We start from the raw sequence: 115,343 nt of genomic DNA, 5'->3' as shown, positions 1-115,343 counted from the left end.
CCAGGGGCCTATTACAATTGAAAAACCAAATAGAAAATAAAGAATTCCTTTTCCATTTCTTTTGGGATTTTCATAATAAAGGAACAATAAAATAATAAAACCAAATAACATAGGAATCATACCTAAGTATTTACTTGCCACATCTCCACCAAGACAAACGCCAGATATCAAGAATAACAATAAAGACTTTGGCTTAATATTATAAATAAGAACAATAAGACCTCCAACACCTAAGCAAGCTCGGGTGGTATCTACCATTCCAGTTAGAGCACCTGATAAAAATAAATTATCAGAAAAAATTAAAAAAATTGGGATCAAGCATATATAATAATATCGCTTCTTTGGAACTAAATTAATTATCATTACCAAGAAACTTATAAATATGAAATAGTTGATAGCATGCGAAATCCGATAATCTGTTTCCAATAAAAAACCCATTGCGAAAAGGAAATCCGCAAAAGCTGGTTGATTTGCATAATATGGATGCACATGAAGGGGTAGATTAAATCCACCTTCCATAGCTATTTTTTTTGCTATTGGTAAATGATAAAAGAAAATATCAATATTTATTGATGGTTCTAAAATTCGAACTAGATGAAGTATAATTACAATAAAAAATACTGAAAAGCATATAATTTTCGTTATATTATGAAAATTCCAATTTATAGTATTTAATTTTTTAAAATTAAATAAATAATGTATAATTGAGCTAAACCGTTTCCGATTTAATAAAAAAATCAAAAACCAACAAGCTAGAAAAATCCAAATAGAAAATAATTGTAGCCAAGCAAGATATTGCATAACTACACCAAGAAAAGGAATTGAAACAAAAACTAATATAGAATTATTTATCTTACCATCCCGTACATCATTATAAAAATAATTATAAGCTAACGAATAGATCAGAAGGTATCCAGTTAGAGATATAAAAATTACTTTAAATAAGAGATTAAATAAAATTAATGAACCCATTTACTTTTTTTAGATATTTTTCTCTAATTGGATCGCAAATTCATATAATAGGTGATGGATTACTTCATGCACACCTTCGACCAATCCATATTTGCCTTTTTCACATTTTACCAAAATAACATGATCAGCAATTTTTGCTGCTTTACCGCCATCAAAACCTACCATTGCTACAGTATGAGCTTTTTTAATTTTTGCAAATTCTAAAGCGTTTAAAATATTTTGACTATTTCCAGAACTTGATATTCCAAAGGCAACATCACCTTCTTGAATGAAGTTCTCCATCTGACCAACAAATATTCCATCATATCCATGATTGTATATTCCTGGGTAATCACCATTGGTGAAAGGTTCTTTTCCATCATTGGCTTGAGCAGTAAGCCAAGCTGCATTATCCAATCCAAAAACCTTATAAAATTTTTGATTCTTTTTCCCGGTTATTTTTGTCCCCTTTCCAAAATCGCAAGCAAAATGTGTTGCGATACTATGGCTTCCGCCATTTCCAAAAAAGAATATATTGGAACCTCGTTCTTTGGCTTGAAATAATAATATTGCAACCTCCGAAATGATATTTAAATCTAAATTTGCTATTGCAGATTGATTTTCTTTTTGAAATTCAACTGAGAATTTTTTAGCTTCCGATAAAAGATCTTTCATTATATTTTCCTTTAAACAATATTTTTTCTTAAATAAATTTTCTGAATTTAGTCTCAAGCTTACTCAAATAACTAAAATCAGGATTCTTATCCTGATTAATCAAACTGATTAAACTATCGGACTTAAAGGGAGGTTTTATTTTAATAATTTCTAATATTCTTAGTAAGGAATAAAACACCCACCATGGTATTGGAATTAAAAATATCCATTTACCTACTGATTTCGCAATTCTTTTTAAGACTTCTTTGAATTCTATTGGCTCATCAGATGCAAGAATTATTACCTTTGAATTAAAATTCTGAAATTTATTCGAAATTTCATTTATTGCCGACGCCAAATCTTGTTCATGAGCCAAGTATAGAACCTGATCACCATAACCGATTAAGGGAATTAAAGGAACTTTCAAAATAAGATTTTTTAAAGCTCCAAATATTCCTTTCAATTCCTTACCCCAGATTAGGCCAGGACGAACAATAATTCCATTTATAGATATGACATGATCTTCGACTAAAATTTTACAATTTCCATAAAGCGATTTTGTTCCATTATAAGCAGCCATCGAAGATATATATAATATATTTTGTATTCCAAATTCTCTAGCAGATTGCAAAAATGAAATTGAATTATATCCATTAATCTCGATAACATCGCTTTTTTCTGTTGGATAAAAATCATAAGCTGCATGTATTAAAATATCAACTTTTGCTGATATTTGTGTCCAATCAAACTGCTCTTGCAACGAAAAATATAAATCATGATCACTTTTTGGATCCCGAACTAGTGAATAAACGATATATCCATTTTTCTCAAATTCCTTTTTTAATATAGATCCAAGCAATCCATGCGCTCCAGTAATAATCGCAATTTTTTGAGACATTTTATATTAAATCCTTGGTTCTATTTGAAATCCGGTATGCATTAGCCATAACTGTTAATGTAATTGTATTCGCAGATATTGAAGGCAGAACCGATGAATCCACGATATGAACTCTTTTAAAACCAAATGGTCTTCCATAAAGATCAGATTGATTTAAGTTCGGCTGCTTTTCCATTGGAAATGATGAGCCGTAGTGATTACCAAAACCTGGTTCACTAATTTTTAACGCGGGAAAAAAAACTATTCCTCCAAGTTTTCGAGAAAGCAAAAATAATTTCTTCATAAGCTTTTTAATTAAAATATAAGATGATATATTTTTATTTTTTCTTAAAATTAAAGATTTTTCTCCCATTTTTTCATTTAATTCTAACGAAAAACTTTGAGATTCATTCGAATGAATATAGCCTTGTATTATGAATATTCTACTAAATATGAATGGAAGAAATGGTTTAACTAAAAAAAATAAAAATCCAAAAATATTTTTCACTGCAGTATAAAGTAAATCATTGTATCCATAAAATTGCAAATGCATATTGAAATTTGAAATATTTTCATCCTTAACTTCTAAATAAAATTGAGACATCGAATGAAATTTTTCTTTAAATATTCCTTTAGATCCAAAAAAAGATATGAATGGAACTATAAAATACTGACTATCTTTAATTTGAATTTCTTCATTGTAATTTTCTCTTGATTCGAGAATAATTTTTGCAGTTGAAATTGCTCCAGCAGCTAGGTAGACTCTTTCTGTGCTTACTTCAAAAATATTACCTGAAACCAAGTCCTTGATGGTCACTACTACATGATTATCAAATTCCTTAAATTTAACTATTTCAGAATTAGATTTATATTCAATTTTTTCATCCTTTGCTAGTCTATTTATCGCATTCCAAGAATTAAAAATTAAATCTTCAGGACAACCATATAAACAAAGACCGCAGTATGTGCAGTCATTCGCTTTGACAGCTAATCTAGATTTGCCAAATGTAATACCTTTTTTATTAAGAAATAGTTTATTTCTTATTAATCTATTATATAAACTATTCGCTTGCTTTGATATTTCTAAGTTAGAAAAATCATCTCTAAACAATGGAAATTCAATTGCTAGATCATCATTTTCGATACTTACGGGTAGATTTTTTATAATTTGTTTATATGCAAAATTCAGTTGCTCTATATCAATTGACCAGGTTTCTAACTCTTTCGCTGAGAAAGGCATTATAGAACTTCCCCATACAGCACTAAATCCTCCTTTAGCATAACTAGGAGTAGCCTGTACATTCAATTTCTTAACATTAATTGAATTGTTGTGTTCACGATAAGCGTAATCTGATGTAAAAAATCTTTTAATAGGTACCCCTGAACTTGAAGCATTAGAAGATGATCGAAATTGCTCTAATGTATTTTCGGAAACAGTACCTTTATTACGGATTTCATTTTTAACAGATTCTTTAAATTCGAACAACGATTTTTCGAAATCGATTCCAATATCAAAAACTATGACTTTTTCATCTCGTGCAATTAGTCCAAGTACAGCTCCATAAGCAGAGGGTCCAGACCCAATTACTAAATTTTTATAATGAACCATATTTATGAATAATAAATTATTGAAGTTCCAGATTTCTCAAACTGAAAAGGAAATTCCTGAACTTCAGAAAGTGCAAGTCGAAGTTTGTCTTGTTTCTCTAAAGGCACATAGAACAAAAGAAATCCACTTCCACCCGCTCCAAGAAGTTTGCCTCCTATAGCTCCATTTTTTAAAGCAAGATTATAATAATGATCTATTCGTTCATTCGAAATATTTGATGAAAGTTCTCTTTTGTACATCCAACCGGTGTTCAAAATATCTCCTAAAGCATCGATATTATTTGATAGAAGTTCCTTTCGCAACAGTTTAGTTAATTCAACTAGCTTATGCAATCCATTAATTGTAGCTTGATTATCGTTAGTATTTTTCTTTTGTTTTTCTAAGATATCGCTTGCTGATCGAGTTCCACCAATATAAAACATCATTAAATTCTCTTCAAGCTTCTGATAAGAATCTTTTCTGAGTGAAATTTTCTCGACAATTACAGAATCATCTTTATCAAATTCTATAAAATTAAGCCCTCCAATTGCGCAACCATATTGATCCTGTTTTCCGATCGGTTCTTTTAAAACATCAATTTCAATTTGACACGCTAAGTCAGCTATGGAGTTTTTATCCATGTATTTGTCTGTATAAGCATTACATAAATTAATTAAACCTACTGTAAAGCAAGACGAAGAACCAAGACCTGTTCCCGAAGGAACATCCGCACTTGAATTAAAATCTACACCGTTAATATTATACTTTAAGAATACTTCTCTTATAATGTTATGTTTAATATCTTCAGCATTATTTGTTAATTCATTATTTGAATATTTTAAAAAGTATTTATTCTCCATAAAATATGGATGTATTGACAAATAAATATATTTATCAATCGATGTGCTTATAACACAACCACCAAACTTTTCATAGTAGTCCTTGAGATCACTTCCTCCACCCGTAAAACTAATTCTAAAAGGAGTTCTGCTAATTATCATTCTTCAACCTTATCTAATATAATAGAGACAGCTTCTTGAAAATTTTTAACTAAAAAATCAGCCTCTTCATATTTTTGATCGCCAATTTGAATCGCAAAACATCCTACAGATTTACCTGCTTGTATATCAGTAACAGAATCTCCTATAATCCAAGACTTGCTAAAATCAATATTAAATTTCTTTTGTGCATCCAATAACATACCTGGTTTTGGTTTTCGACATTCACAAACAATCTTTAGTTCTTGAACCTCACCTTCAAATCCCGAATCGGGATGATGAGGGCAAAAATAAATAGCATCAAAAAATGAATTTGATTTTGCCATTTCAGTTTCTAGAATTTTATGTTGGTCTAATAGATCTTCGAAAGTTATAAAACCCTTTGCTATTGCTGGCTGGTTCGTGACGACAATACTCAAAAATTCAGATTGATTCAATAATTCCAAAGCATTCGAAACACCTGAAAAAACTTCCATTTTTCCAGGAATCGGAGGATCAATATTTCTATTTAGAACGCCATCACGATCAATGAACACAGCTTTTCGTCTATTAGATAGATTTAACCGTTCGGGTTTCCCCTTAATTACATCATTTTGGACTTTATTCAATCGATTAGGAACTCCAATATCTTTGAGATATTCCGGGCTATTGTAAGCATATAGTGTCAAATTATTTTGAAGAAGCTTCGGAAAAATATCTCTAGCTATATCTTGATTTATATTCCAATCTATATAATTAATAATTTTCTTAGATAGTATATAAACTGCAGCATTAGCAAGATTTTGAAATTTAAAATCTATTTGATGAGGTTTTGTATGAAATACAGAAATTTTTCCGTTTATATCACATTCTACTAAATCGCTGTCCAATGGATGGCTATTCGGATGAACAAACAAAGTACCGGCAGATTCTTGATTATTTCTGTCAAAATCTATAAATTTCTCTATATCAATATTGATAAATAAATCACCATAGAAAACTAAGAATCGTTCATTTTCTTCTAAAGTGTGCTCAATTAATTTTAAACTTCCAGCAGTTCCTAAAGGATATGGTTCATGGAAATAAGTTATTTTTACTCCAAATTTACTACCATCTCCAAAGTAAGAAAATATTTTTTCCGCCATAAAACCGGTCAGTAAATATATTTCAGAAATTCCATATCGCTTAGCTAATTCAATTTGAATCTCTAATAGAGGTTTTCCATTAATTTCAACCATTGGCTTAGGGATATCTGTTAAACCTAGCCTAGTTCCTTTTCCACCAGCAAGAATTACTAATTTCATAAAAGTTTAAATATTATCTATAACAGCTTGCCAAACGGATTCGTTAGATGTCCTGGCACTTTTCCAGCCTAATTTAGAGAGCTTATCAATATTATAATCAAATTTAGGTACATCTCCAATCCATCCTCGATTTCCTCCTGAATACTTAATTTTTGCATCGGACTTAGACGCCTTAATTACCATCTCAGCAATCTCTCTTACTGTGGTCTTAGATTCTACTCCGATGTTATAAATATTAACTTGTTCCGAGGAATTCATGAGAATAAAATACATAGCATCTACTACGTCTTTTACATATAGATATGGTTTTTCTTGAGTCCCGTCTCCTAAGACTAACAACTCTTCAGAATTTTGGGTCAATTTATAGATAAAATCAAAAATAGCACCATGAGTAGCTCTTCCGCCTACAACATTCGGAAATCGAGTTACCCATGTTTGAATATTATAATTCTCTGAAAAACTATAAATAAATGCCTCGCTTGCAAGTTTTCCAGCACCATAATGTGATTTGGGTACTAAGGGTCCATAGGACTCAGTGATTGGAATGAGCGTTTCTCCATAGATAGCAGAAGTAGATGCAAAAAATAATTTATTAACATTGTATTTTCTCATCAAATCCAAGGTTCGATAGGTTGTTAAAAAGGTTTTTTCTAAATCAATACTTGGTTTGCTATGGCTAATACTAATATCAGAATTTGCAGCTAAGTGGAAAACTATATCAAATTTGTTATTTTTAAAAATTTCTTCATATTCCGAATCATTTAACATTTCAACTTTTTCAAATCTAAAATTAGAATTTGCTATAAGATGGTTGATATTTTCCATTTTTCCTAATGATAAATTATCAATGCAAAAAACATTATGGTTCTCAGATAATAATTTATCACATAAATGACTGCCGATAAAACCCGCTCCACCAGTTATCAAAATATTCATACTTTTTCCCTTTCCAAAGTTACTGCCAAAGAATGTAAAACAAGTGTACTCGTGAAGCTAATAAAGGAAAAAACAATCAACATGAGTCCTAGTATAGATTTGAAATATTCATCTCGAATTCCGGGAAGGATGAAACCATTCGAAATATAATCAGACACTAAAGTTATAGTTAACAATAAGCCAAAGACAAATAGAATACCTGAAAAAATCGCAACACGTTCGTAGCTTAAAAATTCTATCCATTTCTTTGATTTAATATTTCTGTAATCGTAAATTGTTTTGGATATTAAACCTAAGAAGAATGATTGTAGCCCGATAATAGAGAGAGTAATCCCAACTAACATCCAATGAATGGAAAGCGAGAATGTTCCGATCTGAATTGGACCAAATGTTAAAGGCAAAGAAAGCATCAAACCCGAAATCAACATTATAATTCCAGGAACAAATATAAAAAAATCAACTCCAAATAAAAACATGGCTCTTAAATTTACCCAGCCTGCATACCAAGGAGTGAACCATCCGGACCTAACCATATGACTTTCTCGACCAGCCTTCTCCTTTAAAAAATTTATAGGCACTTCTGTTATTCGAAGCCCTAATTGAATTGCTTTGATAACCATTTCGGATGCATATTCCCAGGATTGCGACTTTAGATTCATCTGTATCAAAGCATTCTTTGTAACGCCTCGCATACCACAGTGAATATCTGAAAAATTCGATCTAAACATAGTATTTAGTATAAAATTTGTAAGCGGTTTTCCAAAATAGCGATTCAGTGCAGGCATCGAACCTTTTTCAATCACTCCTTTCACACGAGAACCCATTATGTATTCATTCCCATCTCGAAATTTCTCAATAAAAGGACCAAGCTCTCTAAAATCATATGTACAATCAGCATCACCCATAATTATATACTTACCACGTATATAAGGGATGGAATCTATATAGGCTCTTCCTAAACCACGTTTAGGAATTCTTAATACTCGTGCACCATTCTCAAGAGCTAAATTTGGTGTTTTATCTGATGAGCTATCAACAATTATTATTTCACACTGTATCTCTGCCTTCTTGATACCTTCTTTACACCAACTGATAAAAGTCTCAATACTCAATTCTTCATTCATTGCAGGAATGACAATGGAAAATTCGGGATTGATAACATCATTCTTTGGTATCAATAATTCAGTTACAATTTGTTCGCTCATTTACTCAGACCCTTATATATTTTCTTTGTTTATATTCAAAATTAATTTACTTTTTTATAAAAACCAATAAAATTATCTCCGATTCCCAGTAAATCAAAGATCCTTGTCGATAAATGGTTTAATCGTAAATTATGAAATAAATTGACTTTTTCAATTTTTCTTTTATCCTGTTCCGAAATTTCTACACCCGAAGACCAGAAAGCAGCCTTCCTACCTGGAACCGTCGGATAGATTACATTATGAATCTTTTGATACTTTGCCCATTCGGAACTAGTAACACAGGATAACTTTTCTAGGATGAAACCTGTTTTCTTTCCGAGCTGCATCAAAGATTTTCGAGAAAAATGTTGTAGATGATATGGCGTATGCCAATTAATCCATTTCTTTCCGTTGATTTTAGCACTAATTCCATTAGAATTAGGAGTTGTAAATATAAGATATCCACCTGGCTTTAAAATTCGATTTATCCCTGTTAATATTTCTATTGGATCTGTAAAATGTTCTATAACTTGATCCATTGTTACATAATCAAAAAAATTATTCTCATAATTTTTTGAATCAAATGGACCGATCTTTACTTTGAAATTAAATTTTTCTGCAACTCTAAGTAAATTACTGTCAGCATCGACGCCATAAGCATCACAATTGCGCGATTTATGATAAGCTAAAGATTCACCAAAACCACAGCCTATGTCTAAAACTCTAGAATTTTTCGGAACTGCTGCAAAAGCTCGATACTCACCTCTCCACCAAGATTTAAAACCCGGCTTATACTCCAAAGGACTAAAACTTTCTAAAGATCTTTCAGTTCTCGGGTAAAAATCTGTATAGAGCTTCTCGATCTCATTTGAAGAAAAGTTTACATCAAGAAATTTATGTCCGCAATCATTGCATAGCTTAAGAGTATATTCACCTGGATAACCATACCTATCATCGTACAATCTATTAATTTCTTTTACTGATTTTGAATTACAAATAGTACAAACCACACCCATTTAAAATTTCCTTAAAAACTATTTAAAACATCTGATACTTTTTCTACCTCTTCCAAGGTAGTCGAAAATGAAATCGGCAGACTTAAAGTTTGAGCATGAATTTTATCACTAATTGGATAGTTTCCATCTAATATTCCTTTCATTGCAATCTGCCGATGCGGAGCAACAGGATAATGAATTTCTGTCTTCACTCCATGGCTTAGCAAATAATCTTTCAATCGATCCCGTTCAGAATGTAATATATTATAGATATGGAAGACATCTTCAAAATTTTCATTTAATAAAGGTTTCTGATACGAGCTATTAATTGATTTGTGATAGACAGCTGCTAATTTCTTTTTATGTAAATTTATTTCATTCAATTTCTTAAGTTTTATAGAAAGAAAAGCGGCTTGTATTTCGTCCAACCGTGAATTATAACCGATTAATTCATTATAATACTTTTTATCCGAACCATAATTTCTTAATTTTTTAATTTTGTGATTAAGCTCTTCATCATCCGTAACAATTGCTCCGGCATCGCCAAGCGCGCCTAAATTTTTTGTTGGATAAAAACTAAAAGCATTTAGATGCCCAAAGGTTCCTATTGTCTTACCTTTATATTTAGCACCATGAGCTTGTGCACAATCTTCGATTAAATACAAATTATGCTTTTGTACAATCTCCATTATTGGGTCCATATCACATGATTTGCCATAAAGATGAACAACTATTATCGCTTTCGTTTTACTTGATATTTTAGCGCTAATTTTTCCTGGATCTATATTATATGTAAACGGGTCTGGTTCGACAAGAATGGGAATTAAATTATTTTGTAGAATCGAGATAATTGTAGCTATATAAGTATTTGAAGGAACGATCACTTCGGAGCCTGGTTTTAAATTCAAAGCATTTAAAGATAAAGTTAAACCGTCAAGACCTGACGCAACACCTATGCAAAATTTGTTTCCATTATACTCCGCGAATTCTTTTTCAAAGTTTTGAACTTCGTTACCAAGAATATACCACCCAGAATCAATAACTTTCTGAGAAGATTTATAGAAGTCTTCCATAAAAAGCGAATTTGCTTTCTTTAGATTTTCATATTCAATCATTATAAAATTTTATACCTCTTTGCAATTCCTATTGCTGTCCAACGATATTCTTGAATAAATTATAATCTCTTATGTAATCAGATTCCTGATAATAATCTGAAGCTACAACTAGAAGCACACAACCACTAGAAAATTCTTCCATTGTATGCCACAAATGCTTTCCAAGTAATACTCCAATATTATCTTTATTCATAAATATTTTTTGTTTCTGAGAACCATCATCCAAACCAAGTATAAAGCTTCCGCTAATACAGAAAATAACTTGTTCCAATTCTCTATGGGCGTGCTTGCCTCTAACGCTTACACTATTTTCAAGATTATTAATGTAATATACTCTCTTAATTTCAAATGGGATATTCTTTAAAGTTTCCATGATAATTAAGTTGCCATCTCTTTCGTCTTGAATTTTTTTTAGTTCAATATAACCTGAATTTTTAACGATAATCGGATCCATAATTTTCCTTATTTTTTTAATAGCGGTCTTAAAATTTTATTAACAATTCCAAATGACCAAATTTTGCTCAGCATTTTTGAAAAAATCAGAATAATTTTATCTACAGCTCCTAAATAATGGTGGAAATCTGGATTTGTCATTTTATTAAAAAATATATCTTGTAAACTGACTTTTTTACATATCAATTTGTATTTAATTTCAATTTGTCTCATGCGTTGAACGTATTTCTGATAAACAGGTAAATATGTAGAGCTATGATTATATACTACAAAATTATTTGTATAAAAACCAGGACTAAAATACTTAAATTGATGAAAATGATAGAAAATTAACGGTAGATCATTTACATAATATTTATCATTTCTGATAGATAAAGAATATTGCTCCAGATTCCACATCGCAACTCCAGCACCAATATGTTGAAGTATTAAAATATTCTTATAGAGGTGCGGCCATTTATCCAGATATTTCTGATCACCCATTCTATCAGGCTCCGAGATATAATAACACCATTCAAGACATTGACTTTTCCAAAGTTTTAAACAAGCCAAACCTTCTTCATCTCTTCTAAAGAACATCATTTGCACATTAAAAATTCCATTTACTTCCAAATGTTTCAACCTATCGGGAAATCGATGTGGAATAATCATAATTGATTTATTTGAAATTTCTTCAAAAATAGGATCAGGACTTGAATAAAAGAATAAATCTGCATCTAAATAGATTATATGATCGATCTCAGGATTATTGTTTAGGACATGCGTTGGAATAATTGGTGACAAAGTCCAACAGTATTCTTGCCAGGTTCGATTACTTTTTGCAATCAAAACTTCTTTATCTTCGATTTCTGATAATTTAATAACGCTAACATTCTTTAGGTTAAGTTCATTTAATTTCTTATAACATTCATCATCCAAAGCTAAGATCCATAAATGGAACTCACCGAAATGTTCAATTAAAGAAGAGTAAAGAGTTAATCCTAAAGGAAGGTAATTGATATCAAAGAGAGTACATAGATATTTTTTTTTCATTATTTTAATTTAAAGATCATTCCTCGTTCATAGGCCTTTGTGCCCGGTTCCAATGTTTCAGCCGCATTCAAGTAAGAATCAAAATCCTCAGTCATTGTATATTGCTTTTTAAATTCGCGGATGAAATTATCTTGATTAAAAAACCAAGCTGGATACGAAGCAGAATATATCCAATCAGGAACAACTTGCTTCGTTATTCGATCTGGTTTATCTTTTAGAAAATAGGTTCTATCAACAATTATATAAGGTATTTTGAAATCTAAAATCGTATTTATAAGTCCATAGGGATCCTTTATATAAGGAAGCACGCTAGATAAAATTATCACATTTGGTTTGTGAATTTTTAATGACTCCTCAATCGAGGAAAAAAATTCTAATTTTGAATCTTTAAAATAACTATTGCCACATTTTACAAAATTTTCCTGTTCTATGATTGACCAAGATTTTAGAAGATTTCCAAAGAAGTTACGATAAAGAAAGTATGAGCTCCCGAGAGAACCACCAAAATCTAATACTCTTAATGAACTATATTCAATGCAAATTTTTACAAGTGCTGCAACTAAAGGCCAAGAATATTCCTTTTTTTCAAGTATTACAGAATCTCTCTCCGATACAGCTTCTCCATTTTTGACCTTTAGAAGTGCTGTTTTGCATTTCTCTAAAATATTATCCTGATCATAACCGTCAGTATCCGATAATGCTGAGTCCCAATCTGGGTAATTTCCGAAAAAACCCCAGTATCTTTCTTCCTGTATTTTATTCTTTCCAAATATAATTGCCTTCGCTTTAATTTTTATAGAAAGAATTATTGCCTTCAGTTTATTTTCTATTTTTTTTCCTTCATTTAAAACTGAATATGGAAGAATCTTTTTAATTAAATTCTTAGACTTAGCATATACATTATTTCTTTGATTATCATTAATATTCAAAGAACCGTTATTTTTTTGAAAATATTGTTCAATAATTTCTTTACTCTTTTTATCTTCTATTATTTTTATTTTATCCAAAGACTCATAATTTTGTTTTACTATAGTAAGATATTCATCCCCGACTCCGCAATGCGTCCCACTTCCATCATTTCCTATATTGGTTACAAATGACTCACCAGGGTATAGTGTTTTCTTATTTTTTAAAAAGGCTGAAGCATACCAACGAATTGCCCATGAATCATTTTTTCCATGTATTTGATCTCGCAACATTTGAGTGTATGGATATGAATCATTAAAATCAAATTCTCCAGTCAAATTTTTTGATTCTAATTCTGCGAGTAATTTGCTTCCATCATGCTCGAATATTTTCCATCCTCTTGACCAAGTAGCCCAACCCCAACAATCAGCACCCTTTAGAAAAAATGACTTAGGTAGCTTTATAGATGTTGGATAAATATATCCATGTATACTGCAAACTTCTTGATCATCTTTGTACAGATTCAAACCTTCATTCATATAATCTAAAAAGAATGGCGATGTAATCATATCATCTTCTAAAACAATTACTTGACCATGTTTATTGGTTACCTCAGTAACCCCATCTATTATTGAATTAGCTAATCCAAAATTTGTTGTCCTTTCAATTATCGTAATATTTTTAAATCCTGTTATAGATCGTATGTATTTACGTACCTCAATAATCTTTGGTTCAATATTGGAGTTTTTTGCATTATCAGAATAGATATACAATTCAGTGTCTTGTGCTAATCTATTTAACTTTAACGACTCTATAGTTTTTTGTAAATGATCCAATCTTGCATAAGCGAAGAGTGCTATTGGGGCTAAATTTTTTGTATTCATAAATAATATATTGAATATTAAGATTCGTTTTCTTTCTTAATATCTAGCTTTAATAATGCAATGTTTCTATTATTTTCGGAGACAGAATAAAACTCAATACCTGACAAATCTTCGAATTCAGATAGAGTAAAATGTCCAATAAATCCAGAATTCACTAAGGGCGCAGCTCCCATATTTTGTGCTATATCAGACCTTTTAATTTTGAACTTATGCAATACTCCTAAAATAGTTTTTTTATTTCTAACCACTAAAATTGATTTTGCTGGTTTCTTATGATCTAAAGGATCAGAGGCCCATCCGAAGAAACGTACATATTTTATTCCTTTTATAATGGTAATTACCTTAAAATATTCGATCTTACCAAAATTATCTAATGAATTTTGATTAGAACTTACAATTAAATTCGAAAAAGATAAATTTGATTCTACAATACTGTTTCTTGCTATTCTACTTAAGAACATTCTCAGTTGATAAAATCCATAAATTGGCTCAATTAAATAACGATATGTAATCGAAACTCTGATGAGATTTTTGATTTTCCATTTCCAAGGACAGGCAAACCAGACAAATGAAGTCCATGACAATTGATAGAAATTGGATTTCTTAGAAAAATGATTTATATAGAATCCTTTTAAACCCTTGACTCTATCTCTTATGCCGGTTTGTTTTGAATCTTCTTTTATTTTTAGTTCTGGAAATGATAGTAATTTGAAACCTTTTCTATAGGCTCTATGAGTAAATTCATAGTCCGATTGATAATGAGGTATGAGAAATGGATGAAATCCACCGATTTCATAAAATACCTTCATTTTAAAAAACAGTCCTCTGGTAGATAAAATATTTATTTCATCAATACTTTCAGCATTTTTAAATATTAATTTTTCCCAATTGATGTTACTTCCTGAATCTAAAAGATTGCCAGTTTCTAAGTCGTAGTCATAAGAGAGAATCAGAGAATCTGGATTGGAATCTATTAGATTATTTCCGATTTGTAAGAAATCATTTTCAAAAACAACATCGTCGTTCAAAATTAGAATATTATTTTCCGAGCCAATTTTGTTTTTTATTAACCACTTATATCCTTGGTGTAATGATCCTCCCCACCACCAGTCTCCCTTTCCCTTAATTACGATAACGTTATTTATCTTAGATTTTACATAATCTGAGGAGCCGTCTGTAGAACCGTCATCTATAAGAACCAATTGGAATTCTTTGAATTTCTGATCAACTAAGCAATTTATTATTTTCTTTGTAACATTGATGCGATTGTGAATAGGAAGAAGGATATAGAGCATTTTTTGGATAAGCTAATTAAATTATACTTTAATAAAATCGAATTTATATTTCAATTAATTCAGATGTATCGTCCTCCATTATTACATAGCCTAATTGTTGTGATTTTATATCATCTCTGAAAACTTTTATTGGTAAAATATCCTGCAGTCGGTGCAACATTTCATCATCGTCACCTCGAAGGCCAAGAGAGAAAATAAAATCACCATTTTTAAGAGAGGGCAATGTAAAGTTAAACTTGATTAAATATTTCTTACCTGCTTTTAAAGGTTCCAGTTTACAGTCGCATATATCCGTATTTGTATGCAAGGCATATTTGCCATAGTCATCATATAACATCCAACCAAATGATGGACTTTTTATATCTTCAAATACTTCAAATTCTGCTAATAAAGTAAGTTTGGGATTTCCATTCACAATAGTTACCCGTTCACGATTTTCGTAACAAAGTGCTGCCCTCAATATTCTAGCTTGCATTGTGCCGATCGATGATGTAGATACACTGCCGTAATCCCATACAAGTCTATCTTCGTGGTCATCGGTTTCCGTATCAAGTTTATCGCTATCATTTTTTGCGATCTTAAAAGAATCGACTTGTTCGGGTAGTCTATTAAAAACCATAAAATTAATGTAATCTGTCATTACTTTCTTTGAATCGGAATCCATGAAAATTCTTCCATCATGAATCCAAACAGATCTATCGCAAAAAGATTTAATAGCTTCAGGGCTATGAGTAACAAGAATTAGTGTCTTGCCTTTTTCTTTAAATTCATGCATTTTTCGCAAACATTTTTGACTAAATTTCATATCGCCTACTGAAAGAACTTCATCCGCGATTAATATATCCGGATCAATATTGATTCCAATAGCAAAAGATAATCTAGAATACATTCCTGATGAATAAGTTTTAATGGGATGATAAATAAATTCTCCAATATCTGCAAATTCTATAATATCTTTTAACATGATTTCTATTTGATCATCCGAATAGCCAAGTAGTTTACTTGCAAATCTTGCATTATCCACACCAGTTAATTCATTGTCAAAGCCTACGCCCAATTGTAAAAGTGAAACGATTCCATTTATATTTACCATTCCGGACGAAGGGGTAAGTTCCCTTGATAGAATTCTTAAAAGTGTAGATTTCCCAGCACCATTTCTGCCAACTACTCCAATAAATTCACCTTTTTTGATCTCTAAATTGATATCCTTTAATGCATCAAAATCTGTATAATATTTTCGTTCCGAGAAATTGAAAAGTTCTTTTAATCGATGAATAGGCTTATCATAAATTCTAAAAGTTTTGTTTACATTTTCTAATTGGATTGCTAATTCATTCATATTAAATAACATCTCCGAACTGAGATCTTAGTTTCTTATAAGTTATAATTCCAACTATATAACATAACAATGTAAAAATCCAAAAATATACCATAGAAAATGTATCTTCATAAAATGGTTTTTGATAGATGAAACTTTGTCTATATCCGTTTACAATATAATAAAATGGATTTAATTTCATAAAAATTCTATATTTCTCAGGATAAGTACTGAGATCCCAGAAAATTGGAGATACCCAGTAGCCAATTTGAAATATTACACCTATAAGGTTTCTGGTATCCTTAATAAAAAGACTAACAGAAGCAGTAGTCCAAGCCATACCAAGCATTAAAATGCATGTTGCAAAAAGATAATAAATACTTTGAAACCAATATAGTGAAAATGAAATCCCTGAAAAAAGTATGATAATAACTAGGAGTCCTATAAATATAAAATGAACAAAAAGTGACGAGAATATATTAACAAGTGGGAGTATGGACATATCAAATTCTGGCTTCTTCAAAAGATATGAATAATTCGAAAAAACCCCAACCGAACCTATGCTAGTTCCAGAAATAAATTGCCACATAATCATTGAAGTAAAAAGCCAAGGAAGAAATGGATAATCTCCAACTGGTTGGAAACGCATCGCTTTAGTAAAGAAGAACCACATCACAGCCATATAAATAATTGGTTCTACAAAAACCCAAACGATTCCAAGAACAGAACCAAAATGTCCACTTTTAAACTCCCTAACTGAAAGATCAAAAATCAATTTTCGTAAACGAAATACTTCAGAAAAGAATCTTATTCCTTTGCTAAATTGATTATTTGATTGATGGTTTTCAAAGATGTCTTTTTTCATATTTTTTTAATCTGTAAAATGTAGCCGTGATTCGTATAGAAGGAATTAAAATATAGATTTTTGAAAATGCATCCAATCCTAGTACTAATCTTAATCGCTAAGATTTCAATAGAATCGATTCCATAATTGATAGAAAATACATGTATTTTCAATATTTGTCATTCTTGATAAGCTGTGTTTGGCTTAAAGTAAAATTTGAATAGTACTATTATAATGACAATTGCAGGTAAAATTTCTCCATCTGTAAATAGTTTAAAAATTCCATATATCAAAGTATAAAAGAGGCAAAAAAGAATACTTACCATAAATTCGTTCTTCTTTCTAATACCTGTGATCAGGAAAGAAATTAGATATCCAAATGATACTCCGAAAATGGATATGAACAATAATCCCCCATCTCGATACATACTGAAAAAGATTGACCCAAAAGCATTGATGTGAATCTTTCCTAATTCGGGATGAAAACCGACATACCGATTGGCATGAAGATATCCACCCATTGTAAAAAAATTTGATAAAAAATGAATATTAAAATATTTACTGAGAACGAAGGACGGTAAATTAAAAATTCCAGAAAAAAACGATAAACCAAACGTATGATCATGGATTATGGAATGAATATTATTTAACTCTAAATCAAAAATCGTAAAAGAAGCTATATGATATCCGATTAATGATAAAAAAATACTCTTGTAAATTGAGCCAGCATTCCTTACAGAAAATAATAATACAAGAAACAAAAGAGCAGATAAAGATATTATAACTCCGAATTTTATTTTATTTTTAAAATCTAATTTACGGAACACATCAAACTTTAGAATAAAAAGTGTGATCAAAGTGAACAGTGAGTAGTGTATTCCAAATCTGCCTACTGTTAAGATTGAATCCATTACAAATAAGATTATTGCTGTTACTAAAAGCTTATATCGATTATTAACAACAAAATTTGAAACCCCCACTATGAGCGCGACCCAGTAAAATGGATATATACATAGCCAATAAAAGTAAGCTATTGTTATAGAATTATAGAATAATTCAGAACGACCCGTATGAAGTCCAAACACCTCTCCCCTGAAATATACTTGATCATACTTAGTTATTTGCAAATAAATTGATCTGATTAAGAACTGTAAAGTTATAGGAAACACAACAAATATTAAAAATTTATTTAGCAATTCAATCTTTTTTGAAATCACATTTGAATTTTCGATTTTGAAAAATTTGTATAAAAATATTGACTTACTTCTTTTTTGAAAGTAAATACCTAGAATTATAGAAGCAAAGAATAAGAAATAAATTATTTGAGTGAAGTAATTTATTTTAAAATAGTATCCTATTCCAGAATTACTAATTAAGTTCCAAAAGAACCACCACGAAAAAATTAAAACAAGTATCGCATAATTTTCTTTTATTAAATATTTTATTAATAAAATTGAAATAGAGTAAAATATAACTATTTCAAGACATAAATTGAGTTCAAATGACATATAAATATTACCTAAATTGCTTGATAATTTATTAAATTCGGTGCTTCCATTTAAATTTGTAAATTGTAACGAAAAACCTTATTAGATTCACCATTCCCTACACTTTCGGAATGAGCTTCAATTCCTGCAATCGAATCACCATAGCTGGCAGACTCACCTTAAACTCAACCGCAAGTTGATTCAAAAAATCATCATTATCCCAATATTCTAATATAACTCTAGAATCATGATTTACAAATTTATTCAATAAAATGTCAGATGGCATAAGCAATTCGGCAGCAAATAGATTTGCTTCTCTTTCCTTTTTTGCATCTTCCTTATTGGGAATATCTTGCCTAAAGAAAACTTTTTTATCCATATGTACTTTGCCATCGAGGTGGTGAAGTACAAAATGTCCAATTTCATGTGCTATGGAGAATCTTTGTCGATTCTCGGATTGGTTCTTGTTCACAAGGATGATTGGTTTATTGTAATCCCTCGTGTCTAAAACACCCGATATCTCATTCGGCAGAACTTCTTCTGCGAGCTTAATTTTTAGAAATTCGGTAATTTTACTCAAATCAATTGGTAAACTCAGCGAATCGGCATCTACTAGAAGTTGTTTTGCTTTTTTCTTAATTGAATCCATTATATTATATCGTAGTAAAAAATCTCAGAACCAATAATCTCGAAGTTTAGATCAATCCGATGAATTCTTAATTACATCTAAAATGGATAATACGGAATCTATGGAATTGCCATTAAAATCTCTATGTACAGAAGGATCTACTTCCTTGTCTACTCCTGGCAGTAATTTCACTACAGGTACATTCAAAATTTCTGCGATCTCATAGAGCTTTTCGACAGAAATCTGAGTATTTCCATTTTCCAGTTGATTGTAGGCAGTTCTGCTCATTCCCAAACGCGAGGCTAGTTCTAGCTGAGTCAGTCCATTTACTTGACGAAATTTTGAAATTTCTTCTCCGACTAGAGAATTTACATTCATTTTGTTAAGTTTTGCAATCATTTTTTAATAGCATACCAGGATTAGAACGGTTTTTACTGGATACTTGATATAAAATTCCCGATTAACCAACATTTTTTGCAATTAAGCAAAAAAAATGTTTAGTTTAAGCGACATAGTCCGTCCAAATTATAAAGCTTGGGTTAACCAATCTTAAACTATTAATAAATTGGAGAAAAGTAACATGAACGAAGGAAAAAACCTTTTAAAATATTACTTATTTAAAAACAAACTGAGCACAGCTGTTGCGAGTCCTTACCTCCCAAAAACTGTGTTCTCTGGCTCCCTGTCCGGTTCATCCCTGATTCAGGCTGTGTGTAAAGGATCAACGATCACATCATCGGATTGTCTAGCTGTACTAGAAAATCTCAATATCGTGATTGCGGAGAACCTATCTCAAGGACGGACAGTGAACCTTGGTTTTGTGAATTTCAAACCTACTGTTAAAGGATCGTTTAGTTCACCAGCTGAACCCTTTAGCAGTGAAAAGCACCAAATCAAGGTAAGCGTATCGGCAGCAGGCGACCTAGTAAGACGAGTAAATCTTAATGCAAGCACTGCACGAATAACGGCAGTCAAAGCAGAGCCGATTATTACGTCTTGGGCAAATCTATCCCTGGAAGGAATCGAATCTTTCTTGGTTGGACATTTGGTTGAATTTCGAGGAGCCAAACTCAAATTCACAAAAACTGATACCAATCAAGGGATATTCTTTGTTCGTTCAGATGGAACTGAGATCAGGGCAACTGAATACTCAGGTATCGGGGGCAATGCTATCGGATGTAAGATACCAGAAGGTTTAGAACCAGGAGAGAGCGTAAGCGTGGAAGCAAGAGCTCTCTTCGGTTCAGTAATTCGAACTGGAAAATTCGATGACCTAATCTTGATTCAGTAGACTAGCTTGCCAAGCAAAAAATTATGCGAAAAGGATAATTCTCCCTTCTGATATAAATTTCATGACTGATGATTGTAGAAACATCTATGATAACACTATGAACAACAGTTATAAATTTTAGATCGACTTTATTTAGAAGGGAGTTTTTTTACCTAGCTCCAAAACCCGTAAGTATCGTTTTAATAGTTTTGAATGTGATCAGTATATCTAACCACAAAGAAAAATGTTTAATATAATAAAAATCGTATTCCAATTTTAATTTCATTCCATCAACCTCAGCGGCATATCCTTGCTCGACCTGTGCCCACCCTGAAATCCCAGGCCGAACGACATGTCGATATTCAAAGAAAGGAACATCCTTTGAATACCATTCAGTCAACTCTGCTGATTCTGGGCGGGGACCGATAAAAGACATTTGTCCAATTATTACATTGAAGACCTGAGGAAGCTCATCAATTCTATATTTTCTGATAAATTTCCCTATTTTAGTAATTCTAGGATCTTGTTCACCTGCAGTAAAGCTCTGACCTTTACTTGCAGTATACATAGATCGAAATTTTAACATAGAAAAAAGTTTACCTTGAAAACCCATTCTCTGTTGAACGTAAAAGATAGATCCTGTGCTTTCTAATTTTATAAGAATACCTATCAATAAAAATAAAGGTAAAAGTAATGGTAATAAAAATATTGAAAAAAACAAATCGATCATCCGTTTAATCTTTTCATATAGTTCAGATGGCAGCAAAGCACCTAGCTCATTCTCTGAAAGTCGATCTATTTTAACTCTACCTGTCAAAGATTCGATTATTTGTTGCGAATGGAATACAGGTATTCTTGATAAAGTGCATTTTGCTAAAAATTTAACCCATTCTGGTGATAATTGATTCGATCTAAAATCTGCAATAATTGCATTGAATCTCTGTTCACTTAAATCAGGCTGAGTTAAAGTTACAAACAATGCATTATGTGTGTCTTTCAATTCTAATGCTTGACCAAATGGGACTACCGCATATCGATTTAACCTATAACGGTTTCCAAAAAAATACCCAGCGTAGCACCAGAATAAAGTTATAAAAAAATTTATTCCTAGTACCGAATTACTATAATTATCCCTAACAATTATCAACCATGTCAAAATCAATAAATAACATATACTTACAGTTGGTATAACGAATGATGTAGACTGTGAACCAGGATATTTCAATAGTCTCCTTAATGAAATATGTGAGAAAGAAAATGCAACGCAAGAATAAATAAATGCATTTTTGCTATTATCATCAATAATATCTCTGAAATCATATCCCCAAAAAGGGAAAATTGAAAAGGTAAATAATAATACATACCCGACTAACAATTGAAATAGAGAACTTAAGAACACTTTCTCATAAATTCGAGAATGTCTTCTCGTATAAATATTTTTATCTTTCATAATATTAAAAATTTTCTTTTGATTTGCTTGAAATAAATAAATCTAATCGTAGGATTCAGTATTCAAGGCCAAAATGATTCATTATTCTATTGAATAGTTCCTTGACTGGTACTTTATCAGACTTTTTCTGAAATTTTGTTGAATCTATGAAATAGCCCAATTCTGAATGATGACCATTTTTGATTGCAACAAAGGTTACATATATGTAAAAATCCTCTAACACGAGATTATGATTAATATCAAAGATAGAAAAATCCTTTTTAATTTCTTGATCATAAATCAATTCAACAAAAATACTGGAGCCTCGATTATCACAAATAAAAATTTTATCTCCTTCTTTAGATTGCAAATTAGAGATATACTTACTTAGTTGTTCAGATTCTGTCTTATTTTCACACTCTATTAAGAAGTCACGTGACATCCTGGGGACTACTTTGAGTTTTCCAAAATTGATTCTTTGAAAGAAATCAACATGGTTTTTGAGTCTATAATAGTACGTAGTTCGTGGATAAGGAATTTGGGTTAAACCCGTGGCAATCATAATAGGACAATTCAATTTGATAATATCTGCGAGAATTTCATCATAGATTTCTAAAATTTCCAAAACTGGATCATTTCTATGAGGAACATACCAATCAGGATTTTTGAATTCACCATCATATACTTCTGAACTGAATAAATAGTGATGTTGAATATGCGCCCCAGAATTAAGAAAAACTGTTGAAAAGTCTGGCTTATATTTTTTCCAAAGTGAGATAAATGTATCACCAATAAGCCTTTCAAACACTAAGCTTCTAGACCAATGATAACCTTTTAATGCACCCCAGATGCCTCGGATATATGAAGGAATACTACCAATTTGAAAATAACGAAGCAGTGCCGATACAATAGTTATAATAGTATCAAATTTAAGTGAATTACTTGCATTATCATTCACTGCTTGCGATACTGCCTTTGAATATTTTTGAATAAAAGAGTCTCCAGAAACAGGCGTATTCACCCATGGATCTGGTATAAAAAACTTTGAATTTTTAGTTCGATTGCTGCCATTTATTGGGGATATAGCTGCTACTTCTAAACCATTCGATTCTAAAATTTCCCAATGTTGATTTATATTGCTTTTTTCGATGTCACCTAATCGAAATACTTTATGCTCTGAATATGCCTTTCCAGTTCGAACACTAACCCACTGTATCCAAGGTTCAAGTTCACTATAGTTTTTTTCTGAAGATGTCGAACTATACCCGTATTCAGCAATAATACTTTTAAAGTTTGGTAAATACCCTCTGGAAATATATCGCTCCACATAATCGAAATTTATTTCATTTAATTCTACAAATATTAACTTCGTCAAAGTATTCTCCTAATTAGCATGCTTTAAAATGCTTTCCAGAGCAGATTTAACTGTAAATTTTGAGTACAGTAATTTTTTAGCATTTTTACCCATTTCAGATCGATCAGATTGTTTTTTTAATTTTAAAGCATTTTTATAAAATGTTTCATGATCTTCGGCAATTGAAATCAATCCTGAATTAGATTCGTTAATAAGTTTCATCAAGTCATTTTCTGGATTTACAATGCCTAGAATAGGGATTCCTTGAGAGAGATATCCCAAAACTTTACCTGGAAAATTGTGAGTCTTATGAAGTTTATTAAGAGCAAACAAACCAATATCGGCCTCGGATAGCAATATTGCATAATCTTCTGGCGGAATAGATTTCAAATAAGTTACATTAGATAAATCGGATTCTTGAATATAATTTAAAACTAGATCTACCTCATACCCGCTGCCTGCTAAAACCAAGTGAAATTCTTTGTGTTTTTTTAAATTCTTTGCAAGCTCCATTACATTCCGCATGTCCTGAGCTGGGCCCATATTACCACCGTAGACAATCATAATTTTATCTAGTATGTTATATTTTTTTCTGAAGCTAATTTCACTTTTTAAATCAAAAATATTTACTTGGGTCCAATTATATAAAACTTCTAATTTTGCATTGCTATATTTATTCTCCAAAAACCACTCCAGATTTTTCGGAGATTGAATACCGATGTTATCAGCGGCTGCATAATTTAATTTTTCAAAAAAAAGAAAATATTTTGTAATGATCGAATTTTTACTAAGCATGCCATTATCGATAACCCATTGAGGAAAAAAATCGCGAAGTATTAAATATGATTTGATTTTCCATATTTTTTTTAATTTTGAAACTAGTCTTCCCCAGAAAATAGTAGGAGAATAATAGATTATGTAATCATGAGGATTGGAAATAAAAAATTCCTTTAGCCGAAACCATGCATAGAATGACAGCAAAGTTTCATTGATTGCTCTTTTAATATTATTTTCATTTTCAAAAGAACCACATTGGAATCGGTATATAGTAATATTTCCATCTTTAATTATCTCAATCTTCTGCCCAATTTTGGGTGAAGGAAGTATAATTGAAACTTGATGCCCGTTATTTGAGGCTTCGTGGGCTAAATCGTATATCATTTTGGCACTAGCTTTCGTACTATAAGGAATTAAATCGTGAATTAATATACAGATTTTCATTTCTTCCAGACGGTACGATTGATATAGTCTGTGTAGCTTTGGATTATACGAACTACTTTGATAGAAACATTATCTACATCATAGTCTTCAATGATTTTAGGAATATTGCCACTTAAGAATTGAGATGTAACTATATTGATTGATTCAATCACTCTTTCTTTTTCTAAACCAGACATGATTAAAGTACCTTCGTCCATTCCTTCCGGTCTTTCGTGTGCTTGCCTTATGGTAATTGCAGGAAATTTAAGGATTGAGGATTCTTCTGTGATTGTGCCACTATCTGATAATACACAAAAAGAATTCATCTGCAATTTTATATAATCAAATAAACCAACTGGTTTTATGATTACGATCAATTGATTTAAAGATCCATCTGGCAGATCATTTAACCTTTTCATTGTTCTTGGATGCGTTGAAAAAATGATTTTTTTATTATATTCAGTAGCAATTTCATTTAAAGATGCTATTAAATTTGCAAAATTTGTTTCGTTATCAACGTTTTCTTCTCTATGTATACTACAGACAAAAAAATCATTTTTGCTAAGATTTAACTTTTGCAGTATATTTGATTCTTCAATCTGCGTCTTATAGAAATGAAGAATCTCCTTCATGCACGAACCTGTTTTGATTATAGTTTCAGGCTTCAGCCCTTCATCCAATAGATAATTTCTTGCATGTTCAGTAAGCGGTAGATTAATATCACTCAAGTGATCAACAATTTTTCTATTCAATTCTTCTGGAACTCTTTGATCGAAGCAACGATTCCCAGCTTCCATATGAAAAATTGGAATTTTTCTGCGTTTAGCTGATATAACACAGAGGCAACTATTTGTATCCCCATAGATTAAGAGCGCGTCAGGCTTTTCCGACTCGAACACAATATCTGATTTACTAATAATGTTCCCTATAGTTTCAGCCGTTGTTTTACCAACAGATTCTAAAAAGTAATCTGGTTTTCTAATTCCTAATTGTTCAAAAAAAATTTGATTCAATTCATAATCAAAATTCTGTCCAGTATGAACTAAAACCAGATTCATATTTTTTTCAATTTCTATTAGAACGCGACTGAGCTTTATGATCTCAGGTCTTGTTCCAACTACGACCATAACTTTAAGCATTCAGCTCTTCCTGAATGTATTCGAGTTTTGATAATAAATCTTTAATCTGAGAAATATTTAGTCTCTCTGTATTGTGAGATGTGTAATCTTCAAACTCTGAAATTTTTTCTTCACCTTCTACAAAGTATTTTTTATAATTTAAATCTCTGTTATCGGCTGGAATTCTATAGTATCGTCCCATATCTTCAGCTTTAGCCATTTCTTCCCTTGAAACAAGTGATTCATAGAGTTTTTCCCCGTGACGAGTTCCAATGATTCGTAGTTCATTTTGTTTATTGAATAATTCCTTTATAGCAATTGCTAGATCTTGTACTGTTGATGCAGGAGCTTTTTGTATAAAAATATCTCCTTGATTCGCGAATTCGAATGCATGCAATACCAGATCCACAGAATCTTCTAGAGACATGAGAAACCTAGTCATATTCGGATCCGTTACAGTTAATGGATCGTTGGCTTTTAACTGATTTATAAATAGTGGAATCACTGAGCCACGAGATGCCATCACATTTCCATACCTTGTCGCACAAAATATCGTCTCTCCCTCAGGAACTTGTCTTGATTTAGCAACCATTACCTTCTCAGCCATAGCTTTTGATATGCCCATAGCATTGATTGGATAGACTGCCTTGTCAGTACTTAGAACTACAACTCGTTTAACTTGTTTAGCAATCGATGCGGACAGAACGTTCTCAGTTCCGATCACATTTGTTTTCAATGCTTCCATTGGATAGAATTCACAGGATGGAACTTGCTTCAGGGCCGCAGCATGAAAAACAAAATCAACACCGACCAGAGCAGAGGCTATGCTATCATAGTCACGCACATCACCAATGTAGAACTTTAGCTTATCATTATTTAAAGCAATACGCATATCTTCTTGCTTTTTCTCATCTCGACTAAAGACACGAATTTCTTTTACATTTGTATTTAAGAAACGTTTGAGGACAGTGTTACCAAAAGAACCTGTACCACCTGTGATGAGGAGGATTTTGTTATCAAACATGCAATTTAGCCTCGGTAATAAGAATCATAATATAATTTTAACTCCTTAATTAATTCAATCCATTTAGGAGGAATGTAACCTGTTATTTTCTGAAATTCTTTCGAGTTTAATGATCTATCTATTTTCTGTTCAATATTAGGTTTAATAATAATATTTTTTTTGTATATATCATTAATCAGAGATAATAAATCAAATTTAGATATAGGTTCTACCGATACATGATATAAACCATAAATTTCTTTATTTGGAATAATATACTTTTTTATAACCTTACTTAGTTCTACAGAAGTTAAACCCGAGAATATAGCTTTTTTATAGCCTTGTGTTTCTTTCTGTTGGCTTAAAAACCAATCTACAAGGGAGTGATTTGATTGTAATTCATGACCTATGATCGATGTTCTAAGAGTCACTACGTGCTCATTTTCTTTAATTTCGCCTAATTCTTTAGATTTTCCATATAAGTCATCAGCATTTGGTTTATCTAATTCTGTATAGTTGCCTTTATTTCCATCAAAGACACAGTCAGTACTTATATGGATTAATCTAGCTTTGATTCTGCTTGTAATTTCTGCAAGTCTATGTGGCAAAATTGAATTAATAGGTATAACATAAAGAGGGTCATTGGATATATCTAATTGTTTAATAATTCCAATACAATTGATAATAATATTAGGTTTAATCTGAGAAATAATTTGATAAAGCTGATCTGAGTTCAAAACATCTATATTATATATTAAATTATTAAGATTTTGAAATGATTTTTTTATTGAGTCAGTTGGCTTACTTTGTCTCAATGTACCATAAACTTCTGTTTCTAGATCTGGAAGTAAACGAAATAGCGTACTTCCAAGCATACCACCTGCGCCGAGGATTAAAATTTTCATATTAATTTCTGATATATTACTCTTGAACAAAAAGAAAAAGTGGACTTCGTATGTTTTTCCCACGAAAATGCTTGGAAATTGCTAACATCTTCCGTTCGAATTTAAATTATTATAATTTTGTTTAATAACAGTTATTCCAAAGCATTTGGAATAATTTTCTTTTTTTTTCTGGGTCAAAGCATACACCACTAATTTAAGATAATTCGGATTTTGCCGATTTTTTACCAAAAATTAGGTAGTCCAGAAGCTATAGTCTTCGTTACATTCAAAGCAAAAGATTCAAAATAGAATCTAATATAAAATATTTCCCCTTTTTTATATAATTCCTCAAAATCCTTGCCAGCTTCCTTACTTTATAAATTTTTGAACTTAAGATTATTATCTTTTTTTTACATTTTTAAATTTTCGAAAAGCTATCTACCGTAAGGCGAGTAAACTAATACAAATAAGATAATTATATCTTATTTGTATTCAAACTACATTGAGCCATAACTTGGATATTTTTATTTTTCGACATCGATCTAGTTAAAATAGATATAAAATACTTCAATGGATAGATCGAGGGAATAAGCATTTTTTTAAGAAATCCTTTCCAGAATTTTTTTTGTTTTTATTATGAAGGATCTTGTAGTCTTATTTTGAATTTGAAATCTAATATTATTATCATTCTTTTGTATTTAATTCATTAAGGGAATGCTAATTTTATAATTTTATACTTATTATTTTACTAAGAGCTTGTAAATATATGGATCAAATTCTCCTAAGGTTACTCATAAATTCGGATTTTACTTATGGTCGTTCTATACTATTTAATCCAATAATAGATTATGTCATAGGAGTTATGAAATCTCGTTTTCCTCCTAAGACAAATAATTTCAATACATCGCATAAATAAAATCAGAAATTTCCTGATTTGTCGTCTCAGGTAATCGGAGAGTCTTCGCCATTTCACGGATATCAGGTTCCAACATAACCATCTTTGTCATACCCAGCCTTTCCCAGATTGCAATTAATGATGTAACCATATCCTCTTGGGAAACGATTGCTGCTGGTTCAAACAATTCTTCAAAATAAGAATCCCGCTGTGTATCAATATTGATCGATACAGACGGGTAAACAACATCGTGAAGTGGAACCAGCTTAGACAGAAAAAATTTTTGCAAAGCGGCGTCAGTCAAGTTCAAACTCCTTTTTCCAAGATTCGTCTATTTCAGTTTTAGGAAAATCGCTTCGGTATAAAATATGATCTCCTAAGACCAATACATCGATTTCAGTACGTAAGAAGCATCTGAATGCATCTTCCGGTGTGCAGACAATCGGTTCACTCCGCACATTAAAAGAACTATTTACCAACAAAGGACAACCTGTCAATTCATCAAAGGCCTTAAGAATGGAATACATACGTGGATTCACATCTTCGGTGACTGTTTGTATTCGAGCGCTGTAGTCAACATGAGTAATCGCTGGCACATCGCTTCTCACAGAATTGACGATCTGAAGCATGTCTTCAGAATCTAGAATTGGTTCTGGATATAAGCGATGATCTTCTCTCACAGGCACTACTAGTAGCATATAGGGACTGTCAGAATCAATCTCGAAAAAATCCTTAGCTCGACTTTTGAGAACGATTGGCGCAAATGGCCTAAACGATTCACGAAACTTGATTTTCAAATTCATCCGTGACTGCGTCTCGGCAGAACGCGGATCTCCAAGAATGGAACGACCACCCAAAGCTCTAGGCCCAAATTCCATTCTTCCAGAAAACATTCCTACAATTTTTTTCTCATTCAGTAGTTTTGCAATTTCACTTGCACCGTCATCCGCTGGATCCAGTTTGTGATATGGAGCGCCGACTCGCTTTAAAAATGCTTCAATTTCATATTCACTGAATTCTGGTCCTATAAAGCTTCCACTTTGCATATCGCCAGTATTGAGAGGCGCTACGCGTTTACTGCCCAACATTTCGATATCAGCTAGGTATGCAGCGCCGATAGCGCAACCAGCATCCCCAGCTGCAGGTTGAATCCAGATTTCATCGAAAATACCTTCTTGCAGAATCTTTCCATTCGCCACACAATTTAATGCAACTCCTCCAGCCATGCATAAGTTGCGCAAATCGGTAAGCTTACGTAAATAGCGCGCCAATTTGATCATTATTTCTTCGGTCACGACCTGGATCGAAGCTGCCAAATCCATTTCTTTTCGCGTTATTCGCGATTCAGGCAAGCGAGGCGACCCGCCGAATAACTGATGAAACCGATTACTGGTCAAGGTTAAACCGTTTTGATAATCAAAGTAATCAAGGTTCAATCTGAACGAACCGTCCGCCTTGATATCGATCAAATTCGATTTGATCTTGTCCGCATAAACTGGCTTGCCATACGGCGCAAGTCCCATCAATTTGTACTCACCACTATTCACACGAAAACCACAATAATAGGTAAATGAGCTATAGAGTAAGCCAAGTGAATGAGGATACCGGATGTCCTTAAGTATATTTACTTTATCTCCTTTACCCAAACCTAGGCTTGTTGTCGCCCACTCGCCTACACCATCCACACACAATATCGCAGCTTCCTCGAATGGCGAAGGATAAAATGCGGATGCCGCATGTGAATAATGATGTCTAGCGTGGAAAATCGGAACATCGCATTTCAGCATTTTTTCAATATAGTTTCTGAAATAAGGTTTAACACCGAAGAAGGATTTCACCGCTTTAATAAAATGAGTTTGAGAGCTTGGCGCAAAGGCTATAGAAGATCTGATAATTCTATCAGCTGTCAATGCAGGATCGTCATAGAACGCGATCGCTGATAGATCACTCCCGTCGATTTCAGCTTCCTCAAGACAGTAATTAATCGCATTTGTAGGGAAGCGAGCGTCGTGCTTCTTTCTTGTGAATCGCTCTTCCTGAGCAGCCGCAATAATTTTTCCATTCTTCAAAATTGCAGCAGCAGAATCGTGATAAAACGCTGAAACACCAAGTACATAACGTCCCATTAATTTTCCTCCATAATAGGCGCTAGCTCTTTCGAGAGAGCTTCACCAATAACTTTATGAGCAAGCGGCGTTAAATGGCTATCGTTTTGGAACCTGAATGTCTTTCGAATATCAATCGGATATTTCCAAAGTTCATCGATAACATGAAACACTGTTGCGCCACTAGATTTCGAAAACTCATCGAACCGCTTACGGATATTTGAGTAACGTGCCGATGATTGAACATACTGGTAAACAGGAATTACTGCAATGATGACAGGTACTTTTGCATCGGCAATCCATTGAGTTAGAATGGATTTCATCAACTGCCAGCTAGAATTGTGTGCAGAGTTATAGTCTGGCAGTGGCTGATACCTTGTCAATTTTTGAACTATATTCTTAAAATCAGAACCGAGCATATTGACCAAATTTCGAAGAATAGCAAAATGCCCTTCTTTAGATACATTCTTGCTATCAGCTTTGTAAGGAGCAGGAACCGGAACCCCCATTAATTTTAGATCGCCCTGAGCAGACATTTCAAACCAAGGCTTTGGAACTAGCAATGGTTGACCATCTCGGTCACTCCACATTCTGTTTTTGACCGTGTTACGTTGAATATTTTCGACTTGAAGACCGATTACAATTGCATCATGTTCGATTTTCATTGAGTATTGCTGGAAAATCAAAAATTGTTGATCTGTACCGCTACCGCTTAAACCAAAATTAAGAACTTCTACATCTTGAAGGTTTTGTTCCAACACGTCTGAATATCTCTTACCGTTGCTTACACCATCACCCGCTGTGTATGAATCACCAAAAACTAGTATTCGTTTGCGTTTTTGTTTTTGGGTTGTCACTTCAATATTACAACGAAAACCTTCCTGATTTGTTTTTATCAGGTATCCACCACCCTCATGCGCTACACGCATTTTTAAACTAGGAAGATATTTGTAGCCTAAAACAGGATCATATTGAAATAATTGGCGATGCGAAGTCTTATTTTCTTGAACTGTCACGTGTTCATGATTCATGACTGAACCTGTGCTGTAAGCTTTGAAGACTTGAGAGTAATACTTATTGCAAGATTTAAAAAAAATAGATCTCGAATAAATGGCTTTATAATTTGAATCATGATCCCCTACTTAATATTTTTGAAATAAAAAAATTGACAGTTGTAAAACTTTTCTTACACAATTCACTAGATTTATACTTAGAAAACTTTACAAAGGATTTTGATGCTTTTAATTTAAAAACACCTAATAGTTTAGTTTTATCCAAAAGGCATTTTCTCAACCTTACTGCTTAAATTTACTTTTAAGAAGGAAGACTTTTTTGTGATAAGTTACAAATCTTTGGTAAAAAATATCGAAGAGGTATTCTAATAAGATTAATCAATAAATACAAAGTTAGGGCGCGACGCTCGACCCAATAACCAATTATATAGCTCAAGAGATTGTTTTGCTACTTTTGTCCATGTGTATTTTTCCAACATTAACAATCGCCCGCGCCGACCCATTATTACTAACTCCTCTTTAGGGAGTTGTGTTGCATCGATCAAAGCATCGCGAATCGCCTCTGTGCTAACATCGACCCACCAGCCACAATTATGGGACTGTAAACTCTCCCACGGTGTACCTCGGGTCGTAATAACAGGTATTCCTGCTCCCAGAGCTTCTGCAATGACAATTCCAAAATTTTCGCTATGGGTTGGTAAGACAAACAAATCAGCAGCGGCTAAAGCATCTCTTTTTTCACTACCATACAAAGGACCAACAAATATAACTCTATTCGTTAAACCCAATTCTCCTGATTGTCGTCTTAAATCATGTTGATGCCCCGATTCATCCGGACCTGCAATTACCAAAATCCAATCTTCCAATCTTTTTGGTAGTTGAGACATTGCATCTAATAGCATCGGTAAACCTTTTTTCGGATGAATGCGTGAAATGAACAAGAGCACCCGTTGACTAGGTAGAATTGAGTAGCGTTCCCTGAATTTGTTCATGTCGCCAGCAGATTGAAGCCAATCTTCGGATACGCCATTAGGTATAATTGCAATTGGATTCTTGAGCGCAAACCGACGAAAGCTCAACGCTTCTTCTTCCGCTGTAGCTTGAAGGCATGTGGCACTTTTAAGATTTTTCATCTCATAAAATGCTAATGCTATTTTTTTTTTCCAACTAGACCTATTGAGAGAAAAATCCTCTAGAGTCCCGTGTGGAGTAATTATTGTCGGGCGATCAAATTTTATTCGCCAATTATTCGTGACACGTGACACAGCGAACCAAATACTATGTTGATGAAGTATTTCATATTCTCCACCTATCTCATTAACAGCAGCCCTTTCCATCGCAGGACTAAATCCTAAAGATTTAGGACCGAGAGTTTTAAACACCTTTAAACCAGATTGTTTTTCTAAAGTGTTTTCGTTAGTTGCTATTTTATATTTATTTGTCGAATCAATAGACCAAATTGCAGTATTATTTCCTAGGTTCCTTTGCGTTTTAAACATTTCATAAGCAACAGAACCTACACCACCACCAAGAAGCCATCTATCATTCACTATGTGCAGAATATTTAACTGATCATTGTTAGAGAGAATAGATGAGTTCATTTATACAACACTATCAGTATTTATTAATTATTGTAAAGATTAGAACAGAAATTTAAGATTGCTCTACGCATTTCCATAGATTCACAATTTTCATGGAACTAACTTTATTAACCTATACAAAAACCTCACAAGAATTGAGGTTCCGCATGTTTAATAAGCTCAGTAAGATGGGTTATCCCTCCACCTCCTCTTATATTGGATGCGTCAATTCCTAATATCATGAATTCCTAGTAAATAAATATGTGAATCTACCTAACTCATAGAAAAAATCAATTTTATAAATTTTTCTAAAGAGATTTAAAACTGAACTTATCGAAGTTGCTAGATAAAATTTATATGAGCTCAACTCAGGGTTTGATTTCACAAACTCTAGAGTCCATTTTGATAATATTTGCCCACGTTCGAATGCCTCTTTCATAGACTTAAATAAAACCTTATCATCATGAATTACTTTAGAATTATAACATACCCATAAATCATATTTCTTACCAATCGGATAGCTAAACATAAGATCCTCACAAGGCGCCCATGTAGAATCAATATTTTTCTTGTGTATTCCATCGATTAAAACATCTTGTAGCCAAGAAGTAGCACCACCATTCAACCACTCTGAATGTATATCATTTTTTACATTGCATAAAGATGTCGTGTAGCCACTACTAATAACCTTTCCAGGCTCTTTACTACTCAAAAAAAATAGTTCTTTTTTTTTAGAATAGGCGTGTCGAGTCATATTGGTTATATTAAACCCTACTCCAGCCGTCTTGTCATCCCTAGTGTTCCAAAACTTAAGTATATTTGCAATCGCATCTTTTTCCAGTATGATATCATCATCTAATGTAGCGACTAACTTGGTTTTATTATCTAATTTTGATATACCTAATTTTCGTTGTCGAATCTGCCCAGCAATTTCGGAATGATAGTATTCAATGGGAAGTTTTGCTTTGTAAGATTCAATTATAGATTCAATGTTTTCTCCACTACCAATAATTATAATACGTCCAACTTTTTGAGATTGATTAACTAGTGAATTTAGGAGATTTACAATTTTGTGAGGACGATCTTTGGTAGGAGTAAGAACACAAATATCTTTAGATACAAAATGGCTCATACGTTTGAGATCTTGATTCCTTTGTCGAATTCCGCTTTCACACCTTTTGCTTCCAACATAGCGTCAATAAATTCTCTTACGGCACCGTCGCCGCCATTCGCTTTTAATTGATAATTTGATTTAGCAATTACGGCAGAATGAGCATCGTTAGGACAAGCAAAGATTCCAACTAATTCCGAAACAACCAAATCGTTTAAATCATCTCCAATATATGCTACCTGTTCCTTGGAAAATTGAAGCTGGTTGCAAAGGGAAGATAAGCATAGAGCCTTATCTTCTATACCAAGAAAGAGATGTTTAATTCCTAATACGGATGCTCTCTTAGCAATAATAGGAGAAGTATTACCTGATATGATGGCTATTGATATAATCTTGTTAGCGATTCTAATTCCTAAACCGTCCTTTACATCGAAAATCTTGAACGACTCTCCTTCTTCTGTATAGTATAGCTTACCATCCGTCAACACACCATCAACGTCTATAACTAGAAGCTTAATAATATCTAACATTAATACTCACTTAGGAAATAAGTTCCCGTGCTAATTTTTTTAATTGGTCTTCCTCGTATGGATGCATATAATGAAAAACAAATTCTTGCAATTTCGCTTGCTCTTCATAAAAAGCATCTTGCTCCATATCCTTAAAATACTGAATGCCTTCTAATATTTCTTTTGAGACTGCAAAATCCTTTTTCAAAAAATTACAATGTAACAATGGATCATCGGAAGCCCACCATTCATCTTGATACCTTAATAGGGGAATTCCCTTGTAAGCAGCATATAAAGCCGAAGTTGAACCCTTGTAGATTACGAGATCTGCTGATTCTAAATCTTCTTCCAAGCTTGTGTTCGCGGTTACTAAAAGTTGACTATAATAATTATGATTACGAATTTCAAGAAAAGCTGGATTGTGGATGGGGTATACTGGATGGCAGCGAACACTCAGTTGGTATTCATCTAAAGGAATTGTCTCAATTAGTAAAAGTAGAAATGCAGGCATTGTATCGAGCCCTTCAAGCAATACTAATATTCGTTTCAAAGGACTCTTTTTTTTCTTTTGAATATCAAATAAATTAGGTCCGCGAAGATCATAACCTATTCTAATTTTGCTAAAATCATAGCCCCCTCTCTTTGATAAAATATTAATTACAGTATTTCCTGTTACTAAAAGTTCATCTGGACTCGGTTTTAAAAACCACTCGTCTTGTATTAATGTATATTTCAAATGCGAATCTAGGATTGAACAGTGTATAAAACCAATACATTTATTCACACTCGCTTTATTTTCATTATATGCTTTGTTTAATGATCTCTCCCACCAATTATTTTCATAGGTATGAAATATATAATTAGGTTTCAATTCTTGTATGGTATTACTAAAAGCTTTCTGATAGATAATTCCCCAAAAGATATTATATAATTTAACCTTTGATTCTTTGCTAACTAGATAATGAAGTTTTTCTTCTATTAAATTATTTGGTTTTGGTATATTTAGACCAAATAAAAAAAAATTAAGAAATTGAACATTTGTAAGTAAAAGATCCCTCCACTTTAGATAACTGAGAGGATTTGTAATTCGGTAGCCCCTCTCAGAAAATGCTATGTCTTTTTTAAAAAATCCTGGATCACAAACACCTGAAACTTCAACTTTATAACCTAAGTCTAAGTAATTTTCTGGTAATTCACCAAAATAATGATTCCATATCCTATCTTTTATCCTTCTGATTGGTAAATCATGAAGGGGATGAATAAATAATATGTCTACCTTTCGTGATAGATTATCTTTTCTTCTTATTAAAATATTTATTAATAAAAAATTATCTCGAATAAGACTTAATAGAGATTTTATGATTGGATATTCGTAAAAAAATTTCTCTATTCCTTTGCGAATTTTTGGTTTAAACTCTTTGCCACAGGCAAATGCAACAAATTCATCTTGGACATTTGTTCCTGTTCTTTCTCTTGAGGAAGATGGTAAAAACCACCAATTTGAAGATTTATCAAAAGCTTGATTACATCGATAAATAAAGTCAATGTAAACTTGTTTGGCTTCTCTCAAATTAAGCTTGTCTGGCAATTACGTCCCGTCCATTTTAACCAATACTTTTTTGAGATACCCTTCTTGCACACTATCTCGTAATTTCTGCAAAACCTCTTCTACTTCTCCTGGCTCATTGATAGATGGGAAAGTATGATCTAAACTAACAGAACGTAATACGAATTCGTTTTCAATGATACGCATTTGCTCAATGAATTCAGCTGTTTCAAATGGCGCTTGATTCATTGATGAAATTTCTAATAAAAATTCTTTGGTATACCCTATAATACCAAGAATTTTTCTTATAAACTTGGTTGAATCTTCAAATTTGCCATAGGCAGGAGATCTTCTAAAGCAAAAGAGTATTCGATTCTTTTCGTTTACAAAACATTTAACAAAGGAATGCCTATCTAGCTCATCCATACTTTCGATTGGACCAGTCGCATTCCAACTAACTGTATCAGATTTATCTTCTTTAATAAAATTTGTAAAAAATTCTAAATCTTCTGGCAAAAGTAAAGGCTCATCCGCTTGAAGTAAAACTACATGAGAACAATCAACATTTTTCACGGCCTCGGCTATTCGACTTGTCCCATTTTTATGAGTATTTGCTGTTCGAATAACTTTTCCTCCATGCTTTTCAATTAATGCCTGCACTTCGTCATCACAAGTAGCAACATACACTTCAGAAAAAGCCCCTGAAAGAATTGCCCTTCTCCGTACATGCTCAATCATAGGAAGTCCATGAATTTCAAATAGAACTTTGCGAGGAAACCGAACTGAGGCCAAATGTGCTGGAATAAATGCTACGATCTTTTTCATTGAGGAAATACTCCACAATCCACATTGATATTCTGACCTGTGATCGCTGAAGCCATCTCAGACGAAAGTAATACACACATATCCCCGACCTCTTTGGACGAAGGCATTCGACCAAGAGCAGAATTACCCTTTGTAAAATCTGTAATAAACTTTTCAGGCTCACCCTTAGCTGGTGAATATTCTTCCATAAGTGCTTCTCTTAGTCCGTCTGTTAAAATTAGTACAGGACAAAGTCCATTGACTCGTATCCCTCTGGGACCTAATTCTTTTGCAAGAGATTGAGTTAATCCATTCATTCCAAATTTCGATGCCACATACATAGAGTTATTCGAACTTCCTCGTTTGCCTGCAATACTCGAGATATTAAGAATACTTCCGCCACTTTTCAAATTTTCAGCAGCTACTTTACAACCCCAAAAGGCACCTTTTAAATTCGTATTTATAATGTTATCAAAAAAAGCCTCATCAATTTTCTCGATTGGCTTCCACTGAGAGAATCCAGCATTGTTTACATACACATCTAAAGCACCAGTCCAATCTAATGCGGTCTTCACAAGCTTTCTATGATCTTCTTCCTTCTGGACATCCATACTAACAAATCTAACTCGATCTCCTAATTTAGATAAATCAGTTTCTTTTCTTGCACCGACTACTACGGAGTAGCCAGCATTCAAAAATGACTCTGTAATACCTAGTCCGATTCCTTTGTTTCCGCCTGTAATAATAGCTGTTTTAGACAAATGTAATTTCCTTAACGAATATTTTGCTTAGGTATAAATGATTTTTGGTAACTTGAAAGGGATGAATATGTATTTTTATCAATCCAAAACATTGATTTGAGTTGCTTTTGTAATTTTGACAATGGCAAAAAGACTGCGAAACCAAGATCTCTGTAGCCTTCCTTGGGGATCGTTGCTCGGTGTAAGCCTCTAGTATCTTCTAAAATAACTGTTCCCGCTTTTACAATAGATTTTATTCTCTGAATTGATCCGTCAGGGTACAAACTGTCCACATCTTGATCAGTATAGTATGCCTTTCCATCCAAGCTTCGATCCTGTATGCTTCCAGAAACATACTCATGTGGTCCATTCGTAAGTTTACAATCTGATAGAAATATAAATGCCTTGATCAAAAATTCTGGGTGATTGGAATCTCTATGCCAAAAGTGATTCATCACTTTGTATTTTGCAGGAAAATTTCTACGAAGATAAGCCTCAACCATATGTGGTCTAATTCCCATGTAAGATTCGATAATTTTTAATAAATTTTCATCTAACCAATAACTATAAAATTCTTGAATGTCTGAAAGATAGGTTTTAAGTGTTGAGGGTCGATACTTGTTCAAACATTCTTTATAGTCCAAGAAGTCTTTGTGATCAAAAGTTATTTTGTATTTCACCAATTCATTAGGATTGTATCGAAAGTAATTTTCTATCAATTCGCTGTGTTCTAAATCATCAATCAACGACTGAGCCAAACAGGGTGTCTCAAACTTGAGACCTTCTTCCAAACGATTTTTGTAAATCGATTGTAGATTTTTTAAATTTTCTCCAGATATATATTCATCTAGTATCAGAAATCCATTCTTCTTTAAAGAACTAACATTCTTTGTGATAGATTCCTCTCTTTCCTCTCCAATTGAACTATATCGATCAAAATACTTAATTCTATTGATAATGGAAGATTTAAGATTCATATAGCAACTATGTATTAATTCTATAATTTTTAGAAAAGCTATCTACTTTTTCTGTGCGACAACTCGTAACCACCAGGATGGCGAGTCTTTACTCAGAATAGCATCAAAAGGCAAAATGGATACGATTTCTCGACTAGATAATAATTTCTTATACGATCCATAAAAAATATGAGCTGGTAAAAGAATTTTGAATTTTGTTAAAGTATGGTCGATTAAATGATACAGACGAATGAAGAATTTCCGAACCATTCCTTCTTCTATATTCGGTCCATGATTGGTGATTGCGATATTTTTTAGGGCAAGTTGATCCAGCAAACGTCCCATTGAATATTTGTTAAAGAAGAGTAAGTGGGGCTCATCCTCAACTTTAAATTTATAATCTTCATTAGGAACTTCAATAAATAAAATTCCACTACTATTGATCTTTTCTAGTAACTTAGATGAGAATGCAATCGGATCATTTGTATGTTCCAGAACATGGGATACAATTACTAGGTCAAAATAATCTTTAGGCGCATAGTCCAAATTTTCAAAATGGGAAAATGCAAGATTTTTTAATTTACTTAAATTTTCAACATCAGATTCAATTATGCTATATTCAACTTCAGGATATTGATCCTTGAAGTATTTTAGAATAAAGCCTAATCCTGGACCAATCTCCAATACTTTTTTTATCTTAACTCCAGATCCTTTAGCATAATCGAGTACATGGTTTGCACGAATTTTATTGATCGCTGAATGAAAAGCTACAGCAACAGGATGAGTCGAATTGCCACCATGTGCATTCAGAAAATACTTAGAATTGTATTCAGCAAGTTCCTTATTGTCTGGTAAGGGTGAAGCGAAAACAAATTCACATCCCGAGCACTTCATTAGTTTTTTGTCTATAAATAAAGGTGACCTTCCTTTATATTCTCTCAAAAAATTTAAACTGATTGAATTGCAAACTGGACAGTTATTCATTTATATTTTTTTCTTATATCTTTAGTTATATTGTCATACAACTAAAACCACCATCTACTTCAATTTCTGCACCAGTAACAAAGCTTGCAGCATCTGAAGCTAACCATAGAATCGCACCAAGAAGTTCTGAAGGTTCACCGTAGCGCCCCATTGGTGTATGCCCTAAAATTGCATTCTCCCTTTCTGGTGTAATAAAGTTTTTTCGATTCCATTCTGTTGGAAAAAATCCAGGCCGAATCGCATTAACTCGCACACCCTTTTTTCCCCACTCTCTTCCCAAGTTTTGAGTTAGATTTTTTATTCCCGCCTTTGCAACAGAATATGTGAATGCTTTTGACAAAGGTGGTCCTGCAGAAGCAGACGAGATATTAATAATAGAACCTTTTCCCTGATCCACTAAATACTTACCATAAACTTGACAGCCAAGAAAAGTTCCCGTTATCTGCGAATCCATAATTGAATGCCATTCATCTAGAGATATCTCAAAGAAAGGACTAGGTCCATTAATTCCAGCACCATTTACGACAATATCCAGTCCTCCGAACTCTTGGATAATGCCAGCTAAAGCTAACTCATGCTCTTCCTTTTTTGTAACATCCAAAGCAATAGCTAATGGACGAGGATATCCTTCTTTTTGAATATCATCTGCAACTTTTTGAGCTTTCTCCAAACGCAGATCTAAAATAGCCACTTTGCATCCAGCTCGAGCAAACCCTTTTGCCATTTCTCCGCATAAATGACCACCCGCTCCAATAACAGCGGCTATCTTATTTTCTAAGTTAAAAAGTGAATCAATATATTTGCTCAATTTGTATCCTATTTAAAAGTCTGAATCATTTTCTTCATATTCTCAGCCCATTTCCATAAAACGAATAGATCCGAGCCTAATATACAATAGGTGTAACCTTGATCAAAATGTTTTGTCATTGCATCTTCGGTTACATCGGCTATTTGAGATCCGCAACTCTTTCCATATTTTTCACAAGCAAGAATCACTTTTTTAGAGGCTTCTAAGACCAGAGGATGAGTTGTTTGTCCAGGTACTCCTAGTGAACCAGACATGTCATACGGTCCAACCATAACACCATCAACTTCTTGATATGATAGAAGTTCATTTATGTTTTCAACCGCTTGGATTGATTCGATTTGTAATATAAGTGAAGAACTCTCATTCCAGGTCTTTACATACTCATCAAAATCAAATCCATAATTCTGTGCTCGATTGACACCAAAACTCCTCTTGCCAACAGAAGGATATTTATTGATTTCTATCAAAGCTTGAACGTCCTGTTTGGTCTGAACCATCGGGTATAACATCCCATCAGCCCCAGAATCTAAAAGAGGTTTGGTCCAATCATTAGAATGCGATACTGGTCTAGGTAGACACAAACTTCCCTCAGCTTGAGCTGCGGCAATGATTCGTTGTGCTTGCTCTAATGATACGGTTCCATGCTCCATATCAATAGCTATAAAATCGAATCCTGCACCTGCAAAAGTTTCCGTGATGGATGGATGAGAATAAGATACCCATCCAGCAAATAATCTCTCTCTATTTACAAGTTTGGATTTTAATTTTTTTCTTCGCGCAAATAAATTTTCCATAAGTATCGATTATGTTAGTAGAGCTTTGACAGCAGGATGTAAATGTAAAAGACCAAGAAGCTTTCCAGTCTCATCTACTACAGGTAAATCCCAAACATGTTTCTTTTCCATGAGCTCCACAGCGCTCATAAGGTTAGAATTTTGAGAAATTGTAACTGGAGATTTTATGCAATGATCGAGGGCATCGTCCACAAAAAGTGCAGAAAATGGCTTCTGGATTTTTAATAGTTTTCTACGAACATCTCCATCGGTAACTAGACCAATCAGTTGACCTTCACTATTTGTGATACAAGCTATTCCTAAATTGAATTTACTCATAGCTTCTAGTGCTTCTTTGAATATTGTGTTTTCTTTGAGGACTGGAAAACGATCCAAAGGAATCATTACATCTCGAACGGGTTTATTTCTATTAATCTCTGTGGACATTGTCTTCTCCAAATTTTTCCAAAAGTTCTAATCGTTTTTCATGCATAAATTTGGCTTGAGAAAGGACATTTTCTAAATGTTTGATATCCATTACAGTATTAGCATCACTCATAGCATTTGGTGGATCATTGTGAACTTCCATAAATAGAGCATTGATACCCACTGCACATGCTCCTCGAACCAAATGCGGGATGTATTCTCTTTGACCACCTGAAATATTACCCATAGATGTTGGCAATTGTATTGAATGAGTCGCATCAAAGCAAACTGGATATCCTGTCTCTGCCATAATTGGGAAACACTTGAAATCATTCACGAGCATATTATAACCAAAAAATGTTCCACGATCTGTGAGAACCACTGCTTTGCAACCATGAGCTTCTAACTTACGAACAGAGTTCTTCATATTCCAAGGACTCATGAATTGCCCTTTTTTAAGATGAACAGGTCGACCTGTTTCAGCCGCAGACCGAAGTATGGATGTCTGACGACATAAATATGCAGGTACTTGAACTAGGTCACATACCTCACCGGTCGCTGCTCCCCAAGAAGGATCTGAAAAATCAGAGGTCACGGGAATTCCGAATTCATCTCTAACCTCAGCAAGGATTTTTAATCCACCTTCCACTCCCAATCCATGAAAGCTATCTGGAGCCGACCTGCAGTCTTTATCATAGCAAGCTTTAAATATCCAAGGAACTCCTACTTTATCACAGATTTCCTTTACTGTTTTTGCCATCATAAACGTATGTTCTTTTGACTCGATTGCACAAGGTCCACCAATAAAAACCAGTGGAAGTTTTGCTCCGATTTTGACCTTGGATACTTTCCCGTATCCCACCTCAATGACTTTTGGGTTCATTTAAATTCATTTCCTTATTTCTTAATTTCTTTCATTCTCGAGCTCAATATCTATCTGACTCATTTACATAACTCAACCAATTATAACAAAATCATAATCTCCAAAAATAAAAATTCGTCATGCTACTTCTAAAAGGTAATTCTCCAAATCATTTTTTCCAGAAATAAAAATCTGACCTTTGTAGTAAGAATGATTGCAATCTAACATTTCCCCTGGATCATAAAAAATTGATTTTATATTTTTTTGAAAAGCAAGATATGCAACGGATGTATAAGGAATTGATGCTACTAAATCAACTTTTGAATCGAGCAAGGAATCTATAGATATGGTGGGATCAAGAATAATCAATTCATTACTAACTTCTAGATCAGCAAGCAATTGTAAATACTCTGCTTTTGTATTCTTTTCATCTTTTCTTTTAGTTTTCAAATATATTTGTATATCCCTTCCCCGGGAATACTCAATAAAATCTAATATAAAACGTTTAGAAATTTCTAAATTATAAAAAATTGCAGATTTACCGTAAGCTTGTTTTTCTTTGATCTCAATTTTTGGTGGAACATCAAATAAAACTATATTGAATTTATTAGGATTAAATATTTTATTCTCAATAGTTCTAAAGGGATTATTGAACATGATAGGTCCAGTTAATGAAATTTTTGAAGTTTCCCCTATATCTTGTAACCAAATTTTCTGTTCTAAATTCCAAACAAAATGCTCATCTACATTCATTGTCTTTAACCAAGGAGCAAAGGATTTTTTGGAGTGTCCTATACTTCTTTTAAACTTAAGATCACAATTATTTATCGAGTACCATAACATGACTAATTTATGGTTATTTTTTTCGGAATTAGAAAGATATAAATTATGAGAATAGCAGTCTGAATTCGTTATAATGAAATTTTCAATAATATTAAATCGATCTAAATGCGAAACAACCTCAATCAACATTAAGTCTTTTAAAAGTAGAATTTTAATGTCTGTAAAAATGGAAGGTATAAGAACAAAAATAAAAAATCTTAGGAATGACAAAAATATTGTAAACAAATCTTTAAAATCCCATCTAATTAACTCCATCAATGCTAATAAAGGCTGGCTAGAAAAATAAATTTTTCCATTCGTTAATTTATCCATTTTCTTAGATTTTATAATCAGATTCTCTGACGAATTCAAAATAGGATAATAGTCTCCCTCGATGACTTTAAATAAAACACTGATCTCTTCATGATTAAAAAAACTATCAAGTGCTAAATCTGATATAACAATATTAAAACGGTTCTTTTTTGTCTTTATTCCGAAAATACTTCCTCGAAATACTGAATAGAAAGCAAGGATTAAGAACCCAATCGATTCAATTATCTTTTTGGTTTTAGCCAAAAACTTGACTTTGATTCTACCATTTGAAAAATTTATATATGTTGATCCAGTATCAAAATATTCATCAATTGATAAAAATTGAACACTCTCAGACATTCTCAATTTACTTGCGTGATCTAAGCTGAAATAATATGAATTTTCGATGACTATTTGCTGAATCCTTTTAATGAATTGATCGGAATATCTGGAATGAAAATTCTTAGCTACTCTCTTTAAAAATTTACCATATTTTAAAAGAAAAATTATCTTAAAACTATACTTATCAATATTCTTAATCATTAAAAAAAATATATTTAAAATTCAGTAAATTTATTAAAGTTTACGGTACATATATTTTGCACTGCGACTCAAGTAATCAGGATATTCATCCCGAAAGAAAACAAATCCTGCCTTCTCATAAGCACCAATTGCATTTTTATTGTTTTCATCCACACCTAGAAAAACAGTTCGAATGCCCTGTTCTAGAATCCATTCCATGGTCTTGAGTAACACTTCTACCGCTACTCCCTTTCCTCTGTATTCCGGGTCTCCGATCAGAATACCCATCTTAGCATAACCTAATCGCAAATCAATTTCATCATATTTTATATTTCCTATGTGAAATTTATTATTTTTATCAAAAATTCCAAAAAAATATGTAGAGTTTGACTCAAAATTCTTCCTTACATAGGAACGCAGACTAACCAGATCATTCTTTTTTTTTGCTGCAACTATATATTTTTTTGCCTCGGAATCGCTTAACCAATCGAGATATTTCTCTGTTACATCATTTTCTTCGAGAATCCGAATAATAAACCGATCAGAATGGATAACGATTTTATTTTTCAACGATTGTCCTTAGAAGATAAAATGCTTCCGCATACATAGCTCCAACAATCATACCTCTATATTTAGCTAAAATTTCTAAACCTTCCGGAGACCTAGGATGAGGATAATCTCTGACTTCCATTTTGTATGAATTGAGTCCGTCAATTTTTGCTTCCAACGAATCCTTTTCAAAAGTAAAATACACATTCGGATTAAATAGTGTTGGGTAATTTGAAGCTTGCCACTCAGTTGCCGAGGGTGTCTCAAAGGAAAGGATTGTTTTAACAGACTCGTCTTGCAATGGTCTTGTTGCTGTTACTACAGCATCAGATGTGATCCTATGATCAATATTTAAATCTCCATTATGGTGGGTAAAAATAACGTCAGGAATAAATTCGCGATTTTCCTTCTCTATAATTTTTACAATATCTAATAAAGGGACTGAATCAAATCGATTATCTGGAAAATCATAGATTCCGACACTTTCATAGCCTATACATTGTTGTGCAGAGTAAATATTCTTTCGATGAATCTCTAACTCATCTTTCCAAACTGCTCGATCTCTCTGATCCGATCGAGAAGTAATACCTTCACCTAAAATTACAGCCCTCGCTACACAATGATTGTATTTGACTAATTTATGAATTGTTGCACCTAACCCCAACAATTCGTCATCTGGATGAGCGACAACAACAAGAATTTTCTTATTATCTAATTGAATCATTGAGGTAGTTGAAATCCTGAATTAAGAATTTTCATGCTACCTTTACCATGATTGAATAGTAAATCAAAAATATTCATATATGGTTCAAAACCTGGATAGATTTGCTCATAAGTTGGGTGATTATAATCATGATATATAACTTTTATATTATTTTGAGAAAATTTATCTTCTTCTAAATAATTTCTACCTAGACTGCCTGATATATATATAGACGATCCAGTTTCTTTGCATAATTCATAAACGAGATCTGATTTAACCGAATGGATATTCATTTTGGAGCTATAAAGAATTTTTGTTTTGATATTTAGATAATTTAGTATAAATAAGTTCAGTTTATCTGCGATTTCATGTAAATACTTCCATTCCTGTGAATAAACTTCCATGAGAAACGAAAAGATCTCATCAAAATATCTAGCTTTTCGATAGTTCAATTTAAATGCTTCCAAATGTTTCTTAGCCCATTTTTGTTTATTATCAATTTCTAATAAATTGATCGGGTTAGATTTAAATTTCCCACTGGTCAAAACAGGAACGGTTAACCAGGCTGTACCTTCTCTTGTTCGAATTTTATTTCTATTCGTAAAGCTATTTTTCTCAAACTGCACATGATCCAACACGATATGAATATCGGATATTGCAATTCTATGAAAATATCCTAGCCAAGGTAAATAAGCCGGTTGATTGATAGATACAATCATTTTTATTTATACAAATAAATGGTAAAATCTGCCGGGTGATAATCATGCCTAAATGCGAATTTCCTTGTTATAGATTTACAGAATTTTACTGTCTCGATAGGATCAGCATAAAATTCATTCTCGGCAAGCGTGTCAGCCCAACTACTCAGCAAATTAAATGATATCCCTAAGCGAACCTTTTGAAATAAGGAAAGAATTGATTTCTCAAAGAATTCTTTCGATTGATAGGTGAATATACCACTTATAAAAATATAATCGCTTATTCCAATTTCATCCTTCATATAATCTTTTACAGAAAAATCAACTGTTGAATAATTCTTCCTTGCCATCTCTATCATTGAAGGTGTGATATCTATGCCAGAATACTTTACAACCTTTTCTTTCTTGTTCAGGAATTTGTATAGATCTCCTAATCCGCAACCAATATCAAGTATAGATTTATTACTAATATCTCCAATCTCTGATAAAATTTGGAATCTTAGTTCTTGGGAAGCATTGCTTCCCCAGTTCAATGACTTTACATCATTTCCAAATTGATTTACTAGCTTGGAGTAGTATTCTACGTTTTCATTATTTTTATTCATATTTAAGAACTTTATCCCTAAGACATTTACAATTAAAGAAACGACATATAACCGATCTAATTTCAAAATTTAGAAATAAGATTTTATTATTTAATTTCGCGCTAATTCTTCATATACCTCATTTAATACATCTTCTAGAAAGAATGTATTACCTGAAGCTCTACCTAATAGTTTTAGATTTGAAAAATTATTTTTCAATTCTAAATTAAGGCTTTTCTGATTTTGAACAAAAGGAATTGACAAAACCGGAAAGCCTTGCTTAATTGAATGCAATTCATTGTATACTAGATCGTGACTTGAATTAATCAAGTTCATCTTCAACAGCTCTTTTATAATTAATTCAGGAAGTTCTAAATCAGAAACATTTTCATATCCCAGAACTTCCACTGTGCAGCTAAAATTATCAGTCTGAGTTAAATTTTGATATAAAGTAATTCTGCCACTTAATAAATTTTGATCGAATACATTTATATATGTCGATTCTGTTAAGATTTTTTTATTAAAAGTAAAATGTAAAAGTCTTGTCGATACGAAATTTGGAGCTATGAGTTTATATGAAAGATTACCATATTTACAGAGTAGGAATTGGGGAATTGTCCAAATAATACTATCGAATTCAATTGTTTCAGTTTTACTTTTTAAATTTTGAAATTTATTGTTTGAGTATGATATTTCTTCTATAGGAAAATTTAAATTAATCGATACTCCATTTTTAATTAATTTATCTTCAAGTTTTTTTATAATAGATCCTATTCCTCCAATTATTGGATAATATTTATTAACTCCTACCTGACGTTCATGATGCGCTAGCTTTAATTTCTCGTTTCGACTAAGTAAGTCAATTGTAGTGTTTGGATCAAATGCAATAACTCGAGACATATCAAAAAAAGCAAAACAAGAAATATCTAGATTTTTGGGATCTTCTCTGAAATATTTTTGATAAGTAGGTTTGAATATATATTCATAAAAAGTCTCCCCCATTTGAGACATGGAAAAACTCTCTAAATTAGTATCATAAATATCTCGATTTGCCGTGATGAAATCGTAACAACCTTTATAGTAAGTTGAATCCTCGAGACTATTAGCATCTACAAAACAATTTTTATTATTCATTATTCCATTGAAATAATTTCCAACGGATATTTTATTCGTGATTATACAATTATCTGCACTGAATTCATCAAAAAGAATTTTATTTAATTCATCATTTCGACTCTGGCTGAAAATATGAGTTCCATAATCGAAATAATTTTTACCATTATAAGAACTGTTTAGTAAGCCTCCCAATTGACTGCTGGATTCGATTAAAAGAACTGTTTTGCCTTTATTAGATTCAAGTAATGCTGAAATGATTCCTGCGATTCCACCTCCAACTACTACTGAATTGAATTTTTTATTCAAACTTTATACCTTTTCTACTGTCACTCGAATTTGAATCAGGAAATAATTTCATAACCACTACGTGAAATTCTTCAGTTTTATTTTTGGAAATATGATTTTGCTTTGTTACAGATTCAAGAGAAACAATTTCCCATTTTTTTTTACTGAATATTTTTTTTACTTCATTTAAAGAAAAGAAAACTAGTTGTCCAACGCCTTGCAAGCCTCCGTCACTTATTCCAACAATCAAATCATCTTCTTTTTTTATTCCAGACTTGGCGCTCGCATTCTTGTTTGAGTAAGGAGTAAAAAAGAATTTTCCGCCTGGTTTTAAAATATTATGAATATCATCTATTGCTTTTTTTATATCGGATTTCCCTACACAAGCTAACGCTGCTCTATCAATAATCAAATCAAAGGAATTTCGATTATAAGGAAGGGACAGAAAATTTCCAACAATGAATTCTCCCTTTAATTTCTCCGCTTTAAATCTCTTTTTTGCATACTCTATAGCATATTTGCTACCATCAATTCCAGAAACTTGAAATCCTTCTCTCGCTGCAAACCATAGGTTCGCTCCAGTACCACAACCAATTTCAAGGATATTAGTTTCTCGAGCAGACTTATTGGATCGATGTCTAAAAACAAAAGAAACTACACTGTCCCAAGGATACTTTTCAGCATGTCCTTTTTTGTATTTGTGATCCCAAATTGGATCAAACTTTTTTTTCATTTTCTATGCTCATATACTGTTAAAATAAAATTTTATCCAATCTTACTGAATAAGAAAGGTTCACCTAATTCCATGTCTTCCTTTACATGGGTTCCTATAAGTATATCTAATAGCTTAGGCGGCAAACCATTTGCTGGCCTGGAGAAGGCAATATCTTCTCTCTGAATTATATGCCCTGACTTTAATCTATGTTTTGCTACGCATGACAATCTTGCTGTATTTCGATTGAATTCCTCTTTTTGAGTTGGAGAAATTTTCGAGTTACCCATACTTTTTTCAACAAATCGAATAGAATTTACAAGTTCCTTAAATTCTTTTGGATCAGAAGAGAAATGATGATCTGGCCCAGGTAAATTCTTATTTAAAGTAAAATGTTTTTCAATAAAACAAGCTCCTAAGACAACTGCTCCTACAGCCGCGACAATACCATCAGTATGATCCGAGAATCCTATAGGATACTGAAAAGCTTTCGCAAGTGCAGATATTTTGTTTAGATTAACTTCTTCCGCCGGAGTAGGATAAGCAGACACACAATGAAGAATGATTAAATCTTTTCCACCAGCTTGTTCAAAAGATCTGACAGCATCATCGATTTCTCCAAGTGTCGCCATACCTGTTGAAATTATGACAGGGATGCCAGTTTTTGCCATTTGGTTAATGAGCTCAAGATTAACAAGAAAGTCCGAACCGTTTTTTAAAAGACTAACTCCAACTTTTTCTAAATCTTCTATACCTTTTAAACTGGTTGGAGTACTAAAAAAAATTATTCCCAATTCATCACTGTAATCTTTTAGAACTTGAATTTGTTCAAAACTAAGTTCATATCGTTTAAACATTTCAAACTGGCTTTCTACAATTTTTGTTCCTTCTGAAATATATTCATACGTTAATTTTTTATCTAATATAAAATCTTCAGTATGATAATTTTGGAATTTAACTGCATCTGCACCCGCATCTTTAGCAGCTTTGATCATTTCCTTTGCTAAATTAATGTCTCCATTATGATTGATTCCGACTTCAGCTGCGATGAAGCAGGGATATTCTTTTCCAATTTTTATATTTTTATAAACCATTTAAGTTTTCCATTAATTTATGATATTCACTCCTTGAACTCTAACGGCTACTGTACCAATTTTTGGAGAATGAAAATTAGAATTAATTTCTAACAATTCCTCAATCGACCAAATAACATCCTCAAAGCCCATCATATGCCTCATCAAAACAGTGGACGAAAATCTAGGATTGATTTCGAATATTCTCGGACCAAGTGCCGTGATTCGTAATTGCACATTGATTGAACCATTAAGATCAAGAGCCTCAGCCAATAATTCGCATTGCTTCGAAACTTCTTGATCCTGGATAACCTCTGCCCAGCCTGTAAATCCTCCATCTAATTCCCGAAGCAATTGAAGAATATTTATCTTCCCTTTTTTGTTTCTATAAACTGCACAAGTAACTTCTTGGTTTGAAGGAAGGAGTAATTCCTGAAAGATTCCATTTGAATATTTACTGGAATAAAAAATAGCTTCTTCTCTATTCTTACATTCAAATAAAACTTTCGATCCTGCTCCTTTTCTATGCTTAAATATGCATGGGAAACTTGGTATTGAATTTAAGTTTTCGGAAAGTAATGTCCAGGGGACATCTACCCCAATGGATTTTAAATACTGATTTGTTTGAAGCTTATCTAGACCTATCTTTAACGATTGTGGGTTTGCCATGAGAATCTTTGCCTTACCAATTTCAAAAATTTGGTTCACAAAGAAAAATTCTAATTCAGCCTCTGAAACTGGAATACAGAAGCTAACGCCCTCTTCTTTTACTAAATCTTCAAGCCATGGTAAATATTGATCAGTTGATGCCTGAAGCGAAACAATAAATTTATCAGAAAATAGGTTCCCACCGTGACGAATATTAACATCGCAGCCGATAATTCTCCATTCTGGAAATCTTTCTCTTATTATAATTGCAATAGATTGCGCTATATCACTCCCTATTCCAGTAATCAATATCGTCTTCATTGTCTCTGTAAAACCTGAGTAAGATAAGGCAAGTTAGGTTCTATTTCTTCTGCTTTAGTAATAATATATGAATCATCATACTTTTCAACAAAGTGCTCTATCGCATTATTTTCCGTTTCAAGAATCGCCCAATGAGCTCCAGGGATTCTATTTCTTGATTGACCAACAGATCCTGGATTCAATAGAATAGAGTTTTTAATATTTTTAACCATTGGATAATGGGTATGACCTACAATCACTATATCAAACTTGTTAAGATCAAATTGATCAAATATAGCTAAATCAGCATCTGGATAGATGTATTTATCTAGATCCCAAGGTGATCCATGACATAAAAGAATTGAAAGATCATCGAAAGAAACCTCTAGTGGATGGGGCAAAGAAATTAGAAAATCGATCTCAGTATCTGCCAAAGTTTCAATTGCGTATCGTATACCTTTACCATATTTTTTATCAACTTCTATTAAATATTCTGGATTTTGGATTGCCTTTGCAAGCATCTCTTCATGATTTCCTCTTACAATCAAACAATCCCAATCTTTTAAAAGATTTATAACTTCCTTCGCCCAGAAATAGTAACCGATTAAATCTCCGGCAACTAAGAGTTTCTCAACACCTTTGGACTTTGCTGAATTAAGAACTGCTTGAAGCGCTAGATGATTTCCGTGTATGTCAGAAATTACGCCTAGTTTCATTAGCAATCTTTTAAGCAATCCGCAAAGCTTTTATAAAAATTCAGTTCTGAACTTACTTCAACTATTTGATCTTGAGAATCCAATCCAGCTATCTGTCCTGGTTGCGAACCAACATTAAATTCTTCAGCAATACTTGTAAGCATAGCTTTAAAGGAAACGACTTCGCCGCCGCAAAAGTATATTCCTAGTAATCTTTTTTTTACACAAGCGTCGATCATGGTTGCTGCATCCTTAATATGAAGGTAATTTCTTCTGCTCTTACCTTCTCCAGTATAGCTCGGAACAATCCCTTGCTTTGCTTTTTCGATTGCAACATTTATACCTAAATGTATTGGTCCATTTTTTCCAAATAATCCACCAAATCTTAGAATCGCATAATCACAACCACTCGAAACTATCATCTGTTCAGCCAAATATTTACTCAAACCATAATCAGTGTCTGGAGATTCTGGAGTGAAATGATTATATAAATTATGATTAGTTCCGTGAATTATTATACTGGACGCTTGGATTAAGTAACTATTGTTTCTTTTAGCCCAATCTGCTAAGATCGCTGGACAGAGAATATTTATTGAATGAAGAAAAGAAATATTAGAATTTTCTGAAAAATCTATAACTGCTGCGAGATTGATGATTATTTGAGGTTTTATATTATCTAAAGTCTCTATCAATTCTTTTGGATTCCCCAGATCTTTAATAAAGAATCCACTTGAAGAGTTTTCACGTCTAGTTACAGATATAATATCCAGCTCATTGAAATTTAGCTTTTCGACTACAGCTTTACCTAAAAAGCCATCTGCTCCTGTAACTAGAACTTTCATTTACTTTTTTTCAGAATCACTGTTATATCTCGACCAAGACCTACTTCGAACATAGATCGATAAAATTTTAAATACCTATCTAATCCACTATTTGAAACTAATAAATCGAGAAGCATGCGAGCTTTATGAGCTGAAGGTCCATTTTTTGAATCCATAACATAATTTGAGCCTGAATGAAATAAAAAAATGTCGATAGGAAAATCTGAATAGGAGTCAACAACTTCATAACCTTGCTGTATACAAAAATCAGGTAACGTTTTTGTGTTGAAGTAGTGCAAATGGGCAGGAGGAGAAAACCAAAATTCTCTATCAATCAGTCCCTCTTTAACTGCTAAATTCTGCAAATCTGAAAAATCATTCGGAACCGTTATGGACACCAATCCATCATTCTCTAATAACTGATCCACCTTACTTAAAAATAATTCTGGATCAATTACATGCTCTAAAACATTTATTGATGAAATAATATTAAACTTCTCTTTACTTTTAATTAAATCTTCTATATTTTCGTAAACATCTCCTACTCTTAAAAATTTAGATAATTCTGGGTGGAATTTATTAACACCAAAACTGGAAAAATCAATTCCAGTAACTGAGAATTTATAATCATAGGCTGTCTGAAGTAAAAAACCTTCGCCTGCACCGATGTCTAAAAATTTTCCTGACTCAATTCCTGAATTTTTTAGAGCATACATTAGGACTTCATTTTTCAATCTTTTATGCTCTATTTCTATCTTTGGATAATCGATTTGATAAGTAGCTGATTGTGGTGATTGGTAATATAGATCCCTGTAAAATTTTTCTAGCTCTTCTTTATTCGGTAATGGTGATGCCGAAATATATCCCGATTCTACCTTCTGATATTTTTTATTATCCATAAATAATAGTCCTAAATAATCGAATCATACAAGCTAACACTGTTGAATTGACTAAAAAAATTAACTAATCGATTTCTATAATCGAAACGATTTTCACGAAGACTTAAAAAGTTCAAATTTTCCTTTAATAAAAAAGGAAACTGTTTCATGTTATCAAGATTGATTAAAAAAGCTAAATTCTCACTCATAAAACCCTGAATATTTTTTCTTTGATTTTCAACGATTTCCATCACTATCATAGGAATGCCACATTTTGCTAACTCGTAAGTAGTTTGACCTCCAGCAGTTATGGCTATATCGACATCTAGCATCAGATCCCGAATTTCTAAAGCCGATAGGCCTTGATGTAAAAAAGTATTTGAGTCAGAATTTTGTTTTATCTTTTCCAAGTTTTTAAACGAAGGTCCTACGATTACTTCCTTTCTCCAGTTGTAAAATTCTGTATTTACAATGGACAATATTTGGGGAACAATATTTTTCTTATCGTCTCCTCCAACTGTAATTAAAACTCTTTCAATATTTGTTCTAATCGGTTGGTATTCGATTGACTCTCTAAAAGGTTTACGTAGTAATGCGTATCCTGGTCCCGTAAAAATTTTATGCCGGCTATTGTCGTAATCAATAAACCTTCCACCGAAACCTGGATTAAGAATAATAGCATCTTTTGGATATTCAATTCTTTGCATATCATCAACACAGATGAGCTTAGATACTTTACTGGAGATTTCTGCATAATTCTTAGTATCAGCTAAATAAGAATCAACAATAATCAATTTTGGTTTTTTACGATTACAAATTTCGTTTAAATCATTTTCATTCTTCCAATTTATTACCTCAATTGGTATCTTTGTTTCACCACCAAGGTCCGTGCCATCCGAATGGAGTATGATCTCAACTTTATTGCCTGACTCGATCAAAATTTCGGCCAATGCAGTACATCGCCCTAAATGACCTAATCCAGTTGTTGATAAAGATTCAGTAAAAATTAAAATCAAATTTCTAATTCAGTCTTTTAAATCTTTCATGACAGACAGGACCTTTTAGAAGATCATATATGTTCCTGGATCCTTCTTCACATTCTTTAATAATTGAAAAAATGGGCTCGAGTTCAGCAAAATAATGATCAACAATTTCTTTTGTATGTGCAATGCATACGTAAACACTCGTTGATGCTAAAAAACCTTTAGATAGCATTTCTTGCGTGATGAATGATGTATAAGCCAAATTTTCTGAACTATTAAAACCGAATGAAGTTAATGCAGGTAGTCCAGATGTTTCAATTTTTAATTCATACTTCTTTGCTAAATCTATCCAACCTTGGGTAATATTTTTTCCAACTTCAGTGATTGTATCGTATGATTTAATTTTTTCCATAACTTCTAAAGTTTTTAAACCAGCGGTCGGGCCAATCCTCTCTGTCCAGAAAGTGCTACTTATAAAAGTCGATTGAGCAGCTTGCATGATTTCCCGTCTTCCAATAGTTGAAGTAATCGCATAGCCGTTCCCGAGTGCTTTGCCAAACATCGCCATATCTGGTTCAACACCATAAAACTTATGCAATCCTCCTAGTGTTTGGCGAAATCCAGAAGTGCACTCATCAAAAATTAAAACTATACCTTTATCTGTAGCTAGTTTTCTTATCTTCTGCAAGTAGCCATCTTGGGGACCTTGATTCCTAGACACTTCCATTTTAATTACACCTATGTCCTCATTGTTAACAAGGTTTTCTAATTCAATAAAATCATTGTATTTAAAAGGAAATACGGTATTCTTTAAATTTCGTGGAACTCCGTTTGGTTCTAAACCTGGAATTAAATGACCTGCTAAATTTTTCTCATCACCAAGATTTGCGGCTAAATACCAATCATGCCAACCATGGTATCCACAAAATGCAACTTTATCCTTTCCACTTGCTGCCCGAGCAATTCGAATTGCTATCGCGTTCGCTTCTCCGCCAGACCTCGCAAAACGCACCATATCTGCCCAAGGGTGCAACTCAATCAGCTTCTCCGCTAAATATACTTCCTCAGGACAATTTAGAGTTGACATATTTCCAGATTCAATAGTTCGCTTAACAGCTTCATCAACCTCGGGATGTCCATATCCTAAAGTATTCGTACCTACTCCCATTATGGACATATCAATAAATTCTTTCCCGTCCAAATCCCAAACTTTACAACCTTTTGATTTGCTAAAATAACTAGGCCATTGATCAGGCAAAAACATCTCTGATCGTTTAGATAAAAGCATGTTCCCACCAGGAATTATCTTCTTGGCTCTCTTCCAAAGTTTTTGACCTGTACCCATTATCACACCTTCATTTCTTGTTAAATGTCGATTAGCATGGAATAGTTTGGGTTGATTTTCCAATAAATCAATAACTTCTAGCCAACTAAAATCAATACGTGGATGAAAATAATTGAATATATTTTCGATAACAGTAAAATCTTCAGGCTCATCAACCGTCCATCGTTCAGCAGAATAATCCTTAGAATGGAATAAGTTTCCGCGACGATATTTTTCTGATTCCTGTATATACACTGTTACATGTTCTTTCTCATAATCTGTAACTGCATTATTGTATGCTTCCTTTAGAGAATTAAAGCTAAATACTTCAACATCAAGTCCATCAGGAAAGGTTGGAGGAAGAGCATTACATACATAATCAAAATCAGATTTTTCATACATATCAAGAACCTCGTCCACAACCTTGTAATCGATTAATGGACAATCACCTGTTATACGTATTACAATTTCTGGATTATATATTTTTGCAGCTTCATAGAATCTTTCAAGAACATTCAACTCACTCCCCTGATAATAAGAATATCCGATTTTCTGGACATGTTCTATCAAAGGTTTGTTTAATGTGTCTTGCGAAGTTCCTAAAATTATTTTATCAATTTTCTTTGATAAAGATAGTCTTGCTAAAAGCAGTTCTATCATCGGCTTTCCGTTAATTAGTTTCATCACTTTCTTCGGAAATCGAGTGGAGCCCATTCTGGCTTGTACTATTGCTAAAGTTTTCACAAATTGTTCCAGTTTGAAGGATTTAAAAGTTCCAGACGATCATTCTCTATTTCAATTTCTGGAACTGTATTGATATCTTTATTGCAGGAGGCAATAATTTCATCTAAATGTATTTTAGAATCAACACCGATAATTACTCTATCCACGTCAGTGTTTTGTTTTATGAATGCTGTACAAATATCTAAATTACTGATCCCATTATTTGAAGCAAAATTCTCCATCTTATCCCAGACATATTCCCACTTATTGAATTTAGCCAGTAATTCAGATCGGTTCATAAGCAATAAACCTTGCAAGAATATTGATCTACAATGGAATTCTATATTCTTATTCTTTAATTTGTCCAAGTAACCTTGTTCCTTGATTCTCCGATCAAGAATGTTAAAGGGAGCTTGTACTATATCAAGGTCGAAATGTTCCAAATATAAATCTAAACAATTTGGATCATATATTGAAATTCCGATTTTTTCAACTAGCTTATTATTTTTTAGATCAATTAATGTTTTGTATATTTGCGAACCATTCTTCGACAATAAATCCTCTGGACTATGCAAAAGAATTCCATATAATTTTTTAATGTTAAGGTTTCGTAGAGAACTTTGAATTAACGAATATATTTTCCCTTCAAGAACTTTCGATTCAAGATTTGTTTCCAATGGTGGAAGTTTGGAAATAACTTTCCAGTTATCAATTCCAATCTGACCTAATAAGATTTCGCTATCACCATATGCAATAGCAGTATCCAAAGTTGAAATGTTATGTTTTTCAGCTAATCGAATTATTTCACTTCCACGTGTATAATTTATTTTTCCTAGAGTGTTCGCAATTCCATAATTTAAACCAAATTGTACAGTGCCAATGATAACCTTTTCCAAAAACATATTGAATTTTAAAATAAAGTTTGGTAGCCAATCGGATTGGTTAATCGGTGAACTACTTCTTTTACTTCAGTTTCCGTTAATCCTGGATACATGGGTAAACTAATTGCTTCTGAATAGTAAGCTTCCGTTTCAGGGAAATCTGACAATTTAAATCCAAATTTAGAATAAAAGGGCTGCCGATAGATTGGAATGTAATGTAAATTTACTAATATTCCTGAATTTCTCAGTTGCTCAAAAGCTTGTTTATGGCTAATCTTGAATTCTTTGGTTTTGATTCGAATAACAAATAAATGGAAAGAGGAATAATTTTCAGGATTCTGATACGGTAAAACAATGGATTTATCAATCAAAAGATTTCTATATATATTTGCTATTTCATGTCTTCTTTTAATAAATTGATCAAGTCGGTTCAATTGACTGAGTCCCAGTGCGGCTTGAATGTCTGTAAGTCTATAGTTATAACCTAATTCAATCTGCTGGTAATACCAAGGGCCGTCTGGGGGATGAGTCATTTCACGGGAATCTCTGACTATTCCATGACTGCGCAACCTATATAACTTAATTTGAAGTTCTTTATCATTAGTGAGAGTCATTCCACCTTCTCCCGTAGTAATGATCTTTACAGGATGAAAGCTAAATACAGTTATATCAGAATACTTACAATTTCCAACTGGTTCATTCTTATATTTTGCACCTATAGCATGTGAGGCATCTTCGATTATTTTAAAACCATATTCTTGCGATAAAGAAAATATTTTTTCCATATCACATGGTTGTCCGGAAAAATGAACTGGTATGACTAACTTTGGTAACTTTCCAATCTTTTTAGCATTAATTAATTTTTCTTCTAATTTTTCTGCACTGAGATTATAAGTCCTTGGATCAATATCGACAAAATCTATCTTAGCACCACAGTATACTGCACAGTTTGCGCTTGCTACAAAACTATTCGGGCTTGTCCAGACTAAATCGTCCTTACCAATTCCTAAAGCCAAACAGGCAATATGAAGAGCTGAAGTTGCAGAATTTACTGCAGTTGCATATTTGGCTCCACAAATTTCAGCCACCAATGATTCAAATTTAGGAACGACCGGACCCTGAGTTAAAAAATCCGATTTTAGAACTTCAACAACTGCTTGAATATCTTCGTCAGAAATATCTTGCCTGCCATAAGGTATATAAGCCATTATCTTAAAACTCAACCAAACAAACTATACTAACATTCTTTAATTTATTGAAAAACTTATGCGAATAGAAAAATTCAAAAAAAGTTATGAAATTCAGGGAAAATTCATAATTGTAAAAACCATTTATCTTATAAGTAAACTGAAAATTATTTAACATAGAATTGTCCTTTATTTATTTATTGTAGAAAAACTTGCATTAATATCTGGCATTTTCGTTTTTAAAAAAATATTAATCTTTTCTGTGCTTAAGCTCATATCCAATGCTCTAGGTGCTAATAATCCAGAATCATTAATGGAAATAGGATTTATGTTCCTAGAAGGTAGCTGAAGATATTCTGCAAGTTTTAAAGCAAAATTGTATTTTGATATTCTTTCGCTTCCAGCTAAATGATAAATTCCTGTTGCATCTTTTACAATTAATTCATGAATATATTTGGATAGATAGTATAAAGAAATTGGCGTAAAATACACATCTTGGAAAGCATTAATTATTTCTTTATTGATTAATTTATGGATAATCCAATCGGAAAAGGATTGTCTCCAAACTGAACCTTTGCCAAAGAAATTAGTTCTAATAATCAAAGAATTGTCATTAACTTTAAGAACAGCTTCTTCACCTTCAGATTTACTCTTAGCATAAATATTTATGGGATCGGTCTTCTGATCCTCCCGAGCGAAGCTCGTAGTTCCATTCCAAAGTTGATCGGTAGACAAATATATAAATTTAGAATTACTATTTGAACATAGATTGGCAAGATTCGCAGGAAATTCTTTGTGAAGGAAGAATGCTCTTTTTTCGTGATTTTCACATTCGTCAACATTCGTATAACCAGCACAGTGAATTGTTGTATCAGGATTAATATTTGAAAACATCTCATGAACTTTATCTACATTGTTTAGATCAATTTCAAATTCATTGACACCTTTTAAATCAATGCCATGTGTATTTCTTAACGCGAAGACTGTATATTTTTTTTTAATCAAAAAATTACAAAGATATCTTCCGAGTAAACCGCTTCCCCCTGTGATAAATACTTTATTCATTTTTTCGAAATTACAAAATTCAGATAATATTTCGAATCAATCAAGCCAAGCTGGGTTATTCCGCAGGAAATCCATACCAAAGCGAGCCTTGTTTTCTCCGTGGATGTTTCCACTCGGAAACTTATTTTTTACATACTGATTGAATATTCCCCAAAATTTTTCTTGAAGCAATTCATCCTTTTCATCAATTTCTAAAGAACCTTCCTTTCTTTTAAGAAATTCAATTACAACTGACAAAATTTCTTCTGGGGTATTCTCGATAACTCGAATACCCAAATCCTCGAATTGTTGAGAATACATAAAATATGCGATTTCATTTTCAAATAAATTTTTAAGTGATATTGGATTCCCATCTTTATCTATATGATGCTTAACGATAGTTAGATATTTATCCGAAAAAGTCCATAAATAACCTACTGGAATGAAATTTACAAAAATAATAGGTTTCCTAAAAATAAATGGAATTGTATCCCATCCAGATCCCATGGAAATTGCAAATTCACATTTTGCTCCCAAATAAACATCCATGAAATCACTTCTAAAATTGCTGCTTGCGTAATCGATAATTTTCGGGTCGTTCGAGTCGAACTTGTCGGCAACGAACTTACCCATTCTCAGAACGTAATAACCTCGTTTAGATAGTTCTTCTGCTGTTAACATATATTTCTTAACATCAGTATTGCGAAAGTTGTGATAGCTCCAATCTTTATTGCTATCAATTTGTTGCTTATATGCACTATCTCTTGCAAGTATACATACAAATTTAGAATCCTGAGGAATTCCTAATCGTTTAAGTTCCAGTTCCCCTTTTTTCTCTTCTTCTTCTAAAAATTTAAAATATGGAGGAAATCGATCAAATACACTATTTACATCTCTAGAATTATGCTTCGGTATTATATGATCTGATCCCCTAGGTATTAATTCATTACAAAAAAGCAATGGTCTTGCTAACCAATATGGCAAGGTAAAAACAGATCGTTTTACCATTTTTGCAATTTGCGAGTTTGAAATTATCTTATCAAAAAACCATATATTAAAATTTTTAGCTTTTGTTGCATTTATTCCTATTCTTAATTCTGAAAAATAGATATCTAATTTTGGAACAAAACCTCCAATGATTTCACTATTAAGCGAACCAAAGCGAATCACAATCCAAGGCTTCAAAAATCTGGTTATTAGAATAAATATTAATGATAAAAAATATAGCGGAGATAGAATTATCAATCGAATCAATTTCTTGATTTTTGAATTCATAGTTCAAAGTCCTCTAACTTTAATTTGATTGATTTGTTCTAAAATCATTTTATCAAGTTGTAAATGTAATTTACAGTATTATTCACTTAATACCAAAAGCGAGAATTCCATCGTGATGCGTCCAACTTTTGCCTTCTTTAAAAGAAGAATGGTAAAAATCAATCTCGACATTCTTCGACAAAGCATTCTTAAAATATTCTTCAGCACCTTTAAATCCATTTATAATATCCTTACCATACATTTGTTCTGTCTTAAAAAATGCATTTTGAAGAATGAAAATATTATTTCCAGATGGATTAAAATATTTTAAAACATTATCTAAAACTTTGTCTAGATCCTCAAGAATATACCACAACATGTTCACGACCAAAATAATATTAAATTTCTCTTTAAGTTTCTCGTCATAAATACTTAAATTGCTCTCTATAAACTGAATATTCGATCCATTTAATATTTTCGCTTTCCGAATGGCCTCAGCCGAAATATCTAGTCCTGTAAAATTCAGTTCTGGCAATTGAGCCTTTAATTGAGAAGTGACATACCCTAAGCCACAGCCAAATTCTGCAACTTCGGCCTTCTTAATTCCATATTGATCAATTACTACTTTGAGGGTATCGACTAAAGTCCTTCTTGCATTCTTATAGTAGAGACTCATTTCTTGATCAGACTCTGATTCAGACTGATTCCAAGGATCTTCATCATCTAAATAGAGTTGATTGAAATTTCCTATAAATTGAATACCTGTTTCATCTTTTTTAAAAACATAATCCATAAATTATTCCTTTCTTGCAATGACCAGCATGTTGCCTGCACTTTTTGTCTGAACTAGATAGTCATTAAAGCTTTCGAAAAAAATACTATCATCCTTCAATCGATTTAGAATAAATTTTTCTAAAGGTGAATAGCTATCTTTAATATAATTTTTCAAAATATAGCTAATATCCAAACTTGCGTTTAGAGTTTGGATATCTACTACCTGGAATCCAGTTTTTTCCAAAATTATTTTTATATTTTTGGAATTATATAAATTTACATGTCCAGGAGGTAATAACTGAACATGATCAGTTTCCATTACACCCCATTCAAAACTAAAAGTATTTGGAGTGCTAAAAAAGAAATACCCACCAGGCTTTAAGAGGTCTTTTATTTTAATCAAAAACCTGTCTGGATCCGTTAAATGCTCTACCGTGTCCCATAAACTGATACCATCAAAATATGAATCTGGTTTTGAAAGTGAGTATATATTTTCGTTTAGTACTTCAAGACCTTTGTAGGTATCTTGCAAATACAGGCAGGCTTTTTGATTCAGATCACAAGCAGTAACTTTGAATGGATTATTTTTTCTAAATAAAGCCTCGATAAAAATTCCAATCGCTGATCCAACATCAAGCAATTGAGAATCTCGTCCCAAGTATTTTTCAATTTCTAAAATTCTTCGATCAAAAATAGGAATTCTATTTTCAAAGGAATCCATAAAGAATTTGTTTTCAAAATCCTTCAGATCACTATTATAATAATAATCTAAAGCTTCATACGATGGAAATGGATTTGTGAAGATATGATTGCATTCATCACAAATATCCATTTCGTATCCAAAACACTCAGTATATTGATGAATACTTTTACTTTGACAGACAGGACAATTATTGACCTTTTCTAATTTTGTAAATTTGCTATGGATCTCATTTGAGACCTGTTGCATTTTCTCTTTTAGAAATTTCTGTTTCTCTAGAGTATGTATTTCATCAAATAGAACTTTTTTCAAAAATCAATCCTCTTCTATGTTAATCCATGCATTTACATGATTAAAACCATGTAGCGTGCCATCTGCATCACACTCTTTACAGGGAGATTTGTCTCTCTTGCCTTGTATCAATTCGGTTCTTAAGCGTTTCATTCTAGGGCTTAACCAGACACCCAGTAAAGTATCTGAGAAAACATTTCCCAATTTAACTTTTTTTGCCCAGTCTTGCACGCAGAGTAGCATGTCACCATTCCAATCAATTGCTAACGAATAAGCTAGATAGTGACATGGACGAACTGTATTTTTAAATTCAATCGTAGTAGGAACAACTCCAGTGTTATTCAATACTCCACCACGATTAGTTAATTTAATTCCAAAGCCGTCTTCACCTGAATGCCAACGATCACGGAGAATAAATTTATCGTTCGAGATTCCAGCTTCCGCAAACATTTTGGTGAATTTTTCAACTTGTTCTGGACCGTCATACATACTAACACATAAAAAAGATAATCCAGCATCAAATAACTTTGTAATAACATCTGGCTTTAAATAATCACCATTTGAAACTATTTCTGTCCGTACATCATGTCCAAATATTTTGATAATATTTAATATTTCGGGATGCAACAGAGGCTCACCATATCCACAGAAAACAACTCCACCTTGATAATTCAGAGATACCAATTCATCTCTAATTTTCTGAATCAAGCCCATGCCCATATGAAGTTTCTGATTAGGATACAAATTCTTATCAAATCTTGGACAAAATGAACATTGACGGTTGCACAATTCAGTTAGACTGATATCGATCCAACTGAACAAAGGAATTCCACCATTGATTAATTGTACATCATCAACAAAGTCCGATTTTCGGATCATGTTTTGACGAGTTTTCTCTGTTATTGCAGCATTTAAAATTTTTTCTAATTTTTCCATTTTACCTCATTTTGTCATAAATATTAAATATTGAAGGAAATATTAATAAATTATGATTTATAAATATTTTATTATCCAATAAGACCTTTTTAGCTTTATTGATATTCTCTTTTTCTCCACCTATAAAGCCACGAGATGAAGTATTTTCTTTATTACTGGAAATGGAGCTGAGCCGACCAAATCCACCACCGGAAGACACCTTTAAATCAAAATCTTTAACAAGCTCATCAATTAACTTAATAATATCTTTTAAATTCTTCGCCAAAATCTCATAATTTAATGCACTAAGACGAATCAAACTTTTCTCAACCATCTCCAATTGGATTGGTGAAGCTCCAAATGTTCCACCCCAGAAAATAGATTTTTCTTTTACTGAAGTAGTCAATCGATCAGATACAACAACTAAGCCTGTTGGAAACCCGCTTGCTATTGCTTTACCAAAAACTACAATATCTGGCTGTAATTTTCTAGATGAAGCGCATGAACCATATTGGGATCGGAATCCAGTGATGACTTCATCTATTACGAGCAAAACATTACTATTTATTAATTTATTTCTCTGTTCATCTGAAATCGAATCTAAAACTGAAACTGAAGGATCGGATCCTTGATAGGGTTCAACAAGAATTGCAGCGAATTCTTCTAATTTAGCTTTGTCAAAAAATTGATCAATTGAATCAAAATAGGAAACATTTTCTTGAGCAGAGTCAGAGATTCCATCAGAAAGTTTTTTCTTGCTTTCACCAACGAATAAAAATGAATCATCAGATCCATGCCAGAACAAATTGAAAACAGCTACCTTAGATTTTCCAGTAACTGCGCGAGCAACGCGGCAGGCACGATGGACAGCACTGGAACCACTCGTTTGGAAACCTAAACTACCTATTTTGAAATCTACAATTTTGCCTAATAAATCAAGATAAGAATTGGAAACCTTCGGTCCTTCTGGCAATAACCAATTGGATTGCATATTTGATTCGATCACTTTCTCGTGACCAAAAATCAAAGTACCAGAACCTAACCAACAATCAAAGAATCGATCACCTTCAGTATTGAATAGGAATGGTCCCTCACCTTTTACCAGTTTGGCATCTAAATTAAGATTAGAATTGAAAATATGCATATTAGTTTACTTAACAAATCCTGGGGTATATTTTATAATATTAAAAAAATTAGGATCTAGGTTTTGACAATTTCATCATAAGTGCAAATTCTTTTCAATACACCAGATTCAAGTTCAATAATTTGATCACAGTTCTTCAATGTGGAAATTCTATGTGCTACTATGACGATAGTTATATCTCGATCAAGACTATTAATGGCATTCATAACTTCCTGCTCCGTATCACTATCAAGTGAACTTGTTGCCTCATCAAGTATAATAACTTCCGAATTCTTATACAAGGCTCTTGCAATTCCAATCCTCTGCCTTTGACCACCAGATAGCCGAACTCCCCGTTCCCCTACCATTGTGTCATAACGATTAGTCATAGCTTCAATCGTTTCTGATAATTGAGCTTTCTTTGCCGCATCAATCACCTTATCTATATTAACCTTATCTTTTTCAATTCCAAACGCGATATTCTCTGCAATGGTTGCATCAGCTAAAAAAATCGATTGCGGTACATGAGAAATATGGGATTGCCAATCTTGAATATTTGCTTTGTTAATTTCGATTCCATCAATCAATAAATGCCCTCGTGACGGGGTCAAAAGTCCCATTAAAATATCCAGAGTTGTACTTTTTCCACTACCAGTGACACCAATGAATCCGACTCTTGAACCTTTTTTAATGATTAAATTGACACCTTTTAATACATAAGGAGTAGAATCCGAATACTTGAATTCGATATCTTTGAAAAATATTTCTTTCGAAAATTTTATATTACTCGAACCAGTTTGATTGAGATATTCTGGCATAGGCTGATTCAATAATCCAATTGCATCTTTTAAGGAAGCTTCACTACCTGAAAAACTCGCCCAGCCATTATAGACATTTTGAAGAATGGGAAGGATTCTTTGCGCACCTAAAGCAAGAACACCTAAAGTTGGAATCGCAGTTGCTAATCCTTCTGGCCTCAATGATATAATGTATGTCAAAACAATCATAAACATCATTCCTAGAGCTTCTATCAGTATTCTTGGACTACTTCCGATAAATGCATTATTGGCTGTTGAAATTCTTAATTTCCAGTCAATCTTTCCAAATATTCCAACATAGGTTTCTTGGCTGCGATCCAATAAGACATCTCTTATTCCACCTAAGCCCTCTTGCAGAGTTTTCAAAAGTTTACCGGTCTCACTCGATATAAAATAACTGTTTCGAACCAAGCTTTTCTTTGTCGTTACAACGACTAAAAAATAGCTTAAACCAAATCCTACAAAAGAAAGAATAGCAACTTCTGGATCATAATAGATGAATGCAATTAACGTTGTTGATACCAGAGCACTAGAGCTTATTATTGTAACAAAAGTTTTTATAAGATTTATGATCGCATTGGTTTTTGTCAAAATTCCTGAAATTATTTCGCTACTATTACGAGAACAATGAACAGAATAAGGTTGGTACAAAGTTCTACGGTATATATTCTTGCTCAGATCTGAGCCAATAGCTGATGCAAGGACTGTATTAAACCATAATGTCAATAATCTAAATATTGTAGCCAAAAGAGTTACTATGGCGAAACCAATTGTCAATGGAATAAGTAAATCCTGTGGTTTTTCAATTCCTAAAAGTATTACAATTGGTTTAATGTATGAAGAATTAAAAACAGTTTCTGGAGATGTCAGAATTCCTAAAAATGGAAGCATTGCTCCGATACTTAATATTTCCACAAATGTTGAAATTATTTGAAATAAAACTAAAAAACCTAAATGTATGCGGCGTTTTTTAGGAATGTGGACCCAGAGGTTCTTAATTGCACTAAATATTGATAAGTTTAAGTTCATTTAGTTAGAATTAATACGTTAGGCTAAGCAAGTTAATTTCAAAATTTATTGTCATAGATGATATTATAGAGTCAATGCATTTCAAAAGAAATTATACTATGATTACTTATTTGATACCGTTTTACAAACAAGATAATTCAAGAATCTTATTTTTTGGATATTGCTGGAAATACTTTTATTATTTTTGATAATCTATCTGATTTTCATTTAAAATCAAATAGATTCAATCTGGATTCAATTCAGTTGATTCCATATAATCATTCAATATTTTCATATCTTTATTAAAAATTCGAAAAAAGGTTTCTCGATGCTGAATTAAAGATTGTCCAGGCTGCCATTTTAAAGAATAAAAAAGTCGATGAATTGAAATATCTAAAAATTTATACAATCTAGTATCCGAAAATTCAGAAAAATCTACTTTATTCTCTCTTGCTTCTAAGAGAATATTAATAGCTAAGTCCGGCGCATTGTTGAGGATACAAAAGCCTGCATATTTCATAATTCTTATAGTTGCATTGGATTTATCATTTTCTGTTGTATTGAATAATAAATTGGGTCGCTTTACCCAAACAGCGTCGGTGGCAGTCAAAATTCCGTAACGCTCATTGGTTTTTACGAATATGTTTTGATAGTCACCCCGACCTTCATAATCTAAATTTAGCAATATGAAACCATAACTTAACATAAAATCATGCAATGTACTAAACAAAGGCATCCCTTCAAAAATATAATCGAAGCTTACCTCACATCTGACTCCTAGTATATTATCCTTGATCTGTTTTTTCGCACCTTGTAAAATTTGGTATTCGGTTCCTTCAGTATCTAGTTTTAAAAAATCCAATCTTAGATTATTCTGCTCGCTAAAATAATCAATAGACTCTGCTTGCACAGTTATGCTTTCTACAATATCAACTTCTGTTTCCCGTTCTCCAGATTTAAAAAGTGAAGAAACAGGATTTCTAACAACCGATGAACTCATTGCTCTATTTCTAAAAAAGTTAATCGTGAGTTCACCATTCTCAGAAGCTAAGGCTTTATCTATTACCTTTATTTCCGAGGCACGCTTGAAATATTTCTCAGCTAATCTCTTGCTTTCAATCGGATCTGGTTCGAATAAATAGTAGTTCAATTCTCCCATAAATGGTTTCCAATTTGGATGCAATCCGTATCTTCCACCAGCGTCTAAAACAGTAGTCTTAATTTGATTATTCATAAGCTTATTACTTTATTCTAAATATATTTATCATAGTTTGCGTTATAAACGATAGTCTTGCCTTTACCCTTATCAATGAAGATTTCAGGTAATTTTTCAGTGAAATTCTCTAAACTAATTCTTGAAGAAATTAATTTGTCAGATTCAATTTCTTTCTTTATAATCTTCTCCATCACTCTATAGAAATCATCAAATGCATAAGCAAAGGCACGACCTAATTTAAATATGCCATTTTCTATTGATTTTAGAGTAGTAGAGTCATTGATCCTAGTCTGCGGATATAAAATGCAACCTTCTCGAAGGAATGGAATCATTTGATTCAATACTTCATCTGCTGGAGCAGCAACTATGCAGATGTCAAAAATATGTTCTTCTTGCAAAATAAGTTCTTTATAATCATTCAAATCAAATGTTTGAGTTGCGCCCAGTTCTAAAGCAAATTCCAATCTCCTTTTATGTTTTCCAATTACATATACATTTTCAAACTTAGCGTTTTTTAAAAATTGTAAATCACCTAAAGCAATTGGCCCATCACCAATAACTAGAATTTTCGAGTTTTTTAAAACATCAGCTTGTATAATCTCTTGAGTTAGGCGATATCCACAACTAAGATGTTCTAGTAATGCACCTTGCTCAAAAGATATGTCCTTATCTAAACTAATTACAAAGCGATGATCGACATTAACCTCTGTTGCTAATGATCCAGGAATATGAAAACCCATTGATAATTTATGATTACAGTCTCTAAATCTTTTTTCCAAGCAAGAATCACATTTCATACAAGAAATCATTGGAAATGCAGTTACACGCTCTCCAATAATAAAATGATCTCTAGCCTCCTCAGATAATTCAGAAATAAATCCGGAAAATTCATGACCTGGAATCATATTTGTTTGAACCGGATTTTTGATATTTTTTAAATCTGAACCGCAAATTGCTGAGCAGATAACAGAAATTTTAACTTCCCCGCTTTTTAATGGAAGACTTGGAACCGAGTCATATTCAACTTTTCCTGGTGCTAAAATCTGAACAGCATTCATCGGTTATTAAATAAGTTTATTTTTAACATTATTCTAGATTGGATAGCTTTTATTTCTAGTGTTCATATAATTTCTTAAATTATCTTCTTAATCTTACACTCCAACTTTTGATTTTCAGTTGGACCCTGAACTATCTTCGTAATGGAAAAATAAAATTAGAGAATTAAATTTGATTATGTTTAGTATACTTTCAGCGACTTCAACTTAATTAATTCTTTATAAGAAAGTAATTTCCTAATAGCAATGCATCTAATTCTGTATTTAGGAAAATCTCTAATGCATCTTCGACAGTGTTAACAATTGGCGCACCATGAACGTTAAAAGAAGTATTTAAAAGCCCTCCTCTTCCAGTATGCTTAGAAAATGAATTTATAACGTCATAAATAAATTCATTATCATTCCTTTCCAAAACCTGGATCCGACATGTTTTGTCTGCAGGGTGAACAGCATTAAACAATGAATCATATCCTAATTGACTTGTGGGGAAAGCAATTGACATAAATTTGGTTGCAAGATTCTTCGGATCCTCAATATACTCATTAACAAATTTATCCAAAACCATGGGTGCGAACGGCATCCAAAAATCTCTATTCTTTATACTTAAATTTAATTTTTCTTTAAGAGTATTCAAAGTAGGATCAATTAGAATAGAGCGAGATCCTAATGCCCTTGCTCCAAACTCAGCGGCTCCTCGACATACGGAAATTGATTTACCATTGATTAATTGTTTCGCTACTAATTCTGGAGTAGGGTTTTCAAAAATTTCTATATTATTTTTTTTAAATTCATTTTTTTTATTACTTAATATTAAAGACTCTTGAGAAATATCATTGGAAATTCCGAAATAAGGTATATTAAATTGGTTTAGATTTTTTATTGATACATTATTTTGATAGAGATAAGAATAAGCAGCTCCGAAAATATGAGACTCGTCACCAGAACTGGGGGGAACATGTAAGGAATTTATCTCGCTTAATTTGGATAGTTCACCCATTGCCTTTACATTCATTGCCACACCACCGGAAAAAGATATGTCATAAACTCCAGTTTTATTTGTTATAAATTTCACCCATTCAATAACAACTTCTTCTAGCCATTTTTGAAGCCCGTAGGCAACGTTATCAAATCTTTCACCTTCAAGCTTTTCTTTAAACCAATAATAACTGTCTTTGATATCTGGGTTGACTTGAAAATCTCCATCTTCAAACCAGAGCGCTGATTTAAAGATACTGAGACATCTCTCCCCGTATTTTGACTTTCCATAAGGAGCAAGACCCATTACCTTAAATTCATGGTCACTTGGCTTCATTCCAAGGTATAATGTAATATATCTATATACTCTTGCTATTATGGATTTATTAGAGCTGAATATCTCTTCCTTTATAACACTACCATTATCATTTATTAAAAGTAGAGACGCAGTTGCATTTCGCCCATCTCCCCAACCATCCAATGTAAAAACTAGCTCTTTTCTAACTTTATTTCTTTTGGTATAATACGCATAAAATGCATGACTTGAATGATGGTCAAATCTTTGAATATTGAGGTTTTGCCTATCGGTTTCAAAATATTTAAGAATTCCGTCTTCGATAATTTCATTTAAGTCTGCCTTAACATAATCTTCTGGGCCGCAAGGAAATTTATCTTTCCAATAATTTTCTCCTGGAAACTGATTTAAATTTAATTTATCTTCAAAGAATGTAAAGTGATCCGCTTGATCAAGCGATTGTTCCAAAATTAACTTTGGGTAATAATAGACCTTATTTTCTTTGATATAATCAACAATAGACCACAGATGCTTCTCTAGAAGTATATAGTCGACACCTACATCATTTCCAATATAAACAACTGCTTCTATTTTTGCTAGTTCTACGCCAAATTTATTCTTGAACCAATCTAAACATTTAGATGGAAACGCAGTCGAATTTTTTTCTCTATTAAATCTTTCCTCCGAAGAAGCAGCAACTATAGAAAATTCGTTTTTGTCATTCCTAACAAACAAGGCTGCTCCTGAACAATATCCCCACCAAATTGATACAACATACTTTTTATCAGTTTCTATAAACATTTTATTTCCTTATATTTTACCAACCAAAAATTTCAAATCACTCTTAGTTAATACTTATTTTAATTCCAATTCTAATTCTAATTATGAAGTATGGCAGTTAATGATCTCTCTTCATAGTTTATATTGATATAATGATGTATTTTATGCTTTTATAGCTTTATTTTATTCAATTCTAGTAGACAAAACAACTCATATTAAGAAATTTCTTTAAGTAAAAAACTATATATTAAATTAGTCGGTAATGTAACTCCATTAAAATATTATTATGAAGTTAAAGAATGATATCTTAGTCTATAAATTGGTGCAATCTATTTCCAGAGATTCAATCCTGACTCTTCTGCAAACACTTTATCAGCTGCAAAAAAAGGTAGATTAAGTTTTTTTATTATTTCAACAGCACGCAAATCACCAGTAAGTTCTCCCCTACCTTTTTCACCTTTACCGCCTTTTTTATTTGCATAATCATCTGGATATCCATGGTATTGATTAGTGAAACTAAAACCAGTCATAATAATTGGTGAGGCTCCCAGGTAATAAGCAAGGATACCACAAAAGAAACCCATTGATAATGAAACTTTATAGAAATATTTATCGTTTAATACCTCAGCTGATAATTTATAACGATAAGCATAGGCTAGGAAATCGATCATATCGAATGAAAATTGATGTTTATTGATTGATCCTAAAATTTTCTTATTTCTAATCTTTCTTCTATAATCAGAACAAATTTTGTCCTCGGCTATAATTAAATATCCAGTATTTTTACCAATCAGGGCTTTTGTAGCACCTTCATTGTATGCTATTTCATAAGCTGAGTTTCCATGTAAGAATGATGTTGAACATACAACTGAAATATCAGGCTTTTTTAAGCCTAAATTATCAGTTATCCATTGCGATGAATTTGCCGTAATGATTTTCCAAGAGTCTTTATAGCCTACAGGAATGTGAGCACTTGGAGCGGAACCATATACGACACAAATACCATTAATTTTTGGTAATTCAAATTCACACTTAGCCTTTGGAACATAGAAGTTTATCTCCTGAATACGAATTAAATTTTTAATTTTCTTTTTAATAAATCTGTACCCCGAATAGTTTAAAATGAAATTCCATATTCCACTTTTCAAAGTTCCTTGATGATAGTGTTTTATTATCTTATTTAACATTTAAAGCAGCCTTTTGACTAAGTATAAAATGACGAAACCTTTTATATTACTACCAATTCAGGTAAGGGAATTATCCAATGTCCACCCGATTCTATGTAGCGATTGTGTTTCGCTTTTATACTTCCCTGGTGTTGCCAAGCTAGAACCAAAACATAGTCAGGTTTATCAGAATATAATTTTTCTGTTGAATAAACAGGTATATGATAACCAGGAGAATATTTACCATGTTTTAATTCATTATCATCTACAATATAATCAATATACTTAGCCAATTCGAAATGGTAAAGTAACGTTGTTGTGCTATGGGATGCGCCTAATGCTATAATTTTTTTACCTTCAGACTTCAACTTATCTAGACTAGAGATTAATCTTTCTTTGATATCATTTAATTCACTTTCAAATTTTTGAAAATAGCCGGAACTTTTAATTTGATTTTTACTCTCTTCATTAAGAATTTTTTCGACGGAACTATCAATAGACCTACGACCTCCTTTTAGTTGAGCAACTACTCTAATAGATCCGCCTTTAGGAGAAATCTTTTTTACATGAATCAATTCCAATCCACATTTATTAAAAATATTCTTAATAACATCTACAGAAAAATAAGAGAAATGCTCATGATAAATATAGTCGAACATTTTGATTTTGAATTGATCCGGATGATATCCTGTTTGAACAACAAAAATCCCATCAGCAGATAATAATTTGGTCACATTCTGAGTGAATTCGATTACATTATCAATATTTGCATACATGTAGTTTGCAGTTACAACGTCTGCTTTACCCTGATTTTTTATTATTTCTTCTACAGTTGATTCAGTAAAAAAATTATTAATGGTTGGAAGACCTGAATCATTCGCTAATCTTGCAATTGATGAAGCAGGCTCTACTCCCTGAATTCTCATATGAATTTTTTTAAAGGAAGCAAGCATAGATCCATCATTGCTACCTAAATCAACTACGAATGAGTTTTCAGGAATTTTGAATTCATTCTTTATCTCTGAAGCGTAGTCGTCATAATGACCTCTCAATCCAACAGTTACACCACTCACATATACATAGTCATTATAGCTTTCTTCTGGATTTACTATATGGGGCAAATGAAGGTATCCGCAGTGTTCACATATCGCTAATTCTAATGGATAAGCAGACTGTTTTCTATCTAAATTTTCTTTGGAAATAAATTGATCTTCCAAAGGTGTATCCTTAAACTTTAACACAGTTTTTATTTTATCACTAGCACAAACTCGGCAATTTGTATCATGCCTAAGAACTTGTTTACTCATATTTATTTCCTTTATCGATGCTCATTTCGAGTTCCTGTATAAATTGCAAGACGTTCGGAGAATTTTCACTGGGAGCCCAGGGCGCAAAAGCAGTTTTCTCTCTCAAAAAAGGACCTTCTGTTATTTCATGAAAAACTAGAAATTCAGATCGAATAATTAAAGTATGATAAACTGGACTCGAGAGTCTCTGATAAAATAGTTTTCCACTATTCAGATCTCCCATTTCTACAATTCTCAAAATACTTCCATCCTCATTGAACAAGACGATATCAACTTCACCTTCGATAACTGCCATTGATTCCGATTTGCCTAAATGTTTATGAGGGGTAACATAACAATCTTTCATGTGAACTATAAACATCTCATGTAAAGAATCATTTGGAGTCTCATGTGCACAAAGCCGAACTCTTTTGCGGGGATTTTTAATAGCTAAAGTTTTTAAATGCTGAATGTCTTCTTTCGAAATATGGACTATATCTTCCGTGGGATACAGTACTTCATCATTTTCTTTCTTAACTTTTATCATTAAATATCTTCGAAATACAAATTGCTTCCTGGAAAAATCGAACCAAAGACCCCACCATTTTCAGTATAAGATTTATGCTTTTCTATAACCTTTGGCTGATTCTGAGGATTCAAACCTAATAAACAAAAGTTTATCTTTTCATTATACAAAACCTCGGAACCAACAATCGGAATATTCCCAATTGGCATATTCATACCTTTCTTATTCGGATTATCATCGATAACATACTTAACAATATCCGAGATGCCCATAAACGAAATGAAAGCAACGGTTAAATGACCAGCTCCGAAAATTGCAATTGTTCCCATATCTTTCGAAATTTTTATTAATTTCTCCCTGACTTTTAATTTGCGATCATTCAAAAGTCTGATAAAATCATTTCCTCTTTTAAGTTCAATTGATATAGATCCAGAATCATCTTCTTCCGTAACTTTGCCTTTGTTACTTTTTACAATAGCAATTAGTGAATTTTCTAACGCATACGGAACCGATTCATAATGCACTATTTCGAAATTACAATTTTGCAATAATCTTTTAAAAGTAAAAGATGTGAAATAATAAATATGTTCTTCCCACAATGTAGTGCAATCGCCGTTAACTAACGCATGCTCGCAATCGGGTAGCTCCCACACTATATATCCGTCGGGCTTGACCAAGGATTTTATAAAATTGATAAATCCAATTAGATCATAGGAATGTTCTATCACATGCCTCACGATTAACACATCAGCTTTGCCTTTAGAATTAATTATCTTGCCTGACGCGGTTTCTGTAAGATGCATCTGATAGGTTTCCACATTTGCGCATTTATCAAAAACTCCAAGATCATCTTCTGGATCAATTCTCCAAGTGTTTGAAAAGCCTTTCTTTTCTAGCCTTCTTAATGTAGAGTCATCTTTAAAGCTATAGGCTCCAAAAACCGAATCTTTAGAAATTCCTGGAAGATTTATAATTGTTTCAACCATATTATCTAAATGATCTTCCGGCTCAAAACATGTTAACCAATCGTATCGAGGCTTCAGTTCTTCAATGGGAAACGGATTTTCAAGAAAAATTAGTCCTGAATCTTTTTGAATTCTTAAAGCCAAAGGAAAAGAAGGCACTTTTGATGAGGAATTTGGATCTACAAATCGATTCGATACGGGCTGTAGTCCGAAATCATAAAGCAATTCTGTATTGTTGATATTGAATTCCATCTTATTCATTCCAATAATTCTCAAACATGATCGTTAGTAATAATTTTATTGATTCCATTTTCCAAACTTACGAAGCTAAAGTCAGATCCTACTAAGGAAACTAATTTTTCTGGATTAAAGGCATTATCAACTTTTTCCTTACTTCTATTTTTTGTCACGTATTCGAGTCCTGGAAATATCTTTCTCAATATACGTATGATTTCAATGAAACTATAACTTATTCCACTAACAATATTCAAAGCACCTTCAAAATCTGAATGAATTAATTTTTCAATAATTTTACATAAATCTTCAATATAAATGAACTCTCGAAGTTCGGTTCCATCACCCCATAATGTTATTTGACTTTTTTCTTTAGCTGCCGAAATGAATCCAGAAGGTCCGTATGTTTTACCTATATCTCCTAATCCATAAATTAAAGGAGGTCGCAAGCAAATTAGCTTTGTTTTAGTATCTATTGATCTTCGTAACAAGCATTCAGATGTGAATTTATTTATTCCATAATAAGATGTGGGATTTACTGGAGTCGATTCTGATATATTTCGGTTCTCCGTCTCTTCACCGTAAACGGCTGTGGAACTCATATAAATGACTTTTTTTACGGGATGATCGATTAAGACCCTGCATAGATTTTCAACTATCTTCATATTTTGATCAAAAATATCTATAGTATCACCAAACTGTCTTTTTACAGCTGCAGCTAAAATGATTGTACTACTTGAATTCATAAAAGAGGCTAGCTTATGATAATCCTGTAAATTCGTTAGGTCAATTTCAGGAAGAGATCGCCCTATAACATTGAAACCTTCTGACTTTGATAGATAGTTTTCTAAATTTGTGCCAATAAATCCAGAGTGACCAAGAATGATTATATTATCTTTTGACATTGATTTTAAAAATAAATAAATTCATAATCGCCGGTATAGCCAAATTCCTCATACAACCAAATCCATTCTGATACTTCCAAAAGGGATTCCGCTGTCAATGCCCAGCATTCTAAATTAAATAATTCCTGTTCATTTCTATAACTTTCCAGCATTAAATATTTCTGCTTCCCAACCCTTTCCATTTCTCCTAGAGCAGTCTTTAAATCAAATAGCTTTAAATTATGAAAAGTTCCTAAAGATATTACAAGATCAAATTGATTTTCCTTAAATGGTAAAGGATCTTTAGCATTATGCAAACTGATAAATGGTTGAATCTCTTCTTTTGCATGATCTAAAGCATAGGTTGAAATATCTAAACCAACGATTTTTAATTCGGGCTGGATAAGGATCATCTCATACAATAAGTAGCCTTTCCCACAGCCAATATCTAAAACAGATGACCCAGCAGTTAAATTATAGTCATTGATTAAAGCCTCCGCAACAGGCTTCCACCGTCCTGGCAAATATTTATAGCCACCGTAGCCAAATCGTCTGTCCCCATCCCAATAATCAAATCCGTATTCTTTGGCTTTGATCATACAATCGACTTTATTGTCATTCATCCTTGCAAGGCAGTCGCGCTTACTGGATGTATGTAGCGGTGTAACAAAATTTTTTAATTTTTTCATTTCATTTTTCTTTGTTAGCAGATCAAAATAACTTTAAAAAATTATGAACTTTATTAAGATTATTTAGAATGCCTGGAACTAATGGTAGTTCCTTTCGCAACTCTTCTATATAAAACCATTTCATAGCTAAGCCTTCATTTAGTTCCAATAATCCAGAATCAACTTCACAACGAATTGGTAAGCAATGGTTATAAATGATTGATTCACCACTCCAAACCCATTCAAATATTTCTTTTTGAATTTTGCCAGGAAGACAACCCAATTCTTCAATTAATTCTCGCTCCAATGCCTTTTCTAAGGATTCACCTTCTTCAACTAGTCCACCAAAAAATGTCCAGTAGCCAGGAAAAAGTATACCCGGAGAATAATCTCTTTGTTGTAACAAGATCTTACAATCATCCTGATAAATTAAAGCCTTAACAGCATGATTAATATTATTGAGCATTACCTAATAATTCAAGCAATAGGGTAAGGTTAATTTAATCTTCCAAATATTTTCAATTCTTTCACTATCTTCTTGATTGCAGAGCTTAAGCCCTTCAACAGCAAAATAGCAAGTTTTTTTTATTGAAAGAATACGGTTATATATTTTTGCCCTATGTTCAGAATCAACTGGGAGTTGAAAAAGGCTATATGGTATAATTCCATCTATTTCAGGCAATTCATCTAATATTTGTTCAAAGATTAAATGACTATCATTCATGGCATATTCCGTTGCACTAAGTAGGTACTGCAAACCCGCTTTATTGCAATAATCTCTAATTACAATGTTTTGCACATGCTGTGGAACTCTTTCACCTTGAAAGGGTCTACTAAAAATGTATCCTCTTACCTTTTTCATTTAACACTTGGGAACTTGTAGTCCATTCCTACCCTTGAAGCAGCCCGAAGTGTGATAGGTTCGAAAAATTCACCTAACTTTTTATCACCGTAAGGTGTAAACACACCTTTAAACCGACAATTCATTGACCACCTAGTTTCCGACTCTTTATTTATTCGATTTCCATGTGGATAACCTTGGTCAAACAACAAAACCTGGCCATATTTTATTTCGAGCCACTTCACATCGTCCGAAATAGATTGATACAAATCTTCACTCGTAAAGCCAGCTTTTTCCTTAAATTCGTTAACTAATTTTTTTGATGCCTTCGGAGGAAGCAGATACATGGACTTTGTTCGATAGCAATCAACGATCGGTAACCATACAACTATTTCATAGGGTGAATCACCAGACCAAGTATCAGAATGTACTGGCAATAATGAGCTAACATCGTCCGGAAATTGAATGCTTAAATTTATCCTTAATTGCATCGATAATTCATTGCCAACCAATGCTTCAATATAAGGTCTAGCTAAATTAAAATAATGAAAACGAAAATCTCTATTTGAATTCATTTCCTGAATAACTTTTAATCTGAAATTATTCAATTCATCTATAGAAACTTTATTATGAATTAGGTTTAATAATTCATCATTTTTTTCATTCTTTTTAATCCCTAAAATTTTTCTAACGATATCTGCAATACAATCTCGAATCCAATCTAGGGATTTTTTATCTGCAACCTCTTGAATTGTGTAAGCATTTTCTAAATATTCTTTAGATATTTTAGTATCACTTTCAGTTAAAAACATAAGCCTATAAGATCCTTATTAATATTTGAACTGTACACGGATATATCACAACTTTGTAATAACGTCCGACCTAGAAATTAATAGATTCCTTCATGGCAGAAACTAAAGATTCCTTTGATATTCCCATATAATTTAGTAACGAATCCTGACTGCCGTATTTATCTGCAAATTTATCAGGAAGTCCAAGTCTTTTAATTTTCCTGGTTTGATCAGGCATTTCATCATTAAAAAATTCTAAAATTGCAGATCCTAGTCCTCCGATTCGAGTATGTTCTTCTACTGAAACAATTGCTTTAACATTTGGAACTACTGCTCTGAGTATATCTCCATCTAACGGTTTCACCGTATGCATATGTAATAACCCACAATCAATACCGTCTTTAATTAAAATATCGATAGCTTCCAGAGCTAATTGGGTCATTACTCCTGTTGTAATGAAAAGTCCATCCTTTCCATCTTTCATCAGAATTCCTTTTCCAATTTCAAATTTTAAATTAGGATCGCTAACTACTTTGTCGCCACCCTTACCCAATCTAATATATATTGGATGAGGCCAATCTAAAGTTAATGGCATCAATCGCTTCATTTCTTCAGCATCACAAGGAGCTACTATAGTCATATTTGGTAAAGAACGTAGAATAGCAAAATCTTCTACTGCTAAGTGAGTCGGACCTAACGGTGCATATACTACACCTCCACCATTAGCTATTAATCTAACGGGTAAATCATGCAGACATAAATCGATTGCAATCTGTTCAAAACATCTTCTGGTTAAAAATGTAGCAATTGTATTAACATACGGAATATAACCTTCCATTGATAATCCAGCAGCCATTCCAATTATATATTGTTCACTCACACCCTCCATAAAGAAACGATCAGGAAATTCCTTCTTCATTTCATCCAACACACCTGCCCCGAGATCAGATCCAATATAAACTACTCTTGAATCCTTGCTAGCTAATTCATGAACACAATTTAAGCTGGTTACTCGCATGATTATATCTCCAAGGATTTATACATGTCCGAAAATTCTTCTGGACTTATCTTATTTTTATGATGCCACTTCGGATTTCCTTCAGCAGATGCAAATCCCTTCCCTTTTACTGTATGTGCAATGATGGCTGTTGGTTTATCATTTTCTAGAGGTAATTTTAAAAACAAATCCTTTAATTGATTAACATCATGACCATCTACTTCAACCGTCGAAAATCCAAAGCTTCTCCATTTGTCTACTAAAGGTTCTAATTCCAAGACCTCCGAAACCTTTCCGTAAGATTGTAATTTATTGTAGTCAATAATTAAACTTAAATTAGATAATCGGTGCTTTGATGCGGAGAGAGCGGCTTCCCAATTAGAACCTTCATTTATCTCACCATCACCAGTTATGACAAATACACGAAAGTTTTTGTTTTTTATTTTTGCTGCAATAGCCATTCCAACTCCTATAGGTAAACCATGCCCTAAGGCACCAGTTGATGCTTCCACTCCCGGAACTTTATCACGTTCAGGATGACCACCTAATATTGAATCGGGTTTTCCAAAAGTTTTTAAAATCTCCATAGGAAAGTATCCTTTATCAGCTAAGATAGAATAAAGTGCAAGACAGCCATGACCTTTACTAAGAATTAATCGATCTCTTTCTTCCCAGTTAGGATTTTTAGAATCAAAATTTAGAATATTATCATAGAGAACACGTAAGATTTCAATCAGTGAAAGAGCGGGACCAATATGTCCCCGTTTTTCAAATTCCATCATTTCAACTATCAGTCTTCTTAAATGTTTAGAGCGATTATCCATATAAAATCAACCTTTACCTATTTGCTTATAAAAACTGTTCTGAACATATTCATATAAATTTTTTGATTTATTCAATTGCTGTTCTAAAATTTCTTGATGTTTATCTTCTTTTCTGGAGTTAGCAATAACTCTTCGCATCCAAATATCTTTTCGGAATTCATTAAGCAAAATAAAACACCAACATAATGAATACATAGCCCAAGTAAGATTATATCTATCTTTAATGCTTGATCCAAAAATTGAGAACATGCCTTTTTTCCAATATTCCTTTAAGTCTTCATCAAGATTCATCGCAGGATGAACCGAAACATCCACAACCAGTTTTACTGGATCATCCCAACCAAAATATTCGAAATCCAAAAAAAATAATTCTTGCTCTTGGTTTCTTAGCATATTATGAGAACCAAAATCTGATGGACTAAGCACCAAAAGGTTATGTTCAATTGGTTGGTAATAACTCTCTTTGCTTTCCCAATTTTTTTTTACCCAGTTTACGAGAAATCTCTTAAAAGGAATTATTTCTTTATCAAGAAAAATTTTTAATTTTTGATTGTATTGCGTTGCCGGATAAACAAGTTTCAAACGATTGTTTATTTGATTTTCAATATCTAAACAAGACAAACAAGCAGCTGAAGCTTTCTGAATTTTAATGCCCTTTTCTATTTCTTGTTTTGAAATTGTTTTTAAGCTTTTCATCAAATTAAGCATAGCATCAATTTCTAGTTTTGATGGTTGCTCTATCTTCTCTCCATCAATCCATTCATAAATTGCAGAATTTAATTTATCGTTGAACTGAATCGGCTTTGGTATATTATTTATTGAATTTTCTTGTAAAAGCTTAAATCCATTAAATTCTGATTGTAATCGATTATGGTTAGAATCTGCCGGATATATCTTTAGTGCATACTTTTTTGTTTCCGAAGTTTCGATATATGCGATTCTAGAATTTCCTTGACCCTCACACCAAATTGCTTTATTAAAATTAGATAGCTTAAATTCAGAAGTGAAATTCATTAAATCATCTTGACTGTATTTTCCGAAAATTGAATTTTCTATTTCACCCCAGTTGGATACATTTTCTATATTCCCTATTCCAGCCTCGCTTAGAACTAAATTTGGATTGAAAAAAAATTTTCTTTCAATCTTTGAAAGATTAGGATCCGAAAGAATATCAAATAAATCGTCAATAAAACATGAATAGTTTTCTTTTTTTATCTTTTCAATTTTTTCTTCTTTCGTGCTGAGAAAGTAAATTTGATTAATAAAACTAGATGAATTTTGTTTATATATTTCTTTCTCTAACAGAAAATCTAATGCTGCTTGTCTTAGAGAAATTTTTTCCTCATCAAAGTGACCTAGTTCAGTTTTATGACTGACAATATCAACTTGAAATCCTTTCTGTTTGCATCGCCAGAGAAATCTATATATCCCTGGATACAATTCTGATAAATAAAGGAAGCGTCCATAGACTTTCCCTTGCAACCTTTGCCAATCAGCTTCACCATTATGATTCTTTTTTAAATAGTTCTTAACTTCTAACTTTGTTCCAAACCAATTGTCTGGGATTAAACCCAATTTTTTCCCAGTTGTTGCAAAAGATCTATCGTACGAGATAATAGTATTATCTAGATCTATTCCTATTTTCATTTATTACTTATAAAAGCTATTTACAGACTCGGCAATTTTTCCTAATTCATCTTCACGTAAATATTGATGAATCGGTAACGTTAATATTCTATTTGCTTGATTTTCAGTCATTGGAAAATCTCCTATTTTATAACCAAGGGATTTACTGGCAGGTTGCAAATGAATCGGTATCGGATAATGAATAGAAGTTTCAATTCCCTTTGACATTAAGTAACTTTTAAGTTCATCTCGTTTATCTACTTGTATAACAAAAGTATGATAGGTGTTAAACTCAATATCTCTATCTTTAGGTATGAATATATTTCTTGAATCAAGCATCGAAGTATAGGCAGCCGCATTTCTGCGCCTTTTTTCAATTAAATCTGGTAGCTTTTGCAAACGATAGTTAAGAATAGCAGCTTGTAAAGAGTCCATTCTGGATACATAACCAAATTTTTCTACTGTGTTACGATCGACTAAACCATGATTCTTCAGGCTACTAATTTGTTTGTAAATATTTTCATCATTAGTAGTTAGAAATCCACCATCACCACATGCATTGAGATTTTTTAATGGATGAGTAGAGAAACAGCCAACTCTTCCAATTGATCCACTATTTTTTCCATCGTATTTTGATCCTATTGCCTGAGCAGAATCCTCGATTACAGGAAGCGAGTATTTATTGGCAATATTCATAATTGTATTCATATCAGCAATTCTACCTGTCAAATGAACAGGCATTATTGCTTTTGTTTTGCTAGTGATAGCTTTTTCGATTTTGAGTGAATCTATATTTTGATCATCACCAACATCGACAAACACAGGTTTTGCTTTCAAATGTGTAATAGCTGAGGTAGATGCTATAAATGAATTCGGAGGAGTAATAACTTCATCACCTGGTCGAACACCAATAGCGGATAAACCAAATACTAGTGCATCTGTTCCACTATTCAAAGAAACTGCATACTTAACTCCACAAAGCTTAGCAACATTTTCTTCAAAGATATTTACTTCGTTACCTCCAATATATTGACCAGAACTCAATACTGCTTCTATGATAGGCAATAATTCCGCTCTTTCCTGCTTCCATTGTTCTGAAAGGTTTATATATGGGATGCTCGTCATTCTTCTTAGTCCTTATTTTTTGTAGAATTCTTGAACTGTAGAAATCACGTAGTCCATTTGTTCTACGGACAAATGTTGATCGCAAGGAAAGGTTATAATTTTTTTCGTATGACCATCGGTAATTGGAAAGTCACCTTCTTTATAGCCAAAGGAGGATAATGCCTTCTGACGATAGATCGGTATTGGATAATGAACTTTAGATTCAATACCTTGCTTTATACAGTATTCAAGAAGTCTGTCTCGATCCTCAGCAAATACTATATATAAATGAAAAACTATCCTAAAATCAGCTGGTCTCGGAGGAATGGTAATTTCCTTTATTTTACTCAGATGCTTATCATAATATTCAGCATTTTCAATTCTTTTATTAGATATATCAATGGCACTTGGTATTAACCAATTTCCTACTACAGCTTGCAAAGTATCTAATCTGGAATTACATCCCAATATTTCGACCTTATCTCTATCAATTAAGCCATGGTTTCGGAGTAATCTCAGAGTTTCAGCGAGTTTATCGTCATCCGTGGTAATAATCCCTCCATCAGACCAAACATTTAAGTTTTTCAAAGGGTGTAAGGAAAATGCACCAGCATTACCCCAAGTTCCCGCTTTTTTATTGTCAATAGATCCCAGAATAGACTGGCATGCATCTTCAACAATAGGAAGATTATATTTTCGGGCTATAGGTAATAATTTTCTCATATCTGTCATATAGCCTGTAAAATGCACAGGAACAATTGCCTTAGTTTTTTCTGTTATAGCTCTCTCCAATAAATCAACATCCATACAGAATGTATCATTGCAATCCACAAAGACAGGAATGGCACCTAATTCTGCAATTGCGCCAACGGTAGCGACAAAAGTATTAGCAGTTGTAATAACCTCATCTCCGAAGCCTACTCCAAGGGCTTTTAGTGATAGCTTAATTGCATCTGTTCCAGAGTTCACACCTATTGCATGCTTAGTTCCAATGAGATCTGCAAACCTTCTTTCAAATTCTTGCAAGGGCTTCCCGAGTGTAAAATCCCCTGTGGGAACAAATCGCTTTAACTCATCCCACAGATCTTCACAATTTTCAAATTGTTGTTTTAAATACGAATATCTTACTTCCATTGATTCACCTTAATTCTACGGATTGCATCCTTTTTATATTGAAATATTTCTCATCAGTAAGTGAGTTCGGTAAAAGTCCTTTCTCAAATGCAACTTTTAAATCGTTCGCGGCTTCTTGAATGGATCGCTTTGCTTTAAAATTTAATTTTTTAAATATTTTTTCTGAGGATACATGGTAAGATCTGTTATCATTTGTAGGAGTTTGGATTAACTTAACATCATCTCCAATTGTTTCTTTAATCATTTCCGCCAATTGCAAGACTGTGTAGTTTACATATCCAGCATTAAAGATTTCACCAGCTATTTTATCATCATCTGCATTGATCAGAGCGATATATGCATCAACCATATCTTCAATATGAATATTAGGTCGCAATTGATCACCACCAAACACGGATATTTCTCTTTTATGATAAGCAAGATTTGTCAAAATATTTACAACTACATCTAATCGCTGCCTTGGTGAATATCCACAGACTGTTGCAGGACGAATGGTTACAGTAGTAAAATCAGGAGATTGATATTCGGAAAGAATTTTCTCACAATCAGCTTTGAACTTAGAATAATCCGTGAGTGGCTCTAGTGTAAAATCCTCAGTGACATTTGGCTCTTCTTTAACTCCATAAACCGAGGAAGAAGAAGCATAGATGAATCTCTTCACATTATTTGATTTCGAAATCTCAACTAGCGGTCTAAACGCATCCAAATTTATGGATTTTCCTAGATTGGGATTTAGTTCAAAACTTGGATCATTCGAAATACAAGCAAGATGAATTACCAAATCATGTCCTGGAATTAATTTATTTAACAATGCTTGGTCTCGTATATCACCTTTAACCATATTTAAATTTGGATTCGGATCAATTACATCATCACCATAGAGCATTAGATCAAGAACTGTAACTTTGGCACCATGGTCTAGTAACCGCTTGACCAAGACAGCGCCTACATATCCGGCTCCACCAGTTATAAAAATATTTTTAAAATTTAACAAAATTCATTCTCCTAGCTTTCTTATATAATTGATTAATTTATTACTTTGAATCGGAATATTTCCGACGGTCTGAACTGATAGTGCAGCCATACAAGCACCGATCGCGGAAGCTTCCATAATATTTGCGCCCGCAAGTAAGCATGCAGACATTGCGGCAAGCAAAGAATCTCCAGCACCTGCGACATCAACTGGGTTTGAAACCAACGCTGGAAAATGTTCCTTATTTAGAAATTTGTCCGATTTAGAATTGGAGTAAGAAATAAATCCTTCAGACCCTAATTTAATTACTAGTTGTCTTGATTCAGTCAAATCCAGAATTTTATTTGCAACAGATTCAATTCCAGCAGTATGATTGCTTAGAGCAATTCTTGCTTCCCTTTCCGTTGGAGTAAGTAGATCAAAGTTTTTGAATTTCGTTACATTCCCAACCTGACTGCTGCATTGAAGGTCACCAAACAAGATCAAATTTTTCTTTTTGGCTATATCAACGATTTCATTGAGAATTCTTTCAGTGATCATACCATACACAAAATCAGAAACAAGAATCCCATGGATTGAATCCGATAAGGCTCGTAATTTCTCAATAACGGAATCTTCAATTTCTTTCGAAATAGAATGTTCCTTCATGCGACTCACACGAAAGAGTTTCTGGTTTTCAACCATGTATCTAATCTTAAATGTCGTAGGTCTTGACTCATCTTTAATCAGATAAGTCTCTACCCCTTGCTTTTTTAAATCGTCTTCTACGATTTGAGCATTCGAGTCATTTCCAACAACAGACAGATAAATTGATTCCGATCCAAGTGCTTTTAGGTGACCTGCTACAATTCCAGCACCGCCCACAAATTCCTTGGATTCCATTTCTCGAACAACAAGTACAGGAGCCTCTGCACTCATCCCAATTGCATCACATGCAACGTATTGATCGACTATCGTATCACCGATTACAAGAATTCTTGTTTTTGTAAATTTTTCTATAATACCAACAAGACTGCTTATTTGAATTCCTTGTCTTTTGCATGCTTGTAAAAATAAAGAACGCTTTTCGATATCTAGAATTTCTTGACTGCTATGCAATAAGTCTGCGCTTGCATAGTGGACTTCTCCAGCCTGAAAATGAACCTTCCCGCCAAACTTTTCTACCGTAGCTATCGCATTGGCAATTTCTGGTAAAGGCTTTCGTTCCCACTCACTTCCCAATACCAATGATTTTGGTTTAATTTTCTCAATAAATAGTTCAAGCGAAACATCATCCAAGACAACTACTTCATCTACAAAATGAAGAGAAGCAACACCTTCAGCTCGCTCCATCATCTTAAAATATCTTGACTGCTCAGGTTGACTGATCAAGTGATCACCTAAAACACAGACTAGCAGTTTCTTATTTAAGGATTTAGCAAATTGTAAAAAACGAATATGTCCTGGATGAATTACATTAAAATGTCCGAAACATAAAACAGTTTCATTGCTGCTGCCTAAAGAATTGAGATCTTCCTGACTAGAAATACTTTTAATTTTTGAAATTGCGCTCAATTGTAGTCTCTAATCATTTTATGAATTGGATGTGAGGAAAATTCTTTAGACCATGAATCATTTGTTAACAATTCATGATCGATCATAACAGATTGATTCGCTATCAGAGAAGCGGGATTTCCAATGTCAGCCATGGTCTCTTTATTTTCCCATGTAGCAATTTTTCCTATCCATTCTGGAAGAACTTGATTGCTGAAATCCGTAATCGAATCATTCGAGGCTATCCAATCAATAACTTCAGGCTCGATCAGATAAATTGCAGCATTTGCTAGATTGCCAGGTGGGTTCTCAACTTTTTCGAAGAAATTATTCACAATACCTTCGGAATCGATCTCAACGATTCCACAAGTCTCAGGTGTATCAGTACGAAAAGTCATCATAGTAATAGAAGTATTCTTCGGTCTTTTATTTAAATGATAATCCAGAAATTCTTCAAAATTGCAAATGCATAGATTGTCACTATGTGCAAGTAAAACAGTTCTATCCTTAAAGAATGAATAATTGGCTGTAATTGTTCCTGCTGTTCCTAAAAGTTCATCTTCATAAACTGGTGTAACGAAGTTATTGAATTTCGATCTATTCAGAAATTCTTCTACAACTTTTTTCTTATAATGAAGGTTAACTAAAACTTTATCAATGGAAATTTTCTTTAAATTATCTAGCCAAATTTCTAGAAGTGGAATCCCACTGATTGGCATCAAACACTTGGGTAGAATATTAGTAAAGGGTTTGAGTCTAGTTCCAAAACCTGCAGCAAGTAAAAGTGCAGAAATTTTATTTTTGCTCATTTCCTAGAAACTTAAACCAATCTGAAGTTGCTTCTTGAATTTTGTCAGGTGTCCAAACTGGAGCTTCTTTCCAATAGTCAATATGCTTAAGCAATTCGCCAACTCCTACTTCGATCGAAATTTTTGGTGACCAATTCAATTCTCGCTTGATTTTGGAAATGTCCGCATAAGTTGAATCAGGCTCACCTGGTCTCTTGGGAATGTGAACCTTCTCACCACCCAACAGCTCTACAATACGATTTACGGAAATGGTTGCCCCGCTTCCCACATTATAGATTTCACCAACCTTATCCGATTTCGCAGCGGTAAAAATTGCATTTGCTACATCGGTTACAAATGTAAAATCTCTAGTTTGCTTTCCATCACCAACGACCGTAAAAGGTTTACCGGCTAGTTTCTGAGCAAGAAATACACCAAAAACGGCACCATAAGTTCCTGAAGTTCTCGATCTTGGACCATATACATTAAAAAATCTTAACGAAACTGCAGGCAATTTATATACTTCTGCCCAATGCATAACGAGCTCTTCGCCCATTCTTTTTGTAAGTGCATAAGGATATTGCGGTAATATTTCGGAATTCTCTGGAGTAGGGTAAACTTCTGGAATTCCATAGCAAGAAGAAGAAGCTGCATAGACAAATCTTTTTACATGAGCATCTCTTGCTGCTTGCAATACATTAAAAGTTCCAACTACATTGGATTGAAAATATGTGTCAGGATTCTGAATACTTGGAACAATGTCAGCTAACGCAGCAATATGAAAAACTAGGTCAGTATTTTTGAAATGAGAAACCCAATCTCCATTTACGCTTATATCAGCTTGAACTATTTCAACTTTGTCTTTTACATGCTGTAAATTTAATGGTCTACCTGTACTGAAATTATCAATTACAGTAACATCTATTTTATTTTCTAGAAGTAGATCTACTAAATGACTGCCTATAAATCCACAACCACCTGTTACAATAGCTTTCAAATTTTAACCTCGACCGTTGGCATACAGCCACTGCATACAAATATGACCTACAATAAGCTGTAAATCTTCTGCGATCTGCATATCGTCAATGGGAAAATGAATTGGATTCTTAGCGATGGATTTGCATTTGCCACCAGAAAAACCTAATATTGCAAAAGTATTCATTCCAATTTTATTTCCTGCTTCTAAAGCTTTTACTACGTTAGGGGAATTACCACTTCCCGATAAAATTACTAAAACATCACCTTCATTGGCCTTAACATTTATTTGTTGAGAAAAAATATTTTCATATCCTTCATCATTTCCAATACAAGTGATTACTGCAGAATTTGCAGGAAGTGCTTCGACTCTGAGTCCGATTCCGCCCCCTTTGTCTATGCCATAATTAAAATCATTCGCTAAATGTATGGCATTCCCAGCACTTCCACCATTCCCACAAAAGTATACATATTTCTTATTGATCCATGCATCCTGCAATGCTAAAGCAAGCTTTTCAATTTCAGCTGCTCTTTCAGGAGCCATTGCCAGATTCAATTTTTCTCTGTAATCCTTGTAATGATCTTCTAATTTTAACATTTATTTACTCACTCTTCTAATTTATACAAGACGTAAAATTATTTCGTCACCAATCTAACAACTTCCTCAGCAATTGCTGGAGCAGATGTTAGACCAGGACTTTCAATTCCCAAAAGATGAATCCAATTAGATTCTTGAATTATTTTAAAATCCTTGATTGCTTCATTTTTATAAAAAAGTCTAGGACGCAGTCCTACATAACCTTCAGTTAAATCATCTTCTTTATAATAATTCAATATATTTCTTAAAGATTGGTAGTAGACTTCGCGAGGAGTTTGAATTCTATAGTCTTCTTTCGATTCAGCCCAATTTGAATTCGGTCCAGCATAAGCTTCACCACCCAAATGAAAAGTATAGTGCACACCCAATGCAGTTGAATTTTTCATAGGCAATGGATAGATTAGAGTTTGATAAGGCAGTGTTTTCTTGAGACGAAAGTACTCACCTTTATTGGGACGTATTTCGTATCCAAATTGACCTGATTGCTCAATCAGATCATCTGAATGCAATCCGCAAGCATTTATAAAGTGATCTGCTTGAATGTCTTCTCGTTTTTGAGTCGTGCTATCTATAGAATAGACTTGACCTTTATCAACGGATATTTTTTTATTCTTTAGAAAAAAAACTCCCTTATCTTCACATGCTTTCCATAGAGCTTTTAGATAACTAGATACATCAACTACACCGGTTTTAGGTATCCATAGTGCGAGAGTTCCTTCGACATGCTTCCAAATATTTCCCGGATTTCTCTTAATTTCAATATCACGAATATCTAAATTTCTTCCATTTTCAAGAAGCTTTTCGATTTCTAGTTCTTTATCTTGTTCTGCTTGCTTTGTTTCACCCAAGCCAGAAGTAATTACCTTACCGCATACTGAAAAAGGTACATTATGATTCTGAAAAAAAGGAATTGCTAAATCATATCCTCGCAGGCAAAACTTAGACTTTAAAGAATTGGAATCGTAGTATATCCCTGAATGCAAAACACCAGAGTTTCTTCCGCTGATTCCATCTCCAGCATTCTCAGATTTTTCAAAAACATAAACTTCTTCGTTTGCTTCAGCCAATTGCAATGCAATCCATGATCCAATAATTCCCGAACCAACGACTACGCTTACCAATGCCCTACACTACATCCGCAAAACCAGATTTAGTTTTCTGATACCACCAATAACCGAAACTAGAACCTTTGTATTTACCCAAGACATTTCGATTTGTCATATTCCAGATCAGCTCCCGGTGTTTTATGGAGCTATTGACTAGATGGATGATATTTGTATTAGGAGATTTCATAATGAATTATACGTTTTGGTGCAGATTTTAACTTAAAAATCTAGCAAAAAATTTTTAAATCCTTTTGATTAAATATTACTATTGAATATACAAACTATTCGCCTTCACTTCAATGCAATCTTTCGCCATCTGCATAAGGTTCAACATGAATCGTTCATTATTTGGTTTTACAACCCAATTTATTTCATCCAACTTCTTAACTGGAAAAGTTTTTAGAATTTCCGAAACTACAGTTGCTTCGATTCCACTGTCCTTTTCTCTAGCTTCATTTATAATATCTGACCAATGAAAACTATAATTAGCAGCAAGATAAACCAAATCTACTACATCTTTTGCGGCCAATCGAAACAAAGCGGATATTTTATTGCTTAAGATATTTCGCACTGAATCTGTTTTAATAAATAATTCAGTTTCTAGAATTCCACCAAAATGACTAGCTATATCATTAACAAAATCCACTTTCAAAACAACATCAGGCTTGTGATTTGTATAAATAAAATACTGGCAAAAGTCTTTAGTTTTTATAAATTTTTTTTCATTCCAAATATATTCATCATCTAATAATTGACTAAGACATTGTTCGACATGTATAATAAAATCATTATCTGAATTTACAAAGAAATCTAAGTCATCACTATAGCGATGGTTTAAATATGCGCGACTGAGAGCGGTACCACCGGTTAGAAAAAATGGTGTTGTTGATTTCCTTATGGAACTCAGCACCCCATCTTGAAGGGGATACAGGCTCTCCAGATAAAATTTTTCTGATTCGTTCAAAATTTTCTCTCCTAGACGCTGGCCAGACACGTTTGATTACGTCTTCCGTAAGCAGAATCTTTACTCTCTCGATTCCTCCGTATAAGGGAACCAAAACATGCCAGGGAAGACTTTGCAAACAACGAACAAACCAACCTACCGTGTCGAAGGCACCTGCCTCTTCTACTCGACCTTCAGTTAGATCTAGTAAATCTTGTGGAGATGTGGTATAATCCCAACAGAGACTTTTCATTAGATTTAATTTTTCTTCTTGGCTTAGCATATTAGAAAATAATTCAATAATTTGTTCTACTTTTCTTCCCTTTGCGTTCTTTGTGGAAACATTTGAGAACTTTGTGGTTAGTTTAAATCTTCGAATTTTATAGCAAATCCAAGCTCATCGCAAAATCTCTGAAAAACTAGATAATCTACCTTCATAATTTGCGATACAATATCCAAGTTTAGTTTTTGATATTCGTGAATGGCTATATTTCTAAATCCGACCATAGAAATAAGGGATTTTGCTGTATCTTTACTAATCGATGATTTAGATTCAAGAATTCTAAAAGCGTCGGCGCTAGACTGAGGAACTCCCCACTGCTTTTCCGCAATTAGATGCATTGCCAGATCAATTGCTGCCTGACAAGCACGCTCTAAATTTAAAATTAGTGCATCTAACTCTGTATAACTTGTGAATTCTGGATTTTTCCTAAACTCTGCAAGAGCTCTACTGATTGCTCTTTGTATTATACTAACTTTATTAGAAATAATATCATCTGACTCTATAGGCATTTAAAACGTCTCTACGTTCAAATTGAAAATTGTAATACATGGATAAAAGAGTGTTAATTTTCTTTTTTGTTGCAATCTCATCTTTTGTAAAAATACATCTTCCCTTAAAGATAGCTTCTTTAGAATATACAAGATTTCTTGATCCAAGAATTCCTAAATCAAAATCAAATCCCAATTCATATCCCAAGTCACCAATAAATTTCATAAGATCGCTTGAACTAACTTCTTCCCCGTCAATTGGCAAAATACCTAGATCTATATCACTTCCAGGTTTTAATGATTCACGAGCTGCAGATCCCATTAAATAAATGGCCAGTATTTGCGAATTTTTGGAAAAGTAATTAGAAATTGTGGAAACTTCCTCGGATGTTAGAGATTTTTTCATATTTGATATTTAAATCTATCTCTCAACTCCACCATTTTCAAGAAAGTCCTTGTAGGCATTGGTAATTCCCTCTTCCAATTCAACCTCATGCTTCCAGCCCATTCGATGGAGTTTAGATACATCAAGCAATTTTCTAGGGGTTCCGTCTGGCTTAGTTAGATCAAAGTTTAGCTTTCCAGGATATTGAACGACTCTTTGAATGGTTTCGGCTAATTCTTTTATGGAGACTTCAATGCCTGATCCAATATTCACATGCTCGCCACCCTTTGAATCAGCCGTCACATCATAGTTTTTCATTAAGAATAAACAAGCTCTTGCCATATCATCGGAATAAAGAAATTCACGCAATGGCTTACCCGTCCCCCATATAACAACCTCAGGTGAATTGTTAATTTTTGCCTCATGAATCCGCTTCAGAAGTGCTGGTAAGACATGTGAATTCTCTGGGTGGTAATTATCATTTGGTCCATAAAGATTGGTTGGCATGACAGAAATATAGTTCGTTCCGTACTGGCGATTGTAAGACTGACACATTACAATTCCTGCAATTTTTGCGACAGCATATGGTTCATTAGTTGGTTCTAATTTGCCATCCAATAATTGACTTTCGTCCATAGGTTGCTTGGCAAATTTAGGATAGATACAAGATGAACCTAAAAAGACTAATTTTTTTACCCCAAATTTATAACATGCGTCAATGATATTGTTTTGAATCTGAATATTGGAGAAAATGAATTCTGCAGGATAGGAATTGTTTGCATGTATCCCACCTACTTTAGCCGCAGATAAGAATACATATTCAGGACGTTCCATTTTGAAGAATGCATTGACTTCGGATTGTTCGGTTAGATCCAGTTCTTGTCTAGTCTTACCAAGGATATTGGTGTAACCTTCTTTTTCAAGAACCCGTTTTAAAGCGGAACCAACAAGCCCGCGATGACCTGCTATATAAATTTTAGAATCAGTTTTCATCATTAATCATTTCTCAATTCTAGACTTTTTCTCAGCAATTCTGCTGATTTTAAAAATTTTGTTGTAATATCGAAAGCTCTAGATGCTACTTCCCTGTCGTAGGTATGCACAGTTTCATTGCGGACTTTATGATATTCAAACCAATCTTCAACATTGTCGATCAAACCATTCTCACCCGCTAACCTATATAATTCTTTTTTGGTAATCCCCATAGTAATATTCGGGCTAATATTTACTTCAAGCCATCGCTTAATAAATTTCCACGCCAATTCATATGTTACTTCAAAATTTTGTATAACGCCCGCCTGTAATGTAATCAGGAAATTTTTCTTATCACTTTCATAGGCAAGCTTATAATCCCCTAGACTATTTTCTAGACTCTGTAGAGATTTATAGAAAGGACTAAGATCTAAACTCATTTTGTATTCTTTTCCATGAAATTAAGCTTTCGGAGATTCGACCTAGAAATTCTTGGTTGAGTTTACTCTGATTCTTCAGATCAACCCGGAAAGCAAGATCACTATTGATTAAGTCTTCATCTAATTCATAAAAGATAGCCTGATTGGACTTATTGTCTATATCATGGTTCGAAAAATCTAACAACACATCCAAATCTGAGTATTTTTTAGCTGAACCTTTCGCACGAGATCCATAGATCGAAACTGAATCGGATACATTATATCGGTTAAAAATCGTATTGAGGATTTCGAAATCTTTAAAATCCAATTGTATATTCATAGTAGACTACCAATCAGGATCGCTAAACACAGCTTCGCCCCATGAGTCCCATAGAGCTTAAAATAGATTTAGAAATTGCATTTGAACCAAGTAGGAATCAAAAAAAAATTCTTTCCAAATCTTATAAATCCACTGTTCGGCATTGCAGATTTTTTTTCAAGCCGATTCGTTCATTATTTGAACGCAAAGTAACTAGAGCTTGCTTAAATCAATCAAGATCACACACGGGAAAGAATTGAGATTAAAACATCTGTAGTTTATTCAAAAACTATAGTCCGGTTTTTATAGACCATTACACGTTTTTCAATCACCAATCGAACTGCTCGTGCAAGAACATTTCGTTCTAGGTCCTTTCCGAACATTGCCAATTTCTCAGGAGAATAAGCATGATTCACAGGTATCACATCTTGAGAGATGATTGGGCCTTCATCCAACTCACTTGTTACGAAATGTGCGGTTGCACCAATGATTTTGACACCACGCAAATAAGCTTGAGTATAGGGCTTGGCACCAACAAATGCAGGAAGAAAAGAATGATGGATATTTAGAATCTTACCTGCCCATTTCTTGGTAAATTCTGCAGAAAGAATTCGCATATATTTAGCGAGGATGATTAGATCAGGATTTAGTTTTCTAAGAACTTCATCAATTTCTGACTCAACAATATTTCTCTCCCTATTCTCATTGCTTATATGAATAAACGGAATATGAAAGTCGTTTGTAAGTTCTTCAAGAATTTTATGATTTGCAACAACTGATAGAACTTCTAGATTCACTTCTTGAAATCTTGATCTTAGCAAAATATCGCCAAGGCAATGTGCTTCTTTGGATGCAAGTATTACCGCTTTTTGTTTTTTGAGTCTGTCAATTTCAATTATGGATTGATCTGGCAGACTTTTACTTAGGCAATTTTTTATTTCTGAAATAATCTCTTGTTTCGAATCCTTGATCTGAAATTCAGCTCGCAAGAAAAAAATTTGATCTAATGGCTCAACATATTCCTGGTTTGAAATTATATTTGCTTCAGCTGCGAGTAAGTAAGCAGTGATTGCGTGAATGAGTCCAGGCTTGTCATTGCATTGAACCCAAAGTACATGGACTTGATTTTCGATTAATGATTGTTGTTCAGTCAAATTATACTATTAAAAATTAGTCTTTTAGAATTTCCCAATGATAGGGGTTTATACAACCACGTAGGAAATCATTCATTGCTTGCTCTTTACCAGTTGGATAATAATCTAGCATCAATTTATTGAATTCTAATTTTTTGATAACAGGCAAATTGATCGGAGGCAAGCCTTCATTTACTAATATTCCATTCATAAAAAATCTACCCATGCGTTTGTTTACGTCATAGAAAAACTGATTTCTCGCCATTTGTAAAAAAACAGAAATTGCACGATTGATTGGATCAGCAATTTCACTTGATTCTTCTATCATTTGATTGAATCGAAATTCTAAATTTTTTGATTCAGGAGGCTTGTAGTTTGTTCCCGCTATTGATACGGGTCCACTTCTAAATTTGCCCCATTCCGGAGCATCCTCTTTGGCCGCGACTGCATGTAGATCGCAGGCTTTAGTAATAGTTAATTCAAATTCATCATCCTTGATCCAACTTATCAGTTGCTTCCATGCAAGTCCTTGGTTGATTGCAATATTTTGATCAGATATTTTATGTCCTCCGATCGTTACACCTTCCAGTAGAGTTTGCACTTCGGGAAGAGTAAAATTGATTCCCTCTAGCTGAACTGCATCATACACAAAAACAGAAATTTCTTTCTGAAGAATCATAATAGCACGGTCGCGCTTAGTAGATGACATGACTGTTAGTTTATGTTTTGAAAATATCTAAAATGCAGATTTGAGAATTTCGACCTATTCCTCTTCCTCGCCTTCGTCCATTCCATCCATTAGCTCTGCAGCAAGAGCGAGCACTGCATCACGCCAATGGTTGTTCTCGAAACCAAATTCTTTGCGAGTCTTTTCTTTATTTAACACGCTATAGCTTGGTCTTTTTGCAGCTGTTGGATACTGCTCCGTTGTGATGGGCAGAACATTACAATCCAGTCCCATAGCATCAACGATAGTATGTGCGAAATCATACCAACTAGCAACTCCCTCATTTGTGAAATGATAGATTCCAGAAGCATTCGTTCCAAGTGCCTCATAGACAAACCAAGCTAGATCCCTTGCCCATGTGGGAGTTCCAATTTGATCTGCTACGACTTTTATTTCTTCTTTTTCTTGACCAAGCCTCAGAATCGTTGTAAAAAAGTTTTTGCCATACGATGAGTAGACCCAAGACGTACGAATGATGAGTGAATTTGGATACGCCTTTAGAACTTCGTCTTCTCCTTGAGACTTTGTTGATCCATAGACACCGAGGGGATTCTTTGCATCATCCTCTTTGTAAGGAGTTGATTTGGAACCATCGAAAACAAAATCTGTAGATACATGAATGAATTTAACTTTATGATCAGCAGATACTTCAGCTAAATTCCTTGCACCATCAACATTTACTTTATGACAGAGATCCTTTTCTTTCTCAGCCAAGTCAACAGCTGTGTAGGCTGCTGCATTAACCACCGAGATGATTTTGTTTTCTGCAAAAATTTTCTCGATTGCTGATTTGTCAGTAATATCCAATTGACTCTTATCAAGAAATAGAAAATGATCGGAATTCTCCATCACATCAGACAACATCTGAAGCTCATAACCCAATTGTCCATTACAGCCTGTTACTAAAATTATACTCATTGCTTTCTCTTCTTATCCAATTACGGGAATTTCTTTGTTTTGCTCAGGTGGTTCTTCAGGAAGATTGAGCGCTTCCACTTCTTTTTTCAATTCTTCGTATTCTCTTTTCTTGATTTCAAAAAATTTCCTAGTTAATTCTGCCTTCTCTTGCAATCCCTGAGGAGTAAGAAGATATACATAAGAAAGTTTGTTTTTATTATTCTTAAAATTTTTTGCTTTGATAAATCCTTTTTCAATCAAAGCTTGGAGACAAAAATTGGCACGTCCCAAACTAATACCCAAAACTTCCGACAACTCACGCTGCGAAATGTTGGGACTGTTCTGAAGAACTCTTAATAGTTTATGTTGTAGTTCTGGTGCCATTGGTTTTGTGCGAAAGATTGCTAAGAAAAGTATAAATTCCTAAATAAAGAATCATCAATCCAAGAAATACATACCAACCCCAATCTGGATTGGATTGAATCCATACTGAGATGGGAAAAAGGATAAAACAGTTTATAAATAAAAACAAAAGACTCACATAACTATGACTATTCCATAATCTGGATAGGATCTGGTAGACATGATCTTTATGTGCATCGAAAATTCGCTCTCGTCTATAGGCTCTTTTGAAAAGTGTAAAAGTTGCATCGATCCAGAAAAGCGAGCTCAAAACAAGCAAACTCCAAATTTCTATAGAACCAGATAGATAGGACCATGCCGAAAATCCAGCAAGCATATAGCCAATAAAATTGCTTCCACAGTCACCTAAGAATACTTTTGCGATGGGAAAATTCCAAACCAAGAAACCTAAGCTTGCAAAAGCCAAAACGAGAAAACCTAAAACGATCTCAGAATATCCATGAGATGTATAAACCAAAAAGGAAATGGACAGTCCCATAAATGCTGACTGCAAACCAGCGATTCCATTGATTCCATCCATGAAATTGTATAGGTTGATCACCCATACAAAGCCAATGAGAATAACAATCTGCATGAGAACGGAAATGAATTGCAACTGACCTAGTAGATGGATGGGATAATCAGAAAAAATTCTACTTAAAATCGCCATTTGCGAAAGGCTATAAATCCATTTTTGAAAAGGATCCATCAACCATAGAAGAAGACAAACACTAGCAAAGAGTTGAATGGCAAGTCTTGTTCGTCTTCTTGCCGAATGAAAATCATCCCAAATCCCGATCCAGAAAATGCTGACTGCACCAAGAAAAAACCAAGTCCAATCACTCAACGCGAAATCGGGCGAAGTCCAATCGAGACTCCAACCAAAAACAAGAATAAATGCGATAAAGATTCCAATTCCGCCACCTCTTGGTGTGGGAATCATATGTGAGCTACGATGGTTAGGATGATCATAGATTTCCTTTTTTCGAAGGATCATCTGCCAGATCCAAACCACGACCAAAGCGATCAAAAAACTAATGAATGCAGGGATAAAAATATTTATTTGTCCTAAAAAACAATGAAATTGTTCTAAATCGGGTGAGTGTACGCAGCTCCGCCGCGTAAGTTACAGAATTATTTAAAATTTCTGGCTATCGGGGATTTGTCAACATGTTTTGTTCAAATTTTGAACAAGCCTTGAACCATGGAATAAATGCCTTCGCGGGTCGAATGAGGTGGAGACCACGACAATTTGTCTCGACTAGATCGATCATCCATGTATAAATCTCCATTCAATTTGTCCCAAGCTCTTCCCTTACCTAGTGCAGAAAAAATGATCTTACCCAAATTATGGGGAATCTTCAGAGTGCGGGAATTTTTCCCAAAAGCCTCTGCGATAAATTCAATCAAATCCAGAGTAGAAAAAGGACTTGGATCTTGAACAAGAAAAATTTGATTCTTGGATGCTTTACTCTCCAGGATTTGTAAGAGCATGGATTCAATATTGTAGGTCGAAACAAAACTACGTCGGTTCAATCGACTCGATATTGGAATTGGATAACCTTTCTGAATCCAATTCATAATGGATAGAATATTTGCCTTTGGATTTGGACCATAGACAAGTGGCGGACGAATGATTGTATAAGACATTCCCAGTGAATTTGCTTTCTTCTGGATCAACTCTTCAGCAAGCAATTTTGTCTCGGAATAAATATCCGAAGGTGAAGGTTTCGAATCTTCCTTTATGGCATCATTGCTAAAACCTTCTCCATAGACTTTGATTGTAGAAAAGAAAAGAAAATGTTTTACACCGAGCTCGGATGCAGAGTGTAAAAAAGATTCTGTGAGTTCAACATTTGCTTGGAAGTAGGAATTGCGATCGGATGCATTTTTGGTTTCATGTGCAAGTCCAGCAAGATGAATCGCAACATCTGCATTGTTCATGCTGGGAAATTTTACTGGTTTATTTATTGGAAGCTCACTCTGCGATTTTTCGATCACTGAAGTAACGATGCGATTCTCTGAATTTCTGGAAACTGGAATCAGTTCATGAATTTCTGAAAATTTTGATTTCATAAGAAAGCTTCCTAGAAATCCGTTTGTACCTGAGATTAGAATTTTTTTGGAGTTCATGAAACGTTTTCTTCAATCCACTTTTTAATACACTACGAGTTAATAAAGAATAGCAAGGAAAAAATCCTTGAACTACGACATTGTACTAGAATCTTCAGATTAACTTTATGATAGCAAGCTTACGCGGAAATGTTCTTAGATTGGAAATGGGTCATGTAATTTTGGAAACTGCTAGTGGAGTCGGTTACGAGATTCAAATTCCTTTTCCGACTCATCTTCATCTGAAATCCCTTCCCGAAAATGCAAATATAGTTTTGCATATCTATCACTCGATTACAGACAGAAGCCAAAAATTATTTGGATTTCTTACCGCACGTGATCGCGAGCTTTTTCGGCTTATGAAGTCTTTCAATGGAATCGGAGAACAGACTTCGCTTAAAATACTTTCTTTCTATGATGCAGATGCCCTATTCAATATCGCAAAAGCTGAGAACAAGCAAGCCTTAGAAAAAATTCCCAAGGTAAAAGGGAAAACTTCTGAGAAAGTTTTATTCGAACTCAAACAGAATTTAAAGAAGCTAGAGAGTTTTCTTTCAGATCACTTCGTTGAAGATGAAACCATATCAACTCAAGAATCCTTGGATTCACAACTGGAATTGGCTATACTAGGACTTGTGCAACTGGGTTTTGATGAGAAAACTTCCAAGAAAGAAGCTGAATCACGCTGGAAAGCTGGGCTCAAAGAAGCATCCCTCATTATCGGAGATGTTCTTAAGAATCTCTGACCCAATCCAGTCTACCTTTCGGAATACATGGATCATTAGGTATCAAGACGAATCGTAACGATCTAGAATTCTTTCAATTTTTTTGCATGACAGTCTCGACCTAGTTAAAAAAATACCTTATAGATTTTGTTTTATAAAGGAATCCATGAAAGTTCACGAATACCAAGCCAAAGAGATCCTCAAGAGACACAAGGCGAATGTGCCCTTCGGTGTCGTAATCGATAAAAAAGAAGACTTCGAAAAAGCATATTCGGAAGTCTCACAAAAGTCCCCCGTAGTTGTTGTAAAAGCACAGATTCACGCAGGTGGACGCGGAAAAGGCGGTGGAGTCAAGGTTGCCAAAACCAAAGACGATGCCAAAGCAGCAGCTGAGAAAATTCTCGGAATGCAACTCATCACCCCGCAGACCGGTGCTGAAGGGAAAAAGGTTTTAAAAATCTACCTTGAGCAAGGTTTAGAAATTGCAAAAGAATACTATATTTCTATCCTTCTAGATCGTTCACTTCGCAAAACAATCATCATGGCATCTACTGAAGGTGGTATGGAGATTGAAGAAGTAGCAGAACATACTCCAGAGAAAATCCTAAAAGTTGTTGTCGATCCAGGAATTGGAGTTCAACCAAACCAAGTTCGTAAACTTGCTTTTGACTTGAACATTCCAGCGGAAGCTCAGAAATCTTTTATGGATCTCGTTCTCAAAGCATACACAGCTTATATCGCAGAAGACTTAGCACTGCTTGAAGTGAATCCTCTGATTTTGACTAAGCAGAATGAAATCATCGCTGGTGACTGCAAGATGGATCTAGATGAGAACGCAATGTATCGTCATCCAGACAATATCAATTATAGAGACAAATCGGAAGAAGATCCTCTAGAATTGCAAGCGAGTGAATTCAATCTTAACTATGTAAAACTAGACGGTAACATCGGTTGCATGGTCAACGGTGCAGGACTTGCTATGGCAACCATGGACATCGTTAAACTTGCTGGTGCTGAACCTGCAAACTTCTTGGACGTCGGCGGTGGAGCAAATGTAACTACTGTTACTAATGGTTTCAAAATCATCTTAGGTGATCCGAACGTAAAAGGTATCTTCGTAAATATTTTTGGCGGAATTGTTCGATGCAATATGGTTGCGGAAGGAATCATTGAAGCTGCAAAAGCCGTAGATCTTAGTGTCCCACTCGTAGTTCGTCTCCAAGGAACCAATGCAGAATTGGGTCGTGAGATTTTGAACAAAAGTGGATTGAAAATCACAGGTGTAGATGATCTGCGTGAAGCAGCACAGACTATCGCCAAAATGATCAAATAGGGAGTATTATTAATGGCTGTTTTAGTAGATGAAAAAACAAGAGTCGTAGTCCAAGGAATCACGGGTAAGGAAGGATCTTTCCACGCAACCCAGATGTTGGAATACGGAACAAAACTGATTGCCGGTGTTACTCCGGGTAAAGGTGGATCCAAATGGGAATCTAAAGTTCCTGTTTTCAATAGCATCGGAGATGCAATGAAAGATGAAGGAGCAAATGCTGCCGTAATTTTTGTTCCACCTCCATTTGCAGCTGATGCAATTCTCGAAGGTATATTTGCAGAAATCCCATTGATTGTTTGTATCACAGAAGGAATTCCGACTCACGATATGCTAAAAGTGTACAGCGTCCTTCGTAATTCCAAAACCAAATTGGTAGGACCAAACTGTCCAGGAGTGATCACTCCAAGAGCGAAACAAAAACTAGGAATTATGCCAGGCTTCATTCACTCACCAGGCACAATTGGTTTGGTTTCTCGTTCTGGAACATTGACTTACGAATCAGTAGCTCAGATAACAAAACAAGGTCTAGGTCAATCGACTTGTATTGGAATCGGCGGAGATCCAGTTCCTGGAATGAATCATTATGAAGCTGTAAAACTTCTGAATGAAGATCCAGAAACTGAAGGTATTGTGATGATTGGTGAGATCGGCGGAACTTCTGAAGAAGAAGCTGCAGCTTACATCAAAGAATTTGTCAAAAAACCAGTAGTTGGATTCATTGCAGGTCAAACTGCACCACCAGGTAAGAGAATGGGACATGCCGGAGCGATTATTTCTGGCGGTCTCGGAACTGCCGAGTCGAAAATGAAAGCAATGAAGGATGCTGGAATTCATGTATGCCAGTCGATTGCAGAAGTTGGAGAAAAAATGAAGGCGGCAATCGGTAAATAAATTACGTTAGATTGTCTTGATTGCACTAGGGTCTAAGGAATTCTCAAGACCCTAGGTTAAAAAGATTTTGCCATCTAAGAACCAATCCAAAAACTAGGGTAGAAGGGTCTAACACAATGATGATCGTACGATTTCTACTTACCTCAATTATTATACTATCTCTCACAACCTGTTCTTCGGGACAAAAAAACGATTCCTCTCAAGGGGATGATGCTCTGACTGAATCGGCAGATGGTCAGGAAGATTCCAAATCTCAGGCAACTATTTCTAAATCCTCCGATGACAATTTGGATAGAACCAAAAACCAAAGTAATCCCAATTCAGCAGATGGGGTCAGTCTCACTTTAGATGAGGCAATTCGAAGAGCCTTAGATAATGATCCGAAAGTTTTACGCAAGAAATTAGAATTATCGAAAGCCGATACAGATGAACTAAAGAACCAAGGAAAGTATTCTTGGAGAGTCGTTGCTGATGCAAGCATTGACCAGAAAAAGAATCCATTCAACCAGAGCACGATTTTTACTGGAACCAAGACTCAGACGAATGAGTACAATACTGGAATTGAGAAACTGTTTAGTACAGGAACGTATTTCAAAGTGAATGTAGGAAGCACAAGATTTGACTCAAATGCTTTTGAAGATCAATTTAGAAATCCACCAGGATTCAGCGGCTTAGGTATTGGCCCTTTGTATACTGGTTCGGTTACAGCGACTATCGCACAGGATCTATTGAAAAATGGATTTGGATACAAAGAAAGAAAGACCGAACAGATTCTGGAAAACAATTCTTTGATTCGTAAAGAAGAACTGGAACAAGAGCTTTCTAATATCATAGTAGAATCTTTGGTTGATTATTGGGATTACTCTGTAAAAGAGAATTCTGTTGTTACATTTGAGCAACTTCTCAACAATACAAAGAATGTAAGAAATCTTACCATACGAAAACAAGGCCTTGGTTTATCAGAGAATTTTGAAGTGAACCAATGGAACGCCCTTCTCGCTCAAGCAGAAAGCCAATTAGCTAATGCAAAAGTAGATCGAGATGAAGCGAAACGAAAACTTCTTCGAACTCTAAACCTTCCGGCAGATACCAACTTTTCCAAAGTGACTCCTTTGGTAGAAGATCTCCCTAAGACGATTGATTATAAAAGAGATTTAGAATATGCTTATAATCATCGAGCTGATTTTCGAAATATGGCAAGAAAGAAAGAAAATGCAGAACTTGCGATGAAAATGGCGAATAATGACGCTTTGCCAACACTAAAAGTATCCGGAAGTTACGGCTACCAAGCGCAAAATCTCGTTAGCCCTCAAGAAAACTTTACAAGCAAAAACCAAGGCGTGTCTTCAGAAAAATATCCAATACAGCAAGGTGCGATCGATTTCTCTTACCCTTTATTTGATAAAGGAGTCAAAGCGGGAATAAGAGATGCAGAAATTCAAAAAAGACAAGCAAATATAGAAGAAGACGATCTAGTTCGAGTTGTAGCTGATGATGTAAAAACAAAAATCGATGTTCTAAAAGCTACTTATACCATTTACAAAAATGCAGAAAATACGGAACAAGAATCCAGAAAATACTACAATGGTGTTCTCCGTAGTTTTCAGCAAGGTCGATTCAACGCGGTGTCCGTTAAGAATGCTCTTGATTCATTAGTTCAAGATCAACTCAGTATGATACGTGCAAAAGTGGACTACAATATCAACCTTCATAGATACTACGTCTCTAAAAATTCCCTATTTGAAGAATATAAAATTGACAAGGATAAATTGGTTCCTTCCAATAATCTGTGATCTTATCTAGAGTCTTTACTACCGCATTCGTAATCTTTCTACTCGCATCCATCGTAGCATATTTTCTGATTGATATAAGACCTCTCAGAGAACGTGCTCTGGAAGCAATTGATAAGAAGGACTATTTCCATGTCCTGAAAATCTATCATGATGAAAAAGGTTTGGAAGAAGAAGACCATGCCTTAATATCACTTGCTGTTTCTGGAATTGAAAAGAAAATCAATCTTACAGCTTCCGAGTCTGACAAAAACGAACTCATAGAAAAATTAAACGACTACCATGAAGTGCCTCATACTGAATATAAAGTAGATGGAAAAATCTGTACTCATTTAGAAGATCCATTCTTTCTAAGATTGAAAAAGCATGCTTACTGGTATCAAAAGAGCTTACTTGAAAAAGTACACTCTTCGATTTTCTGCAATCCTCCTGATAAAAATTCTGAGTATCTAAATCGAATTCTTTTTGAAGATCCTAGAAACTTCATGAAAGATACGAGCATTGCTTTAGTGGAGCTTTTTCAATCGCCATTAGATCCTATTGGAGAAATTGAATCAGGATTTCTTATCGAGACAATTCATTTTCTTGCAACAGAAGAATCTTCACCTTTTTACAATAATTTATTTCATATAAAAGGTGACCGAGTGAATTTCCGTTTCGGCGCAGGAACTGAATACCCTGTTCTTGGACAATTGAATTCAGATGATGAATTGTATTGTTTTGATCGAGATAGCAATGAAGAAACTTTAGGTGGTAAGCAAGGATTCTGGATCCGTTGCTTTTCTCCAAAATTATTTAAATCAGGTTGGGTGTTCAGCCCACAAACCCAAATCCATAAACCAAGTCAAATGCTAGTAGAACGTTGCAAATCCAGATTTTCAACTCTGGAATACTTTGCTCAAATAGATTTTGATACATGGCGAGAAGAATCCATACCTCTATATTTTTTCGGTGATTATATTCCAACCAAAAGAAAAGTCCGTCACGGTGAAGTTGGTTTCACAGTGTATAGACCGCAAGATGGAAAGAAAGAATTGATTTGTCGTAAATTTAGTGGAAAGAAAAATTTCTTCGAAGTTTTCTATGAAATTGATTCCGCAGAAGAGTCGGTTCCGATTGCAGAATTCCATGTACTCTATGGCGGACAATCCCACCCCGCTTTTAAAATTGAAGTTGGTGATAATAATATCATCTTAAATGGAAATAATTTTCTAGTAGACAGCCCAAGCGTGAGAGAAACTCTTTCTCTTAAGATCACTGGCGGTAAGGAAAACTATTTCTTGGGAACTTTGATTCGTAAAAACTCAGGAATTCTTCAAAATGTTAAATCACTTCCTTTGGACTCCAATGTTTTGGAAAAAGGAACCTATTCCTGGGAGATTTGTATTCCCCAAGCAGTTAAGAAAACCAATCATTCCGCAATTCTTTACGGTTTCCGAATTGGAAAAGAATAAATAGGAGAAATATATTATGCCAACTTATGACTATCGATGCAATACATGTGGTAAAGAATTTGAACATTTTCAATCCATGAAGGATGATGCGTTGACGAATTGTCTTTGCGAAAAAGCAGGTTCAGTGACAAGACTTATCTCAAAAGGATCTGGGATTATTTTCAAGGGTTCTGGGTTTTATGTAACTGATTATAAAAAACCAGATTCTGGAGCACCGACTTCCCAATCTAGTTCAAGCGCAGTTGCTGGATCTAGTACTGCTGCAAGCTCTTCATCTAGTGATTCAGGAGCAAGCTCATCCTCGCAAGCAACTTCTAGTTCTGATAGCGGATCCAAAACTTCAACAAGCGAGTAGAATCTTCTACCTTGTCTCTTAACAGATTAGGAATTATCGCTGGTGGCGGTGAGTTACCATTTATTGCTTTGCAAGAAGCAATTCAAATGGGTGAAGACCCAATTCTTTTGGGATTGAGAGAATCAGACTTCGATCCAAATATTGAACCAAAGAGGACTATCCAAGTCCACCTAACTAAGATTGGCGAGATTCTCAAAATTTGCAAAAAGCAAAAAATCAATCGTATCTTACTTACTGGAAAAGTAAGAAAAGAACTTTTATTCAAAGGACTCAAATTTGATTTAAAAGCGATTTCCATTCTTGCAAAAACCATCAATAAGAATGATCATCCTTTATTTCTTGCGGTTGCTGAAGAGTTCACGAAGTATGGAATAGAATTTGAATCGCAGAAAAAATTTCTTTCCTCATTACTTCTTGAACAAGGTAGATATACTAAATCCAAACTTTCTACCAATGAAATGAATGATATAGAATTTGGAATGGATTACGCTAGTAAAATGGCCAATTTGGATGTTGGTCAATCTGTAGTAGTTCTTGACAGGTCCGTTGTTGCAGTTGAAGCTGCAGAAGGAACCGATGAGACAATTCGTCGCGGTGGATTTTATACTGCAAAGAAAGGCACAGCAATCGTATGCAAGTCCTCTAAGCGCAACCAAGATCCAAGATTTGACCTACCGACCATTGGGATTCATACCTTGCAAACAATGCTTGAAGCTAAATGTAAGACTCTTGCTTTTCGTGAGGGTGAAACCATTGTGGTCAGACCGCAAGATACGATAGCATTTGCTGAGAAGAATAAATTGAATCTGGTTTGTTATGGAACAAAAGGCAAAAAAGCAATCAACGAATATAAAAAAATCCGCTGAGAAAAACCGAAAAAAGGATAGTTTTGGTTTTCCAGTTTTCATTCTTGCGGGTGAACATTCTGGTGATCTTCTCGGTGGAGATCTATTAAAAGAACTTAAAAAATATTCACAAGATACTGAATTCTACGGAATCGGTGGCGAACATATGATTTCTGAGGGATTCCATAGTCTTGAAGATATGGATAATCTCGCAGTAATAGGTTTTTTTGAAATAATCAAGAAATACAGCTTTCTGAAATCATTGCTCGAGAAGATGGTTGAAGAAATTATCAAACGAGAAACCAAATTGGTGATCTTAATTGACTATCCAGGATTTAATTTACGTTTGGCGGAAAGGCTAAAGGAAAAAGGAATTCGAGTCGTATTCTATGTATCTCCCCAGATCTGGGCATGGAAATTCAAGAGAATCTTCTTCATAAGAAAAAATGTAGATATTATGTTGACTCTTTTTCAATTCGAAGAAGATCTTTATCGCGAATACGGAGTGAACGCATTCTACGTTGGACATCCTTTATCCAAAAGAATCAAAGAATCCAAAAAACATGAAAATCCCCTTCCCATTAAATTATCCCATGATGCAAACCATAAGGTGATTGGACTGCTTCCTGGATCTAGATCACAAGAAATTCGCAAGTTAACGCCTGAGTTGCTTAAATCTGCTATTGCTATACAAAAACATTTCTCAATGGATAAGAAAAAAACCGAAGTAACTTTTCTTCTTCCAAACATCAATACTAAAGAAGATGCTTATCTCAAGGATGCGATTGAGAAAGCAAAAGAGGTCTTCCCTGCCCTCAATATCCATTATGCCTTTCAATCATCCTTACAAGTTATGGAAGCAAGTGATCTATTATTGATCGCATCCGGAACAGCAACATTGGAAGCAACGTATTTTGTTAAGCCTATGGTAATCATCTACAAAGTAAGTTTACTTTCCTATTTCATAGGGAGTCTCTTAATCAAAACCAAATCCGTTGGACTAGTAAACATTCTTGCTGGACAAGAAATATGTCGGGAGTTATTGCAAGCGGAATGCAAAGCTGAATATATTACAAAAGAAGCGATCGCAATATTAGAAAATTCGAAATATCGTAAAACAATAATTGATGCGATTCAGAAAGTAAAAGATCGAGAACTTGCAGAACAAGAAGGTTCAAGGCTTGCTGCAAAAACAATCATGAATTACTTCAAATTATTGAATCAATAGAATTTTTATTGCTGTAGAATCAAGCGAACCAATTTCTCATCCCAGATTCCAGTCCAAGAATCTTTCTTTCTATCCACAAAAAGAAAATATCCTCGAGGCACAGATTCATCCAATGATTGGATTCTTACACCTTTGCCATCCGACAAAAGAATATAACTGATTTGGTTATTCTGAGTGCTATAAACAGCTTCTCCCGCCGCAGCTGAAAAATCTAAAATTGCAGAGTCATCTTCTGAAGGAGAAATCATCCACTTGCCTTCAAGTGATATAAGTCCAGATTCTTTCTGTGCAACTTCTTCGTCTGAACAATTAAAGAATAAGAATAAGATAAGAAAATAAATTGAAATTTTGAAAATATTAGTCATCGGCATTGCATTCCTTCATCAGAAAAATTCAAAGTCTTAGTCTCAGATTCAAGTTTTCCATACAAATTATAGCTTGGATAAAGACTTCTTGAATTCCCAGATCCTTTCCATTCATAAACAGGCTCAGGACTCAGTTCAACCCAATGGATATTTCTATAATAGCTAGTTTCGAAATACCGATCCATTTCCAAATCCAAATCAAAATTCATGGTTAAATACTTACGATCAATTGGTAATTTAGATTCAAAGGTTCCATCATTGGAACCAATGAGAAATTTAGCTTTGTGAAATCCCCAGACAGAACTATGATTAGCCTGTTTCGATAAACCGTAATAATCAGATCCACGCGTTTTTATCGAATAGTATAAACTCAATCTGTCTGAGTGCAATGGAAGTCCGCATATTTGGATACTTGTCTGTCTCCAAGGAATATCTTCAACATTGATAGAAAATTCTAGGTAAGGTGTCTTGTTAGCAAATTGCGTGTTGAATTCGAGGCGATTGGAAGTTGAGAGCTGAACTAATTTTCCAATACCTCTACCTGATTTGATAGAACCTGTAAACAACCAATTTTTGAGACTTTCCTTCGAAGTTTTCTTTTCTAGATCATTGTATTTTTCGAGAGGAGTTTTATCGATTGGAGATTTTCTGAGAATAAAATCTAAAATGCTATTATCTGGTTCTTTCGAATTCGTATTCACAGGGATTGTTACAATTTCATTTATCTTCAAATCCCAACTTATATTCATCTCTTCTAGCAAGTATTTATATATTTTGAACTGAGTAAAATACTCTTCAGGAATAATCTTTTCTTGTCTTTCTCGGATTTCTTTTTCGATTTTTGTTTTGTATTGATTGAAAATCGGATACCAATGCTCCAAAACAATTCTTTCTAAGTTTCCTGATATTTCTCCATTTGTTCCAAGCGGATAGTAATTGGTTTTATCAGGTCGAATTGATTTCCAAATTTGTAATTTTATAGCGCTTTCAAGTTTTAATTTCGAGCCGAATATTTCTCCATCAAATCCACTATTCAAAATATTTTCTTTGATAGTAGTTTTCCAGCTATTCCAATTTAAATCAATCGAACCTTCCTTCAAAAAGCCATTATTCCAATTCATTTCACCATTAAAATGAAACCAATTGTTTCGAATTCCCGTCTCTTTCCATGTTAGATTCCCATTTATGGAACCACCAATATTCATTTGATTCCCTTTCATATGATTATTGGAAAAAGATTCTAAGTCATAGATAGTCCAATTCGTATTGCCTTCAGTTAAATCCAACTTCGTTTCTAGCTTTGTATTCCATTCAACCTCTTCACTCAAAAGGTTCCTTTGCATGGATTTAATTTTTGAAGTATTGTTGATCTGAATAATTGACTTGGTCTTAAAAGTAAAATTGTCAATTTGTAGATCTTCCCATATTCTAAATCTTCCACTTGCATTAACCCATTCAGATGATGCATTCAAATTCCATATTGCATCTTTGAGTTGGATTTGCATTTCGCCATGCATTTTTCCAGCGTCAGGATCAAAATCACCTAACCACAAAGAGATTCCTGGAAGCTGATTACTTTCAATATTTCTCCATAGAGCATTAAAATTCAATTGATAGTCCTTGCTCTCAGATAGCTCAATCACACCCGAACCTTCAATTTTCGTGATGAAAGGCAAAAAGTACGTTCTATTCTTGAAATAAAGTTCTATCGTATTATTCTTTTTTTGAAAAACCCAATTGGTGGGCTCATCCAATTTTAAAATCAGACGCTCTCCTTCATAGAGCTCAATTGTTGTTCCTTGGAATTCAACTTCTTGAATGTTAACAAGTAAAAGGTAATCAATCAATTTTTGAAAAAAATCATCATTTATATCAATTTGAAATTTTGCATCAATGATCTTGATTTTCTTTAGATATGGTTCTTTCGAGAATATGGATGAAAGTTGCAAAGCAATCTTGCGTGATTGCAATAACTTACGATTGAATGTAAAATCTTCCTCTTGTGAGATCACCAAATCTTCTACTAAGATTCCTTCGAACAAAGAAAATTCTATAATTCCGACATCAACTGCCTTATCTAAATCTGTATTGATGATATGGGTTAAAAAAGTTCGAATCTGTCCGACTTGTATTCTGGACTCAAATGCCTTGTAGGCTAATATGCGATAACCAATCCATAGGGAAATGCAAAGGACAGCCACTGCCCCCAGATAGATCGCAAGTTTTTTGTTAAGGAAATTTAGTTTTGTAGAAACCAAGATTGGTCTTTTAAACCAATCTTGGAATTTTTGAGAGAGCATGAAGAAAAACTTTGAATTATTTATTTGGTTCCAAAACTTTTAAGCAATCGGATTGGATTGCACGGAGAGTTTCACTCCCAGGATATTCTTTGAGACCAAGCTCAGCTACATGCAGACCTTTTTTATAAAAATCTACACTCTTGTTGTGAAAGCCCATCTTGTAGTAAGTACGAGCTGCTGTTTCATAGTAAAAATGATCTTTTGGAGTTTCTGGTCCTTTGTAAGCTTTGCTAAGAGCAGCCAAAGCTGGATAGTATTCCTTTTCCTCATAAAGCGATCGTGCAACAAGTTTCTTTCTTTCGTGATCGTTGTAATTTCTATCTAATCTCTCTGAAGTGCTTAGATAGCTGATTGCATTACTATAATCTGATTTACCATAATAGGCTTTTCCCAGATATAGATTAACTTCAGATTGGCTAACGGCTTCATTCTTTGCCCGCAATACTTCTTTCAACAAAACTGCTGCTTCATCATAATTGTCATGATCGAGCAAAATCTTAGCTTTGTCCAATTTCAATTGTTGTTTTCTTTCTTCTGGAATGGATTGGATTGCAAGTTCTTCATTAATTGCTTGAAGTTTTACTTGAACTTCCTTCTCCATTTTTCTTGGACCTGCTGAATCTCTGGAATCTCCAGATGAGCAGGCTCCTAATAATAATGCAAATACACTGATAGCTAATATATTTTTGTTCATATCTCTCTCTAACCAACCTTCAATCTTTCCAATTCTTTGAGAAAGTCAATTCCTCCCTCGGAAGCACCACCCGAAAGTCTATGCAAATGAATAGCTTCTGGATCGATTTCTTCTAAGAATCTCGATGGGTTTGTATCTATAGTTTCCCCATATTTTCGGCGAGTCTTGGCTCCTGTCAATAATAAATTTGTTTTCGCTCGAGTCATGGCGACATAAAACAATCTTCGCTCTTCGTCGACATTGTTCCCCTCATCCACCACTCGAGAGTTAGGTAAAATACCTTCCTCTATACCTACGACATAGACAGTGTCAAACTCAAGTCCTTTTGATTGGTGAATTGTCAAAAGTTGTACTCTTTTATCTTCTTGGTCCTCATCTGCTTGGTCATCTTCCATAAGAAGAGCTAGTCTTGCCAAGAAATCAAAAAGGCTCGCCTTTCCTTCTCGATCTTCATCATCTTCAAAAAAAGATAACATATTAACAAGTTCAGACAGATTGTACATTCTTGCTTTGGCGACTTTCTCATCCGTTTCTTCAAGGAGAATTTCTTTTTCCATTCCGGATTCAGTAATAAGTTCACGCAAAATGGGAGCAAGCTTCGGACTCTGTGCGAATTTCTTCCGATATTTTTCGATCAATTCTAAATAGCTATAAATCTCCGTTCTATGCTTAGATTTTATATCTGTAAGATAGTCGGGTGACTCTGAAATTTTGTACAAAATGTCCGAAAGACTTAAACCATTATCAATTGATTCTCGATGCAACTTGGCTATAGTCGTCTGACCTATTCCTCGTTTGGGAGTATTGATCGTTCGCATGAGCGAAGACTCGTCTTTAGGATTGGCAATGATGCGTAGATATGAAATCATATCTCGAACTTCCCTGCGATCAAAAAAGTTGTATCCTCCGACCACTTTGTACGGAATATTTCTCATACGAAGTTCTTCTTCAAAGGGCCTAGACTGAAAATTGGTTCGAAATAGAATTGCCATTTGACTGAGCTTTTCCGCTTTCCGGTAGGCATCTTCAATCATTCCCACTACAAATATCGCTTCTTCTCTCTCATCCTGAGTCTCGAAATACTCAACTTTCTCATGCGAGATAATTTTGCTAAATAGATCTTTATGCCGACGATCAACATTGTTTTTGATTAAACTATTTGCAGCTCGAATGATCATGGAAGTTGATCGATAATTTTCTAATAAACGAACAACTTTCGCCTCAGGAAACTCTCTTTCAAAATTAAGAATTAACTGTACATTCGATCCACGAAAAGCATAGATACTCTGATCATCATCGCCTACCACACATAGATTCCGATTGCTTCCTCTGAGGTATGTCAGAAATTCATATTGAAGTTCATTGGTATCTTGAAATTCATCTACCATAAAATATTTATGCTTTTTGTGAAAGGTTGCTGCAATTTCAGGATTTTCTTTGAAAATCCTTGAAGGTAGCAAAATCAAATCATCAAAATCCAATGAGTTCATATCTTTTAAAGCTTTATTATAATCTTCATAAATGGTAACGGCCGTTAGATCCACCTCTTCATTTGAAGCGGACAGACGATCGAGATAAGCACCCTTGGTATTTTTCGCAAGACTTACCCTTCTCATAATTTCTTTAGGAGGGATTTCTTTTGGGTCAAGTTTTCTATTCTTGAGAAGCTGAGTTACAAGAGCTTCCTGATCATTGGCATTCAATAATAAAAAATTGTGATTGTATCCAAGAGTTTCAATATGTTCCTTTAGAATTTTCAATCCGAGAGAATGAAAAGTAGAAAGTATGATGCCTCTTAGAGCTTTTCGATTCATCATTTTTCTAAGTCGAGATTCCATTTCACGAGCACTTTTGTTGGTAAATGAAAGTGCAATGATTTGGGATGGAGGTATTTCAGCCTTCTCGATAAGATGAACAATTCGATTCGTGATCACACGAGTCTTGCCACTTCCTGCTCCAGCAAAAACCAAAAGTGGACCGTCAACATGTCGGACGGCAGCAGCCTGTTCAGGGTTCAACAACATAGTATAGGAGACATAATAAAAAAAATCCATACAGCATCAACCAAAAAGATAAAAGGAGCTGGAATCGATTTAATTGTATTTTTACCTTGTAAAGATGAACTCTTATGGCAATCCTCATGAAAATCTCTGGGAACGAAAGAATCGTAAGATTCTTCATACTACACCCATTTTTGATCTAGTTTCTTTTGATGCCACAGCCAAATTAAAAGGCCATACCAAAACCTATTATGCCCTAGAATCAAAAAGCTGGGTGAATGTTATTGCAATTTCAAAATCGGGGAAAATCGTTCTTGTTCGACAATACAGACATGGAATTCATGAATACTGTCTTGAGTTGCCTGGAGGCATTGTTGACGAATCCGGTGATGATGCACCTTTGATTTCTGCTAAGAGAGAGCTTGCAGAAGAGACCGGATATACTTCCAATAATTGGGAACAGATTGGTAAGGTCTCTGGTAATCCTGCCGTTTTCAATAACTGGTGTTATACATTTCTTGCAAGAGATGCAGAAAAAACTTTGGAGCTAGATTGGGATGAGAGTGAAGAAATCGATATATTCGAAGAAGACATAGCCTCTATCCCAGGGCTGATTCGAGATGGGGTTATTCATCATTCCATGATGGTTGCGGCTTTCGGTTTTTATTTTTATGCAAACAAATCCTAATCTAAGTAAAGCCAATTTTAAGATTTTTGCTATTCGAGATTTTCGATTCTATATAGTTTCAAGACTTTTATTTGTTATAGCTGTTCAAATGCAGGCTGTAGTTGTTGGCTGGCAAGTTTATAGTATAACCAAAGATCCGCTAGCTCTAGGAATGATTGGACTTGCGGAAGCCTTGCCTTCTATTGCAGTAGCTCTTTATGCAGGTCATTTGGCGGATCGTATTCCAAGAAAACTTATTGCTGTTGTAGCCATGTCTGTATTGATACTTTGCTCAGTATTGTTATGGATGTTCACTTGGGATGGAGAAATATTTCTGAAATCAAACGGTGCCTATCCAATATATTTGACAATCATCCTTTCGGGCTTAGCTCGAGGATTCATCGCGCCTAGTATTTTTGCATTTATGACTCAAATTGTTCCACGAGAATTCTATCCTAATTCTGCCGCAATTTCTGGAACTAGTTTTCAAATTGGTGCCGTAGTAGGTCCTGCATTAGGTGGGATTGTATACGGTTTCTATGGTGTAAGCTTCGCTTATGCATTAGATTTATTTTTTATATCCCTTGCTTTTATATTGTTTTTATTTATTCCATCCAGACCGCTTCCACCTTTTGATTCCAAAGAAAGACTACGTTCTTCTCTGATTTCAGGATTAAAGTTTGTATTCAAAAATGAATATGTTTTAGGTGCGATGAGTTTAGATATGTTTGCGGTTCTTTTTGGCGGAGCTGTTGCTCTACTTCCCATTTTTGCTGCAGATATTCTTCATGTTGGATCTGAAGGATTAGGAATGTTAAGAGCTGCACCTGCTATGGGAGCTGTTGGAATGGCTTTTTTTCTAAGCTTCAAACCACCCCTTAGGAATTCTGGAAGAATTTTACTTTGGAGTGTCGGCGGATTTGGGTTTAGTATGATTGTTTTTGGACTATCAACCAGTTTTATCATATCGCTTATTGCACTTTTTATGAGTGGAGTTTTTGATAGCATTAGTGTAGTTATCCGTTCCACAATTATGCAAGTGATGACTCCGGATACTTTACGTGGAAGAGTAAGTTCGGTTAATAAAATATTTATCGGATCATCAAATGAAATTGGAGCTTTCGAGTCAGGTGTAACAGCTAAGCTCATGGGAACGGTTCCGTCAGTTTTATTTGGCGGGATTATGACTTTATTGATTGTTGCTGCGAGTTTGAAGACGTTTCCGAAACTGAGTAAGCTTGAACTAAAAGATCATCTTTGAATTTTATAAGAAGAATCTTATAATAAAGAATTTATAAAATGATATTCGATGTTCAAGTAAGATTAAACATCGAATGAATGTAAATTGATAGATTTATAATGCTCAACAGTTGGGAAAGGATCATAGAAATCATGCAGCAGTTTTTTCCATTGCAAATATTCCTTTGATTTCCTAAATCCTTCAGTATGATCTTCCAATTTCTCCCATCTCACCAAAAGTAAATACTGATTGTCTTGTTCTATACATTTAAGTAATTCATGATTTAGATAACCTTGCATTTGCGAAATAATCATTGATGCTTCAGCAAAAGCTATTTCAAATTCTCTCTCGCAATTGTTTTTTACTTTCAGAATAGCAACTTCTAGAATCAAAATATTCTCTTTTATTTTATAATTAATTTATACTGCAATACAACCGCGGAATCCACGAACACCGTAGTAAGATTCAGCACCATTATGGTAAATAAATACTTGT

The 115,343-nt window shown here is 33.7% G+C and carries 113 protein-coding genes and 3 pseudogenes (2 of these 116 cut by a window edge); 11 read left to right on the top strand and 105 right to left on the bottom strand.

Annotated elements, in window-relative coordinates:
* The 20 genes and pseudogenes from O4O04_RS10825 to O4O04_RS10735 all read right to left on the bottom strand — a co-directional run.
* On the bottom strand, positions 1 to 972 hold the 5' portion of the coding sequence (locus O4O04_RS10825) for a hypothetical protein (protein WP_272535984.1). The gene continues 948 nt to the left of window position 1, outside the view; 972 of the gene's 1,920 nt are visible here — the first part of the coding sequence; it begins with the start codon at positions 970 to 972; its stop codon lies off the left edge, out of view.
* 9 nt (positions 973 to 981) lie between these two features.
* Positions 982 to 1,626 (bottom strand): SIS domain-containing protein, encoded by a 645-nt coding sequence (locus tag O4O04_RS10820; protein WP_272535983.1) that lies wholly within the window; start codon positions 1,624 to 1,626, stop codon positions 982 to 984.
* A gap of 28 nt (positions 1,627 to 1,654) precedes the next feature.
* Complete coding sequence (locus tag O4O04_RS10815; RefSeq protein ID WP_272535982.1) at positions 1,655 to 2,503, bottom strand: NAD-dependent epimerase/dehydratase family protein; 849 nt, start codon at positions 2,501 to 2,503, stop codon at positions 1,655 to 1,657.
* A gap of 1 nt (position 2,504) precedes the next feature.
* Positions 2,505 to 4,091: a GMC oxidoreductase gene (locus O4O04_RS10810; protein ID WP_272535981.1), complete on the bottom strand. Its 1,587-nt coding sequence runs from the start codon at positions 4,089 to 4,091 to the stop codon at positions 2,505 to 2,507.
* 2 nt (positions 4,092 to 4,093) lie between these two features.
* The gene (locus tag O4O04_RS10805) at positions 4,094 to 5,071 is read right to left on the bottom strand and encodes a GHMP family kinase ATP-binding protein (RefSeq protein ID WP_272535980.1); all 978 of its coding nucleotides are present in this window, start codon (positions 5,069 to 5,071) and stop codon (positions 4,094 to 4,096) included.
* Positions 5,068 to 6,351 carry an HAD-IIIA family hydrolase gene (locus tag O4O04_RS10800; RefSeq protein WP_272535979.1) on the bottom strand — a complete coding sequence of 428 codons (1,284 nt, stop codon included), beginning with the start codon at positions 6,349 to 6,351 and terminating at the stop codon, positions 5,068 to 5,070. Before O4O04_RS10800 ends, O4O04_RS10805 begins: the two co-directional genes overlap by 4 nt.
* A 6-nt stretch (positions 6,352 to 6,357) precedes the next feature.
* Entirely contained in the window at positions 6,358 to 7,287 is a 930-nt protein-coding gene (locus tag O4O04_RS10795; RefSeq protein WP_272535978.1) for an NAD-dependent epimerase/dehydratase family protein, read from the bottom strand.
* The gene (locus tag O4O04_RS10790) at positions 7,284 to 8,492 is read right to left on the bottom strand and encodes a glycosyltransferase family 2 protein (protein WP_272535977.1); all 1,209 of its coding nucleotides are present in this window, start codon (positions 8,490 to 8,492) and stop codon (positions 7,284 to 7,286) included. Before O4O04_RS10790 ends, O4O04_RS10795 begins: the two co-directional genes overlap by 4 nt.
* Positions 8,493 to 8,533: 41 nt before the next feature.
* Positions 8,534 to 9,487, bottom strand: a complete 954-nt coding sequence (locus tag O4O04_RS10785) for a class I SAM-dependent methyltransferase (RefSeq protein WP_272535976.1) — start codon at positions 9,485 to 9,487, stop codon at positions 8,534 to 8,536.
* A gap of 11 nt (positions 9,488 to 9,498) precedes the next feature.
* Positions 9,499 to 10,581 (bottom strand): DegT/DnrJ/EryC1/StrS family aminotransferase, encoded by a 1,083-nt coding sequence (locus tag O4O04_RS10780; RefSeq protein ID WP_272535974.1) that lies wholly within the window; start codon positions 10,579 to 10,581, stop codon positions 9,499 to 9,501.
* 28 nt (positions 10,582 to 10,609) lie between these two features.
* Entirely contained in the window at positions 10,610 to 11,035 is a 426-nt protein-coding gene (locus O4O04_RS10775; protein ID WP_272535972.1) for a sugar 3,4-ketoisomerase, read from the bottom strand.
* Positions 11,036 to 11,043: 8 nt separating this feature from the next.
* A complete protein-coding gene (locus tag O4O04_RS10770; RefSeq protein ID WP_272535970.1) occupies positions 11,044 to 12,066 on the bottom strand; it encodes a glycosyltransferase family protein in 1,023 nt (340 codons plus the stop codon).
* Positions 12,066 to 12,785: pseudogene (locus O4O04_RS20430) on the bottom strand (methyltransferase, TIGR04325 family); the annotation flags it as partial. The pseudogene O4O04_RS20430 and the gene O4O04_RS10770, both read right to left, overlap by 1 nt.
* A gap of 144 nt (positions 12,786 to 12,929) precedes the next feature.
* Positions 12,930 to 13,856, bottom strand: a pseudogene (locus O4O04_RS20425) (glycosyltransferase); the annotation flags it as partial.
* Positions 13,857 to 13,873: 17 nt separating this feature from the next.
* A complete protein-coding gene (locus O4O04_RS10760; protein WP_272535968.1) occupies positions 13,874 to 15,151 on the bottom strand; it encodes a glycosyltransferase family 2 protein in 1,278 nt (425 codons plus the stop codon).
* Positions 15,152 to 15,194: 43 nt separating this feature from the next.
* Positions 15,195 to 16,490 (bottom strand): ABC transporter ATP-binding protein, encoded by a 1,296-nt coding sequence (locus tag O4O04_RS10755; protein ID WP_272535967.1) that lies wholly within the window; start codon positions 16,488 to 16,490, stop codon positions 15,195 to 15,197.
* A gap of 1 nt (position 16,491) precedes the next feature.
* Positions 16,492 to 17,334, bottom strand: coding sequence for an ABC transporter permease (locus tag O4O04_RS10750; RefSeq protein ID WP_272535966.1), 843 nt, complete (start codon positions 17,332 to 17,334; stop codon positions 16,492 to 16,494).
* 158 nt (positions 17,335 to 17,492) lie between these two features.
* The gene (locus O4O04_RS10745; RefSeq protein ID WP_272535965.1) at positions 17,493 to 18,821 is read right to left on the bottom strand and encodes an O-antigen polymerase; all 1,329 of its coding nucleotides are present in this window, start codon (positions 18,819 to 18,821) and stop codon (positions 17,493 to 17,495) included.
* Between the two features lie 97 nt (positions 18,822 to 18,918).
* Positions 18,919 to 19,449 carry an ImmA/IrrE family metallo-endopeptidase gene (locus O4O04_RS10740; protein ID WP_272535963.1) on the bottom strand — a complete coding sequence of 177 codons (531 nt, stop codon included), beginning with the start codon at positions 19,447 to 19,449 and terminating at the stop codon, positions 18,919 to 18,921.
* Positions 19,450 to 19,500: 51 nt separating this feature from the next.
* Positions 19,501 to 19,827, bottom strand: coding sequence for a helix-turn-helix domain-containing protein (locus O4O04_RS10735; protein WP_272535962.1), 327 nt, complete (start codon positions 19,825 to 19,827; stop codon positions 19,501 to 19,503).
* A gap of 181 nt (positions 19,828 to 20,008) precedes the next feature.
* Between O4O04_RS10735 and O4O04_RS10730 the strand changes: the two genes are divergently transcribed.
* Entirely contained in the window at positions 20,009 to 20,719 is a 711-nt protein-coding gene (locus O4O04_RS10730) for an HU family DNA-binding protein (RefSeq protein WP_272535960.1), read from the top strand.
* Between the two features lie 148 nt (positions 20,720 to 20,867).
* On the opposite strand, the gene O4O04_RS10725 is transcribed toward O4O04_RS10730, so the two are convergent.
* The 79 genes from O4O04_RS10725 to O4O04_RS10335 form a co-directional block, all read right to left on the bottom strand.
* Positions 20,868 to 22,133 (bottom strand): exopolysaccharide biosynthesis polyprenyl glycosylphosphotransferase, encoded by a 1,266-nt coding sequence (locus O4O04_RS10725; protein WP_272536072.1) that lies wholly within the window; start codon positions 22,131 to 22,133, stop codon positions 20,868 to 20,870.
* A gap of 70 nt (positions 22,134 to 22,203) precedes the next feature.
* Positions 22,204 to 23,502 (bottom strand): hypothetical protein, encoded by a 1,299-nt coding sequence (locus tag O4O04_RS10720; RefSeq protein ID WP_272535959.1) that lies wholly within the window; start codon positions 23,500 to 23,502, stop codon positions 22,204 to 22,206.
* Positions 23,503 to 23,511: 9 nt separating this feature from the next.
* Positions 23,512 to 24,702, bottom strand: coding sequence for a glycosyltransferase family 4 protein (locus O4O04_RS10715; protein ID WP_272535958.1), 1,191 nt, complete (start codon positions 24,700 to 24,702; stop codon positions 23,512 to 23,514).
* Positions 24,699 to 25,820: a non-hydrolyzing UDP-N-acetylglucosamine 2-epimerase gene (wecB, locus tag O4O04_RS10710; protein ID WP_272535957.1), complete on the bottom strand. Its 1,122-nt coding sequence runs from the start codon at positions 25,818 to 25,820 to the stop codon at positions 24,699 to 24,701. The genes O4O04_RS10715 and wecB overlap by 4 nt, the downstream gene beginning before the upstream one ends.
* Positions 25,813 to 26,823 (bottom strand): polysaccharide biosynthesis protein, encoded by a 1,011-nt coding sequence (locus O4O04_RS10705; protein WP_272535955.1) that lies wholly within the window; start codon positions 26,821 to 26,823, stop codon positions 25,813 to 25,815. The genes wecB and O4O04_RS10705 overlap by 8 nt, the downstream gene beginning before the upstream one ends.
* Positions 26,824 to 26,828: 5 nt before the next feature.
* Positions 26,829 to 27,707, bottom strand: coding sequence for a dTDP-4-dehydrorhamnose reductase family protein (locus tag O4O04_RS10700; protein ID WP_272535954.1), 879 nt, complete (start codon positions 27,705 to 27,707; stop codon positions 26,829 to 26,831).
* A gap of 875 nt (positions 27,708 to 28,582) precedes the next feature.
* Positions 28,583 to 28,891: a hypothetical protein gene (locus O4O04_RS10695; protein ID WP_272535952.1), complete on the bottom strand. Its 309-nt coding sequence runs from the start codon at positions 28,889 to 28,891 to the stop codon at positions 28,583 to 28,585.
* Positions 28,878 to 30,707 (bottom strand): carbamoyltransferase family protein, encoded by a 1,830-nt coding sequence (locus O4O04_RS10690; RefSeq protein WP_272535951.1) that lies wholly within the window; start codon positions 30,705 to 30,707, stop codon positions 28,878 to 28,880. The genes O4O04_RS10695 and O4O04_RS10690 overlap by 14 nt, the downstream gene beginning before the upstream one ends.
* Positions 30,707 to 31,717: an SGNH/GDSL hydrolase family protein gene (locus tag O4O04_RS10685; protein WP_272535950.1), complete on the bottom strand. Its 1,011-nt coding sequence runs from the start codon at positions 31,715 to 31,717 to the stop codon at positions 30,707 to 30,709. Before O4O04_RS10685 ends, O4O04_RS10690 begins: the two co-directional genes overlap by 1 nt.
* Positions 31,718 to 32,073: 356 nt before the next feature.
* Positions 32,074 to 33,300, bottom strand: coding sequence for a glycosyltransferase (locus O4O04_RS10680; RefSeq protein WP_272535949.1), 1,227 nt, complete (start codon positions 33,298 to 33,300; stop codon positions 32,074 to 32,076).
* 217 nt (positions 33,301 to 33,517) lie between these two features.
* Positions 33,518 to 34,411, bottom strand: a complete 894-nt coding sequence (locus O4O04_RS10675) for a glycosyltransferase family 2 protein (protein ID WP_272535948.1) — start codon at positions 34,409 to 34,411, stop codon at positions 33,518 to 33,520.
* Positions 34,408 to 34,920: a KdsC family phosphatase gene (locus tag O4O04_RS10670; protein ID WP_272535947.1), complete on the bottom strand. Its 513-nt coding sequence runs from the start codon at positions 34,918 to 34,920 to the stop codon at positions 34,408 to 34,410. Before O4O04_RS10670 ends, O4O04_RS10675 begins: the two co-directional genes overlap by 4 nt.
* 10 nt (positions 34,921 to 34,930) lie before the next feature.
* Complete coding sequence (locus tag O4O04_RS10665; RefSeq protein WP_272535946.1) at positions 34,931 to 36,487, bottom strand: hypothetical protein; 1,557 nt, start codon at positions 36,485 to 36,487, stop codon at positions 34,931 to 34,933.
* Positions 36,488 to 37,270, bottom strand: coding sequence for a cytidylyltransferase domain-containing protein (locus tag O4O04_RS10660; RefSeq protein ID WP_272535945.1), 783 nt, complete (start codon positions 37,268 to 37,270; stop codon positions 36,488 to 36,490).
* The gene (locus O4O04_RS10655; protein WP_272535944.1) at positions 37,267 to 38,010 is read right to left on the bottom strand and encodes an SDR family NAD(P)-dependent oxidoreductase; all 744 of its coding nucleotides are present in this window, start codon (positions 38,008 to 38,010) and stop codon (positions 37,267 to 37,269) included. The genes O4O04_RS10660 and O4O04_RS10655 overlap by 4 nt, the downstream gene beginning before the upstream one ends.
* Before the next feature lie 11 nt (positions 38,011 to 38,021).
* Positions 38,022 to 38,966: a phytanoyl-CoA dioxygenase family protein gene (locus tag O4O04_RS10650; RefSeq protein WP_272535943.1), complete on the bottom strand. Its 945-nt coding sequence runs from the start codon at positions 38,964 to 38,966 to the stop codon at positions 38,022 to 38,024.
* Between the two features lie 42 nt (positions 38,967 to 39,008).
* Positions 39,009 to 39,929, bottom strand: coding sequence for a class I SAM-dependent methyltransferase (locus tag O4O04_RS10645; RefSeq protein WP_272535942.1), 921 nt, complete (start codon positions 39,927 to 39,929; stop codon positions 39,009 to 39,011).
* A 25-nt stretch (positions 39,930 to 39,954) separates the two neighbouring features.
* Positions 39,955 to 40,737, bottom strand: coding sequence for an SDR family oxidoreductase (locus O4O04_RS10640; RefSeq protein ID WP_442915944.1), 783 nt, complete (start codon positions 40,735 to 40,737; stop codon positions 39,955 to 39,957).
* A gap of 8 nt (positions 40,738 to 40,745) precedes the next feature.
* On the bottom strand, positions 40,746 to 41,531 hold the full coding sequence (locus O4O04_RS10635) for an HpcH/HpaI aldolase family protein (protein WP_272535941.1): 786 nt from the start codon (positions 41,529 to 41,531) through the stop codon (positions 40,746 to 40,748).
* A gap of 9 nt (positions 41,532 to 41,540) precedes the next feature.
* Positions 41,541 to 41,957, bottom strand: a complete 417-nt coding sequence (locus tag O4O04_RS10630) for a CBS domain-containing protein (RefSeq protein ID WP_272535940.1) — start codon at positions 41,955 to 41,957, stop codon at positions 41,541 to 41,543.
* Positions 41,941 to 42,819: a 3-deoxy-8-phosphooctulonate synthase gene (kdsA, locus tag O4O04_RS10625; RefSeq protein WP_272535939.1), complete on the bottom strand. Its 879-nt coding sequence runs from the start codon at positions 42,817 to 42,819 to the stop codon at positions 41,941 to 41,943. The genes O4O04_RS10630 and kdsA overlap by 17 nt, the downstream gene beginning before the upstream one ends.
* A gap of 117 nt (positions 42,820 to 42,936) precedes the next feature.
* Positions 42,937 to 44,292: a polysaccharide biosynthesis PFTS motif protein gene (locus O4O04_RS10620; RefSeq protein ID WP_272535938.1), complete on the bottom strand. Its 1,356-nt coding sequence runs from the start codon at positions 44,290 to 44,292 to the stop codon at positions 42,937 to 42,939.
* Between the two features lie 216 nt (positions 44,293 to 44,508).
* Positions 44,509 to 45,024 carry a GNAT family N-acetyltransferase gene (locus O4O04_RS10615; RefSeq protein WP_272535936.1) on the bottom strand — a complete coding sequence of 172 codons (516 nt, stop codon included), beginning with the start codon at positions 45,022 to 45,024 and terminating at the stop codon, positions 44,509 to 44,511.
* The gene (locus O4O04_RS10610; protein ID WP_272535935.1) at positions 45,014 to 45,727 is read right to left on the bottom strand and encodes a PIG-L deacetylase family protein; all 714 of its coding nucleotides are present in this window, start codon (positions 45,725 to 45,727) and stop codon (positions 45,014 to 45,016) included. The genes O4O04_RS10615 and O4O04_RS10610 overlap by 11 nt, the downstream gene beginning before the upstream one ends.
* Positions 45,724 to 46,425, bottom strand: a complete 702-nt coding sequence (locus O4O04_RS10605; RefSeq protein WP_272535934.1) for a WbqC family protein — start codon at positions 46,423 to 46,425, stop codon at positions 45,724 to 45,726. The genes O4O04_RS10610 and O4O04_RS10605 overlap by 4 nt, the downstream gene beginning before the upstream one ends.
* A 2-nt stretch (positions 46,426 to 46,427) precedes the next feature.
* The gene (locus O4O04_RS10600; RefSeq protein WP_272535932.1) at positions 46,428 to 47,009 is read right to left on the bottom strand and encodes a class I SAM-dependent methyltransferase; all 582 of its coding nucleotides are present in this window, start codon (positions 47,007 to 47,009) and stop codon (positions 46,428 to 46,430) included.
* A 90-nt stretch (positions 47,010 to 47,099) separates the two neighbouring features.
* Positions 47,100 to 48,410, bottom strand: a complete 1,311-nt coding sequence (locus O4O04_RS10595; protein WP_272535930.1) for an NAD(P)/FAD-dependent oxidoreductase — start codon at positions 48,408 to 48,410, stop codon at positions 47,100 to 47,102.
* Complete coding sequence (locus O4O04_RS10590; RefSeq protein ID WP_272535929.1) at positions 48,403 to 49,122, bottom strand: class I SAM-dependent methyltransferase; 720 nt, start codon at positions 49,120 to 49,122, stop codon at positions 48,403 to 48,405. Before O4O04_RS10590 ends, O4O04_RS10595 begins: the two co-directional genes overlap by 8 nt.
* A gap of 32 nt (positions 49,123 to 49,154) precedes the next feature.
* A complete protein-coding gene (locus O4O04_RS10585; protein ID WP_272535928.1) occupies positions 49,155 to 50,195 on the bottom strand; it encodes an N-acetylneuraminate synthase family protein in 1,041 nt (346 codons plus the stop codon).
* A gap of 12 nt (positions 50,196 to 50,207) precedes the next feature.
* The gene (locus O4O04_RS10580; RefSeq protein ID WP_272535927.1) at positions 50,208 to 51,143 is read right to left on the bottom strand and encodes an ATP-grasp domain-containing protein; all 936 of its coding nucleotides are present in this window, start codon (positions 51,141 to 51,143) and stop codon (positions 50,208 to 50,210) included.
* Entirely contained in the window at positions 51,140 to 51,838 is a 699-nt protein-coding gene (locus O4O04_RS10575; protein WP_272535925.1) for a metallophosphoesterase family protein, read from the bottom strand. Before O4O04_RS10575 ends, O4O04_RS10580 begins: the two co-directional genes overlap by 4 nt.
* Entirely contained in the window at positions 51,838 to 52,659 is an 822-nt protein-coding gene (locus O4O04_RS10570) for an NAD-dependent epimerase/dehydratase family protein (RefSeq protein ID WP_272535923.1), read from the bottom strand. The genes O4O04_RS10575 and O4O04_RS10570 overlap by 1 nt, the downstream gene beginning before the upstream one ends.
* Positions 52,656 to 53,537: a class I SAM-dependent methyltransferase gene (locus O4O04_RS10565; RefSeq protein WP_272535921.1), complete on the bottom strand. Its 882-nt coding sequence runs from the start codon at positions 53,535 to 53,537 to the stop codon at positions 52,656 to 52,658. The genes O4O04_RS10570 and O4O04_RS10565 overlap by 4 nt, the downstream gene beginning before the upstream one ends.
* Before the next feature lie 11 nt (positions 53,538 to 53,548).
* Positions 53,549 to 54,532: a PseG/SpsG family protein gene (locus tag O4O04_RS10560; protein ID WP_272535919.1), complete on the bottom strand. Its 984-nt coding sequence runs from the start codon at positions 54,530 to 54,532 to the stop codon at positions 53,549 to 53,551.
* 4 nt (positions 54,533 to 54,536) lie between these two features.
* Complete coding sequence (locus O4O04_RS10555; protein ID WP_272535917.1) at positions 54,537 to 56,567, bottom strand: aminotransferase class III-fold pyridoxal phosphate-dependent enzyme; 2,031 nt, start codon at positions 56,565 to 56,567, stop codon at positions 54,537 to 54,539.
* Positions 56,564 to 57,448 carry an aldo/keto reductase gene (locus O4O04_RS10550; RefSeq protein ID WP_272535916.1) on the bottom strand — a complete coding sequence of 295 codons (885 nt, stop codon included), beginning with the start codon at positions 57,446 to 57,448 and terminating at the stop codon, positions 56,564 to 56,566. The genes O4O04_RS10555 and O4O04_RS10550 overlap by 4 nt, the downstream gene beginning before the upstream one ends.
* Before the next feature lie 8 nt (positions 57,449 to 57,456).
* A complete protein-coding gene (pseC, locus tag O4O04_RS10545; protein WP_272535914.1) occupies positions 57,457 to 58,635 on the bottom strand; it encodes a UDP-4-amino-4,6-dideoxy-N-acetyl-beta-L-altrosamine transaminase in 1,179 nt (392 codons plus the stop codon).
* A gap of 168 nt (positions 58,636 to 58,803) precedes the next feature.
* Positions 58,804 to 59,679, bottom strand: a complete 876-nt coding sequence (locus O4O04_RS10540; protein WP_272535913.1) for a dTDP-4-dehydrorhamnose reductase family protein — start codon at positions 59,677 to 59,679, stop codon at positions 58,804 to 58,806.
* A gap of 36 nt (positions 59,680 to 59,715) precedes the next feature.
* Entirely contained in the window at positions 59,716 to 60,933 is a 1,218-nt protein-coding gene (locus tag O4O04_RS10535; protein WP_272535912.1) for a TIGR04372 family glycosyltransferase, read from the bottom strand.
* An 82-nt stretch (positions 60,934 to 61,015) separates the two neighbouring features.
* Positions 61,016 to 61,705, bottom strand: coding sequence for a class I SAM-dependent methyltransferase (locus O4O04_RS10530; RefSeq protein WP_272535910.1), 690 nt, complete (start codon positions 61,703 to 61,705; stop codon positions 61,016 to 61,018).
* 3 nt (positions 61,706 to 61,708) lie between these two features.
* Entirely contained in the window at positions 61,709 to 62,698 is a 990-nt protein-coding gene (locus O4O04_RS10525) for a class I SAM-dependent methyltransferase (RefSeq protein WP_272535909.1), read from the bottom strand.
* 3 nt (positions 62,699 to 62,701) lie between these two features.
* Positions 62,702 to 63,613 (bottom strand): radical SAM/SPASM domain-containing protein, encoded by a 912-nt coding sequence (locus O4O04_RS10520; protein ID WP_272535908.1) that lies wholly within the window; start codon positions 63,611 to 63,613, stop codon positions 62,702 to 62,704.
* A gap of 1 nt (position 63,614) precedes the next feature.
* Positions 63,615 to 64,736, bottom strand: coding sequence for an aminotransferase class III-fold pyridoxal phosphate-dependent enzyme (locus tag O4O04_RS10515; RefSeq protein WP_272535907.1), 1,122 nt, complete (start codon positions 64,734 to 64,736; stop codon positions 63,615 to 63,617).
* 56 nt (positions 64,737 to 64,792) lie between these two features.
* Positions 64,793 to 66,424, bottom strand: a complete 1,632-nt coding sequence (locus O4O04_RS10510; RefSeq protein WP_336297500.1) for an ABC transporter ATP-binding protein — start codon at positions 66,422 to 66,424, stop codon at positions 64,793 to 64,795.
* 361 nt (positions 66,425 to 66,785) lie between these two features.
* Positions 66,786 to 67,775, bottom strand: a complete 990-nt coding sequence (locus O4O04_RS10505) for an FkbM family methyltransferase (protein ID WP_272535902.1) — start codon at positions 67,773 to 67,775, stop codon at positions 66,786 to 66,788.
* A gap of 17 nt (positions 67,776 to 67,792) precedes the next feature.
* The gene (locus O4O04_RS10500) at positions 67,793 to 68,815 is read right to left on the bottom strand and encodes a zinc-dependent alcohol dehydrogenase (RefSeq protein ID WP_272535901.1); all 1,023 of its coding nucleotides are present in this window, start codon (positions 68,813 to 68,815) and stop codon (positions 67,793 to 67,795) included.
* A 208-nt stretch (positions 68,816 to 69,023) separates the two neighbouring features.
* Complete coding sequence (locus tag O4O04_RS10495; RefSeq protein WP_272535899.1) at positions 69,024 to 70,883, bottom strand: carbamoyltransferase C-terminal domain-containing protein; 1,860 nt, start codon at positions 70,881 to 70,883, stop codon at positions 69,024 to 69,026.
* Between the two features lie 308 nt (positions 70,884 to 71,191).
* Positions 71,192 to 72,049: a hypothetical protein gene (locus O4O04_RS10490; protein ID WP_272535897.1), complete on the bottom strand. Its 858-nt coding sequence runs from the start codon at positions 72,047 to 72,049 to the stop codon at positions 71,192 to 71,194.
* A gap of 41 nt (positions 72,050 to 72,090) precedes the next feature.
* Positions 72,091 to 73,335 (bottom strand): class I SAM-dependent methyltransferase, encoded by a 1,245-nt coding sequence (locus O4O04_RS10485; RefSeq protein ID WP_272535896.1) that lies wholly within the window; start codon positions 73,333 to 73,335, stop codon positions 72,091 to 72,093.
* Positions 73,328 to 73,861 (bottom strand): WbuC family cupin fold metalloprotein, encoded by a 534-nt coding sequence (locus O4O04_RS10480; protein WP_272535894.1) that lies wholly within the window; start codon positions 73,859 to 73,861, stop codon positions 73,328 to 73,330. The genes O4O04_RS10485 and O4O04_RS10480 overlap by 8 nt, the downstream gene beginning before the upstream one ends.
* On the bottom strand, positions 73,861 to 75,057 hold the full coding sequence (locus tag O4O04_RS10475; RefSeq protein WP_272535893.1) for a class I SAM-dependent methyltransferase: 1,197 nt from the start codon (positions 75,055 to 75,057) through the stop codon (positions 73,861 to 73,863). The genes O4O04_RS10480 and O4O04_RS10475 overlap by 1 nt, the downstream gene beginning before the upstream one ends.
* A 20-nt stretch (positions 75,058 to 75,077) precedes the next feature.
* Complete coding sequence (locus O4O04_RS10470; protein WP_272535892.1) at positions 75,078 to 75,944, bottom strand: NAD-dependent epimerase/dehydratase family protein; 867 nt, start codon at positions 75,942 to 75,944, stop codon at positions 75,078 to 75,080.
* 5 nt (positions 75,945 to 75,949) lie between these two features.
* On the bottom strand, positions 75,950 to 76,612 hold the full coding sequence (locus O4O04_RS10465) for a class I SAM-dependent methyltransferase (protein ID WP_272535891.1): 663 nt from the start codon (positions 76,610 to 76,612) through the stop codon (positions 75,950 to 75,952).
* A gap of 22 nt (positions 76,613 to 76,634) precedes the next feature.
* Positions 76,635 to 77,057 (bottom strand): NUDIX hydrolase, encoded by a 423-nt coding sequence (locus O4O04_RS10460; RefSeq protein ID WP_272535890.1) that lies wholly within the window; start codon positions 77,055 to 77,057, stop codon positions 76,635 to 76,637.
* A 3-nt stretch (positions 77,058 to 77,060) separates the two neighbouring features.
* Positions 77,061 to 77,453 carry an LIC12192 family sporadic carbohydrate cluster protein gene (locus O4O04_RS10455; protein WP_272535889.1) on the bottom strand — a complete coding sequence of 131 codons (393 nt, stop codon included), beginning with the start codon at positions 77,451 to 77,453 and terminating at the stop codon, positions 77,061 to 77,063.
* Positions 77,450 to 78,244 carry a sporadic carbohydrate cluster 2OG-Fe(II) oxygenase gene (locus O4O04_RS10450; protein ID WP_272535888.1) on the bottom strand — a complete coding sequence of 265 codons (795 nt, stop codon included), beginning with the start codon at positions 78,242 to 78,244 and terminating at the stop codon, positions 77,450 to 77,452. The genes O4O04_RS10455 and O4O04_RS10450 overlap by 4 nt, the downstream gene beginning before the upstream one ends.
* A 70-nt stretch (positions 78,245 to 78,314) precedes the next feature.
* The gene (locus tag O4O04_RS10445; RefSeq protein ID WP_272535887.1) at positions 78,315 to 79,241 is read right to left on the bottom strand and encodes a transketolase family protein; all 927 of its coding nucleotides are present in this window, start codon (positions 79,239 to 79,241) and stop codon (positions 78,315 to 78,317) included.
* A gap of 2 nt (positions 79,242 to 79,243) precedes the next feature.
* Positions 79,244 to 80,044, bottom strand: a complete 801-nt coding sequence (locus O4O04_RS10440) for a transketolase (protein WP_272535886.1) — start codon at positions 80,042 to 80,044, stop codon at positions 79,244 to 79,246.
* 6 nt (positions 80,045 to 80,050) lie between these two features.
* Complete coding sequence (locus O4O04_RS10435; RefSeq protein ID WP_272535885.1) at positions 80,051 to 81,691, bottom strand: phosphotransferase; 1,641 nt, start codon at positions 81,689 to 81,691, stop codon at positions 80,051 to 80,053.
* A 3-nt stretch (positions 81,692 to 81,694) separates the two neighbouring features.
* Entirely contained in the window at positions 81,695 to 82,795 is a 1,101-nt protein-coding gene (locus tag O4O04_RS10430; protein WP_272535884.1) for a DegT/DnrJ/EryC1/StrS family aminotransferase, read from the bottom strand.
* 12 nt (positions 82,796 to 82,807) lie between these two features.
* Positions 82,808 to 83,908, bottom strand: a complete 1,101-nt coding sequence (locus O4O04_RS10425; protein WP_272535882.1) for a DegT/DnrJ/EryC1/StrS family aminotransferase — start codon at positions 83,906 to 83,908, stop codon at positions 82,808 to 82,810.
* Positions 83,909 to 83,912: 4 nt separating this feature from the next.
* Positions 83,913 to 84,902, bottom strand: a complete 990-nt coding sequence (locus tag O4O04_RS10420) for an NAD-dependent epimerase/dehydratase family protein (RefSeq protein WP_442915943.1) — start codon at positions 84,900 to 84,902, stop codon at positions 83,913 to 83,915.
* Positions 84,903 to 84,905: 3 nt separating this feature from the next.
* The gene (locus tag O4O04_RS10415; RefSeq protein WP_442915941.1) at positions 84,906 to 86,435 is read right to left on the bottom strand and encodes a PfkB family carbohydrate kinase; all 1,530 of its coding nucleotides are present in this window, start codon (positions 86,433 to 86,435) and stop codon (positions 84,906 to 84,908) included.
* Positions 86,432 to 87,223, bottom strand: a complete 792-nt coding sequence (locus O4O04_RS10410; protein ID WP_336297499.1) for a nucleotidyltransferase family protein — start codon at positions 87,221 to 87,223, stop codon at positions 86,432 to 86,434. Before O4O04_RS10410 ends, O4O04_RS10415 begins: the two co-directional genes overlap by 4 nt.
* Positions 87,210 to 88,199 carry an SDR family oxidoreductase gene (locus tag O4O04_RS10405; protein ID WP_272535881.1) on the bottom strand — a complete coding sequence of 330 codons (990 nt, stop codon included), beginning with the start codon at positions 88,197 to 88,199 and terminating at the stop codon, positions 87,210 to 87,212. Before O4O04_RS10405 ends, O4O04_RS10410 begins: the two co-directional genes overlap by 14 nt.
* A gap of 3 nt (positions 88,200 to 88,202) precedes the next feature.
* The gene (locus O4O04_RS10400) at positions 88,203 to 88,775 is read right to left on the bottom strand and encodes an SIS domain-containing protein (protein ID WP_272535880.1); all 573 of its coding nucleotides are present in this window, start codon (positions 88,773 to 88,775) and stop codon (positions 88,203 to 88,205) included.
* A 38-nt stretch (positions 88,776 to 88,813) separates the two neighbouring features.
* Positions 88,814 to 89,896, bottom strand: coding sequence for an NAD(P)/FAD-dependent oxidoreductase (locus O4O04_RS10395; RefSeq protein ID WP_272535879.1), 1,083 nt, complete (start codon positions 89,894 to 89,896; stop codon positions 88,814 to 88,816).
* 250 nt (positions 89,897 to 90,146) lie between these two features.
* Positions 90,147 to 90,845: a nucleotidyl transferase AbiEii/AbiGii toxin family protein gene (locus O4O04_RS10390; protein ID WP_272535878.1), complete on the bottom strand. Its 699-nt coding sequence runs from the start codon at positions 90,843 to 90,845 to the stop codon at positions 90,147 to 90,149.
* A 339-nt stretch (positions 90,846 to 91,184) separates the two neighbouring features.
* Positions 91,185 to 91,616, bottom strand: coding sequence for a type VII toxin-antitoxin system HepT family RNase toxin (hepT, locus tag O4O04_RS10385; protein ID WP_272535876.1), 432 nt, complete (start codon positions 91,614 to 91,616; stop codon positions 91,185 to 91,187).
* Positions 91,597 to 92,001, bottom strand: coding sequence for a nucleotidyltransferase domain-containing protein (locus O4O04_RS10380; RefSeq protein WP_272535874.1), 405 nt, complete (start codon positions 91,999 to 92,001; stop codon positions 91,597 to 91,599). The genes hepT and O4O04_RS10380 overlap by 20 nt, the downstream gene beginning before the upstream one ends.
* A gap of 15 nt (positions 92,002 to 92,016) precedes the next feature.
* The gene (gene fcl, locus O4O04_RS10375; protein ID WP_272536067.1) at positions 92,017 to 92,973 is read right to left on the bottom strand and encodes a GDP-L-fucose synthase; all 957 of its coding nucleotides are present in this window, start codon (positions 92,971 to 92,973) and stop codon (positions 92,017 to 92,019) included.
* A gap of 2 nt (positions 92,974 to 92,975) precedes the next feature.
* Complete coding sequence (locus O4O04_RS10370; RefSeq protein WP_272535872.1) at positions 92,976 to 93,392, bottom strand: HI0074 family nucleotidyltransferase substrate-binding subunit; 417 nt, start codon at positions 93,390 to 93,392, stop codon at positions 92,976 to 92,978.
* Entirely contained in the window at positions 93,376 to 93,711 is a 336-nt protein-coding gene (locus O4O04_RS10365) for a nucleotidyltransferase family protein (RefSeq protein WP_272535870.1), read from the bottom strand. The genes O4O04_RS10370 and O4O04_RS10365 overlap by 17 nt, the downstream gene beginning before the upstream one ends.
* Positions 93,712 to 93,968: 257 nt before the next feature.
* Positions 93,969 to 94,844: a formyltetrahydrofolate deformylase gene (purU, locus tag O4O04_RS10360; protein ID WP_272535869.1), complete on the bottom strand. Its 876-nt coding sequence runs from the start codon at positions 94,842 to 94,844 to the stop codon at positions 93,969 to 93,971.
* Positions 94,845 to 94,860: 16 nt separating this feature from the next.
* Positions 94,861 to 95,532 (bottom strand): Fic family protein, encoded by a 672-nt coding sequence (locus O4O04_RS10355; RefSeq protein ID WP_272535867.1) that lies wholly within the window; start codon positions 95,530 to 95,532, stop codon positions 94,861 to 94,863.
* A gap of 54 nt (positions 95,533 to 95,586) precedes the next feature.
* Entirely contained in the window at positions 95,587 to 96,468 is an 882-nt protein-coding gene (gene rfbD / locus O4O04_RS10350) for a dTDP-4-dehydrorhamnose reductase (RefSeq protein ID WP_272535866.1), read from the bottom strand.
* Between the two features lie 12 nt (positions 96,469 to 96,480).
* Positions 96,481 to 96,831 carry a MarR family EPS-associated transcriptional regulator gene (locus tag O4O04_RS10345; RefSeq protein WP_272535865.1) on the bottom strand — a complete coding sequence of 117 codons (351 nt, stop codon included), beginning with the start codon at positions 96,829 to 96,831 and terminating at the stop codon, positions 96,481 to 96,483.
* Positions 96,809 to 97,846: an MraY family glycosyltransferase gene (locus O4O04_RS10340; RefSeq protein ID WP_272535864.1), complete on the bottom strand. Its 1,038-nt coding sequence runs from the start codon at positions 97,844 to 97,846 to the stop codon at positions 96,809 to 96,811. The genes O4O04_RS10345 and O4O04_RS10340 overlap by 23 nt, the downstream gene beginning before the upstream one ends.
* A gap of 182 nt (positions 97,847 to 98,028) precedes the next feature.
* Positions 98,029 to 98,982, bottom strand: coding sequence for an NAD-dependent epimerase/dehydratase family protein (locus tag O4O04_RS10335; RefSeq protein WP_272535862.1), 954 nt, complete (start codon positions 98,980 to 98,982; stop codon positions 98,029 to 98,031).
* Positions 98,983 to 99,089: 107 nt separating this feature from the next.
* Here O4O04_RS10335 and ruvA point away from each other — a divergent pair, with 107 nt between their 5' ends.
* From ruvA to lpxB, 8 genes and pseudogenes are all read left to right on the top strand, one after another.
* Positions 99,090 to 99,707 carry a Holliday junction branch migration protein RuvA gene (gene ruvA / locus O4O04_RS10330; protein ID WP_272535861.1) on the top strand — a complete coding sequence of 206 codons (618 nt, stop codon included), beginning with the start codon at positions 99,090 to 99,092 and terminating at the stop codon, positions 99,705 to 99,707.
* A gap of 145 nt (positions 99,708 to 99,852) precedes the next feature.
* Positions 99,853 to 101,019, top strand: coding sequence for an ADP-forming succinate--CoA ligase subunit beta (sucC, locus tag O4O04_RS10325; RefSeq protein WP_272535860.1), 1,167 nt, complete (start codon positions 99,853 to 99,855; stop codon positions 101,017 to 101,019).
* A 12-nt stretch (positions 101,020 to 101,031) separates the two neighbouring features.
* Positions 101,032 to 101,910 (top strand): succinate--CoA ligase subunit alpha, encoded by an 879-nt coding sequence (gene sucD / locus O4O04_RS10320; RefSeq protein WP_272535858.1) that lies wholly within the window; start codon positions 101,032 to 101,034, stop codon positions 101,908 to 101,910.
* 116 nt (positions 101,911 to 102,026) lie between these two features.
* A complete protein-coding gene (locus O4O04_RS10315; RefSeq protein ID WP_272535856.1) occupies positions 102,027 to 103,703 on the top strand; it encodes a TolC family protein in 1,677 nt (558 codons plus the stop codon).
* Entirely contained in the window at positions 103,700 to 105,154 is a 1,455-nt protein-coding gene (locus tag O4O04_RS10310) for an SH3 domain-containing protein (protein ID WP_272535855.1), read from the top strand. The genes O4O04_RS10315 and O4O04_RS10310 overlap by 4 nt, the downstream gene beginning before the upstream one ends.
* A gap of 16 nt (positions 105,155 to 105,170) precedes the next feature.
* Positions 105,171 to 105,401: pseudogene (locus O4O04_RS10305) on the top strand (FmdB family zinc ribbon protein); the annotation flags it as partial.
* Between the two features lie 119 nt (positions 105,402 to 105,520).
* The gene (locus O4O04_RS10300) at positions 105,521 to 106,375 is read left to right on the top strand and encodes an LpxI family protein (RefSeq protein WP_272535854.1); all 855 of its coding nucleotides are present in this window, start codon (positions 105,521 to 105,523) and stop codon (positions 106,373 to 106,375) included.
* On the top strand, positions 106,326 to 107,582 hold the full coding sequence (lpxB, locus tag O4O04_RS10295) for a lipid-A-disaccharide synthase (protein ID WP_272535853.1): 1,257 nt from the start codon (positions 106,326 to 106,328) through the stop codon (positions 107,580 to 107,582). The genes O4O04_RS10300 and lpxB overlap by 50 nt, the downstream gene beginning before the upstream one ends.
* Before the next feature lie 5 nt (positions 107,583 to 107,587).
* Here the strand turns inward: lpxB and O4O04_RS10290 are convergent, their stop codons facing one another.
* The 4 genes from O4O04_RS10290 to O4O04_RS10275 are packed head-to-tail and all read right to left on the bottom strand — an operon-like array spanning position 107,588 to position 112,965.
* Complete coding sequence (locus tag O4O04_RS10290; RefSeq protein WP_272535852.1) at positions 107,588 to 107,947, bottom strand: PH domain-containing protein; 360 nt, start codon at positions 107,945 to 107,947, stop codon at positions 107,588 to 107,590.
* A complete protein-coding gene (locus O4O04_RS10285) occupies positions 107,944 to 110,247 on the bottom strand; it encodes a hypothetical protein (RefSeq protein ID WP_272535851.1) in 2,304 nt (767 codons plus the stop codon). Before O4O04_RS10285 ends, O4O04_RS10290 begins: the two co-directional genes overlap by 4 nt.
* Positions 110,248 to 110,263: 16 nt before the next feature.
* Entirely contained in the window at positions 110,264 to 110,941 is a 678-nt protein-coding gene (locus O4O04_RS10280; RefSeq protein ID WP_272535850.1) for a tetratricopeptide repeat protein, read from the bottom strand.
* 8 nt (positions 110,942 to 110,949) lie between these two features.
* Complete coding sequence (locus tag O4O04_RS10275) at positions 110,950 to 112,965, bottom strand: ATP-dependent helicase (protein WP_272536065.1); 2,016 nt, start codon at positions 112,963 to 112,965, stop codon at positions 110,950 to 110,952.
* Positions 112,966 to 113,059: 94 nt separating this feature from the next.
* On the opposite strand from O4O04_RS10275, the gene O4O04_RS10270 reads away from it, so the two are divergent.
* Positions 113,060 to 113,629 (top strand): NUDIX hydrolase, encoded by a 570-nt coding sequence (locus tag O4O04_RS10270; RefSeq protein ID WP_272536063.1) that lies wholly within the window; start codon positions 113,060 to 113,062, stop codon positions 113,627 to 113,629.
* The gene (locus tag O4O04_RS10265) at positions 113,613 to 114,869 is read left to right on the top strand and encodes an MFS transporter (RefSeq protein WP_272535849.1); all 1,257 of its coding nucleotides are present in this window, start codon (positions 113,613 to 113,615) and stop codon (positions 114,867 to 114,869) included. Before O4O04_RS10270 ends, O4O04_RS10265 begins: the two co-directional genes overlap by 17 nt.
* Positions 114,870 to 114,931: 62 nt before the next feature.
* Here the strand turns inward: O4O04_RS10265 and O4O04_RS10260 are convergent, their stop codons facing one another.
* Together O4O04_RS10260 and O4O04_RS10255 are read right to left on the bottom strand one after the other, a co-directional pair.
* Positions 114,932 to 115,240 (bottom strand): antibiotic biosynthesis monooxygenase family protein, encoded by a 309-nt coding sequence (locus O4O04_RS10260; protein WP_272535848.1) that lies wholly within the window; start codon positions 115,238 to 115,240, stop codon positions 114,932 to 114,934.
* A 27-nt stretch (positions 115,241 to 115,267) separates the two neighbouring features.
* Positions 115,268 to 115,343 carry the 3' portion of a DUF4256 domain-containing protein gene (locus O4O04_RS10255; RefSeq protein WP_272535847.1) on the bottom strand. 491 nt of this gene lie beyond the right edge of the window, so the window shows 76 of its 567 coding nt (coding positions 492–567); its start codon lies off the right edge, out of view — the gene reads right to left on this strand; the stop codon is at positions 115,268 to 115,270.

Source organism: Leptospira sp. GIMC2001, from assembly GCF_028462125.1.
Taxonomy (GTDB): Bacteria; Spirochaetota; Leptospiria; order Leptospirales; family Leptospiraceae.
This window is presented reverse-complemented; position numbering and strand designations above follow the sequence as displayed.

What these genes read in the sequence shown, in the direction of transcription:
- O4O04_RS10570 (WP_272535923.1), bottom strand. Translation starts at nt 52,659, where the DNA reads ATGAAAGTTCTAGTTACAGGAGCAGATGGCTTTTTAGGTAAAGCTGTA.
- O4O04_RS10475 (WP_272535893.1), bottom strand. Translation starts at nt 75,057, where the DNA reads ATGGAATTCAATATCAACAATACAGAATTGCTTTATGATTTCGGACTA.
- O4O04_RS10580 (WP_272535927.1), bottom strand. Translation starts at nt 51,143, where the DNA reads ATGAAGACGATATTGATTACTGGAATAGGGAGTGATATAGCGCAATCT.
- O4O04_RS10660 (WP_272535945.1), bottom strand. Translation starts at nt 37,270, where the DNA reads ATGAAAAAGATCGTAGCATTTATTCCAGCACATTTGGCCTCAGTTCGG.
- O4O04_RS10575 (WP_272535925.1), bottom strand. Translation starts at nt 51,838, where the DNA reads ATGAAACTAGGCGTAATTTCTGACATACACGGAAATCATCTAGCGCTT.
- O4O04_RS10785 (WP_272535976.1), bottom strand. Translation starts at nt 9,487, where the DNA reads ATGGGTGTGGTTTGTACTATTTGTAATTCAAAATCAGTAAAAGAAATT.
- ruvA (WP_272535861.1), top strand. Translation starts at nt 99,090, where the DNA reads ATGATAGCAAGCTTACGCGGAAATGTTCTTAGATTGGAAATGGGTCAT.
- O4O04_RS10815 (WP_272535982.1), bottom strand. Translation starts at nt 2,503, where the DNA reads ATGTCTCAAAAAATTGCGATTATTACTGGAGCGCATGGATTGCTTGGA.
- O4O04_RS10635 (WP_272535941.1), bottom strand. Translation starts at nt 41,531, where the DNA reads ATGGAAAATTTATTTGCGCGAAGAAAAAAATTAAAATCCAAACTTGTA.
- O4O04_RS10275 (WP_272536065.1), bottom strand. Translation starts at nt 112,965, where the DNA reads ATGTTGTTGAACCCTGAACAGGCTGCTGCCGTCCGACATGTTGACGGT.
- O4O04_RS10750 (WP_272535966.1), bottom strand. Translation starts at nt 17,334, where the DNA reads ATGAAAAAAGACATCTTTGAAAACCATCAATCAAATAATCAATTTAGC.
- O4O04_RS10480 (WP_272535894.1), bottom strand. Translation starts at nt 73,861, where the DNA reads ATGATAAAAGTTAAGAAAGAAAATGATGAAGTACTGTATCCCACGGAA.
- O4O04_RS10760 (WP_272535968.1), bottom strand. Translation starts at nt 15,151, where the DNA reads ATGCTCTATATCCTTCTTCCTATTCACAATCGCATCAATGTTACAAAG.
- O4O04_RS10335 (WP_272535862.1), bottom strand. Translation starts at nt 98,982, where the DNA reads ATGAACTCCAAAAAAATTCTAATCTCAGGTACAAACGGATTTCTAGGA.
- O4O04_RS10740 (WP_272535963.1), bottom strand. Translation starts at nt 19,449, where the DNA reads ATGGATTCAATTAAGAAAAAAGCAAAACAACTTCTAGTAGATGCCGAT.
- sucC (WP_272535860.1), top strand. Translation starts at nt 99,853, where the DNA reads ATGAAAGTTCACGAATACCAAGCCAAAGAGATCCTCAAGAGACACAAG.
- O4O04_RS10280 (WP_272535850.1), bottom strand. Translation starts at nt 110,941, where the DNA reads ATGAACAAAAATATATTAGCTATCAGTGTATTTGCATTATTATTAGGA.
- fcl (WP_272536067.1), bottom strand. Translation starts at nt 92,973, where the DNA reads ATGAAAACTGATTCTAAAATTTATATAGCAGGTCATCGCGGGCTTGTT.
- O4O04_RS10620 (WP_272535938.1), bottom strand. Translation starts at nt 44,292, where the DNA reads ATGTCTGAGAGTGTTCAATTTTTATCAATTGATGAATATTTTGATACT.
- O4O04_RS10400 (WP_272535880.1), bottom strand. Translation starts at nt 88,775, where the DNA reads ATGTTAAAATTAGAAGATCATTACAAGGATTACAGAGAAAAATTGAAT.
- wecB (WP_272535957.1), bottom strand. Translation starts at nt 25,820, where the DNA reads ATGCTTAAAGTTATGGTCGTAGTTGGAACAAGACCTGAGATCATAAAG.
- O4O04_RS10340 (WP_272535864.1), bottom strand. Translation starts at nt 97,846, where the DNA reads ATGATCCTTCGAAAAAAGGAAATCTATGATCATCCTAACCATCGTAGC.
- O4O04_RS10460 (WP_272535890.1), bottom strand. Translation starts at nt 77,057, where the DNA reads ATGCTCAATAATATTAATCATGCTGTTAAGGCTTTAATTTATCAGGAT.
- O4O04_RS10775 (WP_272535972.1), bottom strand. Translation starts at nt 11,035, where the DNA reads ATGGATCCGATTATCGTTAAAAATTCAGGTTATATTGAACTAAAAAAA.
- O4O04_RS10540 (WP_272535913.1), bottom strand. Translation starts at nt 59,679, where the DNA reads ATGAATAAAGTATTTATCACAGGGGGAAGCGGTTTACTCGGAAGATAT.
- O4O04_RS10650 (WP_272535943.1), bottom strand. Translation starts at nt 38,966, where the DNA reads ATGAATCTTAAATCTTCCATTATCAATAGAATTAAGTATTTTGATCGA.
- hepT (WP_272535876.1), bottom strand. Translation starts at nt 91,616, where the DNA reads ATGCCTATAGAGTCAGATGATATTATTTCTAATAAAGTTAGTATAATA.
- O4O04_RS10790 (WP_272535977.1), bottom strand. Translation starts at nt 8,492, where the DNA reads ATGAGCGAACAAATTGTAACTGAATTATTGATACCAAAGAATGATGTT.
- sucD (WP_272535858.1), top strand. Translation starts at nt 101,032, where the DNA reads ATGGCTGTTTTAGTAGATGAAAAAACAAGAGTCGTAGTCCAAGGAATC.
- O4O04_RS10810 (WP_272535981.1), bottom strand. Translation starts at nt 4,091, where the DNA reads ATGGTTCATTATAAAAATTTAGTAATTGGGTCTGGACCCTCTGCTTAT.
- O4O04_RS10425 (WP_272535882.1), bottom strand. Translation starts at nt 83,908, where the DNA reads ATGGAAGTAAGATATTCGTATTTAAAACAACAATTTGAAAATTGTGAA.
- O4O04_RS10805 (WP_272535980.1), bottom strand. Translation starts at nt 5,071, where the DNA reads ATGATAATTAGCAGAACTCCTTTTAGAATTAGTTTTACGGGTGGAGGA.
- O4O04_RS10755 (WP_272535967.1), bottom strand. Translation starts at nt 16,490, where the DNA reads ATGAATGAATTAGCAATCCAATTAGAAAATGTAAACAAAACTTTTAGA.
- O4O04_RS10735 (WP_272535962.1), bottom strand. Translation starts at nt 19,827, where the DNA reads ATGATTGCAAAACTTAACAAAATGAATGTAAATTCTCTAGTCGGAGAA.
- O4O04_RS10445 (WP_272535887.1), bottom strand. Translation starts at nt 79,241, where the DNA reads ATGCGAGTAACCAGCTTAAATTGTGTTCATGAATTAGCTAGCAAGGAT.
- O4O04_RS10610 (WP_272535935.1), bottom strand. Translation starts at nt 45,727, where the DNA reads ATGATTCAATTAGATAATAAGAAAATTCTTGTTGTTGTCGCTCATCCA.
- O4O04_RS10675 (WP_272535948.1), bottom strand. Translation starts at nt 34,411, where the DNA reads ATGAGCCATTTTGTATCTAAAGATATTTGTGTTCTTACTCCTACCAAA.
- O4O04_RS10500 (WP_272535901.1), bottom strand. Translation starts at nt 68,815, where the DNA reads ATGAATGCTGTTCAGATTTTAGCACCAGGAAAAGTTGAATATGACTCG.
- lpxB (WP_272535853.1), top strand. Translation starts at nt 106,326, where the DNA reads ATGGAACAAAAGGCAAAAAAGCAATCAACGAATATAAAAAAATCCGCT.
- O4O04_RS10365 (WP_272535870.1), bottom strand. Translation starts at nt 93,711, where the DNA reads ATGAATATACAATTGGATTTTAAAGATTTCGAAATCCTCAATACGATT.
- O4O04_RS10490 (WP_272535897.1), bottom strand. Translation starts at nt 72,049, where the DNA reads ATGTTAAATAAGATAATAAAACACTATCATCAAGGAACTTTGAAAAGT.
- O4O04_RS10465 (WP_272535891.1), bottom strand. Translation starts at nt 76,612, where the DNA reads ATGAAAAAATTAAAAAATTTTGTTACACCGCTACATACATCCAGTAAG.
- O4O04_RS10290 (WP_272535852.1), bottom strand. Translation starts at nt 107,947, where the DNA reads ATGACTAATATTTTCAAAATTTCAATTTATTTTCTTATCTTATTCTTA.
- O4O04_RS10485 (WP_272535896.1), bottom strand. Translation starts at nt 73,335, where the DNA reads ATGAGTAAACAAGTTCTTAGGCATGATACAAATTGCCGAGTTTGTGCT.
- O4O04_RS10520 (WP_272535908.1), bottom strand. Translation starts at nt 63,613, where the DNA reads ATGGAAAAATTAGAAAAAATTTTAAATGCTGCAATAACAGAGAAAACT.
- O4O04_RS10470 (WP_272535892.1), bottom strand. Translation starts at nt 75,944, where the DNA reads ATGTCAAAAGATAATATAATCATTCTTGGTCACTCTGGATTTATTGGC.
- O4O04_RS10770 (WP_272535970.1), bottom strand. Translation starts at nt 12,066, where the DNA reads ATGAAAAAAAAATATCTATGTACTCTCTTTGATATCAATTACCTTCCT.
- O4O04_RS10345 (WP_272535865.1), bottom strand. Translation starts at nt 96,831, where the DNA reads ATGGCACCAGAACTACAACATAAACTATTAAGAGTTCTTCAGAACAGT.
- O4O04_RS10270 (WP_272536063.1), top strand. Translation starts at nt 113,060, where the DNA reads ATGAACTCTTATGGCAATCCTCATGAAAATCTCTGGGAACGAAAGAAT.
- O4O04_RS10630 (WP_272535940.1), bottom strand. Translation starts at nt 41,957, where the DNA reads ATGTCCACAGAGATTAATAGAAATAAACCCGTTCGAGATGTAATGATT.
- O4O04_RS10590 (WP_272535929.1), bottom strand. Translation starts at nt 49,122, where the DNA reads ATGAAAAAAAAGTTTGATCCAATTTGGGATCACAAATACAAAAAAGGA.
- O4O04_RS10355 (WP_272535867.1), bottom strand. Translation starts at nt 95,532, where the DNA reads ATGTCATCTACTAAGCGCGACCGTGCTATTATGATTCTTCAGAAAGAA.
- O4O04_RS10410 (WP_336297499.1), bottom strand. Translation starts at nt 87,223, where the DNA reads ATGAGCAAAAATAAAATTTCTGCACTTTTACTTGCTGCAGGTTTTGGA.
- O4O04_RS10690 (WP_272535951.1), bottom strand. Translation starts at nt 30,707, where the DNA reads ATGGGACGTTATGTACTTGGTGTTTCAGCGTTTTATCACGATTCTGCT.
- pseC (WP_272535914.1), bottom strand. Translation starts at nt 58,635, where the DNA reads ATGGCTTATATACCTTATGGCAGGCAAGATATTTCTGACGAAGATATT.
- O4O04_RS10800 (WP_272535979.1), bottom strand. Translation starts at nt 6,351, where the DNA reads ATGAAATTAGTAATTCTTGCTGGTGGAAAAGGAACTAGGCTAGGTTTA.
- O4O04_RS10505 (WP_272535902.1), bottom strand. Translation starts at nt 67,775, where the DNA reads ATGAATAATCAAATTAAGACTACTGTTTTAGACGCTGGTGGAAGATAC.
- O4O04_RS10715 (WP_272535958.1), bottom strand. Translation starts at nt 24,702, where the DNA reads ATGAAAATCTGTATATTAATTCACGATTTAATTCCTTATAGTACGAAA.
- O4O04_RS10820 (WP_272535983.1), bottom strand. Translation starts at nt 1,626, where the DNA reads ATGAAAGATCTTTTATCGGAAGCTAAAAAATTCTCAGTTGAATTTCAA.
- O4O04_RS10370 (WP_272535872.1), bottom strand. Translation starts at nt 93,392, where the DNA reads ATGAGTTTAGATCTTAGTCCTTTCTATAAATCTCTACAGAGTCTAGAA.
- O4O04_RS10440 (WP_272535886.1), bottom strand. Translation starts at nt 80,044, where the DNA reads ATGGATAATCGCTCTAAACATTTAAGAAGACTGATAGTTGAAATGATG.
- O4O04_RS10265 (WP_272535849.1), top strand. Translation starts at nt 113,613, where the DNA reads ATGCAAACAAATCCTAATCTAAGTAAAGCCAATTTTAAGATTTTTGCT.
- O4O04_RS10585 (WP_272535928.1), bottom strand. Translation starts at nt 50,195, where the DNA reads ATGGTTTATAAAAATATAAAAATTGGAAAAGAATATCCCTGCTTCATC.
- O4O04_RS10745 (WP_272535965.1), bottom strand. Translation starts at nt 18,821, where the DNA reads ATGTCATTTGAACTCAATTTATGTCTTGAAATAGTTATATTTTACTCT.
- O4O04_RS10780 (WP_272535974.1), bottom strand. Translation starts at nt 10,581, where the DNA reads ATGATTGAATATGAAAATCTAAAGAAAGCAAATTCGCTTTTTATGGAA.
- O4O04_RS10515 (WP_272535907.1), bottom strand. Translation starts at nt 64,736, where the DNA reads ATGCATATTTTCAATTCTAATCTTAATTTAGATGCCAAACTGGTAAAA.
- O4O04_RS10510 (WP_336297500.1), bottom strand. Translation starts at nt 66,424, where the DNA reads ATGCTTCCATTTTTAGGAATTCTGACATCTCCAGAAACTGTTTTTAAT.
- O4O04_RS10450 (WP_272535888.1), bottom strand. Translation starts at nt 78,244, where the DNA reads ATGTTTTTAACTGAAAGTGATACTAAAATATCTAAAGAATATTTAGAA.
- O4O04_RS10550 (WP_272535916.1), bottom strand. Translation starts at nt 57,448, where the DNA reads ATGTTTTTGGAAAAGGTTATCATTGGCACTGTACAATTTGGTTTAAAT.
- O4O04_RS10795 (WP_272535978.1), bottom strand. Translation starts at nt 7,287, where the DNA reads ATGAATATTTTGATAACTGGTGGAGCGGGTTTTATCGGCAGTCATTTA.
- O4O04_RS10535 (WP_272535912.1), bottom strand. Translation starts at nt 60,933, where the DNA reads ATGAATTCAAAAATCAAGAAATTGATTCGATTGATAATTCTATCTCCG.
- O4O04_RS10700 (WP_272535954.1), bottom strand. Translation starts at nt 27,707, where the DNA reads ATGAAAATTTTAATCCTCGGCGCAGGTGGTATGCTTGGAAGTACGCTA.
- O4O04_RS10730 (WP_272535960.1), top strand. Translation starts at nt 20,009, where the DNA reads ATGAACGAAGGAAAAAACCTTTTAAAATATTACTTATTTAAAAACAAA.
- O4O04_RS10435 (WP_272535885.1), bottom strand. Translation starts at nt 81,691, where the DNA reads ATGAAAATAGGAATAGATCTAGATAATACTATTATCTCGTACGATAGA.
- O4O04_RS10645 (WP_272535942.1), bottom strand. Translation starts at nt 39,929, where the DNA reads ATGAATAACTGTCCAGTTTGCAATTCAATCAGTTTAAATTTTTTGAGA.
- O4O04_RS10705 (WP_272535955.1), bottom strand. Translation starts at nt 26,823, where the DNA reads ATGTTTGATAACAAAATCCTCCTCATCACAGGTGGTACAGGTTCTTTT.
- O4O04_RS10285 (WP_272535851.1), bottom strand. Translation starts at nt 110,247, where the DNA reads ATGCTCTCTCAAAAATTCCAAGATTGGTTTAAAAGACCAATCTTGGTT.
- O4O04_RS10380 (WP_272535874.1), bottom strand. Translation starts at nt 92,001, where the DNA reads ATGAAAAAATCTCTAACATCCGAGGAAGTTTCCACAATTTCTAATTAC.
- O4O04_RS10530 (WP_272535910.1), bottom strand. Translation starts at nt 61,705, where the DNA reads ATGGATTATGTTTTTAAAAAAGATGAAACAGGTATTCAATTTATAGGA.
- O4O04_RS10565 (WP_272535921.1), bottom strand. Translation starts at nt 53,537, where the DNA reads ATGGATAATAAAAAATATCAGAAGGTAGAATCGGGATATATTTCGGCA.
- O4O04_RS10670 (WP_272535947.1), bottom strand. Translation starts at nt 34,920, where the DNA reads ATGTTAGATATTATTAAGCTTCTAGTTATAGACGTTGATGGTGTGTTG.
- O4O04_RS10685 (WP_272535950.1), bottom strand. Translation starts at nt 31,717, where the DNA reads ATGAATCATGAACACGTGACAGTTCAAGAAAATAAGACTTCGCATCGC.
- O4O04_RS10495 (WP_272535899.1), bottom strand. Translation starts at nt 70,883, where the DNA reads ATGTTTATAGAAACTGATAAAAAGTATGTTGTATCAATTTGGTGGGGA.
- O4O04_RS10430 (WP_272535884.1), bottom strand. Translation starts at nt 82,795, where the DNA reads ATGACGAGCATCCCATATATAAACCTTTCAGAACAATGGAAGCAGGAA.
- O4O04_RS10605 (WP_272535934.1), bottom strand. Translation starts at nt 46,425, where the DNA reads ATGATTGTATCTATCAATCAACCGGCTTATTTACCTTGGCTAGGATAT.
- O4O04_RS10680 (WP_272535949.1), bottom strand. Translation starts at nt 33,300, where the DNA reads ATGAACTCATCTATTCTCTCTAACAATGATCAGTTAAATATTCTGCAC.
- O4O04_RS10455 (WP_272535889.1), bottom strand. Translation starts at nt 77,453, where the DNA reads ATGAAAAAGGTAAGAGGATACATTTTTAGTAGACCCTTTCAAGGTGAA.
- rfbD (WP_272535866.1), bottom strand. Translation starts at nt 96,468, where the DNA reads ATGAGTATAATTTTAGTAACAGGCTGTAATGGACAATTGGGTTATGAG.
- O4O04_RS10600 (WP_272535932.1), bottom strand. Translation starts at nt 47,009, where the DNA reads ATGAATAAAAATAATGAAAACGTAGAATACTACTCCAAGCTAGTAAAT.
- O4O04_RS10315 (WP_272535856.1), top strand. Translation starts at nt 102,027, where the DNA reads ATGATGATCGTACGATTTCTACTTACCTCAATTATTATACTATCTCTC.
- kdsA (WP_272535939.1), bottom strand. Translation starts at nt 42,819, where the DNA reads ATGAACCCAAAAGTCATTGAGGTGGGATACGGGAAAGTATCCAAGGTC.